Source organism: Ekhidna lutea, assembly GCF_900188325.1.
Classification (GTDB): Bacteria; Bacteroidota; Bacteroidia; order Cytophagales; family Cyclobacteriaceae; genus Ekhidna; species Ekhidna lutea.
Window position 1 is genome coordinate 115,344 of sequence record NZ_FZPD01000002.1, and the last position, 115,343, is coordinate 230,686.

A 115,343-nucleotide genomic window follows, 5' to 3' on the forward strand; every position below is an offset into this window, starting at 1 on the left:
CTGCCATGTATGGACATTGGATTCCAGTCGGGTTTGCCTCCTGCTACGATTATACCTCGAATTCAATCCTTGATTTTGAAGGATTTATTCGGATTTTCTATGCAGCATTTCACCCACTTTATAATGATAATAATCAGGTGCTATACCCGATACCTGTTGGGATATATGTAACAAGCAATCATGGAGATATGCTTGGCTTTCACGCTATTTCTTTACTGCGGGTAGATAAGGACCCTTCAGGGGATTACCGAGCTTATTTTTTAAACCCTAACAATGAAGGGCGTCAGGATTGGGGACAGGACATCAAACCTTCAGTTCATGAGAATGGAGAAAAGGCAGGTGAGTCATCCCTTCCATTTCATCAATTTGCCGCCCGGATATATGCATTCCATTATAATTCGTTGGAAGCCACGGCTCACTTGCACCTTGTTGAAGATGAGTCCATTCAGGAAGTGAAAAAATTGGCACAGGAGAGCTGGGGTAAATCATACAACTGGATCGAACAACCTAAACTATGGTAAGACACTCATCCCGAATTGAACTCAGCCAGTCCTCGCTGACCAGCAACATCAATTTCATCAAAAAGAAGGTTGGAAAAGGGGTACGGATATCGTCCGTCGTAAAAGCCAATGCTTATGGTCATGGCATTGAAGAGTTTGTGAAAATGGCAGAGAAAGCTGGGGTGAACCATTTTTCAACAGCTTCTGCTTTTGAGGCTGAGACAGTATTAGAGGCTAAGTCCGATTCCAGTGACGTTATGATCATGGGGATCCTGTATAGTGAAGACATAGGCTGGGCGATTGAAAACGAAATAGAATTTTATGTTTTTAATTATGATCGTTTATCGCTCGTCTTGAAAGAAGCACAAAAACTTGGGAAGAAGGCGAAAGTTCATTTAGAAGTAGAAACCGGCGCAAACCGAACAGGGTTGCCCGAAAGAGAGCTATCACCCTCATTGAGCTTTCTTAAAAAGTATCAGAATCACATTGAGTTCACAGGATTATGTACCCATTTTGGAGGGGCTGAAAGCTTTTCAAATCAATTCAAAATAGATAAACAACACAAGAAATATAAAGAGTACTTAAAGCTGTGCAAGAAGAAAAGCCTGATGCCAAAGACTCGGCATATTGCATGCTCGGCTGCTGCACTTGCTTATCCAGACACAGTGTATGATATGGTCAGGATTGGCGTGTCTCAATATGGTTTTTGGCCCAGTCCGGATATCTACTACAAACACATACAGGATGCCAATAAATCAAACGGTGCTTTGAAAAGAATTTTTTCCTGGAAAACCGATGTAATGGATGTTCGGGATGTGGTCACAGGTGAGTTTATCGGATACGGTACCGCGTATCAGGCTACTCATGATATGAAGGTGGCGGTCATGCCGCTTGGCTACTCCAATGGATACCCACGTGCGCAATCCAACCGTGGGCATGTATTGATTAAAGGAAAGAAAGCACCAATTGTTGGACTGATAAATATGAACTTGTTTATGGTAGATGTTAGTCATATTGATGGAGTTGAGGTAGGAGAGGAAGTGGTGCTTGTGGGTAGGCAAAAAAATAATACCATCAATATTAGCTCATTTACCCAGGTAACTCAGTTGCTAAACGCTGAAATGCTAAGCAGACTTCCTGCTGCAATCCCAAGAAAGGTGGTGAAATGAGGCGATTGAGTAAAAACGAAAAACGACTACTAAAGCAATTGATTCGGAACCGAAGCGGAGCTACTTTCATTGATTTTCTGGAGGCTGATTGGCCTGTCGGAAAATTTGATGTAAGCACATTTCAGCAAACCTTAAGTATTAAGGTTACGGATGATGAGCTACCTATAGCTATGCACCATATAGTGGAGCGGCTCAATCTGGTGAAACAACTTGAGGAAGAAGGATATATTACTCTCTGGGGTAAAATCAGAACCTCAGATAATACGAGAACTTGTGGTACTGCTTCGGAGGGATCTAACACTGTTTTTCTGCCTGATATTTCTGTTGCAACTGAGGTTTTAAAGTATGCCAATTATGAGATTGGGTTTGGAGCCTCACTGAAAGAATGGTCGAAACAAAACTTTCGAAGCAAGCCGCTCATGTCGTTTCGTGTCTTAGTTTTCATTTTGATAGCCATGCTGGCAGCAAATCTCATCTATCAAGCCAGACTGATCCGTACCAGAGTGAGTCACGAGCATGAGCAGATTGTTGACAATAACAAAGAAGTACTTGAAAATCAGTTGTTAAGCAATCAGATTATTGACTCTCTTCAGCGGCAAAATAATGATCTAATGATTGTGACGGAACAGGTACGACAAAACACAGAGAATCTACAGGATATTGAAATGTTCTTACGTGAGCAGCAAGGGGCGTTTAGAAATATTGATGCGCAGACCCGTTATTTGAGGGAGCAAATGCATTTGAATCAAAAACTGCTTAAAAGATCAGATAGCTTATTGAATCGAATGATTGAATAGCTAAAAACCTGAGTTTATAAATCACTATAAATATCCCCTTGAGGGGATTATAGGCGTGTTTTATAGATAGATATGTAAATCTTACTGCAAAGTATCACCCTCTAGCCTCCGAAATGTCGGACCATCTGAAGGGAGAAATCCCCAGGAAGCAGTGTCTGAGTACCTTGAAACGAGTATTATGTTCTTTCTTTACGTCGACTCAGGTTAAAAGTAAATCTCTTGCGCTACGCGATAGGTATTTGCATGCGCTTCCAGAATGTGTTTGATGTTTTCAGAATAGCCACCACCCATAGAAGCAACCAGCGGAATATTGTGCTCTTTAGCCAGACTAATCACATTATAATCTCGTTCCCTGCAACCATTTATTGTCAAACCCAGTCTTCCTAATTTGTCTGTTTTCAATACATCCACACCAGATTGAAAAAAGATGAAATCCGGATTCACTTGATCCATTAATTTCTTTAAATGATAATCCAGCGTTTTTAAATAGATGCGATCTTCTGTGCCATCAGCTAAAGAAATGTCCAAATCTGACTTTTCCTTTTTAAGCGGATAGTTATGCTCTCCATGCATGCTGAAAGTGAATACCCGATCTTCATTTTGAAATATTTCTGCTGTTCCATTGCCCTGATGGACGTCTAAATCAACCACCAGTATTTTTTGTGCTTTTTTCAGGTCTAACAAATACCGTGATGCAATAGCTATATCGTTCAATAAACAAAATCCCTCAGCTCGATCGGTAAACGCATGATGTGTACCACCAGCAATATTCATTGCAATCCCATATTGCAGGGCATATTCTGCACATTGAATGGTACCCGCATTGATGGTGACCTCTCTTTTCACAAGTCCTTGGGATATCGGAAACCCACTTCTTCGTTCTTCCTGACGAGTAAAATCCAGGGCTTGAAGCTTTTTCCAGTAATTGGCTGAATGCACAGCCAGGATTTCATTGGGTGTGAGTTTTCTGGGGGCAAAAAGATTTGATTCATGGATTGTTCCTTCATGGATCAATTGCTTGGGTAGGAGGTCATATTTCTCCATCGGAAACCGGTGTTTTGGAGGGAGGGGATGATTGTAAATAGGAGACCAGGCAACTTTTAACATGGCAATCATTTTAATCCAACTACTTGTGGCTTGGCAATGTTTGGACTTCTAAAGAATTGAGGAGCGGATAATGATACTTTGAAGTGAAAAGACTGTCCATCAGCTGGGGTGGTTGGTAGGAATGCGACCCTAAACTCGAAGGTGTCGAAGACCAAACTTTCATTCCTAATTCTCACCCCGCCTCCATAAGTGTAATAGGTTATATCATATGGATCAAAGTTGCGACTTTCACTTACACTGCCTATGCCTGCATGAACATAAGTTGCAAATCGAAAGCCATAGAAATACCAGGGTTGAAAAACCACATATTCGGTTGTAAGCGTGAATAAGTTGTTGCCACTAATCTGACTGCCTTCAATGTTACGGATCCTGTTTTCTCCTAATAGGCTTTGGGCTAGAGGAATAGAAAGATTGTTACTATTGAAATAATGAAACCGAGTAAATACTCTTGAATGAGCAGTGCCCAAGTCTATCAAAGGAGTGAAGTGACGTCCATTAAACTGGATAACCTGATCTACTTTTTGTTTGTTCAATGTGAAATATCCCGACTCCAGATTTAGCAAAAAATAACCAATTCTTTTGTTATAGTTTGCGTAAATGGTGCGAATACCCCGATAATTGCGCGTTCCAAATTCCGTCCAATCCCGTCCATATATAGCTGAGTAAATGAATCCGACCGGTACATCCTCAGTAATATTGAAAGACAGAATGTTTTTGGTTTTCAGGTAGTTGATTTTGCTATAGGATAGGCCGCTAACAAGGAAGTGATGATCCTGATAAATATTGTTGCTGTCAGCCCTTACCTCAGGTCTGTTTGTGTAATTGTCATGCTTGATTCTTAGTGCAGCACTTATGTTTTTCCTTTTCTCGCCCAGCTGAAATGCTCGGGCACTCCACAAGTCGTAGCTTCTGCGATCAATTTGAAATCCTTCCTCATAAACTGAGTCAGCAAAGGTCAAATCTACAATCGGTTGCACATGCTCGATTGTTGCCTCACCATAATACTTAATTGCGGGGGAAATGAAACCCCTTCTGAAAGATATTCCTTTACTCTTCCCAAGGTAATTGTCTGAGAAATAGACTGTCCCATCTATAAATGAATCATCAATGTTTCTTATGGTGTAGTGCGCATCATATCCATGGCTAGGTGGAATGTTTTTACTATAGAGATAATCTATTCCAAATTCATTTCCGGTTCCTACAATGTTTTGATTGATGAACCCGACCCTAAGCGTACTACTGTTATCAACTGCTGCATCCAGAGACCATGGAAACCGATCTTTGATCACCACTGTAGCTTTGACCGTGTTGAGGTCATTCGTGTTTACTTTTAAAATAATCCTGGCATCTTCTATGTATTTTAATGATCGGATTATCCGCTCTGTATCTGCCATTTCAAATGCATCAACCTCATCACCCACGTCAAAAAGTAATTGCTTGAAGATTACATGTTTCTTAGAATCAATATGAATCTTGTTGCTAATCCTGCCAATTCTAGAATTGGCTTTTAATGTAGTGTCATTCACAGAACCACCAAACAGATCTACAGAGACATAATCAATGGAAGTGATGGTTTTACCTTCAAATGCCTTAAAGAAATCTTCACTATTCACAGGATCAGTATTTTGAAAAGTGTTGTCTGGTGGACGATTAACTATCAATAGATTGTATAATTCTTTGGTAATCCGACTCTTTTGAGCGGAGGTGTAGACTGAATCATAAAATCCTTCAGATAATACGTATTTGTTATCATACACCTCATATTCTGTTCCTCTTGCAAGTTGAACCGTAGTATCTCTTTTTGCTATAACCAGTGAGTCATCGACAACAAGGACCTGATTCTTCCTCAGGTGAATTGTGGTTAATCTTTGCGCTAAAGAAACTATAGTGCTGGCAAAAAGAAGCGATATCAATATGAATTTATACAGACGAATGACTTTTGCATGTAATCAGGCAGACAAGTATATACAATACGATTTTCTTAAATAGTCTAAAGGCCAATTGGTTTAATCGCTTATTACTTTCACTTTTTATACAACTAATTGATTACTTTCACGTATTGTACAACAAATAAAAATTGGATTTTTATGAAAGGGAATCATCTTGGGGAGCTTGAAGAGCTTGTTTTGCTAACAGTTGGGTCACTCTACAATGAAGCCTACGGAGTAGCTGTAATGGATGAAATACGGGAGAATGCCGGACGAGACATGAACATTAGCGCCATACATGCGGTACTCAGGAGACTTGAAGAAAAAGGACTACTTAAGTCTCACATGGGAGGATCTACCAACGAAAGAGGTGGTCGAAGAAAAAGACTGTTTACACTTACAAAGGCTGGTAAGCTGGCCTTAGATCAAAGTATCTCCTTACGCCAATCACTGTACGAGCGTATACCCAACATCACTTATAGTTTTTCAATATGAATTATGAGCCACCCAAATGGGCCGATCGGTTTTTAAGGTGGTATTGCAATCCACGATTCCTTGAGGAAATAGAAGGGGACATCTATGAACTCTTTGATCGTCGTGTTGAGCAGCAAAACCCAAAGGTGGCGAGGCTCAAATTTATCTGGGATGTTTTTCGATTTTTCAGATGGTCAAATATTAACAGGACAAACTCAAAATATACTACTATGAACCACTTTATGCTACTCAGGAATTACCTGAAGCTTGGGATGCGAAATATTCGTAAAAACCTGGTTTCTTCTTCCATCAACATTTTTGGAATGGCGATCGCTATTTGCTTCGCCATATCCATTTTCATTTTCACAGACGCTCAGCTAAGTATGGATAATTTCCATTCTAATGCTGATCGTATCTATCAGATTACAAATTATGTGGACCAGGATGGGAATGATAATTTATGGAGTGACTCACCCATGATGCTGGGGCCGGCTCTTAAGACCGATCATCCTTCAGTTGAAGAATTTGCAAGGTTTGAGTTTAGAAGTACAGTGGCAAAATATAAATCCGAAGTTTTTGATGAGCTGGCAGTTTTTACCGATCCTTCCTTTTTCAAGATGTTTGATTATGAAATGATCGCCGGAAATCGTGATGTGCTTTACAATAAAAGCAATGTGGTTATCAGCAAAGAAATGGCCATTAAGTACTTTAATGATGAAGATCCGATCGGCAAGGAGCTTTCCTTCAAGTTTATGAATGGAAAAGTTAAGCGCCTCGTAGTAGGAGCTGTTTTAGAAAAGTACCCTTACAATACCAGCATTGGATTCGATTTCTATTTACCAATGGAAAACTTCTATGATCTGGAATTTGAAAATGCCAATGATTGGGCGTTCATGACTGACGCGAATTTCATTCTATTGAAGGAAGGAGAATCGATCAGTTCTATCTATGATTCGTTTGACAAATACAAAGAATTGCAACATGGAAGCAATCCGGAATGGAAGGTTAGATCATTCGAACCACTTGTTTTAACGGACCTTTCCACCACGTCTTATATGATTGAAGGATCTGTTTCTGGCGGTGGACACCCTGCCGGGAGAGTTGCATTGATTGTCATTGCGACCTTTTTGTTAGGAATGGCTTGTTTCAATTTTATGAATATCTCAGTGGTGAGCGCGTCAAAACGATTGAAAGAGATAGCCTTACGTAAAGTGATGGGTAGTGTAAGAAGGGAGATCATCTATCAGTTTATGGTTGAAAATTTACTTACCTGCTTTTTCGCGTTGTTGGTAGGGGCAGCATTATCGTATTTTCTACTAATTCCATGGTTTGATATAATGATTCCTGAAATGGATATCCAGTTTAGAACAAACGATCCATTTACACTCATTTACCTAATGCTTGGTTTATTAATTGGTGTTGGCATTATATCCGGAGCGTATCCGGCATTCTATATCTCCAAATTTGACACCATCACCATCTTTAAAGGCAATGAAAAGTTTGGGTCTAAGAATTTGTTTTCGAAGATCATGCTTGGGATTCAGTTCTTTCTGGCGGTCATGACCATTGTGGGGTGCTTTATTATGACTGAACAAAGTATTTACCTGGGAGAAAAAGATTGGGGCTATGATCCTGAGGGTACCATGTCTGTCTATGTAAATGGGCAGGAGCAATATGATCTGCTAAAGAATCAAGTGGTCAATCACCCGGCAGTCATTAATCATACTTCTTCTGATTTACTCATTGGACGAGGTATAACTAAGGTCTCATTCGAAATGGGAGATAAGCAAATTGGCGTGAGGCGGATAGGAGCATCAGAGGGATACTTTGATACGTTCAGATTGAGAATGAAAGAAGGCAGACCTTTGACCGATAGAGCTGAGGACAAAAACGGAAATGTGGTTGTTAATGAAAAGTTTGTAAATGCTATGGGCTGGGAGAGTGGACTCGGACAGACATTTACCTACGATAGCACACGATATAAGGTAGTTGGGATCGTCGAAGACTTTCATTACTATGATTTTTTTTCACCTATAGATCCGGTGATGATACACGGTTTAGCTCCGGAAAAAGTAAGATACCTGACTGTTCAGGCCGATCCTGAAAAGCTGGTTGATCTGGAACAACATACAAGAGAAGCCTGGTTGGCTATTGCCCCAAATGATCCGTTTGATCGTGTGTTTCAGGAAGATGCATTTGATGGGTTTTATCAAGAGAATGAGAGTAACATTAACATTTTAATGCTGATCACAGGGATAGCAATTGTACTGGCGTGTCTGGGGCTTTATGGCCTGCTATCGTTTAATGTTCAGGGAAAACTCAAAGAATTTAGCGTTCGGAAAGTGCTAGGCGCTGAACCAAAAGTACTTGTTAAAATTATCAGTAAGCAATATTTCTGGGTACTACTCATTTCATTTTTGATTGGCGCCCCATTAGGGACGTTTGGAATGATGAATCTGGTTGTATCTGTTTTTCCAGATACTAAACCTGTAACGGCGCTTCCATTCATTATTGCTGTTTCCATTATTTTGATCACTTTAATCGTAACTGTTGCCGGGCAGATTAAAAAAGCGATAAATGTCAACCCGGCTGATTTGCTTAGAACCGAATAAAAACGGATTGATTGTGAGGAGAAGCTAAAACCAGATTCTCCTCACAATCATGATCAATCCACTTACTACCATCATGACAACCACAAGAAACCTGAATTGCTCACTTTTCATTTTCTTTAGGAAGCCTTTCCCGATGATGCTGCCTAGTGTAGCTCCTAATCCCAAAGTAATCCCAAACACCCAATTTTCAGTAGTTAGCAATCCGAAAAACGTATAGCTACCGATCTGAGCAAGACCTGTAAAAAAAGAATTAGCCGTTTTGGTGGCGATGAGTTCCTCCTTATCTAATCCGGCATTGAGGTAAAAGGGGTTAAGTACAGGCCCGAGCGCTCCAATCATGGTGCCTAGGATGGATACTACAAATCCAAGTGGAATGAAATACCATTCTTTGAATGAAAATGACTGCTTTACCTTTCCCAAGCGAAACTGAAAAATAGTACTGACCAAAAACAAACCCACAAATAATTGTAGAAAGGAAAGATCAGCGCGCTTGAAAATCAATGCACCTATCCATGCTCCGGCTATGGCAGCTGGTGCATAAAAGAGACATAGCCTCCAGTGGATATGTTTCCAGAAAATGATTAGACGGGCCGGCCTCCCCAGAAATGTACCCAGGTTTAATACGGGGGCGGTATTGGTTACACCAATAAGCCAGTTGAGGACAGGTACTAACACCAGTGCCCCTCCACCTCCGGAAACAGTGGATAAAATAAAAGCCAATACTCCGACGATAAAGAGAACAATCAAAGTTGTGAATTCGATAGGTGAAAGCCATTCTAAAAGTGCACCCATGGCTCGAAAATAGGGAATATAGTGTTGATAAATTGAACAGCAAGACCAATTAGCCTTGCTTCAATCCAGGTTTTACGATTTACGCTATGCCTTTGATGTTCGTGAAACAGGAAATGTTTTATCCCTTTTGAGATACTGCATGCTTATAAATGAAAACAGAAATCCTGACCCCATCGCCTCAATAAATATGACCATGGTAAGGGTTAACTCATTTAAGAAGGCATTATTTGGATAATTTGAAATAATCCCCTGGGTGAATGCGGGATTTAAAAACAAGTATGCTACTACAAATAATGAAAACAAAAACGCTGTGATCATGCCAACAGCAAAACCAGTTCCTATTCCCATCAGGTAATTGAAGGAATAGTTGAATTCCGTGTCTCTAAATTTTTTGATTGCGAGAAAAGCGCCTGAAAACATGATGAATGCGTTGAGCGCCCGAAGCTCTGTTATGTGTGTGAGTCCCAATAACTCCATAACAAAGAAAAATGCAATGAGGCCTATGGTTGTCATTACCCCATACCGTACAATGTGTTTTTCTAAGCTTTCCATACCTGTATTAACAGGAAATACCGATGATAGTTCTGTTATGGGTGTTTTAATCGAAATTGGGAGTAATAAAAACCCCGAAGAAAATATTCCCCCGGGGTATAGCTGGCAATCCGTTAGATCTGTGGATTGATATATTTATTGATTAAATTTTAATGTGTCCAATTCTGTTGTTTCACCTGCTACAACAACCACACCTTCTTTGCTGGCAGCATTGAAACCACTGTCTTCAGCCGGTATTGCAATTACATGATAAGAATCTGCTTCTAGCATAGTAACTAAAAAGCTTCCATCTGCTTCTGGAATAGTTGAAACGGTATCTTCATCGTCAGGCTCAATTACATAGACTACTGATGAGATTGAGTCGGGTGAAACTACGCCAGAAATTGATCCAAATTCACTTTCATCGGTTTCCTCAAGAAATACACGGATCACAGGTTTTAAAATAAACTTACCATTACCTGTTTCATGAATAGATTTCGCAGCATCAAAATCAAGTGTAAGCTTATAAGATTCGTTTGCTTCAATATCTGCATCCACTTTCAACTTTAATCCTGAAGATGAACCGGAAGGTATCGTAAGGTCAAGTGTATCATTTTCAATGACTACTTGATTTTGATCACCTAGTATCAGACGGATTTCTTTTAGTTCTCCTTCAGGAATGTCAGTGTCTGCTAATAAAGCTTCTTCACCATTATTCAACTCAAGGATATCATAGACTCGTGGCTCAATATCAACAGTATTCCAAGACCCTTCTTTATTGTCTTCGGCTGTTTCAGAAGTGTCTGTCTCAATTTTATATGAAAGACCCTGGACGTCAATCAATACTGCATCGTATTGTGCCGGATCATCTATCAAGCTTACTTGCATGCTTGCAGTGCCTCTTTCAACCATATCGTTTGAGTTGTCATTGCAACTGATGCCAAGAACGGCAATGGCAACTATAAAGGATAATAACTTGTAATGCATATTTTTTTAATTTTTAATTCTTAATTGTGACATAGTTGTCAAAGCATGTGCCAGTGTGAAAAATGTTGTTTAAGTACAGTTTAGAATGACTTTAGCATCCGTCTAACTCTCAAATTGAGAAATTGATAATCATTTTGGGTTTGCTACTCAGCTTTACTCAACTTGTCATTGATATCTCGTATGACTGCATCTAACTCAATAGCTGAAACACGAATACTATCGTTTATAAATTCCAGATTCGAGGAATCTTTGCTGTCATAGAGGTCTACCAAACCTAAAATTCGAGCTACAGGAGCACGTACAATGTGGGAATTGGAAGATAAGTATTCTTTGAGTTGTTGGTTTTTTTTCTCCAGTTCTTCAGTTCGTTTTCGTACAACCTGTTCCAGGTTATTGTTCATGGATATAATCTCTTCATTTGCTCTACGAAGTTCTTTTGCCTGCTGTTCGATTTGCCTATTTAGCTTTTGAAGTGCCTGATTTGCTTTTCGTTTTCTCGTAAAGTTTAAATACACCAAATATGTAATTAGTATCATAATCACAAGACTGGCAATCAGGGTGTTTCGTGTCCAAATCGCATTTGAAAGTTTTCTTTCATTTGCAAGCTCAACCCTCCTTCTCTCAATCTCTTGCTGCATTCGCTCTTGCTCAAAAGTATCTTCTGCTTCTTTGAATGCAATGCGACGTGTTACATCCAAGTTGATCAAAGAATCATTTAAGGCTTTGTATGTCTGGTAATACTTTAATGCGTCTTGATAATTTTCAGATTGCTCATAAAGCTCTGCCATGTTTTTCGCAGCATCTCTTTTTTCTGCCCGCAATCCGGCCAATGTCGCTATATCATAAGCTTTTTTGAAGTATGATTCTGCGATAGCTCGTTGATCCATCTTTCGATACATCTGACCAAGATCAATGTAGGAAAGACTTAGAATATAGCTGTCTCTAAAGCTTTTGGCTTGATCTTCTGCGGAGAGTAGATATTTAAAGGATGAGTCTACTTCATTTAAATGCATATATACACTTCCGATATTATATGCTGCATAGAAAGCATCAGCTGGTAGATTCAACTTATTTGCTCTGGTTAGCGATTTTCTCAAATAATTAAGGGCGAGTCCATAATTCCCTTTTTGTTTGTGGATGTATCCAATGTTGTTGAGTAGGACTCCTTCACGAGCTTCATTTTTTAGTTCTGCATATAGCTCCGCCGATTGATGATAGTAGGAGAGTGCCTGTTCAGTATCACCGATGAAATTATGCACGCGACCCAGATTGTTGAAAATTTTGGCCTGTCGATCTTTCTCATCTAGTTCTCTATATCTTTTTAATGCGATCAAAAACTCCTGAAGAGCAGAATAGTAATTTCCCAAAGAAGTATTAGCAATCCCACGATTCATGATGGCGTCTGCTTCACCCAATGGATAGCTCATTGACCGTGCTAACTGTTCTGCTTGATTGGATAATAGGATGGTTGAGTCAGCGTTGCTGTTTCTGAGTAAATAGCCAAGTTCGTTCATAGCTTCTACTCGTCTGATCATATCCGGAGAAGATTTGATTATTTTTTTCAGTTCTGCCGGGTTGTTTTGGGCAGCCAATGAGGTCGCACAAATACATAAAGTGGATACTATGAATACTCTTACTTTCAGGCGTTTAATCGATCGATGAACAAATAAATTAATAAAAAAATAAGTAGAGTACAATTCACCTTAAATGGTAGCAAGCTGTTGCCGCTATTTTAGGTATTCATCCAACGCCACCATTTTCCAAGCCAGGTTTTAGGTTCTGGTCTTACCTTCTTTTTTTCTACGACAGGTGAATCTTGAATTTTAGATTCAGTCGTGGGTTGCTTTTTCTTCAATTGCTGTTTTTTTTGAAGCTTTTGTTCGTAATGTCTGGCTTTCTGTTCTTTTAGTCGTTTAGCTTCTTGTTCTTTCCTCCGTTTTTCCTGACGAGCTTCAAAGCTTTCTCTCTTGCGTTTCGCTTTAAGTCGCCGCTTTTCCTTTTCTTCTTCGCTGAGCTGCCGCCGCTGATTTCGCTGATTTCGGGAATTTTCCTCTTTATTTTCTTTTGACTCAATCTTCTTTTTAGGTTCTGGTAAATCGACCTTGCCTAAAACCTTAAGGCCTGATAGCTCTTTCTTAGGAGCTTTGATGAGTTTTATTTTTTCAAGATCTGCCGACAATTCTTCGCTTTCAAGTAGTTCTAGCAAACGATCGGTCTGAATGACTTCATCCGCATTAGGTCGGGGTTTATCTTCAGCAATGATCTTATCATGTTCAGTTGTATTTTGCTGTTCAGGTGTTTCTTCCTCTATCTCAATTTCGCCATCGGCCATGGCAATGTCCTCTTCGGGAGTTAGTGCTTCTGATGGTTCAGTACTCCCTTCTTCAAGTATTTCTATACTGTTATCATCTTGATTCTCTGGTGGTTCAGGTTCCGCAACTGGATTATCCGGATAAAGATCGAATTGCTCAAAGACCAAATCTTCAATGGCATCAAAAAGCCTTGCATTAGGATGAAATTTTTCACCGGTTTCTTCTTCCAGAAATGATATAATCTCCTGAACCGGAATATGATGTTTACGAGCGAGTTGTCCGAGTCTCATATGGAATATGATTAATTGCCGCAAAAATAGTCCTGTTTTAGTCGTGTTTTGAAAGTTTTGCCAGCTTATACGTCTGTTTTGTCAGCTCGTTGAATTGAAGTATATTCCGTTCTTTAATAATCCCCGCCGTTTCACATTTTTTTATTTTAATCGTGATATATGATAGAGCCGAGTGTTCCTGAGCAGGAGGAAGAACGCTTAAATGAATTAGATGCACTTCAAATTCTTGATACCCTTCCCGAAAAGGATTATGATAATCTTACCAAAATTGCTTCGACAATTTGTGGAACGAAAATTTCTCTTGTAAGCCTTGTAGATAGTAAACGTCAGTGGTTTAAGTCAAAACATGGATTGGAAGTGCCCGAAACTCCAAGGGAATTAGCTTTCTGTGCGCATGCAATAAATACTCCCAATGAGCCATTAATTATTAATGATGCAAGAGAAGATGATAGGTTTCATGACAATCCATTGGTAACAGGATATCCAAATGTTATTTTTTATGCAGGTATGCCCTTAGTAACTGATAATAGCCAGGCGCTTGGGACCCTATGCGTAATTGATTCCGAACCTAAGGAACTCAGTGAAGACCAACTAGAGGCTTTAAATGCGCTCGCTAAGCAGATTGTCAATTTATTCGAACTAAGAAAAAAGAGGATGGAACTTGAGAGGTCTATTAGGTCCTTAGAAATCAACAATTTAGAATTACAACGGTTTGCTGGTATGGTTGCACATGACATCAAACAACCTGTAAGTATAATTAATGGCCTTATCGAATTCCTTAAAGAATCGGATGATAATGGGTGGTCAGAAGAATCAAAAGTAGTACTTGAAAAAATTGAAAATTCTTCTGATAAGCTTATTTATTACATTGAAGGCTTGCTGAAATATACGAAAGAAGTGCACCTGGAAAACCTGAAAAAGGAATACATCCCAGTCAGCGAGATTAAAGGATATGTTAATGATCTATTTAGCGTGGAGCATGTTTCCTTTTCATTCACAAGTAATGTTGAAAGTGTTAATGCGAATCGAATAGTCGCTGAACGCGTCATTCTTAATCTGGTCACTAATGCTATTAAATATGTTGGAAAAAAACAGATTGAAATTGACCTGGATATCAACGAAAAAGATAATGTTTACACCATCTCGATAAGCGATAACGGGCCTGGAATTGATGAGAGTGATCGAGAGCGTATTTTCGAACTTTTCAATGTCCTTGATCCAACTAATAAGGACAGCACAGGTATGGGCTTGGCAGTGGTAAAGAAACTTGTAATAGGTGAGGGTGGAGATATTTGGGTGGATACGGCAGATAAGGGTGGAGCCAAATTTTCATTTACACTTCCCAAGTAATTGTATTTCAATAGTTATGCTTGAAGTGAACAAAAAAAGGGTAGCCTATGCCACCCTTTAGATTTAATTTTTAAAGCTAATCCTTAATCCTGATCCATAGCAGAATCAACAATAAGTTTCAAATGGGCTTTATGTGCTTTGGATAATGTATTTCCTCCATTGTTACTCGCCATCTGTTTGATTCTCTGTAAATTATAAAGAGCTATTGAGCGAGAAGTATGACCATAGTTCTTTGAGTCTTTTACAATCGACGCTAACTTATTGGCATATTCAATCTGTAGGTTTTGACGGAATGTATTCACACTTCCACTTATATCTGCCTGCATAATCGCATTATTAAGAGCAGTCATCATTTCTCCCAGATCATATGCGTTTCCATACAATTCTGAGTCTACCAATCGCTGCATGGTATTGTAATGCAGCAAATGGTTTAGTGCTTGATTTTGAATGCTCAACACCAGACTGTGAATCTTTGGATCTTCAGGGCTCGAAAAGAAGTTATACCCTCTTCGTTGCATGGCCAGATAGTTATAAAGCTCATTTGGTGTTTTCCAGGCATTTGGGGCAAATACATATTTGCTTAGCGCATTCATCGCACGTTTTTGATCCGCATAGGCCACTGGAGTAAAGGGCTGTGTCGCGCCTTCCTGACCAACTACTGCACGGTCTACATATACCCCACCGATATATCGGGAAACTACTCTGGATGCGCCAGCGTATTGTCCACTCAGAATTGAAAAATTTTGTCTTAACTCCTGATACGTATCACCATCATCAATGGTGTTTTCTTTTAGGTCGGCCATTAATGATCGCACTGTTTCAAAACGATCTATGCTATATTGGATTGCATCATTGGAAAGATCTCCGGTATTTACCCTTGGATCAATGGCCTTTCCTGCCGACCGCATATCATCAGCATCGTTACCAAAGGTCAGTTCAGGTTTGGTAGACTGTGAAAGAAGTTCATCCATTTCAGCGTCACTGCCAAACGGTTGATATCCGAACTGTACCGCCCAAACGTCATAAGGACCTACAGCTGTTGAATAATAGTTTCCTTGTTTTTCACGGTCTTTAGTGACATTAACAACCACATAGTCCATCACTGACCCTGTGAGCACACCGGTATTATTATCTACAAGTTCTGAAGGTGATAGCATTTGCGAAGCTTTCATGTTGTGGTTCAACCCGATGGTATGACCTACTTCATGAAGAATTAGCTCAATCATCGCCTCTTTCTTGATGCCTTCCATAGCCATGTCGTCACCAGCGTTGATTCCCGCAGCAATCTGACCAAACAGCATATTCTGTTGCATGAAATCCCCGTAATTACAGAACTTGTTGTTCCCTTTTCCAAACTGAGGGGTGAAGGTCTCTTCTTCGTTTGCAGCCAGGTTATAGATCTTGTCATATTTCACCCGGTTGGCGAAATGCACAAATTCAAGCATAATATCTGCACCAAGTATCTGTCCGGTTCTTGGGTTGGTAAAGCTCGGCCCATAGCCACCAAATGGTGGGTTAGGGGAGCTGGTCCATCTCAGCACATTGTAGCGGATATCTCCTGCATCCCAATCTGCATCGTCAGGTTGCACTTTTACAACCATTGCATTTTTAAAACCAGCTTTTTCAAAAGCAGGATTCCACGCTAAAACGCCTTCCTTGATGGTTTCTCTCCATTCAACTGGAGTTGTATTCTCTATCCACCAGGTAATTGGCTCTACAGGTTCTGAAACCGCCGCATTCGTATCCTTTTTCTTAAGATGCCATCTGTTGATCAAATCGCGATAAGGGGTTGCTGATGGAGAAGTCTGATCTGTTACTTGATTTAAGAAATATCCAACTCTCGGATCATCGAATCGTGGCTCATAATCGTTTTCAGGAACTTCCAGCAAGGTATAAAATACCTCTACACTCACATATCGAGCGTCTGTCACTGCACTGCCACCATAATTTTTAGGCGCACTGTTGTCATATGCATAGCGAACCGCCACATTCAGGTTTTCAGGATAGTTATTGATAGATAGTATTTGTGTCTTGTCCTTACTGGCACTACCAAGTTTAAATGCCCTCGGGTTACTGGATCCTGAGCCTTTCACCTGAGTAAGGGTTTCCTGAACGAACAGGTTATTTGCGTCAATTAAGTAAACACCATTTTCATCAACGATTATTTCTTCGCTGGCCATGATGGCTCTACTAATATTCGCATCTTCAGCTCGTTTCAGTGCACTTTCTTCGTCAAAATAAAAGCGGGTGTTTACTTTCTCGAACTCCAGTCGGTTGAAATACTTGTTGATTTTGAAAATAAATTCTCCATCATATGCGCCTCTAAAAGCACCTGCTTCAAGCACCCCATCCTTTACTTGTCCGAAATAAATGAATTCCTTTCCAATCTGATCTTCGCTGATGGCCATTTTCACCTTACCATTGGTGCTATCCTGGTAGATTGTGAAGAGACCATCCATTTTAGCATGTTTCTTAGTCTCTTCTTCAATGGTTTTTTTCTTGTCTTCCTTCTTTGGTTCGGAAGCTTCTGTGTCGTCCTTTTTCTTTTTCTTTTTCTGTGCTTCTGCAGGAAGCGAAAAAATTAAAAACATACCTACCAGTAGTAGGCAGCTGTTCCGTATTATTCTCATGAGTTTTTGGGTTAAAAAATTTATTCAAGATACGACAGGTAGGTTTTATCCTGAAAATATTCTTGATGAAGGGTTGGATTTTAATTACTGATGGTTTCACGTTATAGAAAGAAGGATTTTAAAAAATGTTCTGAATACAATTCCGCCATCTTGTTTATCTTCAATGCATGAAGCCGCTAACATGTATTTCTATTGATGATAATCCGCTGTTTACCAGAAAATTAGAAGCCTTTACGGAAGGGCTAGACTGGATTTCAATTGTCGATTCATACGATAATCCGATTCAGGGAGCAACCGCCATAGTTAATACTAACCCTGATGTAGTTTTTCTGGATATTGAGATGCCTTACATCGATGGGGAGTACCTGGTCGATTGGATCAAGCCACGACTGGAATCGATGGAAAAGAAGCCTCGAATTATCGTCATATCTTCTGTTTCCGAACCACCTGAGGAATTATTAGCCAATACAGAGGGGTTTATTAATAAATCCACTGTTACTGATCCGGAAACACTTGAGGCTAGTCTCAAGTCGATTTTAGGTTGATTTGGTCGGTAAGTTTATTGTAAACGTAGTGCCTTTACCTTGTTCACTGGTCACTTCTACCAGACCTTTGTTCAGCTTCGTAAATTCTTGTACCAGCTGCAATCCTAATCCAATTCCTTTTTCACCTTTGGTGCCATAGGTGCTCGATTTCTCTGTGAGAATGAACAGGTTATCAATTTGCTCCTGATTCATTCCTACACCTGAGTCATGCACACTCACAGCTACCTGCTGCCCATTTGGTTTGGCTGTAATGTCGATGGTGCCACCTTCGGGAGTGAATTTTAGGGCGTTATGGATCAGGTTACGAAAGATGGTCACAGTGCTGTTAAAATCTACATAAGCGCTTGCCTTTGCAGCTATGTCAGCTTTTAATTTAATGTCTTTGCTTTTGGCGATGGGTTCAAAGATGCCTAACAAGTCGTTAATCATTGTCTCAATCGATACAGCCTCTGGCTTATAGGGTATTTGGCTCAGTTCGGAAGAAGCCCAATTGAGAAGATTGTCCAGTAGCTTGGAAAGTTGATCTGTGGCTCTATCCACTTCACTCATCATCTTTTCCAGCTCTTCGTATTTGGCTTGCTGCAAGTAAAGTGAGATGATCTGACTGATGCCCTGAAAGGAACTCACAGGTCCACGCAAATCATGAGAAATGATGGCGAAGAATCGATCTTTTAACCGTTTCTGTGCTTTGATCTCTCGGAGGTAGATTTTAAGTGTGTCATTTTCCCTTAATGTCTCTGCATTCTCTCTTAATTGCAAGATGTGTTTGATGGTTTTTACCATCGTGATTTCCAGGTCCTTAAAGTCGATGGGTTTAGTGATAAAATCAAAGGCGCCCAGGTTCATGGCAGTACGGATATTTTCCATATCACCGTATGCAGAAACGATCACAGTTTTAAGAAAATAGTTGGTCTCATTGAGCTTTGAAAGTAGCGTGAGTCCATCCATTTCCGGCATATTGATGTCGGTTAAGACCAGATCTACTTCTGTTTCATTAAGCAAATCCAATGCTTTTTGACCATTTTCCGCAAAGTAGAATTCGTATTCCTTATTCCGGATGTTCTTACGAAACTTTTGCTTTACCAAAGTCTCTAAATCCGGCTCATCGTCAACTACAAGAATCTTTGTCATGCGCTTAGTGATTTAATCTTTTCTCGTAGCATATTGAAATCCAGTGGCTTGGTTAAAAAATCATTGGCACCAAGCTTTTTGGCTGTGTTGATGTTGTCTTCATCACCGTAGGCAGATATCATCATCACGACCGGAGGGGGTGGGGTGGATGACTTTTGTATCTTGTCAAGGAGTTCCAGTCCACTCATTCCGGGCATGTTTATGTCAGATAAGATGAGCTTATCATGAAAACCACTGTTTTGAAGATATTCGATCGCCTCTTCGCCGGATAGCACGAACTTCAATTCAAATTCCTGTGATTTGATTTCTCGTCTGAATCGCTGCTCAAAGAGCGGCTGCACGTCCCGTTCATCATCGACTACTAATATTTTCATGGCGGTTAGTTGGTAATTGGTAATTTAAATATAAATGAAGTTCCTTTTCCTTCTTCACTTTGTACTTCAATGCTTCCTCCATGCCCTTTGGTCACAATGTCATAGCTCATACTCAAACCCAGCCCAGTGCCTTCACCGGCAGCCTTGGTGGTAAAAAAAGGCTGGAATATTTTATCTATAATGTTTTGAGGAATACCGGTACCATTATCACTTACGCTGAGGATGATTTCGTTTTGACCGGACCGGGTTACGACCTTGATATGTGGTTTGAATTCCGTTCCTTCTGTTTTTGCTTTTTCCATTGCGGCATAAAAAGCATTGTTGATCAGATTTAGTAACACACGTCCAATATCCTGACGAATCACCTGAATCTTGGGAAGAGTGGGATCCGAAATCAATTCAAAATTAGATCTAAACTGATCATCTTTGGCGCGTATGCCATGATAGGATAGGCTTAAACATTCATCCGCCAACGCATTAATATCGGTTTCTTCTTTCTCTGATGGTCCAGTACGGGAGTGAAGAAGCATACTTTTAACGATTTCTTCCGCTCGTCTTCCATGATGGATGATCTTCTTTTCATTCTCGCTCAAATCATGAATCAGCTGCTCAGCTTCTTTATGATCGCCCTGTCTGAGTGTTTCTCTTAGTTCATCCAGCAGTTCATCATTCAGGTCAGAAAAATTATTAACGAAGTTGAGTGGGTTTTGAATTTCATGAGCAATTCCAGCTGTGATTTCACCCAAAGAGGCCATTTTCTCTGCATGAATTAGCTTTTGTTGTGCGGTTTTGAGTTTGTCGTACGCCTTTTCCACTCGCTTTTTCCCTTTTTGCTTAATGCGGTTGTTTCGCCAGAGTGCAAATGCAATTACAAGCAAGGTGAAGGTGCTGCCTAAAAAAGTGTTTTGTCGGATTTTAGAACGTAATTCATTTTCAGTTTGCTGAATTTCCAGCTCTCTCAGTTTCTGGTCAAAATCATTGAAACTATTGATAGATTGATCTTGCAAAATGTATTTGAGGCTATCTCTGGCAGCATTACTTTCTACTGCATAATTTAAAGCGATCTGCTTATTGATTGGGGCATACAGGTTGGATAAGTACTCACTGCTTTTAATAACCAAAACAATGCTTCGGGACTTCTTCGCACTTTTAATAGCCAGTTCTGCATAATGGAATGTTGAGTCCCGATTAATTTCTGAATAAAAACGAGACATATCCAAATAAGTATGGCTCAGACTGACGTCATCATCGTAATAGACGGAAGCGCTCTTTGCTTTCCTGTAGTAGGAAATGGCCTCAGCTTTGTTCCCTAATCTGCGGTGCATGTTAGCAACCATTCGCAACGGGTAGGGAGGGTTGTTACCGGAAGGGTTCATTGCTTTATCAGTGATATCGGCAAAGAAGTTTGCTGAGTCTGTCAGATTCAGTTTGGTATAACAATCCGCTAATTGAGCGCAATTAGTCATCAATTGGAATTGATCCTTGCTTTTGAAGTTTAATGCTTGTTTTATAGCAGCAATGCTTTCTCTGTATTTTCCAGCGGATGATAGTGCCTCACCGTAAACCGAATAAGACTTGCTTAGCAAACGTTCGTTTTTCAATTCCTCAGATAGTTTGATGGCCATTGAAGAGTATTCATACCCTTTAACGACATCACCAATCACTGAGCTGACAAGCGAAAGAGTGAGTAGTGAATTGACTTCACCTGCTTGATAGTTGCTTTTCCGTGCAATCAGTAGTCCGTTTCTTGCGTAGAAGATGCCAGAATCGTATTCCGAAATCCAATACGATTCTGCTAAGGAATTTAAAATTTGGACTAGTGTACTATCGTTATCAGCAACAAATAGCTGAGATTTTAAACTATCCCGATAAGTTTTATGATTGTGAATATTTTGTGTGAATCCGGATTGCTGTAAAATCACTAAGGTCGATATGATTATCAGCTTCCTCATTTTGCAGGCAGAGTAATGATGAAAACAGTGCCTGTGTTTGTATCACTTTCCAACTCAATCGTTCCGTCATGTCCTTTTGTGATAATTTCATGACTCATGGATAGCCCAAGACCTGTACCCTGGCCGGTAGCCTTAGTAGTGAAAAATGGTTGGAATATTTTATCCTGGATTTCTTCCGGGATTCCGGGTCCATTGTCTGATACGGTGATTTGGATACCCCCGGCCCCTGAAGGGGTGTCGCTCAACATGGTCTTTACGGTAACTTGTGGTTGGTATTCAACTCCCCCTTGAGGGGGTTGGGGGGTGAGTTCACGACTCCTCACTGATACCGCCTGAAAGGCATTATTAATCAGGTTAAGCAATACCCGCCCAATATCTTGTGGAACGACTTTAATCTTAGGTAGGGAAGGGTCTAGCTCAGTTTTAAACTCTGCGTTAAAGGACTTGTCTTTTGCTCGTAAACCATGATAAGCGAGTCGCAAATACTCATCTGCAAGCAGATTGATATCGGTTAGTTCTTTTTCACCACTTCCTGTGCGTGAGTGCTGAAGCATGCTCTTCACAATCTCCTCAGCACGTTTACCATGATGGTTGATCTTTAATTCATTTTCCTTGATGCTGTTGGCAATCACTTTGGCTTCTTCAATGTCATTGTTATTGAGTTCTTCCAGTTGCTCATCGATCAATTCCTGGTTTAGGTCTGAGAAGTTGTTGACGAAATTGAGTGGGTTTTGAATCTCATGCGCCACACCGGCTGTCAGCTCTCCCAAAGAGGCCATCTTCTCTGAGTGAATAAGTTGGTTTTGCGTCGCTTTTAAGTCTTCAATGGATTTATTCAATGCAGCTGTTCGTTCGCTTACCTGCTGTTCCAACTGAATATTCTGATCAGTTAATAGAGCTTGTTTTTCTTCAGTAATCCGGACAACCTGACGAGCATTTTCCTGTTCCTTGAAAATAGACTCTTTCAACCATACTGCAACGTAAACTAACAGCGTAAGAGGGAATGTCAACCAACTGGCCATAAGAAAGTACATGCGATAGGATCTAAGCTCCCTTAAGACATCCAGATTAAGAACGAGATTAAAGAAGATTAGTACGATTAGCGTTAAGATTAAACCAACCACAACGATCCGTTTGGAACCTTTCACCGATTCCCATGAACTGGCTATAATGTAGGCGCAGGAGAGAAAGGCGGCAATTATAATGATGGGGGTGCGAACATTGACAAAGATCTCGAACGGGAACGTTAGCAAGACACTCCCAAGAACATATGCTTTGATCCACAAAGGGATTCGCTGATAAAATACACGTGCCGTAAGGACAGGAATAGTAACATAAATTCCTACGAGGCATATACTCGATATTACGTAGAAAAATGCCACAGCATCAGGGTTGCCACCACTTATGGATCGTAAGTAAACCGAAAGAGGAACCCCACATATAAAGGAAGTAAATAGGGCTATCCACTTAATGTGTTTCTCTGATTGATTAAGAGCAGCCAGTAGCCAATAGAACAAGGCCAGTAAACCGGATACTGAAACGACAATCCCAAAAAACCCATAGTTCTCTTCCTGATTATCAATGTAAGTAAATAGTTCCTGAGAAGTACCTAATTGGATAAAACTGCGGAAAGTCATGATTTCTTCCGAGATAAAAAACTTCGCAAAATCACTCTTCCATTTTACAAAATGAATGACAAATACATATTCTGTTCCCTTGGCAAGCGTTGTATATCTCGGTTTATAATCATGATGACCTTTATAGGGTTCGCCATTTATGCCAGTGTTACCCAGTCTATGAACCAGTTTGCCATTGATGTAAATATCCTGTGCAGCCGAATTTTTGCTTGTTAGAAATACCGGAAGTTCATCAAAAGCTGAATCGAACTGAATCTTAAATCGAAACCAACCTTCAAAAGTGTTCTGAGCATCCCATTCAAAATTGGCAATGCGAACAGAGTCTAACGATTCCCAGGAACGAATATCCAGGTTTGGGTCTGACCAGTCTTGATCATTGCCTTTGATGAATTTCCAATGTTTAATGTCCGGAAAAACCAATTCGCCATTATTCATCATTTCAGGAGTGAAATAGAAGGTGGTATCCTGAGCAATGCTGTAAATAATAGTTGAAACGAATAGGATTATTCCAAAAAAGAACCGACTTATAATCATAATGCAGGCTGATTTAGAGGAATCCTGATGGTAAACGTCGTTCCCTTTCCTTCTTTACTTTCCAGTTCAATGTTACCTCCGTGCCCTTTGGTCACAATGTCGTGACTAATTGAGAGCCCCAGGCCGGTACCGGACCCGGTTGCTTTTGTGGTAAAAAATGGTTGAAAAATTTTCTCTTTGACCTTTGTTGAGATGCCAGCTCCATTGTCCTTCACATGAATGATGACATTCATTTCATCACTCTCTGTGATCACTTCCACTTTTGGCTTGTAGTTGGAGGCTCCATTGTTTTTAAGACGCTCAGCTGTGGCATGAAAAGCATTGTTGATCAGATTGAGAAATACTCTTCCAATATCCTGAGAAACCACCTTGACTTTTGGAAGATCCTCGGCCAAAGTGCAAATAAAATCGGCGTTAAAGGTCTTGTCTTTGGCGCGTAACCCGTGGTAGGAGAGACGCAGAAATTCGTCCGCCAGTAAATTGATGTCAGTTAGTTCCTTCTTTCCGTCACCACCTCTGGAATGCTGAAGCATACCTTTTACAATGTCTTCGGCTCTTTTCCCATGATGGATGATTTTTTGCTCATTGACTTTCAGATCCTGTAAAATCTCCCTGACTTCTTCCATGTCACCTGCCCGTAGTGCTTCATCTAATTCATCTATCAGCTCGGCATTGAGATCAGAGAAGTTATTCACGAAATTGAGCGGGTTTTGAATTTCGTGGGCTATGCCTGCAGTGAGTTCACCAAGAGAGGCCATTTTTTCAGAATGAATAAGTTGAGTTTGAGTCGATCGCAGCTCTCCGAGTGCATCTTCTGCTACGTGTTTGGCTTTCTCCAGCTCAAGGAAATCCTCGTATCTTGAGTAGGCAATTGAAAAAGTGTCGGCTACATCATGGATTAAGTCCAGGTCTTGCTCGGCCAAAAACTCCTCTGTACCAACGTACAGCATGCCTTGTTTGAAGGGAACAAACTGAAGGCAAAGTTGGTCTGGAGGGAGAGGTGAATGTTGATAGGTATCCGGACTGTCCACTAATCCCTGATCTGCCAGACCCTCGGACCACTGGACAAACTCTTCTTTACTCCATTTTTCACTAAATATTTTCTGCTTCTTCCAGTGTTCACTTGCCGTCTTTGTTATTTCGCTGTTTTCAAAATCCAACGTCATGGAGGCGATTGATTTACCCATTGGGGTAGATAAGTACATGTGTATTTTTTTGGCGTGTTCATCCATGATAAAAATTCCACATCTAAAAAAGGATATTCCAAGCGTACTAAGCTCCATCCAGATGAACGGGGTAAGTTTTTCCAGGTCATTCTGACTTCTCATAGAAGCGATTTCTGCACGGATACGATCTAGGGATGCTTGTTTCTTAGCTTGTTGTGCCTGCTGTGCTGCTTTTTGTAAATCATCAAAACGCTGATAGGCTAAATCGAATGTACGAGCCATTTTAATAACGATTAGCTCCGTGTCCTCGTCCGGCTCAGTCATCATGTCGAGCGTTAGCAAACCGCTGGAAAAGCTACCAAACGGATTCCATTGTGTTTTGAGCTTGTTGTTTTCAATCGCTCTTTTCAGACTTTGGTAGTTCTCTTCGTCCACCAGTTTCCATTCTTCAAGCTCCTTTTTGTTTTTCTCCAGGTCGTACTCAATCACAAAGTACTCTTCACCTTTCTTCCACTTGCGCCAGAATTCACCCAGCATGTTGAATTCTTTCGGATCATAAGTGGATTTATGATCACGGGTATAGCCCATGTTGCCAGGATCGGAGATGTCCCACATCGTCACAATGTCATTTTCATCTATCAGAATGAATGCTGCACCCGTGATGCCTTCAATGCCCAGCATCGTGATCTCTTTAATAAGCGTCTGTGTTACTTTGACCAGATCACTGGGCTTGTGCATGGCCATCGCTTCTGATCGTACACGCTCTACCGCCGCTTCAATTTGGGCTTCACGTGCCTGACTTTCTGCCTGTTTTAAATCTTCGAACCTTCTGTAAGCCAAATCAAAAGCGCTGGCAAACCGCCGAAGCGTTTCAATTCCTTCTTTTGGTGGATCCGGAATGTTGCCTGGTAAGCTGTAACCGATTTCTCCGTGCGTAGTGCGGGCCATGATAAAAGTAAGCCCACCCAGGTTTCGTACATCGTCCAGGGATGGCGCATTCGGATCTAGTTGCTCGAAATCCCCAAGGGAAATCATCTTATCGACATACGTGACTGCTGTATCAGCATCCATGGGAAAGACCAACGTTGTTTCCTTTCCTTTTTCCCATCTGTCCACCAGTGGGATGTCGCCATGAATATGTCGGGGTAGTTTCATCACCATGCCAATGCGTGCGCCATCTCCGGCGGTCATGGCTTTATCGTATCGGTCCGGAAGCCAGCGCATGTGCCAGAAGTAATGGGCCTCATGTCCCAGACTCACAAACTCTTTCCGCATGGTCACCACAATATCCTGAAGGTCACGGGATTCCTTCATAGCAGTGGCTTGTGCTCTGATTCGCTCTAGTGCCAGTTCTATTTGAGCCTCTCTGGCTTGAGCTTCCGCTTTTTGCAGGTCCAGGAAGCGGGTGTAGGCCTGCTCAAAAACTTTGGCAAACCTTTCAAACACTTCTTCGCTCTCATAGGGTTCTGTGGTGATGACCAGCAAGTACCCATACTTAAAGTAGGCCGCATGCCACTTTTGCCAGGTTGGAAATTGGATTCCATTATCAAGCATCCCCTGAAAGATTGGATTAACATCAGGTACAGAGAGCATGTATTTGTAATGATCCCTGAGTTCCTGACCACCTTTTTCGATTGAAAACGATTTTAGCTGCTTTTTCCAGCCCTTGTACATTTGATTGTGCGCTGGATCAATGTTATTGGGAATTTTGAGGTGAGGCATAATTCCATTTTCATTTGCAAACCAAAACTCATCCACATCCGAATTATTTTCACAGAATCCAAAGCCTGTTCCCCAAAGCTCACCACCTAAACTCTTAAGTTGTTGAAAGAGAACAAATGCGACATCTCCAATTTCTTCACTTTGGTGCATGGCCATGGATCGAGCTCGTACCCGCTCTAAAGCCGTCTCTATCTGCGCTTCCTTCGTCTGTTTTTCTGCTCGTTGCAGGTCCAGAAACCGGGTATAGGTCTGTTCAAAAACCGTCGCAAACCGCTTGAAAATATCATGAGACTCGGGCACAGGCTCGATGGTGATAAAAAGCAGGTAGCCGTATTTAAAGTAGACTACATGATCTATCTGATATTCCGGAAAAGAGCCGTTGGTTTCTTTTAGTTTTTTAAGCACATCTCCAATTACCGGAAGTGTGCTCATGTATTCATAATGCTCAATGCACTTTTGACCTTTAAACTCTTGCACATGAATGGAGCTTCCTTTTTGTCCAAGATCATAATACTTTTTGAAGATGCCTTTTCTCGGTATCGTATAAGTGGGCAAAACACCCTTTTCATTTCCGAACCATTCGATGGAGTCCTTTTCGCGGTATATGTTGAAAGCGCATCCCCATGTTTTAATACCCAGGTTTCTAACCTCCTGATCCAGCAGAAAAGAGGTCTCCGATAGCTCATTACTGTGTTGCATGGCCATCGTTTTGGCACGAACACGTTCCAATGCTGCTTCAATTACAAGTTCACGGGTTCTTTCTGCAACTTTTTCTTCTAGTTCAACCTTTAACCGATCCCACTCATTTACCGGCATGATTTGATCTTCTAACACATTGGGGTCTGGTGTAGAAGCGTGAGCGTGTGAATACTTCCAGGCTTCATCTATTTGTTGCAATATGCTAGTGACCCTCGTATTGAAGAGAGAATTACCATTAGTTGTAAAATCGAATGTCTCAACAATACAATAGGTATTATTACCAAAATGAAAGCTTGAAAGTATCGACCGCTTCAATTCAGGCTTGATGTGAGCTAGTTCATTGCTCTGATTTTTAAAAAAATGACTAAGCTCTTTTATTCCTCGAAATACTTCATTTTCACCGGTTCCGATGACTAAAACATCTTTTGTACAAATTTCCTTTAAGTTCTTAGTTGGTGCACCATGAAATGCTACTGCTAAAAAGCGTTCATAAACGTCAAAGATGTCTTTGGGAATTTTTTTAAATGATTTTGTAGAAGTAGGCAAGGTAATATGTGGTGTTAAAGGACATAATTTACCCGAGTTTAAGGAATCACGCAAATGCATGATCTGCATTATCTGAGGAACAACCCACCCCTTACCCCTCCCAGGAGGGGAATTTTTTCCTGATCCGGTCTTCTTCGCCGTTCCGTCGATTGGGATTCCCCCTTTGAAGGGGGGTGTGGAGGGAAATGGGCAGGAGGGGGATGTTTTTTGAATTGATTGCATTGATTTAAGTGTGTTATTCTGAGTTTCACTTTTTAAAAGAAAAACGAGTTCCCTTTTGAGGCTGTCCAACGTTTCGGGCTAGGTGTGAGAATGCGCGTGTCATCCTGAATTTATTTCAGGATCTGGGCTGAGTGGAGGGTTGTTGCTAACTCACCCCCAGTTACTAACTCACCCCCAGCCCCTCTCTTTCAAAAGAGAGGGGAGCCGATGTTGCATTAAAAAAACGTGTGTCGTTCTGAGTTTATCGCCTGCCTGCCGGCAAAGGCAGGAAGAATCTGGGTAGAGGCGGAGGTTATGTTTAATTATAATAACCAGTTCCCCCTTTATGGGGCTAGGGGGTGACAGTAGTTGAATGAACTCACCCCCAGCCCCCGAAACGTCGGACCGCTCTAACACTCTAACATTAGAGAGGGGAGCCGGTGTTGCATTTAAAAAACGTGTGTCATCCTGAATTTATTTCAGGATCTAGGTGGAGTGGAGGCATTCTGACGGATAACCCATTCATTACCCCTCCAGGGAGGGGAATTTTACGTTCTTGAGTTGTACATACCTAAAGACCATAGGGATTGGAATCGATGATTTCCGGGACACCATCACCATCTAAGTCTGTCCACCCAAAAAGTGAAGGATCGGTAATGAAGGTAGAAACGATAGCGTCACTCCATTCGTGTTCCCAGCCCCACAGGTGTCCGATTTCATGATGATATATAGCAAATGCTACACCCTTTAAGATTTCCTGATTTAGTGATTTTGCTACTGACTCATTGTAGAACCAGCCTATGTTTACAAATCCTTCCCCGGGCACTGCAAATCCTCCCGCCGGATCATCAAAATTCAAGTCTATCAAGGCGATAATATCATAATCAGAATCGGTATAACCGAGGCTCCTTACATAGGATGAAATAAAATTTGGGCTTTTATCATTTATTTCATCCGGATCAACCAACACATTGATGTTCTTAAATTGCACAATGGGATCAAACCCGGATTGTTGCGCAAATTCATAGTGATCATCATTGATTGATTGCTGCGCTTGTTCCCATAGATCCATGGATTCATTAAATGCCAAGTTGGGGTAGTCCATAATAACAGAGATTACCTTTTGGGTGCCTTTGGGGAGTATGGGTATGGATGACTTTGACATCACAACATCGCCATGCATGTACAACCGATAGCATTTGTTGGAATAGTAAATAACACTTGTATAGTGCCCTCGATCATGACTATACACGACCGGCACGAATTGCGGGTGTAGGTTGAAACGTTTTGCAAATGTTGTTCGGGCGATGGCTTCAGCATTTGCGCGGGAGGTCGCCAATAATTCATCTTCCGAACACGACTGTGCAGACAGTATTGTGGCCAGAGATAATATACGTTTCAGGTGTTTGATCATAACTGAAAAACCATAAGAATAACAGATGAACGACACGATACACTTAAAGGAATTTTTACAATTGATAATTAATACTATACGATTGCTTTTATGATCGTTCATTGACCACTAATCAAATATTTCATCCACCCATGATGCCCTTGCTGTATATTTGATTCTATACTAATTCAACTAAACCTATCTCTATGAAACGATTACTACTCATCCCGGCATTGTTATTCGCATTGGTTACCCTGGCTCAGGAGCCCATCGATACCGAAGCGATTGAAAAAATTAAGAAGGAAGGTCTTGAATACTCTCAGGTGGAGCAGATCGCTTTTGAACTCATTGATAAGGCCGGACCAAGACTTTCCAATTCGGCCGGATATGAACGAGCGGCCCAATATGCCATTAATCAGCTTACAGAGTGGGGGCTGGAAAACGCTCAGAAAGAAGCCTGGGGAGAGTTTGGCCGTGGATGGGAAATGAACAAGAGCTACATCGCGATGACTAAGCCCTATTACCTTCCGCTGATTGCAGTTCCTAAAGCATGGACGGGCAGCACAGACGGACCTGTGTCCGGGAAAGTGCAGTTTATCGAGATCAACAGTGAAGAAGATTTTGAGCAGTACAGGGGAAAGCTAAAGGGCGCTATTGTGGCCTTTAAACCTCGTGGTGATCAATCTCCCACCTTTAAAGCGGATGCTAAACGATACACCGAAGAAGAGTTGGATGAAATGACCGAGCCCCGTGTGGAGAGCAGCGGATGGACACCTGAGCAGATTGCTGCATGGAGAAAGCGAAGAGCTTTCAGTGAAACCCTTAATACCTTCCTGACTGAAGAAGGGGTAGGACTTATTATCAAAGGGGTAAGGGGCCGTCACGGTACGCTGTTTACCACGAGCCCTCAGGGATACAATACAGATACTCCCATTGGAGTTGCAGAGCTGGAGATGGCCCCTGAGCATGCAAACCTGATGGCCCGACTCGTAGAGAATGGCGTAGAGGTAGAAGTCGAAGGTGAGGTAAAGACGACATTCAATGAAGACGACCTGCAGGGATATAATGTAATAGCAGAGATACCCGGCACTGACAAGAAACTGAACGATGAAGTGGTGATGTTGGGCGGCCACCTGGATTCGTGGCACAGTGCAACTGGTGCAACGGACAATGGTGCCGGATGTATTGTTATGATGGAGGCAGTAAGAATTCTGCAAGCTGCAGGGCTTCAACCTAAGCGCACCATCCGAATCGCATTGTGGGGTGGAGAAGAGCAAGGTATTTACGGATCAAGAGGATATGTGAAAAATCATTTCGGAGATTCGGAAACGATGGATCTTAAGCCTGAGCATGAAAAAATCTCAGCGTACTACAACATAGACAATGGTACCGGAAGGATACGTGGCATCTACCTGCAAGGCAATGAAGCTGTAGGGCCGATCTTCACAGAGTGGTTTAAGTCCTTCGAAGACATCATGGAAAATACCACCATTACGGCACGGAATACAGGCGGCACGGATCACCTGGGCTTTGATGCGGTAGGCATCCCTGGCTTTCAGTTTATCCAGGATCCGATAGAGTATAGCACCCGCTCTCACCATACGAACATGGATACCTACGAGCGGTTGGTTATTGAAGACCTCCAGCAGATCGCAACGATCGTTGCAGGGTTTGTGTACAACACAGCCATGCGTGACGAGATGCTACCAAGGGAGGAGTTGGAGACTGCTGAGACTGAGTGAAATACTAACTCACCCCCGGCCCCTCGAAACGTCGGACCGCTCTAAATTAGAGAGGAGAGTTGATTGTGCCTCATGATATACGTGTGTTATTCTGAATTTTGTTTTTTAAAAGAAAAATGAGTTCCCCCTTCAGGGGGTTAGGGGGTGACAGTTAGTAGAATGAACTCACCCCAACTACTCACACTCAGAGTCACTCACCAGAGGACTCTGAGATCTTCCTGAATAGACACGCATCACAGACGCTCATCAGCCAATAGGGGTGTCATCCTGAATTAATTTCAGGATCTGGGTAGAGCGGAGGAAACGGATAACCCACCCCTAACCCCTCCAGGGAGGGGATTTTTCGTTCTTGAGTTAAGTTTTTAGCTCAATGATTAAATCTGCCATTTCATAGCCGAAGGCATTGGATGATCGAAAAAAAGGCATTAAATCATAAGCGTCAAAAAAAATGAATAAAGACGATCTCGTGCAAAACCACTGCCTGAGCCGACGAAGGAGGGGAGGTTTGGTTTTGCGTACCTGAACAATTCATTTTTTTAGTGATGATTTACAGCCTTGATTTTTGTCAACTTTTTATCAAGAAAAAGTTGAAGCCATAGCGGCTTGAGCGTAAGAAGTACAAAACCAAAATAGGCCACAAGGGCCTATAATAACTTTAAAATCATTCCCGGCCTTGTGTCTGCCCTCCAGGAGGCGGGCCGGGATCTTGCAATTTGGAAGAAGGTCCCGGAATAAATCCGGGAACAGGCTAGTTATCTTTTAATAGGTTTGAAGTTCAGCAAAGAGCGAGTCAAGTTCGGCTCTCGACTTTTTTAGTTTGGTAGACAGCCTGTCCAGCATGCTTTCCCTTTTGCCATCTTTATACTCGAAATCAAAATCGCTAAGGATGGCAAACCTTCTTTTTAGCATGACTTTTTGTTCCCTCCAACTTCTTGTTATTTCCATTTTTTCAGGCATTCCTTAAATGTGATTTTGATTGTTTTCAGAATAATCATGCAAGGTACCTTAATTCAAGTAGGGAATGTCATAAGGCCTCACCAGGTCTTGTATTTATTAGACCATCTCAGAAATGAACCAGCTAGCACTCTTTTGCAACAAGTGTTTTTAAAGCAATGAGTAAGTTTCATGAAATACACGTCACAGACAGGCCAAGTACGTTTAATCCACTCAAGCCGTGAGGGCCCTTCATTTTGCCTTGACCGTAACGACGGACCATCCAAAACGAATCGGAGCGGCGTTCCGCCAAAAAATCATGGCAAAACCAAATCCCGGTCATCGTACAAGTCAACCCCGTGGTTTTAGCGAATTCGCCATGCCGGCGAGGGAGTGGTACATTTCATTGCCAAGACAGGAGGAACCCTACTTTCCGATACAGAACTTCGAGAATATGTTTTCTAAAAGATCATCAGTAGTCACCTCACCGGTGATCTCTCCTAAATGGAAGAGTGCAGAGCGGATGTCCTGTGCAACCAGGTCATTACTCATTTCCATGTTGATTCCTTCGATGACACGGTTGAGTGCATCGTCCGTTTGCTGGAGGCTCTGTAGGTGTCTGGCGTTGGTTACGATCACATCGCTCGAGCTTTTGGTATCCGTCACAAACGTCTGTAGCTGAGCTTTCAGGTCGTCCAGATGGTCTTTTCCTTTGGCGGAGATGAACACGGCATTTTCGTCTTCCAGAAGGGCTTTTAGTTCGGGTTTGGCTTCATCCACCTTATTCCCTACAATCAGGCTCGGGACGCTGGATTTCTTCAGCCCTTCGATTTGTTCTCTGATGTTGTCGGTTGTGTCATTCGCCAGATCAATCATGTAGATGACCAAACTGGCTTCTTTCATTTTCGCAAGTGTTCGCTGTACGCCTATACTTTCCACCTTGTCTTCCGTCTCTCGGATACCGGCCGTGTCTATAAACCGAAACGCAATCCCATCCAGATAAATGGAGTCCTCAATGAAATCACGGGTGGTGCCTGCCACATCTGAGACAATGGCTTTTTCTTCATTGAGTAAAGCGTTGAGTAGGGTAGACTTGCCTGCATTTGGCTTGCCTGCTATGACTGTCGGGATTCCGTTTTTAATGGCGTTCCCATATTCAAAACTTGAGATCAGGGATTGAATCAACGTTTGGATCTTATTGACCAGATCAATCAATCCTTGCCGGTCGGCAAATTCCACGTCTTCTTCTGCAAAGTCTAGCTCCAGCTCAATCATGGAGGCAAAGTGAACGAGCTGCTCCCTGAGGTTCTTGATTTCATCGCTAAACCCACCTCGCATCTGTTTCATGGCTGTTTGCTGCATGCTGGCATTCTCAGAGGCGATCAGGTCAGCCACTGCCTCAGCTTGTGCCAGATCAAATCGACCATTAAGGAATGCTTTTTGGGTAAACTCTCCCGGCTTTGCCAGTCGGGCACCTTTACTCACGAGTAAGCTGAGGATCTTTTGTAGGATGTATTGCGAACCATGGCTGGAAATCTCGATCACATCTTCCTTAGTGTATGAGTTGGGTCCTTTGAAAATGGACACCAGCACCTCATCTATTATTTCATTTTCATCATTTCGAATCGTACCAAGATGGATCGTATGGGTAACCACTTTGGTCAGATCTTTTCCTTTGAAAAGATCATTAACGATGGGGATGGTTTGTGAACCGGAAACACGGATAATACCCAAGGCACCTTGTCCGGGAGGAGTGGCTAGCGCTGTGATCGTGTCGTTGATGTGAGACATGGGTGCAAAAGTATAGGAGAAACATGAGGTGCAAATTATCAGGGTATTATCCTGAGTCACCCTGGGGTTCTCGAAGTGTTGAAGGGTCTTGGTTGAGGCGGTGGTTATGTTTTAATATAAGAGACCAAGTTCCCCCTTAAGGGGGCTAGGGGGTGATAGTGATTTATTAACAAACGATATATCGAATCAATCAGGTCCTGTCTTATTATTTCTTCCTTCTTTTCTCTTGATAGAAAAGAACCAAAAGATCAAGGCTGTAAATCCTTCGCTAAAAAATCGAATCATTTACGTATTCAAAATCAAACTCGCTACGCTCAAACAGTGATTTTGCAGTTCAATTGTTTACGTTCAATTTTTTGTAACGCTCATGATTTAAGGCCCTTGTTTCGCCGTGCCGGCGATGGGATTGGAGAGTCGTCATATCCAATATCTCGAAATGATTATAAAGCGGGTGTCATCCTGAGTTTATCGCCTGCCTGCCGGCAAAGGCAGGAAGGATCTGGGTTGAGGGCGGTCTATTGGTTTACGAGGTGCTGGGGGAGTTATGTAAAAGAAACTAGTTCCCCCTTTAGGCGGTCCGACGTTTCGGGGCTAGGGCGTGATAGATAATTAGAGTATTTCATCCCAAAATGACATGACGGTTCTTAATCCTTACGCGTATTCCGTACCCATTGAACCCATGCTTATATAGTTTTCATGTATTTCATTTGCAAATAGGAAATAAATAATTATATATTTGTTTTGTAAATAGGAAATAAATAGGACGAAAATGAAACTTGGAGCTTTTGAAGAATTGGTTTTATTGGCAGTAGGGGTGCTTGGTGAGGATGCCTATGGGGTCACCATCAAAGAAATCCTAAAAGATAAAACAAAGAAGAATCCAAGTATCGGTGCACTTCATTCTGCACTATATCGATTAGAGGAGAAGGGCTATCTGGAAGCTTCAGAAGGTGGAGCTACTAACGAGCGTGGCGGAAGACGGAAGAAATACTACCACCTCACTTCACACGGCATCAAGGTATTGGAAGAAGCAAATGAGCTCCGGATGGCATTCTCGAGAGAGGTGCCGGGACTAAATCTGAACACAAGTTCATGAGCACCAAATCCAATCCACCCAAACTCGCACAAAAAATCCTTAGATGGTTTTGTTCGGAAAAGGTATTGGAATTTCTGCAGGGCGACCTGGAGGAATTGTATCACCTCAGACTGGAGCGGAATGGAAGATTAAAAGCAGCCCTTCATTATTTTCTGGATGTATTTAGCGCGGTACGTCCTTTTGCATTCAAACAATCAAGGTCAAACTCAAATATTGCTATGTTAAAAAATTTCTACTTTACTTCGATCAGGAACTTCGCACGGAATAAGCGTTATTTCCTGACCAATCTCACAGGACTAACTATTGGACTAACCAGTTTTGTGCTGATTGCCTTTTATATAATCAATGAGCTCAGTTATGATCGTTTTCACACGAATCATCAGCAGCTTTATCGGGCTAGCACGGTGGCTAACATCAATGGCAAGATCAATCGGGAAGCTCCAACCAGTGCCCCCTTAGCTAAGGTAATGCTGGAGGAATATCCGGAGATCAAAAATGCGGTGCGTGTTGTTAAAAATGATCCCATTTTAGTGGATCAAGCGGGTCGCAAGTTTATTGAAGATGGTCTTTTGTATGCGGACGCCTCCTTTTTTACGGTGTTCGACTTTCAGCTCATTGAAGGGAGCACAAAAGAGTCGTTGAAAGAAGCACGATCAGTGGTTTTCACCGAATCATATGTGAAAAAGTATTTTGGAAGCGAAGATCCTATTGGAAAGCAACTAAACCTCGGCGCTGATTCTACCTTTTATGTGATCACCGGAGTAGTTGCTGATCCTCCTGCTAATTCCCACATTCAGTTTGACATGTTGGTGTCATTGAGTAGTCTTCCGAATGTATATGATGGAAATAACTGGATCGGGAGCAACGCGCATACCTACCTGCTGCTGCATGATGAGGTTAGCGTGCCAGAGCTTGAAGTGAAAATGCAGGACATATTCTATAACTATATGGCTCCACAGATTGAGTATTACACCGGGCAATCCATTGGGGAATGGGAAGCTTCCGGAAACCAGGTGAAGTACAACTTATTTCCATTCAAAGACATTCACCTAAAGTCAGATTTTGGGAAGGAACTGGTACCACCCGGAAACCTGTCGTATATCTACATTTATGGTGTCATTGGTCTCATCATTCTGTGCATCGCCATTTTCAATTATGTGAATATGGCCACCGCTCAATCGGCTACCCGAGCACGTGAGGTAGGTATTCGTAAAGTGATGGGCTCCAGCTGGTCTTTGCTTGTCAAGCAGTTCATTTTTGAATCTGTGATACTAGCATTGTTCGCAGGCTTTCTTACCGCATTTCTTGCATACATGTTCAAACCATCTTTTGAGCTGATTCTTCAAAAGGAACTGGCATTTGGCATTCTTTCCAGTCCCTGGGTCTTATTGACATTACTGGTATTATCTATTGGGGTAGGCATTCTGGCGGGTGTATATCCGGCGTTTGTTCTTTCAAGATTCCACCCGGTTATGGCTATGAAGGCTACCTTATCGCCTGCCGGGACTTCCGGATGGTTGAGAAATGGGCTCGTAGTGATTCAGTTTACTGCTTCCATCGTGATCATCATTGTCACGTTGGTGGTCTACCATCAGATTGACTACATGCTTACCAAAAACCTGGGCTTTGACAAAGAACAGGTATTGGTTATACAGCGGCCGGATGCGTTGCATGATCATTTAGAAGTATTTGAGGATGAGTTAAAAACCAATGCCAATGTTCGACAGGTGGTGCATTCGCTAACCTTACCGGGGAAAGGATACAGCATACGATCGTATCGTCCGGTAGATCGGGATGAGACTTTTCTTTTCCCGAATAATCAGATCAGCTTCCACTATGATGAGGTCATGGATTTGGAATTAGTAGCAGGTCGATTCTTTTCCAAAGAACATAAAGCAGATTCAAATGCCGTGGTAATAAACGAATCTGCTGTTGAGGCCCTGGGGTATGAAAATCCCATCGGTCAGAAGTTGACCTCTCCATGGCATAGGGGAGAATACCTAACAATTATTGGCGTGATGAAGGACTATTACATTGAATCGTTACATCAACCGATCGTGCCCGTTTCCCTTGAGTTGATGCCTGATCGATCATCTAAATACATAACTGTCAAACTGAATGGTGGCAGTGATGTACGCAAAACATTGGAATTCATTGAGAATAAGTGGACGGGATATACGAATGACCATCCATTTCAGTACTTCTTTTACGATGAGGAGTATGAAAAGCTTTATCAAAATGAAACGGCTACCGGAAAGGTATTTGCGGTGCTTGCTTCTTTATCTATCCTAATTGCCTGTTTAGGACTAGTCGGTCTGATCTCCTTCAATATTTCAACACGGAGAAAAGAAGTGGGCATTCGCAAGGTGCTGGGAGCGAGTGTACATACGCTGGTGTGGTTACTATCAAATAATATGGTTCGCACGGCACTTATCGCTTCGATGCTGTCCTGGCCGATTTCCTACTTTGCGATTGATTACTGGTTGCAAAATTTTGCTGAACGTACAACGATTAATCCCTGGAGTTTTATCCTGGCCACAGGAGTGGTATTGGTTATTGGTGGTTTGGCCATTAGTTTCCAGACCATCAGAGCGTCTTTGATGAACCCAGTTGAGAGTTTGAGGCAGGAGTGAGGATAGCATACGGGTTGTTGTTCTGAAGAGCCCCGACTTGTGGACTAAATACCAAAAGAACCTATCTCAACGTCATTCAGAGCCTTTTCTTGTTGGTTAGAGCGAAGGAGAAAAGGCGTGGAGTCTTCTTGAATTGAAAGGATTCCTACGGCTGCCAACCCACTACTCAGCATGGAGAGCCTCTGAATGACGGTTCTTTTTAGTTTAAAATTGCACTCTGTCCAAACTGCGTGATATTTATTGTTAGTCTGAGGCTCTCGAAGACGACATTATCGTTCTTGAATTCCTTTCACACAACCCACACCCTTCGACATGCTCAGGGTGACACCCGCATATTAGATTATTAAATTTCGTTCAAAATATCCCCTTGAGTGGGGTATAGGGATGTTTTGTATAAAAGTGCATCAATTTTTCTTTCCAAAACGTAACCAATTGGTTTCTTTTTAGTATACTTGTAACCAAAAGGTTACATAACATGCGACGAGATGTATTTCAGGCAATAGCAGATCCTACCCGTAGAGAGATTATTGGGTTGGTGTCACATGAATCCAGAAACGTGAATGAACTGGCAGACAACTTTGAGATGAGCAGACCTGCAGTTTCAAAGCATTTGCGCATTCTCAAGGAATGTGGATTGATTAAAGTGGAGAAGAAGGGACGAGAGCGTTTTTGTCATGCGCAGCTGGATAAACTCGGAGAGATCGCTTTGTGGGTACATCAATACCGTAGGTTTTGGAATACAAGTCTGGATAAACTGGAAGCTTTGCTAAAGGAAGAGGATAACAAATAACTAACTATATCATGGATAAATACGGAAAGCTTATTGAAGATCACACATTACAATTTGAACGCATGTTACCCGGACCAATCGAGCGGGTATGGGAGTACCTCACCGATGGGGAAAAGCGAGCTCTATGGTTTGCTGGAGGACCGATGGACACACATCCCGGCGGAAAAGTTGAATATCAATTTAATCATGATCGGCTATCCCCGGAGGAGGAAGTGATTCCGGATAAGTACAAGGACCTGGAAGGAGGAATGACTTCTGTTGCTGATGTTCTCACCTATAATGAGCCAACACTCCTGGTAATTGGCTGGGAAGGAGGAGAGGTCACTTTTAAGCTGGAAGAACAAGGTGATAATGTAAAGCTGACACTCACACACTCTAACTTGAACAGAGATCGGGATGCCCGCATCGGAACGTTTGCTGGCTGGCATACACATTTAGATATTCTGATGGATCGTATGAATGATAAGGACCCTAAAGCATTTTGGAGCGTACATCAGGAATGGGAGGGACATTACGCAAAGGTGGTTGATTGATCAAGGTAGAGAAAAGGGACATGAGCGATTTTGTCATGCACAGCTGGACAAACTGGGGGAAATAGCTCTTTGGGTTCATCAATACCGAAGATTCTGGAATACAAGTCTGGATAAACTGGAAGCCTTGCTAAGAAATGAAGATGAACAAACTAAATAATAACTACTATGAGCACACACGGAAAATTAATTGCACCAAATTCGTTACAGTTTGAACGGCTACTGCCTGGACCTAAAGAGCGTGTATGGGAATACATTACAGATGGTGATAAACGTGGACAATGGTTTGCCGGTGGATCCACGAACCTTGAAGTTGGTGGTGAGATCAAATATGTTTTCAACAACTCACACCTTTCTTCACAATATGAGCCAGCACCGGATAAGTACAAAGATTACGGTGATGGGTTTGTTTCACACGCCAAAGTCATTAAAAGCGAGCCCCACGACTTATTCGTCATTGAGTGGGAAGGGTTGGTCACGTTTGAGTTGCAGCAGCAGGGAGAGGAAGTAAAGCTGACTTTAACCCATGAAAAATTAAATGATAGTAAGGAAACAAGAGTTGGTACCCTTGCAGGCTGGCACACCCATTTGGATATTTTGCATGACCTATTGAACGACAAAAAGTGTGAGGGATTTTGGAGTGTACATATGGAATGGGAAGGACATTATGCCAAGGTGGTTGATTAAGAAACCTCCCTGTTAGGGTTCAAACCCTAGCAGGGCTACTATGCTTTTGAAGCGCTCTTCAACCACACCCCAAACAATACCCCAAACACTCCGGCAAAACCATAAGAAAGCGGCCCGCCAATCAGAAATACAATAAGTGCTCCAGATGCTAAAAGACGAATATATTCAGCAGGTATCCAGCTTTTCCGGTTTTCCATTAATATACCCAGCTGAGCAATGGACCACATAATGAAACCAGCCATCGCTAACTTGATTTCAAGGGTATAGTTGGATTGAGTAAAAAGGAATAAAGAGGCAAATCCAAGTACCAAAAGAAACTGCATAAATACATACCTGATCATCGGCATGTGCGGATGCACATCAAATTTCTGGTAGGTCTTTTTATCCACTTCTGGTGCCATTTGGTAGCCACCAAGCTCAACAGGCTGCCAACCGGGCTTGTAGAAAAGAACTTTAACCTTGTTCCAGAATCCGGGCGTAGCTTTTACCTGGTTAGTCATATCCACAATCGGAAGCACATTGGCCCAAACAGGATTCCAGGTATTCGTTGGCTTAGTCACCCCATAGGTAGGTTTTTCTTCTTCTGCCTGGAAGGTCCCAAACATGCGATCCCAGATCATAAGCGTTCCGGCATGGTTCCGGTCTATATACTTTGGATTTCTTCCGTGATGTACCCGGTGATGGGAAGGGGTGTTGAACACATATTCAAACCATCTGGGTAGTTTCTCAATGGCTTCCGTGTGAATCCAGAATTGATAAATAAGATTGAGCCCCTTGACTGTAAGGAATGCATACGCACTAAACCCCATCAATGCCAGTGGAAGGTAAAACAGCATAGAGAAAACACCTCCGAATGAGGATTGTCTCAATGCAACAGATAAGTTGTAATCTTCACTTTGATGATGCACGACATGAGCGGTATTCCAAAGGAAGTTTACTTCATGACTGGATCGATGAAACCAGTAGTAGAAAAAGTCCACGAGAATAAACAGGATCAACCACGTCCACCAGGTATCGGGAATTTGAAAGAAGGCTCCATATTCATATACCAATTGATACAAACCAACTGAGAGTACGCCCCACAACGCATTGGTTACCTGAGATGAAATGCCGCAACCAATGTTGGAGATGGCATCATTGGTACGATAGATCTTTGCTTTTTTAATAAGCTGAAAAACCAATTCTAAACCTATCAAAAGAAAGTAAAGGGGAATGGAGAGTATAACCGGGTTGAAATCCATATTCAAAATTAGCAATTGAAGCGCACAAAATCTGGAAGTCCGATTAGATTTGCGGCCATGATTAAAGCCACGAAAGTCCTCAACTCTTTATCGATCCTCTTCTTTATGGCCATACTACTGCTGGTGTATGCCTACCTGCCCATTATGGTGGACCTGAATGTAGAAGGATTGAAGGATTTTCATAAGCAAACTTTTTTCTATTACATCGTAGGAGGGTTCGTGGTGGTGAACGTCATTTTGAAACTCATCACCTCATTAGGAGCTAAGCACTTACCCAAAGAACCGCAGGCCTGGCTGAGCGCCATCATCTTTGTGATTAATTTCAATATCACCTTGATCGTTGGCTTCATTGGGGTATGGAACAACCCGGCGCATATCGAGCCTGAAAGCTTTGCATACTTGAATTACATGGGGCCTGTTCTTATTGTTATCTGGGTGGTCGGTTTGATTTTTTTGTTTTTCAAAAAGAAGTAGAACTCACTCTATTTCAGTTCCTTAAATTGACTTATTTGAAGTAGAACTACTTCTGAGCGTTAGGTTGTTACGTGTAAGTATTGGATTTTTATCATTACTTTGGATTTTGAAGATTACTAAATTTCTTAGTCACTCTGAACTCTCGACTGAACGGAGGGGCAGATGTTTCAGAGTCTTTGTAAATAACGGACTATTAGAGATGCTGAAACAAGTTCAGCATAACCATTAATAATAATTAGTATTAATAATAAGTAAATGGCTGAAGCGATTTATACCGAGGATAGTATCAAGTCCCTTGACTGGAAAGAGCACATCAGGCTCAGGCCCGGTATGTATATTGGTAAACTGGGAGACGGCAGCTCGCCCGACGATGGGATCTATGTATTGGTGAAGGAGATCATCGACAACAGTATCGATGAACACATGATGGGACATGGTCGAACCATCGATGTAAAGGTGACGGATCATCGGGTGACCGTGAGAGATTATGGCCGTGGAATTCCACTTGGAAAAGTGGTGGATTGTGTGAGCAAGATTAACACAGGAGGTAAGTATGATTCAGGGGCATTCCAGAAATCTGTTGGCCTAAATGGGGTAGGTACAAAAGCGGTAAATGCACTTTCAAAATATTTCAAAGTTCAGAGTTATCGTGATGGGGAAACCAAGGTTGCAGAGTTTGAGCGTGGCGAAGTTTCCAATGATGCGAAAGTGCAAAAAGCAGAAGGCAGAAATGGAACGCAAATCATCTTCGAGCCGGACGATACCGTGTTCAAAAATTACCACTTCATTCCGGAGTATCTGGACAATCTGATGTGGAACTATGCCTACCTGAATGCCGGACTCACCATCGTGCTCAATGGCAAGAAGTATCACTCCGAAAACGGACTGAAAGATCTGCTTACACGAAAGGCAGATGTAGAAAATATTCGCTACCCAATCATCCACTTGAAAGGAGAGGATATAGAGGTGGCGATCACACATGCCAATCAATATGGTGAAGAGTATTACTCATTCGTCAACGGTCAATACACTACCCAGGGAGGAACACATTTAGCTGCCTTTAGAGAAGCGGTTGTAAAAACCGTTCGGGAGTTCTATGGAAAAACGTTCGACGCTGCAGATGTCCGTTCTGCTATCATCGGAGCGATTGCTGTCCGTGTGCAAGAGCCGGTATTCGAAAGCCAGACTAAGACCAAGCTGGGCTCTCAAAGTGTAGGGCCCGATGGACCTACCATGCGAACGTTTGTCAATGATTTTGTGAAAACAGAGCTTGACAACTACTTGCACAGAGACTCAGCTACTGCTGAAGCATTATTAAAACGAATTCAGCAATCGGAGCGAGAGCGTAAAGAAATAGCAGGAATCAAGAAGCTGGCCAATGAGCGCGCAAAGAAGGCCAACCTTCACAATAAGAAGCTTAGAGATTGTCGCATTCATTTCAATGACAAGAAAGGAGATGAGACCATCAAGGATGAAACGATGATCTTCATCACGGAGGGTGATTCAGCAAGTGGATCCATTACCAAGTCACGGAATGTGCAAACGCAGGCGGTATTTTCGCTTCGCGGTAAGCCGTTCAACTGTTTTGGTCATACCAAAAAGGTCGTGTATGAAAATGAGGAGTTTAACCTGCTTCAGCATGCGCTAAATATAGAAGACGGGCTGGAAGGATTGCGTTATCGTAAGATTGTCATCGCTACAGATGCCGATGTGGACGGGATGCACATCCGGTTGCTTCTATTGACCTACTTCCTGCAGTTTTTCCCTGAATTGGTCAGAAACAACCACATTTTCATTTTGGATACGCCATTGTTCCGTGTGAGAAACAAGAAAGAGACGATCTATTGCTATTCGGAAGAGGAGCGCAGGAACGCCATAGCTAAGCTTGGAAACAAGCCGGAGATCACCCGATTCAAGGGGTTAGGAGAGATTTCGCCGAATGAATTCGCTGCATTTATCGGTGATGATATCCGTTTAGATCCGGTCATTCTTCAGAAAGACACCAGTATCATTGACCTGTTGACCTTCTACATGGGTAAGAATACGCCTGATCGCCAACAGTTCATCATTGATAAGTTAAGGGTAGAAAAAGACCTGGTGGAAGAAGTGAAGGAAATAGTGGAAGAAGTTGCTTAAATCATCATTTCAGAATATTTTAATTGTAGGAAATATGCAAAATATGATTTTTTGTAAAAAAAATACAATAAATTAGTTCTTGCATTATGGAGGCAAAGAAGCGACACATATTGATGGCAGATGTAGTTGGTAGCAACCAAAAGGACAGCAATGAGCTCATGGCTGACTTTCAAATGCTGGTCAGCTATACCAATAAGATATACCGTGAGTCAATAGAATCGCCGCTAACCATAACACTTGGTGATGAGTTTCAGGGGATTGTTTCTTCCGCTTTAGTTGGGATAGACATCATACTTGCTATGGAGGAGTACATTCTGGAAGAAGAGTTTGACTTCAAACTCAGATATGTGCTGTATGAGGGTTTAGTGGAAACACCAATCAATCCGGAAGTTGCCCATGAAATGCTGGGTTCTGGCTTAACAAATGCGAGGAAGCGACTAAATGAGATGAAGAAGGACACCAGTCGATTCTACATTTCAACGAAATCATCGACTGAACTGAATAAGATGATGAAAGTGACGCAGCATTTCATTGATGGTTGGCATCCTAAAGATCGAAGTACGGTTTCCGGCTTTTTGCAGGGGCATGATTACAAAGCGCTGGCCAAGATCCATCAGAAGGATGAATCTACGTTGTGGCGCAGAAGAAAGAGTTTAGCGATAGATGAATACTTATTGTGCAAGGATCTAATCCATCATTTGGTCAGTGGATAAGTACATGTTCCATACCGCCATTTTTGTTGTAGGAGAGCTGGGAGCACTGGTTCTTTTCTTTCTGGTCACGAAAATGTTTAGTCGGTCATTGACGCTAAGTAGTGTGCTAAGAGGCGTGCTGGAGCGAGGGTTCCTGTACATCATTTTGGTGGTGGACTTACCGCAAGGATTGGCCTTCTTTGGCGCATTGAAGATCGCCACACGGTTAAAAGACGATGATAAGATTTCAAACGACTATTTCCTCACGGGGAATTTAGTCTCAGTTTTAATAGTAATTGGTTATTACCTAATAAGTCAATATTGTTTTTAAATGGGAGAAGAACACGAAAACGAGGAAGAGATACATGATGTAATCCCAATATCGGGGATGTACGAAAACTGGTTTCTGGATTATGCATCGTATGTAATCCTGGAACGGGCTGTGCCAGCCATCAATGATGGATTAAAGCCGGTACAGCGACGGATTCTGCATGCCATGAAGGAAATGGATGATGGACGCTACAACAAGGTGGCGAATATCATCGGTAGTGCCATGCAGTATCACCCGCACGGAGATGCGTCCATAGGTGATGCAATCGTAAATCTGGGGCAGAAGGATCTCTTAATTGATACCCAAGGTAACTGGGGTGATGTACGAACTGGCGATTCTGCCGCAGCTGCTCGATATATTGAGGCAAGACTGTCCAAGTTTGCCTTGGAGGTCATATTCAATCCACAGACCACTGAATGGCAGCTTTCCTACGACGGTAGGAAGAAAGAACCGGTTACTTTTCCGGTAAAGTTTCCTTTGTTGCTAGCTCAGGGCGTAGAAGGGATTGCAGTAGGTCTATCAACCAAAATGCTTCCGCACAACTTCTGTGAGATCCTGGAGGGCTGCATTGCTACGCTGAAAGGTAAAAAGGTAAACCTGTTCCCTGACTTCCTGACTGGTGGCAAAATTGATGTCACCGACTACAATGATGGCAAACGAGGTGGGAAAGTACGCGTACGAGCCACCATCGAAGAAGTAGATAAGTCGACCTTAGCCATTCGGGACATTCCTTATGGAACCACAACCACCTCATTGATTGAGTCCATTGTTAAGGCTAATGACAAAGGAAAGATTAAGATCAAGCAGGTCATTGATAACACCGCTAAGGACATTGAAATACTGGTAAACCTTGCTTCCGGAACGTCTCCGGACATCACCATGGATGCCTTGTATGCATTCACGGATTGTGAGGTTTCGATTTCGCCCAATGCATGTGTGATCATTAATGACAAGCCTCATTTCATTGGCATTACTGAGATACTGAAACAGTCAGTAGATCAGACAGTGGATCTTCTACGTCAGGAGTTGGAGATTGAAAAAGCGGAGCTGAAGGAGAAGATTTTCTTCAGTGACCTGCTTAGAATTTTCATCAATGAAGGGATGTACAAAAACCCTGAGTATGAAAATTCAGGCGACCTGCAAAAGTGTTATGAGGTTCTGAGTGAGTTATTTAAACCATTCTATGATCATTTCTATCGGGAAATTACCAATGAAGACTTTAAGCGACTCATAGATAAGCCGCTGAGTAGTATCACCCGCTTTGATACCAGCAAAGTAGATGCGCAAATCAAAGAGCTACAGGATAAGATTGCTCAGGTAGACCATAACCTGGATAACCTCACGGAGTTTGCGATTTCATATTATCAAAACCTGCTTGATAAGTATGGGAAAGGACGTGAGCGTAAAACGGAAATAACCAACTTCGACACCATCAATGTCAATATCGTAGCAGCTAACAATGCGAAATTGTATGTTAACAGGCAGGATGGATTCGTAGGCTATGGCTTAAAGAAAGATGAATTTGTCACAGAATGTTCCGATATCGATGACATCATTGCTTTCACGAAAGATGGAAAATGTGTAGTGACGAGAATTCAGGATAAGACATTCGTTGGAAAAGACATTCTACATGTAGGCGTGTTCAAAAAGAACGACGAACGCATGGTTTACAACATGGCTTATGTGGATGCCAAGTCAGGAAATTCCTACGTGAAAAGATTCCAGGTGCTTTCTGTTACGAGAGACCGTGAGTACGATCTCACCAAAGGTGGAAAGGGAAAAGTTCACTACTTCACTGCCAATCCGAATGGAGAGGCGGAGATAGTAACGGTTTCTCTTACCCAAGCCAGCAAGGCCAGAAAGAAAGTATTTGATTTTGACTTCTCGGAACTGGAAATCAAAGGCAGGGGAGCGGGCGGAAATATTCTGACCAAATATCCTGTAAGAAAAATTGTCTTGAAGGAAGAGGGAAAATCTACACTTGGAGGCGTAGACATCTGGTATGATCCTACCGTAGGAAGGCTGAACAGAGAGGAGCGAGGTGAACTACTTGGCAACTTCATGTCTGAGGATCAGGTGGTGGCTTTCTACAAAGATGGAAGCTATGAGACCACATCCTTTGAATTGACCAACCACTATGACTTTAACAGTCTGATGGGTATTTACAAGCTTGAAGAGGATACCTCTTTCAATGCAATCCATTACGATGGAGAATCAAAGAATTACTTTGTGAAGCGATTCATTATTGAGACGAATACGCCAAATAAGAAATTCTCGTTTGTAACAGAAGCAAGGAGCTCCAAATTGATGTTTATCTCTAAAGGGATAGACACAGATGTAGAGGTGACGTATAAGGATGGCCGCAAGCACGAGAAGAAGAAGCTTGACCTTATGAATCTGATCGATATCAAAGGGTGGAAAGCGATCGGAAACAAGTTTCCAGTACAGCAGGTGATTTCTGTGGATTTGATCAAAGAAGAAAAGAACGAACCAAAACAGCCTGAAGTTGATTTGGATGAAATTAAAAATACGATAAAGAGTGAGGTAGAGGAAGAGGAAAACCAGTTGGGTTTATTTGGTGAAAAGAAAGAGTAATTGGGTAACTTAATAGACTAAATTCTGAATTATGATCACAAAAGAAAAAGCACTTGATACCTTAAATGAAATGCCATCTTCTTTTGAAGTTGAAGAACTTATAGAAAAATTGATCTTTATAGAAAAGGTGGAGATTGGCCTGGAACAACTTGAAAAGGGTGAAACTGTTAGCAATGAAATGTTGAAGCAGGAAGTTAAAGAATGGCGGAAGTAATTTGGGCACATGGTGCCAGGTCAGATCTGCGACAGATATACGATTATATCGCTGAAGATTCACCGCTATATGCTGAACGATTTATTTTAAAGTTGATAGATAAAGTCAATGTTTTAAAAGAGTATCCAAACTCAGGGAGGATGGTTCCAGAATTTGAAAATCTAAAACTCAGAGAATTAATTGAAGGTAACTATCGAATAATTTATAAGATTGAGCCCGATTCAAAAATAGGTATTGTACGTGTTCATCATTCCTCGCAATTATTGAAAAACATTTAGTGAATCCGCAACAGGTCATCGATATTCTTGAGGAGTTTGTATCTGAAAATAAGCAGACGCACATTGATCGGGTTTTAAGCAAGCGAACAAGGCATGTGACGTTGGTGTTCGAAGATATCGATAAACCGCATAACGTAAGTGCAGTTTTGCGTACTGCAGAATGCATGGGCATTCAGGATCTTCATTTCATCAAGAATAAGAATGACTATGAAATCAACCCAATAATCACGCAGGGTGCAGCTAAATGGGTAACCATGCATCATCACAACAACGCTGAAGACAATGTGGATGCCTGCTATCAATCGCTGAGGGACGAAGGATATCAGATTTTTGCGACTTCATTGCATGAAACTTCTCGCTCTATTGATGCCATTGATCCAACAGTCAAAACCGCCATTGTATTCGGGACGGAGGCAGACGGAATCACACAGGAAGCAGGGGAGAAAGCAGACGGTTTTGTTCATATCCCGATGAGTGGATTTACCGAGAGTTTTAATTTGTCAGTTAGTGCAGCCATTTGCTTAACGGTACTAAAATCAAAACTAGATGGATGGCCATCGCTTGCTGATCAGGAAAAGCTGGTTCTAAGATCAGAGTGGTATCGAAAGATTGTTCGGGAAGCTGATATAATTTTAAGATCGAAAGGAGTTGAAGTATGATAAAAATCACCGCCAAAAAACTTATTCGCCTGGGTTTTTGGATTGCAATCACATTATTTCTCTTCGTGCTGGTGACAAATATTTGGGTTGTACAGTCCACAAAAGATTTAATCTATGATCCTTTACTTGTTCCTTCTAATGAAGTGGCTTTGGTCTTGGGAACAAGTAAGCGAACAACAGAAGGAAAGCCCAATCGCTTCTTTGTTGAGCGGATGGATGCCGCTGCTTTGCTTCACGCAGATGAGAAGGTGAAGCATATACTTGTGAGTGGAGACAATCGAACCAAATATTATAATGAGCCAAGAGATATGCTTCAGGCACTAGGTGACTTAAACATCCCTGAGGAAGATATCTCATTAGATTTTGCCGGATTGAGGACATTGGATTCTGTGGTGAGATGTAGGGAAGTTTTCGGTCAGGATAACATCACCATTGTCACCCAGGAATTTCACTGCTATCGTTCGCTATTTATTGCCCGGTACTTTGAAATGGATGCAGTAGCTGTTTCAGCCGATGATGGTGGGCCTGTTGGCAATATGCTTGCACTTAGGGAGGTTCTTGCCCGTACTGTTGCTGTTTTAGACCTTTATGTATTGCAGCGTAAGCCTAAATACATGGGTGAGAAGATTGAGTTACCGATCTAGGAATCAATTTACTTTGCCTGCCAATCTTTCAATTGTTTCAAGGCGTCCTCACATTGAGCGTTGATATCCTCTATGATTTCCTTGGTTGCTTTGTTTGGGTCGTATTGAAGTTCTTCCAACGTATCTCCGCACCTTAAATGAATCATTTTTGCGGAAGGCTTTAGCTGATGGGCCGATTTAGACAAGTTTTCCATATCTCCCGCTTCAAGTTCTTCTCGCATCTTCTTCACGAGTGAAAGATAAGTTTCTTCAAAGGTCGCAATGAATTCATTTTTAAATTCATCATCATCCTCACTTAAAACTTCCAGATAAGTAAAATCAATTTTTTCCATGGTTCGCTTAATCCTACAATAAAAGTACTATGTCTCTTAAAGACTAGGTAAAAAACATAGGTAAAATTTAGGACTGAATGTCGCTACACCCCAGAAATAATTTTGTATTTTCGAGCGGAAATTTGAAATCGAAAAGGAATGATCCCAGAATTTGAACCACTACGAGAAGACGAAATCGAGGTAATGCTAAAAGCGCCCGTTTATGTCACTATACTTATCGCAGGAGCGGACGGAAAGATTGACAAATCTGAACGAAGAGAGGCCATCGATGTAGCTAGAACGAAGCAAAGCAGAGCGCGAGAGCAGCTGTCAGAATATTACAAACTAGTTGGTGAAAAGTTTGAAGATAACTTTAATAAGCTTATCGATGAACTGCCATCAGGTAATGACGCAAGAACTTCAGCGATTACGACTGAATTAAGAAAATTAAACTTCATTTTACCTAAGGTTGACCGAAACTTTGCTGTGAAGTTTCATGCCAGTTTGAAGGATTTGGCAAAGAAGATTGCAGAAGCATCAGGAGGCGTACTTGGATACTTATCCATTAGCTATGAAGAGTCCAGACTAATGGATTTAAAAATGATCAAAGAGATTGAATAACATCCAACAACTTAACCGAACCCCGATTTCGTCATGAGATCGGGGTTTTTTATTTAATTTCAATTTTTATGTACAAGTCAGGATTAGTACCGCCTCTCAGACTCTGCTTCTTTATGTGGCTTGTATTTACTATTGAATTTTACCTGAGCGTAGACCTTGGGTATCTGGGCATCTATCCCAGAGAGATAACAGGTTTGGTAGGAGTAGTAATGGCACCATTGCTTCATGGTAATTTCAACCACCTGGTATCCAATTCAATACCATTACTTGTGCTGGGAGGAAGCTTGTTTTTCTTTTTCCCCGCTATTGCTCATCGTGTGTTTCTTCAAGCCTATTTTTTTACAAATATCCTAGTGTGGGTGTTTGGAAGACCATTCTTCCATATCGGGGCAAGTGGGCTTATTTATGCGCTAGCTTCATTTTTGGTTTTTTACGGACTATTTAAACGAAATTTTAAATCTGTAATTGTCAGCGCCATTGTCATCTTTCTGTACGGAGGAATGGCGTATAGTTTACTCTCATTCGACGATCGGATCAGCTGGGAGTCTCACCTGATGGGGGCTGTTGTTGGATTAGTCACTGCGATGTTGCTCAGGAACAAATAAACATTTCGTATGCATATGTTGTTTTACACTCTTTAATTAAAACACATTAGATATGAAAAAGATTATTATGCTGCTGTTCGTTATTGTTTGCACTACCGGATGCGTTAGTCAAAAAAAGTATGAAGCATTAGAAGAAAAACTAGCTAAATATAAGGTAGACGACTCGTTCCAAAGCGCTGAAACAACCGATGTGGCCTACAATAAAACGTTAGACATCACCGAATTAAAAAAACAACTAAATAACCTGGAACTAGAGAATAAGACGCTAAGTCTTAAAATTGAAGATTTACAAAAGAAATTAAATGAATGTCAATAGAAAATACTAAAAATATTAGTATTTTCACAATGTGGATTACATAAAAGGAAAAGGAGCGCAGATCAACGTACCAAACAAGTTTCTAAAGCATCACATTAGCACGGAAGAAATTGAAGGTTTAGATGAAGAGCTATTAACAAACAAGCCTAAGACTGAGGTATTCACTGAGACACCTAAAAAGATAATTTCTACAAACAAGAGTCCTGATATCGGGATGACTGCTTCTATCAATCCGTATCAAGGCTGTGAACATGGTTGTATATATTGCTATGCCCGTAATTCCCATGAGTACTGGGGGTTTAGTGCCGGGCTTGATTTTGAGACCAAGATCATTGTGAAGCCGGAAGCACCAGAGTTATTGGAAAGAGAATTCCTGAAAGCATCATGGAAGCCTAGAACGATCATGCTTAGTGGAAACACCGATTGCTATCAGCCATTGGAAAAGAAGTTTAAGCTAACGCGTAAGTTGTTGGAAGTATTCAATAAATATCAGAATCCCGTAGGAATCATAACTAAGAATGCTTTGGTTTCTCGGGATATTGATATTTTGAAAGAGTTGGCGTCTTGTAATCTTGTTCATGTAATCTTTTCCATAACGACACTTGACGAAAAGCTCAGGCAAAAGCTTGAGCCCAGAACGGCCAGTGCGGCAAAGAAGCTAAAGGCAATGGAAGAATTCGCTCAAAATGATATTCCCGTCGGAGTGATGAATGCACCAATTATACCTGGCCTTAACCATCATGAAATACCAGAGATATTAAAAGTCACATCAAATGCTGGTGCGAGCTTTGCCAGCTACACGGTGGTCCGGCTAAACGGTCAGATAGGTACCATTTTTCATGATTGGCTTAAAAAGACATTTCCCGATAGAGTAGATAAAGTGTGGCATCAGATTCAGGATTTGCATGGAGGCAATGTAAACGATGTGGAGTTTGGAAGGAGAATAAAAGGAGATGGGAAAATTTCTGAGATCATAAGAAAATTATTTGAAGTAAGTAAGCGGAAGTACTTTAAAGATCGCTCTTTTCCTGCTTTGGAAACCTCACATTTTAGAAGGGGAGGGAGTTATAGCCTGTTTTAAATAAAAAAACCCCCGACAATATCGTCGAGGGCCTCTCTTCATACTTATCTAGGAATCTAGACTAAGGTTTCTTCAATCTGTCAGGTGCGCACTCATAAACCACGCTGAGCCAGCCAATGCTATGTCTTTGAGGAACATGGAAGAACTGACAGGATCCTGGCTCATGAATCCTGGCAAGTGTATCAATACGGCAAACAAAGCCAGCATCAACCCTAAAAGTTGAGTAGCCAATTTAGCCTTTTTACCTATGATAATAGCAATTGCCGCCAATAATAGCGCTATGCCAGTTATGTATACAAAAACAACGGGTGCGGGTAAAAAATCGGGCACCATTCCTTTCATGTCATTTGCGCCCATGAGATGAAAAATACCGAACATCGCCATTGGTCCGGCATACATGAGTTTTCCTAGAAATCCTAAGCTTTTCATTTGGTTGAGTTAATAGGTTGATAGTTAAATAATCTCCTTGAATTTACGATTTTTTAACACCAATCACAAAGTTGTATCTAACCGTTTATAATGTATTTATTGAAGAAATAAGTGAGTTGAAAGTTGTATGATCTTCTACCAGAAACCATTGATCTCCACCAGGATTTACCGTATGTGGTTTGGCTTTCTTGTGGTACTTCATGTGATCATAGTCCAACTGATAGGCTTGTTTAAGTAGTTTACGGCCATTGTTCCACTTATTAGAAATTCTGTGGTCTATTTTGATCGTTCGGTTAGAAAAATGCCAGGCAATCTCAAAAGATTTTGACTCGTCTTGCAACTTTAAAACAAGCGGACTTTCAACCTTTGCGGTTTCCAACACTGCTTGCATCAGCTCCTGGAACAGCATGTCTATAGCATTTATGTCCTGGGGAAAACCATCGTCTTTACCGTCTACTGAAATATGCAGGTAGGTCTCATCGGGTTGTTTTTTTAATTGGGTCCTTGAAAAACTCACGATATCATCCTTCCAGTTTTGATGTAGGGTTCCTTCCCAATTCATGCGATCATCATACGAAAATCCTTCAGCTCTGAGCTCATCTTCCGGGATTTCACTACGACCCAGATACTCAAGCGAAAATTGGGCTTCAATTTCATCGCTTATTGTAATTTCCAAAACCGCAGCATAGGCATATGGAGGTGGTAAATGTTGTGGCTGATATGATAATACAATATTCATCATTGATTTTCAAAAGCTGATTTTGTTTTGACTCGATCTACTTTGTTTGTTTTCGTTCTATAGATAGCCTGATTAAAATAGACCTCCTTGGGTTGATGGTATTTGGGAAGATGGCTAAAGTCAATTTCCTGATGCTCACCGGATGAAAGAAGTACAATTTTTTGATTCAATTTAGCGTCTGGAAGAGAAGTGATCATTATGTCTGCTTTGAATTGATCTTGCAACACTTGCTCTACTTGTTCAGGATTAACTTTTATGCCTCCTGTGTTAATAATAAAATCTTTTCTCCCAATCCATTTAAACGATCGATCATCGATCAATTCAATTAGATCGTTGGTATTTAACCAGTTACCACCTGTAATAGTCCCCTTTAATTTAAGGGATTGGTCGTTTGAAATCCCTACAACAGTATCACCTGTCGTGTAAAAAATATCGTTCTCAAGTTTTCTTAATGCAAAGTGTGATACGGTCTCCGTCATTCCAAATGTGGAATAGACGTTTGATTTATACGGTTTGCCAGAAACTGGCATAGGCGCACCGCCAATTAAAATAGTACCGAACCTGTCTATTTGGCTACTGCTCATTTGTTCAAACTGTAACGGTGCAATTGAAACAAGATCGTAATTATCTTCTAAATCTGCATTGTATGCAGTTGAAGGCGGAACAATTGAAATATCATGATCAAAAATCAACCCACGATAGATTACCATTGCCCCGCCAATAAAGTTAGGATTTAAACAAAGCAAAGAAGACCTTATCTGCCTGTTAGGGTCAATATATTCCATGGTGGCACGTGCACTATATTCAATCTTTTCTCTGGATATTTTAATTGCTTTTGGCTTACCTGTAGAACCAGAGGTGTGATGTACAAAAAATGAATCTCCATTATGCCATTTCTTCACTAATTCCAACACAAATTTTTCGAACTCGTTATATTTCTCTGTTGGGAGTCCTTCTTTTAGAATTTCTTCTAACTTTAAAACGAATTTTTTTGATTTTATAATCACTGCGCTTGGAAAACGAAGAGGTAATAGTTCAACGACTGATCAACAAAGATAAGCGGGCTTTCGAACTCGTATTTAACCAATACTTTAATGTGATGGTTTTATATGCTTCGCGCTTCATGGATACAAGAGCAGAGGCAGAAGAGATTGCTCAGGATGTCTTTGTTAAATTTTGGGAAAAGTGCGATTCGCTTTCGGAAGACTCAACAATTAAAAGCTATTTATATCGGTCTGTACATAATTCATGTTTAAACGCAATTAAGCATGATAAAGTAAAAGATGGTTATAGGCAGCATGTGATTCATGTCATGGAATCAACTTATCAAAACGAATTCAATGAAGATGATCCGGATGCTTTACGAAATCGAATACAAAGGGAAATTGATAAGCTTCCACCCAGATGTGCGGAAATCTTTAAGCTTAGCCGATTTGAGGGCTTAAAGTATCAAGAAATTGCTGATCATTTGGACATCTCGGTCAAAACTGTTGAAGTACAGATGGGTAAGGCTCTCAAAGTGTTGAGAGAAAGTCTGCAAGACTTGAAAAATCTAAGGGATGCGAGCTAGCCTTTTTTTTGTTACCACTTTCATCGTATTATCATGCTTCTGTCAATTCAGAAAGAATGATCGTATTTCTGCCGACTTTGATAATGTTCCCCTTGAGGTAATATTTGATTCGCTCAGTGCTCAGACCAATTATTTTTTTAGCTATAATTCGAACCTACTCCCCAAAGGAAGCCTTTACTACATCAAAGCTGAAAACGAGCCGATTGATCAGTTTCTGAGTAGGCTTTTTGTTGGAACCGGGCTTAAATATTCTTTCTTTAAGGATCAAATTATTCTTAACTACGTGGAGCCTGAACAAGTTATTAAGAAGAAGAATTTTTTTACAATTTCAGGCACAGTTTCAGATGACACTGGTCAACCGCTAAGTAGTGCTAATATATTTTTGGACGGAACAACCATCGGTGCTTCCAGTGATATAGATGGAAACTATAAGCTTGAGTCTATACCCCCGGGTTATTACAATATTGTTTTTTCACATGTCGGGTATGAAAATGCGGTGTATCAGATATCTGAAACAAATGGAGGCGCCCGAATTCAAAACCATAAAATGGAACTCGATTTAGACCAGCTTGAGGAAGTAGAGGTTATTTCAAATCGTATTAGAAGAAATGAAAATAGCTGGCTGGCTCACTACATGGTTTTTAAAAAAGAAATGATAGGGTTGACAGAAAAAGCAGATCAGTGTGTGATTGAAAACCCCGAAGTTATAAACTTCACCTACGATAGTGAAGCCAATTCCTTGCATGCTTTTGCTCAGTATCCTCTGCAGATTAGAAACGATGCACTTGGGTATAGAGTTAGCTATTTCCTTGAATCGTTTAAGAAAGAAAATGATGACCTCAGGTTTAGGGGTAAAATGCGGTTTAGAAATTTAGAACCTCTAAGTGGAAGCGAGAAGCGTGAATGGAAAAGAAATAGAAAAGAGTGCTACTATGGCTCTTTTAACCATTTTAAACAAACATTGATAGACGGGGAGTTAAAGAAAGCGGGCTTCAGGATTTACCACGTAAGAAACCTTGATAATTTTGAAATTAGAAAGGAAGATGAATTGGAGGCGTCTGATATTTTGGTTTTTAAAGGGGACCATTACGAACTTGACTTTAGAAATTTTCTTGTAATAGAATATAGAAAAGAAAAAGAGACTGAAAACTTTTTAAGAAATAGTGGATTTGCAAATATTTTTTATGCGGATCAAATCTCTGAAAATGGTGTTTTGATAAAAGAACCTGGACATCAAATCTCAATAATTCGATTGTTGCGTGGGTCTGTTAGATTAGATTTGTCAGGTGAAGTCATGGATAGATTTGGCCTTACAACCTATGGTTATTGGTCCTGGGAACGAACCGCAGATTTGGTTCCAATAAATTATGATCCAAAATTTGATAATTTGTGAAAATAATTAGGGGGTATATGATCTGTAAGTTGTTAATAACCAGACGATAAGAATGAAATGGAAGAAGTACTAGCAAAATATTTTTCTGGCGAAGCGACCAACAACGAAATATCATTGGTTGAAACATGGAGATCAGAATCTAAAACCAATGCACAAGCATTTTTTGATGCTAAAAATGTTTGGTTGGTTTCACAACCTGAAACAGCACCACCATCTCAGGTTTTGGATGAGATTATAAATGAAACCCAAGGCAAAGTAGTGCCTTTTATGATGCGCAGCTGGGTGAAGTATGCAAGTGCCGCAGTGCTCGTGCTTGCGATCTCGTTATTGTTTGTATTGAATAATAGCGAAACAGACAATGTATATTCCACGCAATCAATGGCTGATGGAAGTGAGATATCTCTGCATGGATCATCCTCTATCGAGGTAATAGCTTTTAATGATGAAATAAGAGAGATAAAAGTAACAGGTAAAGCGTACTTTGATATTGAGCGTGATGAGACTAGACCTTTCATCATTCATACAGAAAACGCCAGAGTTCAGGTGCTCGGAACTTCTTTTCTGGTAAAAGCTAATGGAGAAGAAACTGAAGTATGCGTTGAATCCGGCTTAGTTGGATTCAGTAAAAAAGTAGATGGATCTGAGGTTTCCGTGAAGCTAACAAAAGGGGAGATGGGCCTAATTTCCAACTCAAATAAAGGAATCATCAAGCGGAATATTCGAGACCTCAATTATCTCGCCTGGAAAACGAAGGTGATAACTTTCAATGAAAGTACCATGGCTGAAGTAGAGCAGGTGTTGGAAGATGTTTATGGGATAGATGTTTCTTTTGATAATCCGGAATTTAAAGGATGTAAGCTCACAGCTAAGTTCAACAAGAAAAAGCCTAAAGATGCGATTGAAATCATCGCTCGTACATTTGGTGTCGAGTACGAATTCACAAATGGGAAAGCTATTTTGAAAGGCAAAGGGTGCTAAAAGCATTCCAATGAAAAAGTCGTCCTACCACTTGGAGTGGTGGGACGACTTTTTTAATTATCATGGAATCCACTTGATATCACTGAAATCAGGCTTTCGCTTCTCTAAGAAAGCATTTCGCCCTTCCTTCGCTTCATCTGTCATGTATGCCAGTCTTGTGGCCTCTCCGGCAAATACCTGCTGGCCCACCATGCCATCATCAGTAAGGTTGAAAGCGAACTTCAACATCTTGATTGAAGTAGGGGACTTTGCTAAAATTTCCTGTGCCCATTGATAGGCTTCATCTTCCAGCTGATCGTGAGGGATCACTGCATTGACCATTCCCATTTCAAAAGCTTCCTGTGCTGAATAATTCCTGCCTAAAAAGAAGATCTCTCTGGCTCGCTTTTGTCCTACCATTTTAGCCAGGTAAGCGGAACCATACCCACCATCAAAACTCGTCACATCAGCGTCGGTTTGTTTGAAAATAGCATGCTCTTTACTTGCCAGTGTTAAATCGCAGACTGTATGCAAGCTATGTCCACCACCGACAGACCAGCCAGGTACTACTGCAATGACTACTTTAGGCATAAACCGTATCAATCGCTGCACTTCAAGGATATTTAAACGCGGCATACCATCTTCATCTACATAGCCCTGGTGTCCTCTCGCATTTTGATCTCCACCGCTACAGAACGCCCAGCCACCATCTTTAGGAGATGGTCCTTCGCCACTTAGCAGCACAACACCGATGTTGACATCTTCTCGTGCATCAAGAAATGCTTTATAAAGCTCAGCAACCGTCTTTGGTCTGAATGCATTTCGTACCTCAGGTCTGTTGAAGGCAATACGCGCTACTTTTCCCCATTTCTTGTAGGTAATATCTTCAAAGCCTTCGGCTGTTTTCCAGTCAATTTTCGATTTGCTCATTAAGGAGTTTTTTTAGTTCTTTATATACACGTTGGTTCGTTTCCGGATCGGTAAAGATTTCGAGCACCTTACCATGCTGTGAAGGTTCATAAAATGATTTCAATGAAGAAACTAACGCTTCTTCATTGGAAACCTTTTCGTATTCCAATCCGCTTTCAGTGCAAATATATTCCGCTGTTCGATTATGCCTGGTCTCAAAGTATTCTTCCAACTCCGGCAGATTGGCAGGGCCATCTATTAGCCTGAAAATACCACCTCCCTGATTATTCAAAACAATCACTCGCAAATTGGGTAAGGGATAATTATGGAAGAAAGCATTCCGGTCATAGAGAAAGGCTAAGTCGCCTGTCAACAGCACATTCATTCGGTCTGAAACCATACTCGTTCCGATGGTTGTAGAGGTACATCCGTCAATGCCACTGGTGCCTCTGTTGCAATAAGTTTGTATCGTATTTTTAACTCCAAATAGATCCGCATAACGCACTGGCATAGAGTTACTTAAATGGAGTGTAGAATCATCTGGTAGCGTCTCCAAAACCTGAAATGCAGCCTTAGATTCACTGAATGTTTCCTGGAGATTAAAGGTATCCAATGCTTGACGAGCCTTAACCTCTGCAGCTTTCCATTCCTTTAAATAATTGCTATCCGCATGATCAAATGAATGCCTTTTAAGAAAGGAACTCAAAGACTCCTTGATCAAGCGTGGCGAAGATTGGAAGGTATCTACCTCAATACCTGAAGGGTCAAAATGAAAATGAGCATTAGGCAGTTGAGACCTCAAGTATTGTTTCAATTTCTTTGAGAGAACCGAAAGACCAGTGGTAATCAGTAGATCTGGCTGCAATTCCTTTTGGTTGCTGATGAAGCCATCCACATGTTGAATACCTACTTGCAGGTTGTTCAAAGGCGATCGTAGAACCGGAACTAACTCCGAAATTGATTTCAGTTGCACTTCCAATTCCTGATCAGGGTCTTTTTGACCTACTAAAATGAGCACCTTCTTATAGGAGGTTAAATCTGTATTTAGCTCCCTGGAAATGGAAGAATCAGATAACTCCTCCATTTCAACCTTTTCAAACTCCAATGCCTGACCAGCTTCCGGATAGAACGGCTCCTTAAAAGGTACATTGATATGAACCGGACCCAAAGGAAGCGTAGTTGCCTCTTGCAATGCCTTGATTAGCATTTCCGAATAGCTCTTTGCTTCAACTTCTGTTGATACCAATGGAAGATTAAACGAGCCCTTCACATGATTCTTCAATGCTTCAAACTGCCTGATCGTCTGTCCATCACGCTGGTCGATCAGCTCTGGTGGACGGTCAGCTGATAATACAATCAATGGAATTTCTCGGTAAAATGCTTCAGCAATCGCCGGAGCATAATTAAGCAAAGCTGATCCACTTGTGCAGCAAAGAACGACCGGTTTTTTGGTCTCCTGGGCTATACCAAGGGCGACAAACCCAGCTGAACGCTCATCCGGAATGATATATTTTTTGATGCCTTCATGTCTGGCAAAGGAGATCGTCAACGGTGCATTTCTGGATCCCGGAGACATCACGGCATGGCGTACCCCAAGCTGGTGACAGATTTGAGAAGTATTAAAGACCGTAGGATGGAGCATGAGTAGACTGCTATTTTAGTTGAAACCGAGCTGTCAAACCTTCATTCACTTTAGATAACTCATGTGGTGCAAGACTTCCCAACCGTCCTATAATCAGTGACCTATCTATCGTAGTAATTTTATCAAGTTTGATGAGCGAGGTTTTTTTTAACCTGTTGTCTTTTGAAGGGTTTATTAAGATATCTGAGGTTGAGGTTTTATTCAAATTAGTGGTGATAAAGCAGACGCATACATAGTCATCTGAAGGAACAAGCACTAACGCAGGACGTGTTTTTTTTCCTTTTAAGTCTGTGAAAGGAAAGGGAACCAATACCAAGTCTCCCTTTTTCAATATTTCTCAATTAAATCTTCTTCAGAATAGAGATCTTCTTCCTCTTTCAAGAAATCAAAGGCCTCTGATTTGCTTGACAAGTTCATTATCCCTTCTGAAAGTTCTTGATCTTCAATCTTTGAGCGTAATAACTCTGCAAATCTTTTCACCTCTTCAACTTCAGTATCTGAAAGCTTATCAAGGCTTTTCAGGGTCTCTTCAATGAGTTCTTTTCTGCTCATAACTCTAAGTTAACAAACTTTCCAAAACATTCATTTTTATCTCCGTCTCCTCATATTCCTTCTGAGGATCTGAGTCTTCTGTCAGTCCTGCTCCTGCAAAAAATCGAATGTATCCATCCATTACTTTCATGCACCGGAGGTTAACAAAAAGACTGGTAGCGTCTTCAAAATTGACAGGGCCAAGGAAGCCGGAATAAAACTCGCGATCGTAATTTTCTACTTCTTTAATCCAGGGTTTTGCATGCTCAATGGGCATACCACAGACCGCAGAGGTAGGGTGGAGCAGCTCCAGCATCTGATCTGCCAAATCCTCAAACGTAACCTCGGAATAATCGACCACAAACTCTGTTTTGAGGTGTGCCAGGTTACCGGCCTGTATGGTTTTTGGACCGTGCTCATGAAATTCCCGTAGACGGATTTTCTTAAAGCAGTTGATGATGTATCTGCTCACGAGTGCCTGTTCTTCAATCTCTTTCTGTGTCCAGGCTATTTCACTGAGTTTCTGCCCGTTTCCCAGTCTTTTCGTACCTGCTAAAGCGACCGTCTTAAAGCTGTCATGATCATCTGAAATCAATAACTCTGGTGAGGCACCTATCCACATGCCTTTTCCGGGAATGAAGGACAAACTGCAAAACGCATTCTCATACTGAGCTGAGATGGTTTCAAAGAATTGCCACGAAGAAAAGTCGGATGGGATCTCTTCGTCTTTAAATCTGGAAAGTACGACCTTCTCAAAGGTGCCCTTTTGAATTTCAGCAACCGCTCTTTCAACCAATGCTTCAAACGCATTGGATGTAGGCTGAGAAGTCTTATTGCTTTGATTTTTGCTCTTCGATCTTGTATTTATCTGCTCTTTAAATGCATCAATTTGTACATCACTAATGTTGGGGCTAAACTCCACATTTTGATTCGTGATGATGATGTCTGCGCTAATGAAATACGGCTTTATCGGATGGTTATCACCAAAGGCATTGATTAGAAATCCGGGTGAGGTATTAGCAATCTGAAAATCAGGGAGTTGGGTAGGCTCAGTTAGTGAGATTATGAATTTACTTTCCGTACTGTTGGGCATGCGCCAAACAGCGAATGAATATCCGGTCTCAGCCAGTTGGTCAATCAACTCTTCCGGCTGCTTTAAGCTTAAAATGGAGGCGAGTTCTTTCACTTTCGGTCTAATATAGCGATGGTTATCCTGCTGATGGCGACAAGCTTTTTGTCTTCGTTATGAATTTCAATACTCCACACCTGCGTGCCTCTGCCTAAGTGAATCGGTTTGGCTGTACCGGTAACCAGTCCCTCAGTAGCTGATTTAATGTGATTGGTATTGATCTCCAGACCAACAGGATATTGTTTGTTTAAGTCAATAATCAACGTGGCTGCCAGGCTGCCCATCGTTTCCGCCAGCGCCACTGAAGCACCACCGTGTAACAATCCCATGGGTTGCTTGGTTCGATGATCTACGGGCATGGTCGCAACAAGATAGTCAGCACCTATTTCGGTGAATTCAATCCCCAGATGTTCTACCATACATCCCTTTGACATGCTATTCACAGCATCTAATTCGATGTAATCGGGAAAAATTCGTTCATTTGCCATTTGTACCAGCAAACCAACGTAAAGCAACCTTGAAAAGCAAGACGATTTTTATACTTCGACACGGAGAGACCGATTTCAATAAGAATGGAATGGTGCAGGGACGGGGGGTGAATGCCTCGATCAATGAAGCCGGAAAAGAGCAGGCCAGAAAGGCCGGAGCTATGCTAGCTGACATTCCATTTGATCATGTTTTTACTTCTGCTTTGATTCGCACAAAAGAAACCGTTGGCCAGTTTATTCACAATGGAACACCCGTAACATCCCTGGACGGATTTGATGAAATCAGCTGGGGAAACCAGGAAGGAAAAGAAGCATCATACGATGCTAAGAACCTTTATGCAGATACCGTAAACGGCTGGCGTAGGGGAGAGCTTCACCTGAATGTAGGAGGTGGAGAAAATCCATTGGAAGTAATGGAACGACAACAGTCAGCTATGCAGCAGGTTTTAGAGACCGATGGTGAAAACATACTTATCTGTATGCATGGAAGAGCCATGCGCGTACTATTGAGCTGGACGCTGAACTATCCCCTGAACTTCATGGATGGCTTCCCACATGCCAATTGTTCCTATTATGTGCTGGGTTATCGGGGAAGCTCGTTTTACCTGAAGGATTTTAACCGGGTAGGGCATCTTGGTTGAATAGACTAAATCCTGACAGGTTTTCAAAACCTGTCAGGACTCTTTTACTCGTGCATGCAAATTCTGGCGCAAGCGTCATACCGTGTTTAATATCAATCAATATAACTATGTTCAATTTGTGAGCAGAAAGTACAAATTCTGTGATCAGTCAAAACTCTATTTTGTCAGTTTTGCTACTGTTCATTGGATCGATTTATTTGTTAGACCTGAATATGCTGAGATTTTGATCGAAAGTTTGAGTTACTGTCAGAAAACGAAAGGATTGGAGGTATACGCATGGTGTATAATGCCTAGTTATGTACATACAACGCCCATGTTGGTGTTTTCACCAACATGAAATGGTTAAATTAGAATGTGAATTTCCCTACTGAGCATCCTCAATTCATCACAATAACTGTTTTCGAGTGGAAGCACTTGCTGAAACCGGATAAGTACAAAGAACTCATTCTGGATAGTCTTGAATTCCTTGTTAAGGAAAAGAGAGTAGAAGTCTATGGATTTGTGATTATGAGCAATCACTTCCACCTCATTTGGCAGATACAAGAACCTCATAGAAGAGAGGCTGTCCAGCGTGACTTTCTTAAATATGTGGCGCAGCAAATAAAGTTTGATCTGATTGATAATCATCCTGAAGTGCTAAAGCATTTTCAGGTAAACAAGCAAGACCGTAAGTGTCAGTTTTGGAAAAGAAATGCACTTTCGACTGACCTGTATTCTTCGGATGTCCTCACTCAAAAACTTGACTACATCCATGATAATCCTGTCAAGGCTGGTTTATGTCAATTGCCTGAGGATTACTATTTTTCCTCAGCTCGATTCTATCTGCAAAACAAGAATGAGTTTGGTTTTTTGTATCACTATGACGGTGGTGAATGAGGTTTATTTAGTTTGTTGGTGACAACACCAACAAAGGCAGAGAAGTCTATGGATTTGTGATTATGAGCAATCACTTTCACCTCATTTGGCAGATACAAGAACCTCATAGAAGAGAAGCTGTCCAGCGTGACTTTCTTAAATTGTGGCGCAGCAAATAAAGTTTGATCTGATTGATAATCATCCTGAAGTGCTAAAGCATTTTCAGGTAAACAAGCAAGACCGTAAGTGTCAGTTTTGGAAAAGAAATGCACTTTCGACTGACCTGTATTCTTCGGATGTCCTCACTCAAAAACTTGACTACATCCATGATAATCCTGTCAAGGCTGGTTTATGTCAATTGCCTGAGGATTACTATTTTTCCTCAGCTCGATTCTATCTGCAAAACAAGAATGAGTTTGGTTTTTTGTCTCACTATGACGGTGATGAATGAGGTTTATTTAGTTTGTTGGTGACAACACCAACAAAGGCGGAAAGGCGGAGAAGTAAGACAATTGCTTTACTGGATTCCGTACTTATTCTTAAGTTCTTTCTTTAGGTCTTTATCTCGGACAAGTCGAAGAATACTTTTGTTAGGACTGGTTATTAAGTTAAAAAGTTCAAATAGTTCGGTAAATGAATTGTTAAACTGGTCATAATGCATTACCAGAATCGATCTTGGGCATGCATGTTTGGATAAGTATCTGATTGTTAAATCCAAATCGTCATATTGACAGTTAAAGCGTTTTTTAAGATCTTTAATAGAGTACCTCTTTGTGAATCTTTTTAATTGTTCAAAGTTGTATTGTTCTAGCTCTTTTCCGATGTTATACTTAAGGACTAAAGAGTTCTCTTTTTTTGCTATTTGTTCAATTTTTTCACTCTTTTTCAAGCTATCAATTGTCAAGTCTTTTTTAGCAACATATAAATTGGCTGTAGTGACAATAATAGGTATATGGAAACAGAGTTGGTCTTCTAATCCATCATCTGATTCATAGTTAACAATCATGGACTCAATTATCTCATGAACCAATCCGTAACTAAGCTGATTTGCGGCTTGAGTTATACTTTTTGGGTTTTGTCTATCTGAAGTTATTTCAATTCCTTTTTCGCAGCTTGGCGAGAAATATGGCATTAAATAATAATCTAAATAGAACTTGTTTTCAAGAGTGAAAAAATCAATCGGATGCAAAAATGAATCGTAGGATTTTGTTTTTCCGGATTGCTCATTGTCAGGAACAAAAAGCCAGTTAGTTGAGGGGTCTCTATACTTGCACTCTATCAGAAGTTTAAAGAAGAATAGATCTTTTATATAAGACGAATCTATATCGTAAGAAAATTCAGTACTAATTTGGTTTCTGTCGTTTCTCAAATAGGATTGATCAAACCTCGTCTGACAACCCAATTCATCTAACAGTTTCTTAATTTCGAATTCAAGTGGTACACCAGATTTTAGTAAATAATCTTTCCATTTTGTGTTTGCCATAAACCTTTTGTGTTCGCGAGCACCGAATTACCTATAACGTACAACTATCATCCTTAAGTTGAACTTTTAATATCTATAAAAGTATCTCATTACACTAGCCTTTGCAAATAGCTCATTTAGCTTTATAGATGATTGTGTTTTTTATGAATATTTACTTATAGAATTGTGCTACTACACCGTCAATCAGATCATCAAAAGTCATAATCTCTAGATCGCGGTAATCATTGGCTATCTCTCTCCATTCATCTACACTAAAGTTCCATCGCCTTCCAATTACGAGTATCCTTTTTGGATAATAACTTTGATATGATATTTTTCTTCCACCCATTTTCTATTATTTGGGTCTTCAAAATAGGTTCTGTAATTCCTTGTTTGAGAGATATAGGAGCTAATCTCAGCTGAGAAGGTTTCCCGATTTGATTTACCAACTATTGAATTTCTTTTTAAGTCTGGAAGTTTAAATTCAACAATGTCCGAATAGCCATTAGGCCGTTCTACAAAAAAGTCAGGAATTATAGGATCTCTATCTTCGCTTTGCCATTCACACTTTACTTGTCCATAAATTTCTTTTCCTAAAAACCCCATCGTTAAAATGAATTTGTTCTCATCCATTTCTAAGAATTTGGTTATTTCGGGTTCAGATGTTTCTGAATTTCCAGTAAGTTCAATAAAGCGATTTAATTGGGGAAGTTTAGAGTATTTGTAATCTTCTTGGTTCGGTAACGGATAAATGTAATGCGCATCATGCTGGATCATTTTCTCATTATAGAAACCAAAGTCGATTGAGTAGGAATCATAACCTTCAAGTGAATCATCGTAAGAAACAGGAATAAAATCTATCCATTTAATATGCCTTGTTTTTAAACCGTTTTCATCGGCATCAAAAAAAAGCCCATTAATGATTCTTGAGAATTGTCCTTTTGGAATCATAAAGCCATTGCTATTAAAACCCAATAGTCCATCTTGAGCTTCAAAATTCCATTTCAATTCGGCTAACTTATCAAACCCTTTATTTGAAGGTAAAATAAGGTCTTCTGAAAATGGGGGTAATGGAAGTTTAAAAGTACCAGCTGTACCATCATATTTGAACCCAATTATCTCGTCACAGAAATCTTTTTCTCCTAATGTGTAATCATTGCAAATGAAGTGAGTTGTACCCTTTTCACGGAGTTTTTCAACCCTTTCTTCCCCAGTATATTCAATAGCAATATGATGCTTTCCGAGATATACAATAATGGTTTCATGATTTAAAATGAATCCAGTAAAGGTTTTTATCAGTTCAGGATTTTCTGATATGTATTTGTACATTGGAAACCAGTATCGGTTTCCAATTTCTTGAGCCAGGTAGCCAAGGATCTCGTTGTATCCTAATATTTCAGGTTTATTTTCCTCCATGTATTGTTCATAACAATAATATAAACGGCACAGCGCTTATCCACCTTTCAAATATAATGGTTGTGTTGTTTATCCCGCTATATAGAAGTAAAAGCTCTATAGGTGATTGCCATTCCGAATGGCCAGCTTTTGGGGAAAGTTGTTAGAACGTAATTGTGAATCCGGAAATTATATTATTGTACAATTTGTCGATAGGTACAGTAGGGGTAGGATCATAAATGTTTTGGTAGATCAATGATAAACCTACAATCTTGCTAAACTGATACGTAAATCGAGAGCTGGAAGCAAATCGCGGGGTGGAGACCAGCTCATCGAACCGACTTTGGTAATAAATGCTAATGTCAAGGAATATTTTATCAAAGGGTGCATATTTTAAGCTGGCGTATGATCCGAGTTTGATGTTTTCTGTTTCAATTGGAGTGGTATCTACAATTGCTTCTGCATTTGCTACACCGTCAAAATTCCACCGTTCAAATTCATAGAATGGGCCAATACCTACAAAGAATCCCAATGTAGGCCTGTTTACAATCCTCCATCTGCTGTTCACTCCAAAGGCATATTTACGTTCCATGCCTCGTGCTTCCGCCCAATGGACCTGGCTGTAAAGTTCAATGGATTGTTTTTTCTCCATCACATTTCTGTATTCAGCATAAATGTACCCGCCGCTAACCAACGTTTCATCACCGAACTTCGAAAGTTCAACCTTGTTTGCGACCGTAAGTGCATTTTTTCCAATTTTCGCGGATAAATCTGCCGTATTCTCAAAAGAGAACAGGTCTTTTCTCAGGTTTTTATAATTGAAATCAGGAACAATTGAACCCTTCATTCTTCTGGTTGAATCCAGAATTACGGTGAAACTTTCTGTATGAAGTATTTGCGCTTGTGCCGAGGAAAAGATCTGTAAAAAGACAAGCAGCAATGAGATTCTTAGCAGTATTTTCATTTTGTTAAAAGTCTATAAGAGGGAAAAATGTTTTAACAAGGTATAAAAACAGTCGATTATTTTTAGCTGGCATTTGAAATGAGGTCATCCCGGCTTTCAGTGGTATCAATCAATATCCTTAAAGTCCGGAAAATCCTGACAGGTTTTAAAAACCTGTCAGGATTCCTTCGATTCCTTTGACATCTGAGAAGCATCCAGATCGCCACTGAGGCTAGTATTTCTTCTGTCTCAATGAGTTAGCGTCGACCACCGTCAAAGCTCTTTCGAAAGTTATGTTGGAGTTGGAAGTTAGTCGGTCGATTTTAAGGTTATGCATTGGAATAAAGAAGTCCGTCCTTCATACAGTCCTGTATGTAAGAGAAAACGGCTTGCAAAGATTCATTTGTTAAGCGAGGATAGTTTTCAAGGATCTGCTGTTCAGTCCATCCTTGTGCAAGCAAGCCAATAATGTGTTCAACAGAAACTCTCGTTCCCTTGACTGTTGGCTTACCTAAAAGCACTTTGTTGTCGGATATTACATGATCTCGCCATTCCATATATCAAAGTTACGAACAATAGTAGGAAATGTTGATCTGGGGTTGTGTTCTCTAACTATATCGGAAACGTCATTTACCTTTCAAATATAGTGCTTGTGTCTTTACACGTTATATAGAAGATAAATTTCTGATATATTTTCAAAAACTGTCAAGGTTAAAAGTTGTATCAATACAAATCATCCGGATCCTGATCATGAGGACCAACTCCGGGCGGGTTAAACAGTCCCCATCTGTCTATGATATAATTCCAGGGATCAAACGTTTCAATCCAGTCGATAAACAATAAGCGATATTCTTCTACCGCATCTCGTAAGAGTTGGAAATACTGCGTTTCTTCAAATCCATGCATTTCCAGACTATGTGTTTGCACTACAAGTTCTCTCGCTGACCTTCTGATGATCGCAGCGCATTCCATTTTGATATCATAAAGGTCACCGGCCTCAGCTCCTGAGACTTTCACTGCCAGGTTATGGGCGTCATTCATCATCCATACTCCAACCTCTTGTAATATTTCATTATCCTCAGGAATTAAGTCAACCAAAGCACGAACAAGCTCAGCGATTTCCATCCCTTTCTTGAAAATGGGTAGGTTTCTGCTGTCTGGTATGTCATCTTCTTCTTCAAACATTGCTTTAATAAACATGAGTTCGGGATAAAAACCAACAAAAAACCTATCTAAACGTCACTCAGAGCCTTTTTCAATTGGGAAATGGGAGGGAAAAAGGCGTGGACCCCGTCTTCCGGACGGACAGGTCTTTCCGATTCGAAGAGATTCCACGCCTGTCTGCAGACAAAGGCAGGGCTTACAACCCACAATCAGCCCAAAGAGCCTCTTAATGACAGTTTTTGTTGGTTTTTTTTAATGCTTACATCGGACTCACGTTAATTATTTTTAATGGTCATTATCCCGGCCTTGTGCCGGGATCTTCCTTACGGAAAATCCTGACAGGTTTTTAAAACCTGTCAGGATTCCTTCGATTCCTTTGCCTGAGCATGCGCAATCCCCATCTTAATCTCACCCCAGGTGTAGCTGTCGGGTAAAGCTCCTTTGATCTCTCCTGATTTGGTTAACCCTTCATCATAGCATTTTAGGATGGCCTTGAGTTTGGTGGGTTTTACAAACTGAGAAGCATCCAGATCGCCACTTTCGACGTACTTCGCCAAATGAGACTCGATGGTTCCCTCTACCAAACCACGCTCTTCCGCAATGACCTTAATGGATTTTCCTTCCTTGTACATCTCATAGGTGATCTCGGCTGTAGGTGTTTTGTCTTTGGAAGCAGCCTGATTGACTTGCCTGGTAGATGAGTGCTTTTGCAAAGCATCCTTTGTCAGCGGTTTTCCCTCATTGATGTGCTGGATCAGCAAATTGAGTTTTACAATTTGCCTTAGTTGATTACTAAACAGGTCCTTTAATTCCACTAACTCTGCCCGATAGGTCTTGGCCTGTGATTGCGTTTTCAATGTCCGATGCAGTTGAGTTATCCGATCAATCTTGTCAGTGAGTTGTTCGGTGAAATAGTCCGATGCTTTCGTCATTCGTTCCGCCAGCTGATGCCATTCTCCTTTGGATAATAGTGAATTGACCTGTCGTATGAAGGTTTCGCCAACCTCTTTCAACGGAAAGGTATCGTTGATTAGCTCATCCGTCCAGGGAAGCTGCTTCTGCTTCAGTGATCGATTCTCGTCTTTGTTGAAGGTCTTTTTATGATTCACCAACTCTCTCAGCAGCGGATCAAAGAGAAAGGCACGTTCCGCAAACATCCGAATGAATCCAATCCGATCGTTTTCGAATTGTTTCTCCAGTTTTTGTGTATCCTCAAAACTCTCAATGAAGTACTTGAGTTGATCATCAATGGAAGGCGATCGCATCGGTAACGGACTTGACAAAATCAATCCATCCAAGGAAGTCAATCTCGAAAGGGCAACATACAACTGCCCTGCAGCAAACGTATTCTCCAGATCGAGAATGGCTTTCTCGAAAGTCAGACCCTGACTTTTATGGATGGTCACCGCCCACGCCAGCTTGACCGGGTATTGCTTGAATGTACCAAGTACTTTCTGCTCAACCTCTTTGGTTTCTTTGCTGAGTACATACCGCACATTTTCCCATTCGTATTGCTCGACAGCTACTTCCGTTCCATCTTCAAATTTTACTTTGATGCCATCTTCCAGACTCGAAACCCTTCCGATTTTCCCATTGAAGAACTGTCCTTTACCACTCGGATCATTTTTGATGAACATCACCTGAGCGTCCTCCTTCAGTCGAAGGTTCACCTCGTTGGGATAGGCGTTTTCCGGAAAGTCCCGGTCGATATCTGCTGTAAAAAGCTCATCCCTTCCGTCCAGATCGGCAAGTCTGGAGGTGTTGATTTTATCTGCTTTTTGATTGTGGGTGGTCAGGTGAATGTATCCTTCCAGGTTCTTACTTGCTACCTCAGCATCATAATGCTCATTCAGCAGTTCCACATCATCTTCCAGTAGCTCATTGTGTCTTAGGCGATTGAGTAGCTTAATAAATGTCTCATCGGTTTGACGGTAAACCTTATTCAGCTCAACCCGAATGGGAGGGTTGTCTTTGAGTACCCGTGCATCAAAGAAGTAAGGAGAAGCATAAAACTGTTGCAAGAGGCCTTGCTCTTCTCTCTTTACGACCGGAGGAAGTTGCATCAGGTCACCAATGAATAATACCTGTAACCCACCAAACGGATCAAATCTTCTTTTCCTCAAGTGACGCAAAGTCGCATCAATGCAATCCAACAGATCCGCCCGAAGCATACTCACCTCATCTATGATCAAAAGCTCAAGTTCATTGATGAGCTTGCGTTTTTGTGCTCCAAACTTTGCTTCACGGAAAAGCGAAGCGGGGGTATTGACCTGAATGTTTCGTTCTGAAAACGGAATCTCTTCCGGCACAAACGCGCCAAAAGGCAACTGAAGCAATGAGTGAAGCGTAACACCTTCCGCATTGATGGCCGCAATGCCGGTAGGAGCCGCTACAACAGCATTTTTGTAGGTGTTTTTGACAATACTCCGGAGGAAGGTCGTCTTGCCCGTTCCGGCTTTTCCGGTGAGGAAAATGTGACGATTGGTGCTGTTTACGTAATTGGCAGCTAGCTCTGCAGCATCACTGAATTGGTTCATGGAGCGAAGATTGAATTAGATTGTGCAATATACCATGTCATGCCGTGCTCGACACGGCATCTTCAATTTTACTGATTCGGAGAATGGGAAACAAGTCAGTGGCCTGCCTTATTCAGTAGTCACCCTGAATTTATTTCAGGGTCTATTTTTACTTTTTAATTAACCGAGTGACGTAATTAAAGAAAATGCTAATATTACTTCATGGCCAAGCAAAAAATTCATGCAGAAGTAGGCTTGCCTGCCAGAGCACTTTGAGTATAAGATGGCGAAACAGAAAATACATGCCGAAGTAGGCTTGCCTGCCGAAGCATTGAATAGAAGATGGCGAAACAGAAAATACATGCGGAGGTAGGCCTGCCTGCCGGAGCACTTTGAGCAGAAGATGGCAAAACAGAAAATACATGCGGAGGTAGGGAAACGGGTGATAGAGCTCTCAAATCTGGATAAGGTGCTCTATCCGGAGGATGAGATCGTAAAGGCCGAAATCATTGAGTATTACCTGAAGCTGGCACCCACCATCCTGAATCATATTCGAGGAAGGGCACTGTCCCTGGTGAGATATCCGGATGGGATTTATGGCGAGCAGTTTTTTCAGAAGCACCGCCCGGACTGGACTCCCGATTGGATTGATTATAAAAGGCTGGGGCAGGAGCGAAAGAAAGAATATGTGGTAGCTAAAGAAGAAGCTACATTGGTGTGGTTGGCGAATCTGGCTTGTCTGGAAATTCACCAGATTCATAGTTTCTCAGAACACAGTGACAAACCTGACTATATCGTGTATGATCTGGACCCACCTGAGGATGGCTCATTTCCACTGGAGGATCTGAAGCAAATCGCTTTCGCTCTCAAAGAACATCTGGAACGGTACAACTATCATGTGTTTGTGAAAACAACCGGTGGGAAAGGCCTGCATCTGGTCACACCCATAGAAGCTAAATACTCGTTTGAGGAATGCTTTCAAGCGGCTAAGAAGGTAGCCTCTGACTTCATCCAAAAACACGATCAAACCACGCTTCACATCAAAAAAGAGGCACGAAAAGGACGGGTATTGGTGGATATCTATCGGAATCGACCCTCACAGACCATCGTTTGCCCCTATAGCCTGAGAGGAAAGGCTGGAGCCACCGCTTCAACACCCATTGAATGGGAAGAACTGGAGCAATTGAAAGACCTTAATCAGTGGAATATCAAAACCACGCTGACGAGGGTAATGGAGGATGGAGATGCCTGGGAGCAGATCAGAGGTTGGGCAGTTCCTTTGCATACAGACAAGCGTGCAGTTGTAGCTAAGGAATTGCCACCGAACAAGCGACACAAAACACCTGAGCAGCTTTCTGACTATGAAAAGAAAAGAGACTTCAACAAAACCCCTGAGCCTTTGCTCTCGGAAAATGAAGCACCTGGTAGCCGTTTCTGTATCCAAAGACATCATGCTTCACACTTGCATTATGATTTGAGACTGGAGCAAGATGGCATCCTGAAATCCTGGGCGATTCCCAGGGGCATGCCTCCGGTTCCGGGAGTGAAAAGACTGGCAGTTCAAACCGAAGATCACCCGTTGAAGTATTTGACCTTTGAAGGAGAAATACCGAAAGGTGAATATGGTGGCGGAATGATGTGGGTGTATGCAACAGGTCGCTATGAAATCACCAAAGAGAAGAAACAGGGGTTTTATTTCCGCTTATCTGGCAAACAACTAAGTGCTGAATACCGCATGCATTTGATGAAGGACAAGGAGTGGTTACTGGAGCGAGTGGATGTTCCTCAGCAAAATTTGTTGGATCAGGTCATGAAGCCTATGCTGGCGGACGCCTCTAAGCGTGTGCCTATTGGGGACTATTATTATGAGGTGAAGTGGGACGGCATCAGGGCGTTGATTTATTTAAATGAAGGTCAGCTCAAGATTTACAGTAGGAATGGAAATGACATTACGGAGCAGTTTCCGGAGTTGAATGTCCCTGAGCAGGCATTCCGAATCAATAATGCCATTTTTGACAGTGAAATCGTTTGTCTGGATCAGGAAGGCAAAGCCAACTTCAAAAAGGTCATCAAACGTTTGATGAGCAAGAAGAACTTTGACTATGAGTCGAAGCGATCTCCTGCTTATTGTTACTTGTTTGACTGCCTCTATCTGGATGGTCGTTCGTTGATGAACGACCCACAGGATCGGCGCAGATGGTGGATGATTGATTCAACCCGGGTAGGAGAGACCAACTACCGCATCAGTCAGTCTGAAGAAGATGGCAGAGCATTGTTTGCTGCAGCAAAAGCTCATGGAATAGAAGGAATTGTGGCCAAACGGATAGATGCTCGCTATACACCCGGAAAACGAAGTGATGCATGGATAAAGGTGAAAGTGAAAGAAACAATGGATTGCTTCATCATTGGATTCACTCAGGGAGAAGGAGAACGAGAACGGTCGTTTGGCTCGCTACAACTAGCAGAAGAAAAAGATGGAGAACTGGTTTACAGAGGAAGGGTAGGAACCGGTTTTGATGAAGCCTTACTTAAATCACTTACAAAACAGTTTATTGAACTAGTGTCAGCGGATAAACCTGTAGAAGGAGAGGTTCACGAAGAGAAAAAGACGGTTTGGTTAAAGCCTGAACTCATGTGTGAAGTGGAGTATTCGATGATAACAGATAATGGAACCTTTAGAGATCCTGTTTTTAAGAAGCTAGTTAATGACAGTGTTTAATGGATGAAATAGATCCTTGGTTTAACTTAGCAACTCAAAGATTTTAAGGCACTCTTAAGCCATTAACCTTCGTAGTACGAACTGATCTCTCCATGAACATTAAGTTAGTTTCTTATCATCTTCTTGCTAATATTAAAACCGTCCCAAAATTCTTTTATCATAAGTTGAAGGGCAGGAAAATTGAAAAGCCGCCTGTTTTTATCGTTTGTGCAGCTCATAGTGGATCTACGCTGCTCATTAACATGCTTCAAAATCATCCGAATATTTACGGCATACCCGGAGAAAGTAAAATCACAAATCATCCTCTAACCCCGGTTATGATTCCTGTTTTTAATTATTTAACGATCGCTCACGGAAAAGAAAGGTGGATTGAAAAAACAGCTTCAAACGTGCACAGAATTGAAAAATTGCTGAAGTTTAAAGGGGCTAAAGTGTTGGTGATTAGAAGGGATGGAAGAAATGTGGCGCTATCCATAAAGAAGAGAACGGGCTCTATCGTTAGAGGGATCAGAAGATGGGCCAATAACAATAGAGAGGCAGATCCATTTTTACAAGATCCACGAGTGCAGTTGGTGAAATATGAGAATTTGGTCGAAGATCCAGAAAAGGAATTAACATCGATCCTTAATTTTCTTGATGAAAGCTTTCATCCTAACTGTCTCAAGTATCACGAAAACACGCTGTACTATTTTGATACTAAGGTTTCTCAACCACCCGATTCTTCTCGCGAAAATCTATATCAATATCGTAACTGGCAAATTAACCAGCCTATCTATGATAACCGCAACCAGTGGGAATCTCTAACTGATGAGGATAAGGAAGTTGTTAAAGAAATAGGAGGTGAGCAGCTGATCGAATATGGATATGTTAAAAATAATGATTGGTGAAACACAAAAAAAGCCACTCGAACATTCAAGTGGCTTTCTATTTCTTCCATTAGAATTACTTACTCATCAATAAACTCTTCAAAGCTTTTGAATTCAATCATACTCATTCCTTTGCCTTCCATGTATTTTTCCATCTTCGGTACACGCTTGGATTGAATGTAACTAAAATCATTCTTAGCTTTTTCAAATCGTTCTTCAAGCAGATTTAAATTGTCTAGCTCTGAAGCTGATGGTGCCTGAAAACCGCCAGCAATTTTTGCATATAGTGTCGCCAGCTTACCTCTAAGCTGTGGCTCAGCTGATGCAACATAATTGTCGCCAGTGGTCACTACTAAGATTTCTTTGAGCTCATTCAAATCTTTGATCACTGCATCTGCTTCTTTACTACCTCCATTAGTTTTCACTTCTTCTGCCTTAGCAAGAATCTCATCAATTTGATAAACCATATATGCCAGCTGCTCAGACATATCATAAAGCTTAATTACTGTTTCATGATTGGCTTTTCTTTCTTCCTCAGTTATAGTCGACTTTGGATCATTTACTAAAGTCACTGTTGTTTCATGTCTGTCCTTGCCTTTATTCATCACAATCTTATAATCACCGGCAGGCATCCGAGGAGAGGTGAAGCCACCAAATGCGAATGACTTACCTTTTGCAAGTTTAGGAGGACGAATTAACCCATTCCATGTAACCACGTTTATTCCTTTTGACTTACCTGGTGAAAGCTCTGCAAGCTTCTTCCCACTCATGTCCTGAACCTCCATTGACATTTTACCGAAAATATGCTTCTTCTTCAGGTAATAAGTGACTTTAACATCATTTGAGCCATTGGCACCCACAAATTCCATCTCAGTAGCTGTACCACCAAACGGGCTTGTTTCTTCTATTATAGCAGGCTTACTCTCAAAGAAATGAACGTCTTTAGCCAGTACTTCCTGTGTGATTTCCCGAAGGGGACTTATGTCATCAATAATAATCACGCCCCTGCCATGTGTACCCATCACAATGTCATTGGTCTTTTTCTGCATGTCAATGAAGTGGACAGCTACTGGTGGCATGTTATTGGTAAATTGACTCCAGTTTTTACCACCATTTACGGTAACGTACAGACCAAACTCTGTTCCAAGGAAAAGTAAATCTTCATTTACAAAATCCTCTTGAAGATTACGAGCAAACCCATAAATCTCATCAGTTACAATGGAATTCCAGGATTGTCCAAAATCAGTGGTTTTATACACATAGGTATTCATATCTCCACTAGTGTGACCATCAAGTACTGCATAAGCAGTGCCTTCTCCATGTACACTTGCCTCAATATGATATACCCAGGTATTTGCAGGAACATCTCCAGGGAGATTCGTAGTTGTGTTTGTCCAGCTTTTACCACCATCTTTGGTTACCTGGATGTTTCCATCATCTGTCCCTACCCATATTACCTGCTGATTTACAGGCGATTCTGCGATTGTAAAAATCGTACAATGATTCTCTGCTCCAGAGTTATCTTTTGATATTCCGCCAGACTCTTCCTGGTTTTGTTTGGCTGGGTCATTGGTGGTCAAATCACTTGAAATAACCTCCCAGGTATTCCCCATATCTTCCGATCGGTGTAGATACTGGCTACCCATGTAAAAACGATCCGGCTGAGCTTCACTTACAGCCATTGGTGCATTCCAGTTGAACCTCAACTTGTCTTCGCCTTTAGTCTGAAGAGGCTGCACCGTTTTGGTTGACATGGTTTCCATGTCGTAGCGCCAAACGTTATCAGCTCCCTGCATTTCTGAATAAAGAATCTTTTTACCGGGGTGTTTCAATACCCTAAAGCCATCTCCGTAACCAACAACATTCCAATCACGAGCTTCTACACCGCCTGGTGAGGAAGAAGGCCCATACCATGATCCATTATCCTGCAGGCCGCCATAAACATTATATGGCTCCTCATTATCCACGCTTATGTGATAAAACTGCGAGAGTGGGAGGTTAGCTACGATTTCCATTGTGGTGCCGCCATCCCATGTCCGGTATACTCCACCATCAGTGCCCACATACATTCGATCTGAATTTTTGATGTCAAATAAAATATCATGAATATCAGCATGCATGTTGCCCATACCTTTGAAGGTCTTTCCACCATCACGGCTGATAGAACCGAACAATCCAGCTTTAACCACTACGTCAGGGTTTTTTGGATCTATGACAATTCGTGAAAAGTAAAATGGACGAACAACCAATCCAAAATCACTGTTTAAGTGCTCCCAGTTTGCTCCGGCATCCGTGGATTTATAAAGACCTCTCTTATTTTCATCTTCTGTTTCCAATACAGCATACAGAATGTTATTATCTGAAGGAGCAACTGCAACAGCAATTCTGCCTAATTTTCCAGATGGAAAGCCATTATGAATTTTGTCCCAGGTTTTGCCTGCATCGGTGGATTTATACAATGCACTCTTTTCACCACCAGAGTTGAACCCCCAGCCGCTTCTTCTAAACTCCCACATGGAAGCATATAATGTATTCGGATCGTTTGGATCCATGATTACATCGCCACAACCCGTAGTTTCATCAATATATAATACCTTATCCCAGGTCTGGCCTCCATCTTCTGATTTGTAAACTCCTCTTTCATCACTATCTCCCCAGAGTGCGCCAAGTACGCCTACATACATGACATTGGTGTTCTCCGGGTTTATTTCAATGCTGCTTATGCGCTCAGATTTTTCAAATCCTACCTTGGTCCAGTTTACACCACCATCAACTGATTTGTAAAGACCATCACCAACAGAAACACTATTTCTGGTCCAAATTTCACCTGTACCTACCCAGATAATATTATCCGGATCTTGCGGATCAAGTTTAACTTTTCCAATTGATTGTGCATGATCATCAAAAATTGGTTGGAAGGAAGCTCCACCATTAGCAGATTTCCAAACGCCACCGCCTGCTGAGCCTGCATAAACAATTCGATCATTGGTCGGATGTCCCTCAAGGTCGATAATACGCCCACTCATCAAGGCAGGACCTATGTGCCGTGCCTTCAAATCTCCAAAAAGCTGCTTTCCGCTTAATACGATCTCTTCCTGAGCTTGTCCCACAAACAGGAATGCACAGGCGATTAGGTATAGATATATTCTTTTCATACTATTTAGATGAAATTCTTAGTTATCTCCTTCTTGTGGAAAAGCAAAAGTTGATTCGCTTACTTCAGGATTCAATTCGATTGACTCAATGATAAGTGGCTGTGAAGGACCATCTTTTACCCCTTGAGTTAAAGAAAAAGGGAAGTATAGTCCATCTACCTCTTGGTAATCACTCATTGTAGATCTGCCTATCGAACCTGCTTGTGGCCCTTGTTTTATTTCCTGATCAACTGCAAGAGGTACAAATGCTTCGGTATCGAAGTAATAGAAAGAAACATCTTCTACTTCCTTTCCATCCATCATTCTAGGCTCCTTCGTCAATTTTACCTTATAAGTCTCGGCTCCTTCGATGGTTTCAGTACCCAACAACTCAGCTGTATAGCCTTTGTCTTTGTAGTTTAAGAATGAATCCGGAAAATCATTAGCGTCCAGCTTCATATTTTCTGTTGATTCTGCATCAGATTTTTCTGCCTTCATTGATTGAAAGTTAGTACCCCAAAGCGTCTCTCCGTCATAAACGCCCTGTCTAAGAGTCATACCCTGAAAGGTGAATTGGGTATACTGTCTTCCGTCAGCTAGTTGTACGATTTCGAGGGGTATTTCCATCCCGCCCTGGTTTACTTTAGCGGTCATTTTAATGCCTTTCAGGTTAGCCCAGGCATCTTTGCCGCCGGTGTTTTCAAAGTAACCGTCAATAATTTCATCGACAGAAACATCTTGTGCTTGTGTGCTTGTAATCGCACATACTGCAATTGCTGCAAATAGTAGTTGGAATTTTCTCATATTGAATTTTATTTAATAGCGTAATTTAGTGATTCAAAGTAGTTCTATTTACTCTTAGAAGTTAATCGGCATTATTGACCGATTGAACGGAAATTCTGATATGATAATTAGTTACTCCTTTGAAATTTGATCAAAAAAAGCAATATTGTCAAGCAATTTTTCATACCAGCAAATGGAGAATACAATGAAAAGAATCGTTTTAATCGATGACGATGAGACCACTAACTATCTCAACAAGTTGATTATTGAGCGCTCTGAATTAGTTGACGAAGTGATCTCTTTCGATTCAGCAGAGGACGCATTAAGATTTTTCAATGAACATAGAACAGAGGAAGATGAAGCTTTGGTCTTGTTGGATATAAATATGCCAATCATGAATGGGTGGCAGTTCCTCGACCATTACCAGGCTTTAAAAGATTCAGACTCAAATAAAATTGTTATTCTGACATCCAGCATCAATCCGGCAGATAAGCAGAAAGCTGAAGAAAAACGAATGATTCTTGATTATAAAGCAAAGCCATTATCTGTGGAGATGATTAGTGAATTGGTCACCAGTTATCTTAACTAACTGGTAATATCTCTTTTGGAAACTCAAATGTGAAAGCCGAACCAATACCTTCCTCACTTTCTACTCTTACCCAACCATTGAGTGCATTTACTCTATTTTTAACGATGAATAAACCCATACCGCGTCCTTCTGTTTTAATATGAAACCTTTGATACATCTTAAAAATTTTGTCACCAAACTTATTCATATCCATTCCAAGACCATTGTCAGACACTTTAATATAGTGGTGTAGCTCGTCTTCGTAGCTTTGAATTTTGACTAATAACCTTTTATCAGGATCAGCAAACTTGATACTATTACTTAATATGTGATATAAAGCATCAGATAGAAAAGGCTTATAAGTTTTGATTTTTTCAACTTGTAAATCTTGCTCAATAGTCATGCTTTGCGATTTGATTTCAGCTTTTAGAAGATCAAGAACTTCTTTGGTTAAGTGCTCAAGAGATAGAACCTTGAAGTCTGAAGGCTCTGGATCACTTTCATTGAGAACAGTGCTTAATTCTTTAATTACCTTATCAATCTTATTTGAAGCTTTTCCAATTCTTGAGATAATTTCATTTGAATTTTTAATTCCATTACTGCTGTCTTGTAGCAGATCTGAAAATCCAATGATTTGGGTGAGCGGTTCTCTTAAATTATGGCTGATTACACTATTGAATTCCTGCAAGCTTGCATTTCTGCTTTTAAGTTTTTGAATTAACTCTTCCTTTTCAATTTCAAGTCTATTTCCTCGGTGTTTTGCAATAGCTGCAACAATAAGATCTGCAAGTGAGCCAACGTATCGTTGCTCTTGAACATCCCATTCACGTATTTTCCCCCTGGTCATTGTATAAGAAATAAAACCAACAAACTTAGAATCAATGATGATTGGGGCGTTCAAAATTGATTCAATTCCTGCATGTTTAAAGTACTTTTCATAAATATCTGCAAGTCGTTCATCCTTACTTATTCGTGAAACAGCAACCGTTCTGTTTTTTAAGAAATCATCAAAAAATCGAGGAAATTCGTGACGTGAAAATTCTACTGGAGGAATCTTCGGAACATTTTTCTTTTGAGTAATTGAGTGGAGAAATATTTCTTGTTTTTCATCATTCATTGCCCAATAGGTGGCACGATCACAGTATAAAACTTCACTTGATAAATTGAGTAGGCTTTGCAGAAAAAAATCCAGATCTAAATCTCTCTTATTTAGCTCATTCGACAGTGAAAGTAGTGATTTTGTAAAACTAGATTCCATCTGAGCTTCTGACTGTAATCGCTGACGTTTTCGGTATTGAAAAGTAGATATACCTAAACCAATAACAATGAAAAAGGCTAGAATAATAACAATGAGCCTGGCTTCTTCTTCTATCTTTCTTTGCTGTTGTTCCTGTCGAAGAAGTTTGTTTTCTGATTCAACAAGTTCAGCCTGTAAAGCGGCTTGCATTTTTTCCACATTGGAAATGAATTCAGCATTTCTAATACTGTCATCCAGGTTTTTGTGCTTTTCAAGATAGATAGCAGCATTTGAAATATCATTTCTATCCAAATGAAATTTATAAAGTTGATTGTATGTACTATTGAGTAGATCGTATGCATCAAAAGTCTTTGCTAGATTCTCACTAAGTTTCCAGTAGTAAAGGGCACTATCAGACTCAGTTCTTCTATTCTTCAAGAAGTATTCCGCAATTTTCAGGTATGACTGGATTAAACCTCTTTGATGCCCTGCCTGCTCTCGACTCTCAATCGATTTCCTCATTAGCTGGATGGCGGCATTAAAATTATTGCCTCTAAACTCACATTCTGCCAATCCAAAATATCCATAACCTTGACCTCTGAAATGATTACTTTCTATTGCCAGGTCGAGGCAGTTTTTAAAATACATTTTTGCTGAATCAACCTTTCCCTGCATAAGACTTACTTCTCCAAGGTTGGAATAAATAATGTCAGGTTTGAAATTTGGAAGCTCCTCATTCGCAATAGTTAGCGCTTTATTGAAATACTTAATACTTGAATCATACACCTCCTTTCTTCGATAAACTTCTCCTATGTTATTGTTTATCCGCATGTTATCCATTGGATACTGCTGTGGGTTATAGGATAGGGCCTTTAGGTAATGAGAAAGTGCCTGATCAGGGAGTCCACTTATAAGAAAGCTGCTCCCTTTTATTATTGTCGCTCTTAACAGCCCTCTTTCATAGTTAATAGATTCTGCTACTGAAATTGCAAGATTATTGTAATAGGCTAGTTCTTGTGGATTTAAGAAGCCAAGTTGAAATGAGATTTCATTTGCTAAATCAACGTATAAACTATCCCGTTCATCATGCTCACTAAAAAGTGACTGAAGACTATCCAGTTTATGCTTCTGACTAACAGAGCCGAATAGGATGAACAAATACAAAAAAAGAAATAGAATTCCCTTCATTACAAATATCTAAGGTAGCGTTTACCTTTGGAAAATATGGCATCAGAATACACTGAAATCCTCAAGGACATCAATAGTGGAGTTTTTGCTCCGGTCTATTTTCTTCAGGGCGAAGAAACATTTTTTATTGATAATATCATTGAAAAAATTGAAAATAACGCTTTAGAAGAATCTCAGAAAAGCTTTAACCAAGTTATCCTATATGGCAAAGATACTAACCTAACAGATGTCATTGGCGCTGCAAGACGTTACCCGATGATGGGTGAGCGACAAGTAGTTATTGTAAAAGAAGCTCAGGAAATGCGCGATTGGAGCAAGGAGGATAAGCAAACACTTGTGCTCAACTACCTGGAGAACCCGCTGGCTAGTACGATTTTGGTTTTTGGATATAAATATAAATCTGTAGACAAGCGAACCAAGTTTGGGAAAGCTATCGATAAGAAATCTGTTTTCTTAAACGCAAAAAAGCTTTATGACAATCAAGTTCCGGATTGGATAAAAGGGTATTGCAAGAGCAAAAAAATCAACATCCAGGATTCTGCTGTAATGATGCTCTCCGAAAATATAGGTAACAACCTGCAGCGACTTGCCAATGAAATTGAAAAGCTGCTTTTGAATCTGAAAGAGGGGGCTGAAATTGATTCAGCAATGATTCAACGATACGTTGGAATTAGCAAAGATTATAACATATTCGAACTGCAAAAAGCACTTAGTGCCATGAACAAACTGAAGGCACATAAAATCGCTGATTATTTTGCTGCAAACCCAAGTAACAATCCATTAGTTCTAACTATCTATAGCTTATTTAGTTACTTCAGCAAGTTATTGCTTATCCATCATTCATCAGACAAGAATGACCGCACAATAGCCTCGCTTATCGGTGTTAACCCATTTTTTGTGAAAGAATACTTACAAGCAGCAAGGAATTATCCTTTAGGCAAAGTGGTTCAAAACATCAAATACCTGCATGAAGCAGATATGCAGTCAAAAGGAATAGGATATGCTACAAAGAAAGAAGGTCCTGTACTTACCGAATTGGTATATAAATTGATGAACTAACACAATTTCATTGTAAATATTCGTTCAACCTGATGGTCAAAAACGTTAAAATTTTGCGAATTCAAACGCTCCTTTTATTTGTACTTTTTACTTCTTCTGTGTTTGCCCAAAATTCAGTTAGTAAAAAAGATTTTTCAGGCCTGGAAGCCTTTGAAGCCTTTCAGGAGAGGCAGTATAGCCAGGTGAAAGAAGTTTTGGACGCTAAAAACGCGCTAACCACCGATGAGCAGATTCTCCTTAACCTCAGCCAATTAAAGACAGGGAATTCAAATGGCGATGCAATTGAAAAATGGCTGGTGAAAAACCCGAATCATCCGATGAGACCATTAGCATCGTTTCACCTGGGCGAATACTTTTTCTATTCAAAAGATTCAATTAAGGCACAAAAATATTTGAAGGATGTTTCTCCATCTGAGCTATCCAAACGCGATAAAGCTTCCTATGGATTTGTTTATGGTGTCTTGCAACTGGAGGGTGAAAGATACAATAGTGCAAAAAACCTGTTTGGACTGGCAAAAAGCAATGGCTTTGATGACCAACTGATGCTTACCTATTATCAGTCATTTACTGAATATCATTTAGGGAATACAGATGAAGCGTTAGAAGGATTTCTCAAAGTGCAGGGTTCAGATACCTATGGCAATTCATCAAAGTTTTTCATTGCTAAAATATGGTTGGAGCAAGGGAGAATCACTGAGGTTATTCAGCTGGCACAAAATGAAATTTCAGACACTAAATCAATAACAAATTCCGGATTTCATCAATTGGTTGGAGAGGCATATGCATTGGAAAATAATGCTGCTAAAGCTGATGCTTACTTTGAACGAGCCATTCAATTACATCCTGAGAAGCCAAATGCAGCATTGTACTACCAGGCAGGTGTTTCCAAGTTTAAAATAGGAAACGAAAAAAAAGCAATTGAGTATCTGACCGAAGCAGGGATTCAAGGTGGTGAATACGCGCAGCTTAGCGCATTGCAATTAGGGCGATTATATGTAAAGGAAGGTCATTTCGAGAAAGCATTGACTGCATACATTGAATCTTCAGCCTCAACGAATGCAGCAATAAAAGAAGAATCTTACTTTCATGCAGCGAGTTTAAATGCCAAACTTGGATTTTATGCTGAGGCAATTAATTACGGCAATGATTATCTTAAAAGATATGGTGATAATAAGCGGGCAGAAGCTATTCAGGATTTGATAGCCCAATCATATCTAAAAACATCCAATTACGACCTGGCGATTGAGCAGCTTAGAAATGCCGGAATCTCAAATAATATTCAAAGAGAAGTATATCAGAAGGTTACATTTCAAAAGGCTATTCTTTCTTTCAACGATGCTGACTTTGTCGCAGCAAAAGATTGGTTCAGAGAAAGTCTTAAGTATCCTTCTGATCAACAATTGAAAGATGAGTCAAACTATTATCTCGCTGAGTTGGCCTTAAGAGATAACAAATATGATCTGGCAATCACATTGTACAATCGACAATCCAAGGTTAACGACCTCTCAAGATATGGGTTGGGCTATGCCTATTATAATCAGGAGCAATACCAAAAAGCCAAGCAGTATTTTCAAGGTGTTAGAACCTCAGACCAAAAGGTTAATATGGATGCGAAAGTACGGCTTGCCGATTGCCACTATGCTACCAAGTCGTATCAGGATGCGCTGAATCTTTATAATCAGCTGCTCTCTCAAATGAGCTCGCCTTACCTGTATTTTCAAAAAGGTTTGTGCTTAAAAAATCTAGGCAAAGGTAATGAAGCAATCAACGCATTTGAGCGTGTTTATGCAAACGCAGCATATGGAGCTCGTGCCCGGTTTCAATCGGGAATGATTCATTTTGAATCTGCTAAGTTTTCTGAAGCAATTCCGTATTTCACTTATATAATTACCAATCAATCAGCAGACCCTTTGGTGAGTGAATCATTATTAAATCGAGCCATTTGTTATAAAAACAATGGCCAATTAAAGGAATCTCAGCAAGATTTTGAACGAATCCTTCAGCAACATATTCAAAGCAATGCTGCTTTAAATGCAATTTTAGGTTTACAAGAGCTTGATCAGGCAGGACAGGAAATAAATAAACTCAGCAGTTTTATTGCGGCCTATAAAGAAGCCAATCCCGATAATGGAAGCCTGGAGTTAATAGAATTTGAAGCTGCCAAAAGATTGTATTTTGATTTTTCCTATCAGGCAGCCGCTGATGCTTTTGAAAAGTTTCTTGTTGACTATCCAGCAAGTGGAAACAAAACAGAGGCTAAATACTATATCGCAGATTCATATTATAGAATTCAGGATTTTGAGCGTGCTCTTCCATTATTTGATGAGCTCAAATATGTTCGCAATGAACTAACAGGAAGGGTTTTAACAAGACTCGGGGATATCAATAGTAAATTAGGGAATGTCAAAGCTGCAGCAGATGCATACCAATTATTGATTGATCTAAGCTTGTCCGCCAAAGATTCATATAACGCGAAGCAGGGATTGATGCAGCTGCATTATAATCATCAACAATTCAATAAAGCGATAGATTGGGCTAACAACATTATTGGGTCGGACTGGAAACCAATTAATGGCGAACAGGAAGCTTTACTTATAAAAGGAAGAAGCTGGTATCATCTCAGTAATTATGAGGAATCAATGCAGTCTTTTCAAAAGCTTTCAGAAGGAAAAGATGTATATGCTGCCGAATCAAATTATTTTCTTGGTTTAATAGCATTTGAAAAAGCTGAATATGATGAGTCGCTTAATCTATTGTTTGACCTCAACGCCAATCTCGGCAGCTACACTGAATGGGTGGATCGATCATATCTGTTAATTGCTAAAAACTATCTTGCAAAAGATGAATTATTTCAGGCAAAAGCTACTTTAAGATCTATTATTGAACATGCTAAAATTCAAGAAGTTAAAAACGAAGCAACGAAATTGATAAACGAAATTGAAAGCAATACGCAAACCAACGATTCCACTCAAAATAAAGAATAGCATGAGGTATCTTTTTCTGACGATATTAGTATTGATTTCCTCCTATGCAATTGGACAGCAGGTTGACACCACGCAAACAAGTGGTGAAATAATCTCGGGGAAAGTTGTGATTGAAAAAGATAAAAAGATTCGACTTCCAAAGGGAGATAAGATATTCTTGCGAGGCGAGCTGAAATCATTAGAGAATCAGTCAATACGAGTATCTTTCCAGGCGCAAGAACCTACGTTTGAATGGCCTGACTATAAGTCCGACGTGCCATTTAAGTCAACTGAAACTTCCTATCCGTTAGAACAGGTGCAAAATTTTGTGAAGTTGGGATATGGTAATTACAATTCTCCTTTGTTTAAAGCAGGACTATATCAGTCGTTTGGAGAGTTAGAAACACGAGCCAGACTAGGTTATGAAAGTTTTGCATCAGGACCTATTGGTGAAGAAAATAGTGGTAATGTCAATGCTGGTTTTGGCTTTTCAGCCTCCTATAATAGTAACAATCTCACTATAAGACCTTCATTCTCTTACGATAATTTCAAATACCACTTTTATGGGAACAATAACAGGGTCAATACAGGATTTAATCCTGAAAATGCGGAAGAGGTTTCCTGGCGAGATTGGCAATTCTCCATTGATCTCTCAGGTGGCCAGGAAGGTGTCTCATATAAAATTCGACCCTTCTATAATAGCACAAGCCAAATATTAGTTGATGCCGCTGATTTAAATAATGAGTCCATAGGAGGGGTCTCCGGCTCATTAAAAGTGAAAATTGATGATTCCTTTTCAGCAGAGTTAGGAATAGACGGAAAAAGTGGATCATATGACGGAGGTATTACCTACGATCGAAATCTATTAAATGTAAACCCATCAATAACCTATCAAAGTGAGGAACTTTCATTAAGTGCCGGGCTGGTAATATCCAGTGGCGAAACAAATGAAGCAACTGAAACGAGCTTATATCCAGATATTAACCTGACCTACGAGCTTTCAGATAGATGGTCTGTATATGGACTTGTATCTGGAGGAATGGAATGGAACGGATTATCTACTTTGTTGAATCAAAACGAATTTTTAGATGATTCGTTGGCGATTTCATTTACTGAAAACACAATTAAACTAGGCGGTGGATTAAAAGGAGCAATCCTTGAAAACATGCTTTTGGAGACAAGTGTAATTCACCGTTCAACAAACGGCTTACCATTTTTTGTGTCTTCCACTGACTCAAGCAGGTTTATTTTGACCTATGATGCCAAAAAAGTGAGTGTATTAACATTTGCGTCAAAACTTTCCTATATGCCCACAAACAATAGTAGCTACGGATTAAATCTTGAATTAAATGGTTATTCGCTTGAATCACTAGACCGTCCATGGCATATGCCAGCTTATGAAATAGAAGCGTTTACGAGCCATAACATCAACGAGAAGCTTATTTTATCGGCGTTTTTGAACACGAAAGGGGGCATTCGTGGACCAGCCAATGTTGATTTTGGCTATGTAAGTCTGCCGGCCTTCATTGATGTTGGTTTAGGTATGAAATATCTAATTACTCCACAGGCTTCTGCATTCATTGACGTAAATAATTTGTTGAATAATGAATACGAACGATATTTGGGGTACCCGACCCGAGGACTCGCTTTTAAAATTGGTGGTCAGTACCGATTCTGACCCTAATATTTCCTAATAATGAATTTTATTTTATCTTGGTTCGGTCAATAACACATACCTATGGCAACAGACGATAAGAACACAGACAAAGACCAGGACGATTTTTTCGGTGATGATGAGGATTTCGGTCTACCAGAGTTGGATTATGAAGCACTGGACGATGACGACTCTGATGATCAGCCGGAAGAAAAGAAAGAAGAAGTAAAAGAAGAGCCTGTAGAAGAGGCTCCTGCTGAAGAACCGCAAGCAGAGGCTGAGGAGAAAGTAGAAGAAGAAATTCAGGCTGAGGATGACTCTGTCTTTGAAAGTGAGTCAATGGATAGTGAAATGGATGATGAAGAGATTCCTGATCAGGTAACAGATGAGGAGCTGGAAGCATCATTGAGCGATGAAGGAATGGAAATGGATATGGACATGGAAATGCCTGATCCTTCATCAGAGGATGATTCAGACGATATCTCAGATGAGGCGATGGATGAATTTTACGAAGAGGAGTCGTTTGACGATTTCGAAGCGGACATGGGTGAGGATGATGGTGATGAAATCTCAGATTCAGTATTTGATAGTGATGTGTTGGATGAAGATGAGTTCGCACAGTTTGAAAAAGAACTGATGGATTCAGAAGAGGAAAATATCTCTGATATGCCAACATTTAAGTCCGACGATGGTGCAGGACAGAATAAATCCAAGTTTGCCAAAGTTGTCATTTTTGGAATTATCATTTTTGCTGCTCTTGGAGCCATATTCATGTTTGCATATGAAGGAGGCGATGAAGAAAAACAACCTGTAGCTGAGAGGCCGGTTCAAAAACCTGTACAGAAGAAACCTGTTGAGAAAAAGCCGGAACCACAGGAAACTCAATCAGCAAATGATGAAGCAGCAAATACCCAGGCGGATGAGGTTGCTGCAAATACTCAAGCTCAAGCAGCCGCACCTTCTAGACCTGCTAATAATAATAACCGGTCAAATCAGGTAGCTCAAACACCAGGAACAGTGAATGCGTTAGCGGCCAGAACCGGAAATGCTTTTATCATAATCGGAAGCTTTTTAGATGGTGACATGGCAATGGATTATGCAAATAAGCTGGCTGGCCAAGGCAAGAGTCCTTCGATCATTCCACCTTTTGGTAATGCGGTGACTCATCGTGTCGCAATTCGAGGATACGGATCTATTGCGCAGGCGCAAAACGCACTTGAAGGATTCAAAGGGGAATTCGGCCAGGATATCTGGATTCTAAAATACTAAAGCACTAAACCGATAGTTTATACGTTCAGTCTGTTTGAGTGGAAACCCATTCATTGTACTTCAAGATAAAAAGAACATATGCTTATTAGTGTTATGCAAGACCCTGTAATTGAGGGTCTGGAATCAGAAGAATCGATTTCTCTTTTAGAACTGTTAACGAATGGTGGATATATGATGATCCCCATTTTGTTACTGTGGATGGTCGCAATCTACATTTTTGTAGAACGTACACGAACGCTCAGTGCAGCTGCCAAAACACCTGAATCATTCAAAGATCAAATTAGATCCATGGTTATTGCCGGAGATATCAGCGGTGCTTTGATGTTGTGTAGCAAAACAGATACACCAGTGGCCAGAATGATCGAAAAAGGAATCAGTCGTATTGGCAATCCACTAAAAAACATTGAGGTTAGTATCGAGAATGTAGGTAAGCTAGAAATCTACAGATTAGAAAAGAACTTAAATCTTTTAGCTACCATTTCCGGTGCTGCCCCAATGATCGGTTTTCTGGGAACAGTTACAGGAATGATTCAGGCCTTTATCGCTATTGCCCAAGAAGAGGGTGCTGTAAGTCCGAAATTATTGTCTTCAGGCATTTACGAAGCGATGATAACCACTGCAGCTGGACTGTTTGTGGGTATCCTGGCATACCTGGGATATAATTACCTGGTTTCGAAAGTTGGAAAAGTGATCCACACTATGGAGTCTAACGTTATAGACTTTATTGACCTGCTTCAAGAACCAAAAAAGCAGTAATATGGACTTGAAATCAAAACATAAGGTGAATGCAAGCTTCAGCATGTCATCAATGACGGATATCATCTTTCTGTTATTGATCTTCTTTATGCTTACGGCTTCCTTTATTACGCCTTCAGGCCTCCCTGTAAACTTACCTTCTTCTAAATCGTCTGAGATTGTAATGCAGAAGGTCAGTGTTACGATCACGAAAGACCTCAGCTATTTTGTAAATAACAAGCGAGTGAATCGTTCCAGCCTGGAAACTGTTTTAAGAACAAACCTGACCGAGAAAGAAGGAATTGTTGTATTGCATTGTGATGCAGCTGTTCCGGTAGAGCGATTAGTTGAAGTGGCTGGCATAGCCACAGCATTGAAAGCAAAAGTTTCGATTGCAACGAAACCTGAGTGATGGACGAAAGAGAAAAAAAAGAAGAACGAAATAAGCGTATTGGTTGGCTGACATCCATCGGTGTTCAACTGATTTTGCTTGTTTTATTCTACTTTATAGTAGCATGGAAAGAGCCATTTCCGCCTATTCCAGAGTACGGCATTGAGCTGGGTTTTACTACTTCAGCGGGTGCACCAAGCACGTCTGCTCCGGCGCAACAAGCACCACCTACAGATGAACCAACCGAGGAAGTGGAAGAGTCGACAGAAGAATCTGCTGAGGCAGAACAGGAAACTACAGATTCAGAGCAAGTAGAAGAGCAACCTGTAACTCCAAGCGAGGTAGAATCATCCGTTCCGGTTGAGGAAACGAAAGCAGAAGAACCAGAGGCTGTAGTTGAGGAGAAAGAAGAGGTAGATTCAAGGGCTGTCATGAACCCATCTGATACCGAGTTAGACCAGACAAGTGATAATCCCTCTGAAGGTGAGGAGGAAGAAAAGGAAGTGGATCAGCGGGCCATTTACGGTAGCCAGGGGACCAATACAGGCGATGCTGAGGGGGCTAACCTTGCACTTTCAGGATGGGTTTGGGACTTTAAGCCCAAGCCAGATGATCAATCAGACGATTCAGGTAAAATAGTATATCGAATAGTAGTTGACCAGGATGGGTATCTGGTAAAAATCGAAACAATAACATCTACAGTATCTCCAACAGTGGAGCGTAAGTATAGACAGGCAGTAGAAAAACTTACGTTTAGTAAAACAGCCGATTATAAAACAGCTCCTGTATCGTCCGGAACCATCACGTTTATTATTAAATCCAGATGACCTACGAGGAAACGCTCGAGTATCTTTTTACTCGATTGCCCATGTATCAGCGTGTGGGAAAAATTGCCTATAAAAAGGATTTGACAAACACTCTTCAGTTGATGGATTATCTTGGCAACCCGCACCATAAATTTAAAAGTATACATATAGCAGGCACTAATGGAAAAGGTACCAGTGCCCATGGCATTTCGGCCATTTTGCAAACCGCAGGTTACAAGACCGGGTTATATACTTCACCTCACCTTAAAAGCTTTACAGAACGCATTCGTATTGATGGAATAGAGGTTAATGAGCAATTTGTGGTTGATTTCGTGGAACGAATAAGGCCATCAATCGATAAAATCAACCCTTCCTTTTTCGAAATTACGGTGGCTATGGCATTTGAATACTTCGCCTCACAAAAGGTAGATATTGCTGTTGTGGAAACCGGACTTGGCGGAAGACTTGATAGCACCAATGTGATTATTCCTGAAGTGTGTTTAATTACAAATATTGGATACGACCATATGGACATGCTTGGTGATACCCTTGAAAAAATTGCTGCTGAGAAATCGGGGATCATAAAAAAACATGTTCCAGTTATAATAGGAGAGACGCTTCCGGAAACCGCTCCCATTTTTGAAAAAATTGCGAAAAATAATGGTGCGAAACTCATTAAAGCAGGAATATCAGATTGGAAGCCAAAAAAGCTCACACCGAATTACCTGCAAAAAAACATGGGGGGAATTGAGTCGGTAATTCAGGAATTGGTCAGACAAGGCTGGAACATTACATCTGCTGATATTAATGAGGGCGTTGAGCATATGAATGAACTGACCGGACTTAAAGGCAGATTGCAGGTAATAGACGAGAATCCATTAGTGATTGCCGATGTAAGCCATAATGCAGAGGGGATAAAATCACTATTTGAGCAAATCACTCAGATTACTGAGGGCAAGCTGCATCTCATTTTTGGCAGTGTGAAAGACAAAGATTTAACCCCAATATTTTCGCTATTCCCAAATGATGCGATGATTTATTGGACACAATCACAGGTACCCAGAGCCTTATCAATGGAAGAATTAGCGATTCAGGGAGTCGTGAATGGAATAGATGGAGAATGCTTTCTTAATGTAAACGAAGCAATAAATCACGCCAGAGAAAAAGCAGGTATTCAGGACACCATTCTAGTTACCGGTAGCACTTTTATTGTCGCCGAGATAAATGAATTATAGCCGAACGTAAAAAATTATACTTTGATCGTTCAATCATGGCCACTCAAATAATAATGCATATTTCAACTTTATTATGCCCTAGATTGCAATAATTACAGGGCGAACCATAAGATGAAATCAAAAGCTTATCTATCGTTATTCATAATAGCTGCTTTACTGTTTAATGGCCATTCACAACCGCTAGACACTGCGAATTTTAACAAACTGCGAAAAACTGCATTCGGCCTTTACGGAAAAGATGCGAGTGAAATGCTGCGGATAGGACTCGGGATGAAAAGAATAGCCTCTAGCAATAACTATGAGGTAGGGTTAGCGGCTAGCTTTAATATTATTGGTCTTTCCAGGCTAAGTGTTAGCGATCATCAATCATCACTGGAAAATTTTCTTGAAGCACTCAAAATATATGAAAACCTTGAGGATCAGAAGAATATTGCCAATATGCTAAGCAATATTGGTGTGGTGTACTATTATCTTGATGACCACAATAGTTCACTTGAATATCATAAAAAGGCCTATGAAATACGAATGACCCTCAGTGACAGCAAGAGTCTGGCTAAATCTCTCAACAACCTTGGGATAGCATATGTAAACCTTGGTGATTACGATGATGCATTGAATTACTATCAAGCGGCCAAAGAAATTAAGTCAGAATTAAAAGACACAACTGGTCTTTCAAATACACTTAACAATATTGGAAGGGTATACATGCTAAAGGAGGATTATGAGCCAGCCCTAGACTATTTTGAGCAGAGCCTACGTATGGACAGTACCCTTGGCAATTCGTTTGGTGTTGCTACCTCATTATTGAATATTGGTGACATTCAACTAAAAAAGAAAAGATTCAAACAAGCTAAGTCGACATTAAGACAAGCAATTGGCTTAGCAGAAAGTCAGAGTGCTTTGCAAATTCAAATGCTGGCTTATGAAAAGCTTTCTCAACTGTATAAGCAAGTGGGGAATTATGCTGAGGCTTTGTATGCTAACGAAAAGTTTCTATCACTTAATGACAGTATTAATGATATCGAAATCAAGCGTGAAATAGCCTCACTTGAGGCCAGATATGATAACGACAAGATATTGCTTGAAAACTCAATGTTGTCGCTAACGAATGAAAAGAATGAATTGGCTATTGATAAGCAGAAAAACCTAATCCTAACCCTATCTGCGGTTGGTGGATTGCTTCTCATTCTCCTATTCAACACCTTAAGGCTTTATCAGTTTAAATCAAGGGCGGCAATGATTGAAAAGAGTCGTAATGAGGAAATAGCTTCAAAAAACGCATTGATTTCAACTCAAAATAAAGACCTTAAGCAACTCAATGTGTCAAAAAACAACATCATTGCTGTATTAGCCCATGATGTTAAGTCTCCTTTGAATGACGTGAAAGCTATGATCCAACTTGCATCTGAGGAAGACTTATCGGACGATGAACTGAAAACCTATCTAAATTTAGTGCTAAAAAAATCGGAGAATGTAAGCAACCTGATTTTCAATGTATTGGACTGGGCTCAAAGTCAGGCTCAAGGCTTTCATATGCATGTTGATGAACAAAAGCTACACAGTATTGTCAAAAATCAAATTAACTTTTTTGAGTCAAGTGCTGGCGAAAAGGACATTAGATTAATAAATGATGTCAAGAGTGACGTTGTGGTCATGTCAGATAGTAATGTCCTTAATGTGATATGCAGAAACTTAATCTCCAATGCCATCAAGTTTACCCCAAAAGGAGGGAAAATTGAGATTGGTTGTAGAAAAGATGATGGCAATGTTTGGGTTTATGTGAAAGACTCTGGTGTTGGGATGACAGAAGAAGAAATAGATAAAATCCTAAAGTCTGAAAGCTTTTCGAAAACCGGAACGAACGAAGAAATAGGACATGGATTAGGGCTTATGCTGGTAAAAGAATTTACTTTGAAACTGGGCGGCTCATTAGACATTTCGAGCCACCCCGGGGAAGGTTCAGAGTTTAAGTTTTCTATTCCGACACCTTCTTAATCCTCTCCTAAGTGTAAATGATGAATATGTTCATCAATAAGGTCGATTTGTTTGGTGATTTCAACTACATACTTTTTCAGTTCATCTTCTAGTACTTTTACTTCCTTTTTGTACTCAGGTCCTTTTTCTCTCCCCAGGTTATTTTCAATTTCATTGTAGGTATTGCACTCCTTATGGATGAATCTTCTGAAGGATTTAGTGGTGTACTCACTTTCGAGCGTTTTTATATCATCAAGTGTTTCTTTGGCTTCCGGATCTTCATTCTCAGCAAATTTTCGAGTTACGATACCATAAAGCAATGTATCATAGTGATGAATCTCATCAAGCATACCAATAATTTTCTTTCTGTAAACGGATTCCCCACAAAAACTGCCCAACCCTTCATATGTTTGCAGTTTTTCAGCTTCATTGTCCCAGCTTATGGTCAAGTCATCAACCGCTTTTACAATTTCGGCCTCACTCTGGGCAAAGGAGGATAGGGTGAAAATCATGGCACAGGAGAGAAGAGTCAGTTTCATAGTAAGTGAGTTTTAGTTGAACAGTTAATACATTGGGTAAAAAGAATAAGTTAGCGAAGTTTTCTGAAAATATGACAAGTAAAAATGTCATTGAACAAGGAAAACCAATCTTCGAAACCATTCAGGGCAACTGGACAGATTTCTTCGGTAATAATAATCAAATCGTCGTAGAATTGGCTTGTGGATGGGGGGAATACACCATTTCATTGGCAGAAAAATTTGCTGATAAGAACTTTATCGGAATTGATATAAAAGGTGATCGTATTTGGAAGGGAAGTCAATATGCCCTAAAGAACGGTCTTACTAATGTGGCTTTTTTACGCATTCACATTATAGAAATACTGGATTTGTTTGGTGAAAATGAATTGGATGAAATTTGGTTAACGTTCCCTGACCCCAGGCCAAAAGATAGAGACGAAAAACATAGACTTTCCAATAAATCATTTCTGGAGAAATATCGGCACATTTTAAAACCGGATGGGTGGTTCAGGTTTAAAACTGACAATACGGAGCTGTTTGAGTACACTTTGCAGGTACTTACAGATTTCAAGATTAAGGATCATGAATTCACCTTCGATTTGTATAACTCACCCTTGATGGATGAGCATCACGGGATCAAAACAAAATACGAACGTATCTGGACCGAGAAGGGAGAGAAGATTAAGTATATGAAGTTTCGGTTTGCTTAATGCATCTTTCTTTCACACCAATCGATGGGGGAGAAAAGCAGGCAAGCCAGATGTGTATGTTTACCCGAAAACATCGCTGGAATTGTCATGACCTCACAGCCAGGGTCGGCTCGAACAGCTGCTAGTACTAAGGAAACCGATAGAAAGGTTAAAGCTCCTGTAGCAGCAGGTCCTCCATACCCAATAATAAATACCGCTAATAATGGTCCAAAAGCCAATGCAGCCCCTAGTATACGATCCACTTTTGGTGTAAATCGAATAATAGCGAAATGAAGAAGAGCATAAATAGCAAGAAGGCCGGCAGCCCATGTCAGTCTTATTAGCATTCCCTCCCAAGTAACATCACGATACACTGGCCATACTTCTGTAACAAAGAATATTCCAAGGAGGAACCTAAATATTCGACCTAACATGCGTGCTTTGTAATCTGGTTTTGAATCTTCACCCATCTTCTTTAGCAATTGCAGGTTCCATTTTGCACCGGTGGACATTTCTTAGTTCCATAACTACAATACACACAACAATCACCCTGTTTCGGTTTAATCACTTCTCGGCAGCTTTCACACTCATAGAAGTACTGGCAAGCATCTGTCGGCATGGTTTCTTCTTTCTGATGTCCGCAGTTAGGGCAGGCGATGATTGACTCTAATGTTATTTCTTTTTCCATTTGATTGATCAATTAATGGCAGGTCTTATTTCTTCTTTTTTTGCAGAAAACAAATACCATAAGTAATCCATATTAGTATCACGAGGATGTAGATCCTCTTTGCTTTTCCCCATCATCCGGAGCATTGTAAGGATCTGTCCTTTATGATGTATGGTATGGAGTGAAGCATCCAGGTAAATGTGTTTTGCTTGGACTCTTTGATTTCCAGCCAGAGGAAGTGCTATAAGACCTTGTTCTTTGGTCATTAGCCTTTCAAGCTCTTGAAGGTCTTTCTTCCATAAAGAAATTAGTTCGGTTCTTGACAAACCTGATTTATCAGGAAATCCATCTATTTGTTCTTTTCTTAGCAAGGCAATGAAATATTCGTAAATGCTTATTATGTGAGATGCCTTGGATCGGATATTCCCAGATAAAGCATTGAATTCCTTATTGTAGTCTTCATCTGAAATGTTTTCAAGAATGTTGATGATCTTCAAATCACTCCATTTCATGTAAGACCATATATCATTAATGCCGAAGTTCATTTGAGCTTTTTTTTTGAATCAATTGCCTTGTATCCGGTCTTATTAATTGCTTCAATAATCGTCTGAACCTCGATGATTTCGGAATTGTATTTTACCTGAGTTGTACCTTCTTCGTATGAAGCTTTCACTTCATAAATCCCTTCTAGCTGATTTACAGCTTTGTTTACATGTGCTTCACAGCCTGCACACGTCATTCCCTTAACATCCAGAACAATCTTGTCTGTTTTGGTTGAGTCTTGTTCAAAGAAAGCTGCAGGTGTCTGACTTCCGCCATTAGAATAGAAAATATGAGCATAGCTTGGAAACGAAAGCATCAATCCTGCAAATACAGTTATGATTCCTAAGAATTTTTTTGATTGCCAGAAAGATGGTTGCTTACCTGTTTCACATTCACATGCTATTTCCTCGGCTGTTCTGGGTCTAAGTTTCTGATACCAGGCAAAACCTAAAATACCAATAGTTAATACTATCAGATAAGGCCTGAATGGTTCCATCCAGGAAAAAGTGGCTGCAATGCCACCAATACCAGCCAGCAATGAAAACACAGGTGTGATGCAGCATAGTGATGCTACAATTGCTGCAAACAGCCCGGCACTGGCACTTTTTGAAGATAGACTTGTCTGCCGGGAGGTATGATTTGTCGTATTCATGAGATTGTTTCTTTTTGATTTTGCTGTAGCAAGCCATCCAACACTGGTTTGATAATCTGGATATTGGTTTCTACCAGAGAATAGAAGACGGTTTGGCCTACTTTCTTGTCTTTGACAAGCTTTCTGTCTTTTAGCTTACGTAAATGTTGTGAAACTCCTCCTACGGATATATCCAGGATATCACTTAGATCACAAGGACACATTTTTCCTTCTTTGTGTAATAGAAAGAGAATTTTCAATCTCATTGAGTTTCCTGAAAGATTGAATATCTGAGTTGCTTGATCAAGTTGATCATCAATTTGATTCAGTGATTCCTTGCATTCCTTAATTTGGACGGGATCCGCCAATACTCTTATACAGGTCTTGCTCATCTTTTAATGTTTTAGCAATTACTAAAACGTAAAGATGCCGAGGTAAGTTCAGTATTTAAGTAAATTCTAAAATATAATAGATTATCTATACTCCGGATTCTCAAAATTCCATCGAGTGCCATCATCCCAGTCTTTCCTACTATTTCCATAAGTTGGATACCCATCATTCTCTTTCAACATCTTGGCGAGATGCATGAGGTTATAGGTCATGAATGTCGTATTCCGATTCGTAAAAGCATTTTCATACGCTTTTGCTTCTTTATCCATGTAACTAGGTCCCGGACCGGCTTCACCGATCCATCCACAATCAGCTTGCGGCGGTATAGAATAGCCTAAGTGCTGTAGGGCATATAGCATGCTCATGGCACAGTGCTTTATCCCATCTTCATTGCCGGTGATCACACATCCACCGACTTTCCCATAGTAGATGTATTGGCCTTTATCGTTTTGCTTTCCACTCATTCCATACAGTCGCTCGATCAGCTTAGTGGCTACAGAAGATTTTTCACCTAGCCAGATAGGCGTTCCAATGATCAAAATATCTGCTTTCATCACCATATCATAAATTCCTGGAAATTCATCCGAGTCATATCCATGTTCAGTCATGTCAGGGTAGACGCCATAAGGCACCTCATGGTCTACAAACCGAAGGTACTCTACCGAGACTCGCTCTTTCTCCATGATATCCATGGATACCTGCATCAGGCCTTGTGTATGGCTTTGACGTGGCGATTTTTTAAGGGTGCAATTGACGAAAAGTGCAGTTAGGGAGGAGAAATCAGGCTTGCTCATGTTTTGATTAAGATAAAATGTGATCTTTGCGCTTCATTTATAAACTGATTGGTCAGATCAGTGTTATTAAATCGTGTCCTTTCTAAAGTTACAAAATATACAGAAGAGCTACTCTCAGGAGAGAAAAGCATTTGCTTGCCCATCCCTCGAAATCAGTAAAGGTGGGAAGGTTGGGATCGCTGGAGAAACCGGATCCGGTAAGTCAACGCTTTTGAAAATCATTGCAGGACTGGAAAAGCCGGATGAGGGAGAGGTATTCATGGATAATGAATCCGTTTATCCAAAACTCGACCGATTAATTCCTGGTCATCCGGAGATTGCCTATTTGTCTCAATCATTCGAGTTACCCAAATTCATTAAAGTAATCGAGTTTCTTCACTCAAGTTCAATCGAGGAAGAAAGGTTTGATCAGATTACAAGACTTTGCCGGGTAAAAGGGCTACTGGATAAAGACACATTCGCTTTATCGGGAGGGGAGCGACAAAGAGTAGCATTGGCGAAAGTGATCCTAAAAGAACCCGTTGTACTCTTATTAGATGAGCCGTATTCCAACCTGGACCCTCATCACGAGCGAATCATCAAGGAGGTGATTAGGGACATCAGTAAGGAAACTGATGCAACCATCCTTATGGTTTCACACGACCCTTCGGATCTGCTGCCCTGGGCGGATAAAGTACTTATCCTAAAGGATGGAGAGATCGCTCAAATCGGCGCACCTAAGGAAGTGTACTATAAGCCGGTCAATGAATATACAGCAGGGCTTTTTGGTGATTTTCAAAAGCTGGATGGAAGTAAATGGTCATCATTAAAGCAGGATTTGATCGTAAGACCAGAGCAGCTCACACTTAATAATCACGGCAAGACAGGAGAAGTGCAGGCAGTTTATTTTCATGGAAACCATGAGCTAATTGAGGTGAAAACAGACAATGAAACCATCCAGGCACTAGCTTCTCCCGGCACCTATCAAAAAGGTGACAAAGTTGGTGTAAGTATAAAACTTAGCGATTATCCAAAATAGCGTTAAGCGCCTGATCGCGGTAGGTTCTACTTACAGGAAGTTTACTATCCTTAATAATTACCTGATTGCCTTCCAGTGCATTCACATGATTCTTATTGATCACATACTGTTTATGAATCTGTACAAATGACGATGGCAGGCTGTCCACGACCGATTTAAGTGTAGTATGAGTAATTAGTCTGGTTTCTTTGAGTTGCAGGATCACATAGTTCTGCATGGATTCCAGAAATAAAATGTCCTCATATCGGACTTTTTCCATTCGTTTGTCGGTCTTTACAAAGAAGGAATCCTGACTGCCCTGAAATAGCATTTTTGCCTTTTCTGTTGCTTTTAAAAAACGATCAAAAGAGATAGGCTTCATGAGGTAATCCACCACATCCAATTCAAAGCCTTCCAAAGCATACTGATCATAGGCAGTTGTGAAAATTACTTTGGGCGGATTCTTGAGACTCTTCACAAAATCAAGACCGGTCAGGTGCGGCATTTGAATGTCAAGGAATAATAGATCAGGTTTAAGTTCTTCCAATTCATGTAGTAGGTCCAATGCAGAGCTAAAGGAGCCTATATGGGTGAGGTAGGGTATTTTTACCAAGTACCCTTCGATTCCGGACCTTGCAAGAGGCTCATCATCTACGATGCAACATTTGATGGTCATTGGATAGGTAGTTTAAGCACAACTTCAAAAGTATGTTCTCTATCGAGAATCTCTAAGTCATAATTTTGATGATAGAGTAAGTCAAGTCTTCTTCGAAGGTTATTCAATCCAATTCCGGATCGACTGGCATCATCCGTTTTTACTGCCCTCTTAGAATTAAAAACAGTAAACACCACATATCCGCTTTCTTCTTTCAGTTTTATTTCAATTAATGGTTTCGATCCTTCTACATACTTAAAAGCGTTCTCTACAAGTGGAATGATTAGGTGGGGATAGATTTTGCCTTTGATTTCTTTTAGATCCATTCTAAGCTGCATTCGATCGTCCTTTCGTACTTTGTGCACTTCTGAATAGAGTTTGATGAATTCTATTTCTTTTGAAATATCCACTAATTTCTGCTGGTCCTGGTATAAGCTGTATCGAAGCAATTCCGAGAGTTTTTCTACACTTTTCTTAGCCTCAGGTACACTTTGATCCATCTGGAAATAAATATTGTTTAATCCATTGAAAAGGAAGTGCGGGCTGAACTGCTCTTTCAGAAAATTTAATTCTGAGTTTAATCGATCATTCTCAATTTGTTGCAACTTGATCTTACTCTGGACGAAAGCCTGAACATAGAAATTCCCTCGACGAATAGTAAAGTAGAGTACAATGTAAAGTGTTGGAATTATATTGATCTGAACAAAATCACTCAGAGAAAGGCCGTCATCAGTTACAGCTGCCATGGGAATTATGGTGCAATTGACTACCAAAAGAGCTACTCCAATGACATTGAGTAATTCCTTGCTGAAACGTTTGAGTGTAATCTCAGAGGCATCATTGATAAAGTACTTTCTTTCCTGTCTTTTTATGATGGATGTAAAAAGATAGCCTACAAGAATGACCCCAAAAATTTCAATGATATTGACATAGAGAGGCCGTTCCCAGAACTTAAAGCCCTTGCCCATGGTATCATTCACCACGCGCAAGGTGCCATAAATAATGAATCCGTATAGGGCAGGAAATATCTTAGGCCACAGGTTTTTCATTTATGTTTTAGTAAAATAAATTTCTTGAATTCAATAACCTAAAACCTGTCTTTTCGACGATAGGAGAAATCTTTATTATTAGGTAAGAAATCCTTTGAATAGTAGACCGTCTTACATTGAACATAGATATCTCATTGCATTCGATATGACAGGTTTTTGTTCTTTTTGGGTCAAATAATCAGGCAGCTTTAAACTCTGCTCGCTCTTCCAATTTAGTAAAGTCTTTTTGTTTCTCCTTTTTCGGAAGCTCTTTCACTCCAAAAAGGAAACGCATTATCCGAAAAGGACGAATGAAGTATTCATATCCTGCAACGGATAGAATAAAACTAATTGTGCTTACAAATAAGTACTTCGCCAAAATCCCTTCATCTACTAACGTGACGATGTAATATCCAATGATGATAATGATGGTCTGGTGCAGAATATAAAATGGATATATCGCACGGTTTGCATATGCCAAAATAGGGTGAGGCTTATTCAAATACCTTTTACCAAGTGAAAGCATCGACAATAGCCACAGCCAGCCGGAAACAGCTAATAGTATCAGGTAAAGTGTTTCACTAATACCTTCCAACTCAACTCTGTTCCATCGAAAGTAATTCAGAATGATCGTACTATGAAGAGCCAACCCTACCAGGTTTCGAGTGTCTGATTCAATGCGCTTCCACATGGCAGGAGTGATTCCGGCAAAGTATCCGGCAAGAAAAAAACTGCCCCAATAAGTCATCCAGCCCCAGTCTCCAATTAGCGCATTTGTGCGGTTGGTATATACAGTGAAAGTCACATAAATAAGGACCGTTGGTACTATTAGTAATACATATGAAATCCACGAATGCTTTTCGATGAGTCGATTAAGGTAGTTTTTAACTTTGTCTTTTCTAAGCCACAAGAATAGAGGAAGCAAAACAGCTGAATAGATAAACAAGTACAAAACAAACCACATGTGGTGCCAGGACAGATTACCCTCAGGGTAAGGTGTCATTTCAAAGATGGTAGGCCAGAAAGAAGCATAACTCATCGTTGCACCATTAAATAATCGTTCAAAAAATACTTGAGGGGGTACAATGACAATCATTGCAAAGATCAATGGAACCATCAGTCGGTTGTTTCTTTCTTTCAGGTACTTCCATGGTGATCGCTTTCTAAGTGCGAGATATGTGCCATAACCGGAAATAAAGAATAGAAGAGGCATTCTGAATCTGCTGAGCCAGAAATTAAATTCCAGCCACAAATAGCTGAGTTCGTCATTTTTAATGTGCCAGTCCCACTCAGCGGTAAAGATCATCGCTGTGTGGAAGTACAATACCAGGATAATCGCAATCACCCTAAGCCAGTCAATGTCGTGTCGTCGTTCCATAATTTTTGAGTTTTATGGAATCGAAAGTGATGTGATCTAAATAGGTGATGAAATTTAGTTGACGACTGACAGGATTCTGTTGATGACCCGCATAGAAAAGTGGGAGTCTCAAAAGTTGGATGACATTACAAATAGTATAATTCGCTATGAAAATTACCTTAATTAAACACCCCTATAATCCCCTCAAGGGGATATTCCCCCTTTGAATAGGCGAGTATTTATAGCCCATGTAGTCGTCTAACCACTTTGAGTGGTGGGACGACTGAGTATTGTCATGCTGAATTTATTTCTGCAACTGCAAGATTACGGATGTATATAAATAAGGAACAATCAGTTGATTGATCCCATTACACGCTCCATGAATTCGTTCATAGCTTCTTTCTTAGGTTTGCCTTCCTTAATGGCTTTTGCCACTTCAAGAGAGCCATAGAAATTGGACAGTAACTCACCAATGACGTCCAGCTCCTCATCTTTAATACCCTTGGCTTCAGCCATGTGTTCCAGCAGTTCAACAGCCTCTACCACATAATCCTCATCATTCTGCTCGATGAAATCAAGGGTATGCTTAATTATTGGTAATCGCATCTAGTATTTCTTTTATGTTGTCCTCTTTATTTCCGGCGTTGCTTGCAACCAGCTGACCACCTTTAAATCCGGCAAATGTTGGAAGGTTTTTGACTTCTGCCAATGCACGGGAGTTTGGTAGTTTTTCAGCATCTACATAGATAAATTTCACTCCCTCATTTTCACCTGCCAATCTTCTGAATTTTGGTTTTACCAATCGGCAATTCCCACACCACGCTGCTCCGTATTGTACAATTACCTGATCGTTTTCCTCGATCACATTTGCTAAGTTATCTTCTGTTAAATCTATCATTGCGTTATTGTTTATTTGAATTTGACGCGAAGTTGTGATATGATATATTTATGACTTTAATAAGGTTATTAAATATTCTTATGAATCTACAGCAACTGGAGTACGCGCTGACATTGGAGCGACTAGGATCTTTCACTCATGCCGCAAAGTCACTGGGAATGACCCAACCGGCGCTTAGTCTTCAAATCAAAAACCTGGAGAATGAAATCGGGATATCCCTTTTTGACCGCTCCAAATCGAAAATAGAGCCTACTGAACAAGGACTCAAGTTTCTTTTACGTGCCGGTGAGATCGTTTCAGCTAGTAAGCAATTGAAAGCTTATGCCATTAGCCTGGGCAATGAATTTGAAGGCGTACTCAAATTAGGTGTGATCCCCACGCTTTCTCCATTCCTTATTCCAATGTTTATCGATGACTTCACCAATAAATACCCGGCAATTACCATAGAGGTGCATGAGCAGCTGACGGAGCAAATCCTCCATCAAATCAGACTTGGTGAACTTGATGGCGGGATCATTTCCACACCCATAGAGCGACAAGGAATTGCAGTGAACCCGCTATTTTATGAGTCATTCTTTCTCTACAAGAATGATGAGTTGTTTGAGTCATCAGAAAGCTACAGCATTTCCAATATTGAAATAGAAAACTTGTGGTTGTTGGAGGAAGGTAACTGCTTTAGAGATCAGGTAAATGATATCTGTTCATACAAAAACATTAAATCTACTACCAAGCTAAAGTATCTGTGCAGCAGTATTGACTCATTGATTCGAATGGTTGATCATTATGGAGGAGCTACCATTCTTCCGGAATTGACCACTCTGAGTCTCGAATCTGATCAGGAAAAGCACCTGGCTGTTTTAGACGATAAAATCAGGGAAATTGGCTTTGTCAGCAGAAAACTTAGTGGAAAAGAACATCTTTTTGATGCTTTAATAAACACGATCAAAGAAAGCATACCCGCTCGAATGAAAGATAGAGGTGGGAGAGAGGTGGTAGATCCGGGGATTACCGTTGATTGGTGATTAAAACAAAGTGCCCGTCTTTGGTAAGGCCTGACGTCTCAGGTGCATCAAATAAAGCTGAGCGCATGCATGAGCATCGCTGTAAGCATCATGATGATTGAGTTGGATCTTGTACTTTTTACTCAGATAGGCAAGTCCTCGCCTGTAAATAACTCGCGTGCATCGTACTTCAAAATCTGGTTGGACGATATCATAGTATGCCAGGCTGTTCCTTAGGCAGTTGACATCAAAATTGGCATTATGAGCCACGACCACCTGATCTTCAATTAAATGCCTAAAGTCAAACCACACTTCTTCAAAAAGTGGTGCGTCTGCTGTGTCCTCCGGTTTTATACCATGAACCTCGATATTCTTATAGAAGTATTCATTCTTTGGGGGTTGAATCAGTCTATTTACTTTTTCAACAATCTCCCCGTTCTCCATTCGCACGATCCCTACCTGGCAAACACTCGCCGGGTTCCACGTAGCTGTTTCGAAATCAAGTGCTGAGTAAGACTCCAGAGGCATGGGATAAAACTAATCAATGATACGCAAGCATATCAGTGCCAGTATCGAATATTCAGGTTAATATTTTTCAAATTCATTGCATTCTTTGCGCCTTTCTGATTCAATTGGATATCAGCGATACAATTTATTCCATTTTATCCTTGATTAGCATTACTTCATCTAACAAGAACTAACATTCGTAGTTTTATAGGTTTATATGTCGGATTATGGCTTAATCCTTTCATGCATGACCTATATTTTTGGTACAATCAATCAGCACAAATGCGAAAGCAATTCATTTTGATCTTTTTACTTGTAATGGGTTTCCAGACAGGTTACGCCAATGGAGATAGCTGGAATAAAATAGTGAGCGAAGGCAAGGGAGTGGTTAAGTTTTACTGGTATCCCAACAATGTCATCATTGCAAATTCAAGGGATATTATAGATGGCATAGAGCATGACCTGGCTGTTTCTTTTGTATCATACCTTGAAGCTATGTATAACGTTGACATTGAGCTACAGTGGATTGAAACCAAAAGCTTTGACGAGGTAATGAATACAGTAAAAGATGGCTCTGGAGGCACATTCGGAGCTTCTTCCATATCTATTACTCCTAATAGAAGTAGGGTTTATAATTTCACTGAACCATACATGGCAGATGTTGCCGTTTTGGTATCTAATGCCAGCATGCCTATTGCGCTATCAGAAAGTCAACTTGCTAGTATTTTGAAAGAAAGCTCTGCCGTTTCAATTCGGAATACTACCCTGGTGGAATCGCTTCAAAAGCTGAAAGGTCAACTTGACATAACGTTTGATATTAGGTATGTCAAAAACAGTGGGAACATTATTGATTATATAAATGATAACCCCAACACATTTGGTTATGTGGATATAGCAAATTTTTTGGTGGCGATAGAAAGTAGCTCTAATGTTAAAAGACAGTTTCTTTTTCCTGTGAAACTTGAAGGACTGGCAATGGTTTTTCCTAAAAATAGTGATTGGACTATTCCGGTGAACGACTACTTCAATAGTGCCCGGTTCCAGGAGGACCGACAAGAAATCATCACCAAGTTTCTGGGATCCAATGCAACCGAAATCATCAACCGAATCTCTAAGACGGCAGAAATGGGACCTCTCGAAGAGATAGTGCTTTCTAATAGGGAAAAGGAAGCCCAGTACGAAATGCTTTTAGAAGCCGCCCGAAAAGATCAGGAATCAACTAAACTTACTACAATACTCAGTTCCATAATTGCGGTTGCTTTGGTGGTGATTCTGTTAGTTTTTTTACTCTATAAGATTAAATCTCGGAATAATGAGCAGCTCTTGGAACAACAAAAGATGATTGAGGAACGAAATAGTCAACTACGCTCAATCAATGAGGAAAAGAACAACCTTATTCAGGTATTAGCTCACGACCTTAGATCACCCATATCAAATATTTTAAATGGCTCACAGATTATCCAGGAGAGAGAAAATCTCTCTGACGATGGAAGTAAAATCATTGGGTTCATTATTCAGTCATCGGAAAAACTAAATAAGCTCATTGATAAAATACTGGATGTAGATGCTATAGAAACTGGTCGTCATAATGTCCAGTTGGAATCATTTCCTATCCATCAGATTATTTCAAGAGCCCTGGAGGACAATTCAGCGAAAGCAAAAACCAAGAACATCACTCTTTCAGAGGATATTTCTACCGACTTGAATGTGAAAGCGGACAAAGTTTATACCACTCAGGTTATAGATAACTTATTATCAAATGCAATCAAGTACAGTGATGAAGAAACTACTGTCGAAATAAGCGCAATGATTGTCAATGATATGATAAGAATTTCAGTAAAAGACCAAGGACCTGGCTTATCAGAGGACGACCAGAAGAAAATATTCAGGAAGTATCAACGATTGAGTGCCAAACCAACAAAAGGCGAAGAGTCTTTAGGCTTGGGTCTTTCTATTGTCAAGCTCTTTACGGAACGAATGGGAGGGTTTGTTACATTCGATACAAAGTTAGGACAAGGCACTACCTTTCATGTCTCACTAAGAAAGGGTTGACTTAATTTTCTGTTATTTCAATTTGATCGCACGTACCAACAAAAGGAACACCTTCCGTATAGAAGGCATATGTAATCAAGCCAACATAAACTTCCGAACCGAATGTTGGAGCTTCACCAGGCATATTGCCGGTACCATTGTATAATATCCATTCATCTTGTTGGTTAGCAAGGTTTAAGTTGGGAGTTTGCCAGGATACCGTGATCGTTCGATCTTCATTGCCTACGATACGAATATCAGCTCGTCCCTCTGATACTGTGTTGGCTCCAATGTCATTCACCGACGAAGATCCATTTAAGGTGTTCTTACCTTCAATTGTAAAGCCGGTATTTCCTCTGTGACCAACTACCACATGAGCAGAATTGGGATCTGATAGCTCAAGGACATGTACTTGAACTCCGGCAAAATTGTACTGCTCACCTTCATGAGCAGGAGCAATTTGAGAATCAGTTAAGGTTCCTATACCAATATTTCTTGCAATAAACTCAAAAGGAAAGCTTACACGTTTAGCATCTAGTCTTCCTTGTTCTTCATTAAAATGCAAGGTTTGATTTTGTGAATTTTCAGTTAATTCAGCTTTATAACGGCCTTCAAAGCGTTGAACATTAGGCAGAGCAGAAGCATTGTTTGTTGTATAATCTATTAAATCACCTGATCCATCAAACGTATCAATGAAGGTGTCGTCATTCGTATCAATTGGATCGTCATCGGGTAAAGCATCATCTCCATCATTGCTTGAGCATGAAAACAATATTGCAATCAAAATGAAGAGCGATAAAAGTGTGCGCAGCATGGTAGTAACGTTTTGTTGATTTTAAAGTTAATCTTCTTCTATCAACTCTAAAACGTCCATAATCTGTCCATAGTCTTTATATCCCGGTCGATCTTCTTCAGTAGCTTCAAGTGCGAGCCCGGGATAGTTGCCCATGTTCTTATCCTCTGCTATTCCGTACCCTTTCAGAAGTTTAAGGTTCCCGTTGTAGTATCCAATTTGACTATCAATCTGATCGGTAAGAGTAGAATTACTGGATTGAACTACCACCATTTTCACCAGTTCATCCAAATAACTAAGATTCGATTTTAACTTGGATAATTCATTTTCATCTTCAATTGAAAGCCTGAATATGATAGGTTTTCCAAGAAGGTGAACCTGCTCGACCAAATCCAACGAATGAATTTCTACATAATCAACAGGATATTTTTTGACTGACTCTTTTATTTGATTCAGGTCTGCTCCATGAAATTCTCCCGCAAACTTAACGCCAGCGACCCATTCGGTTATTTCCTTAAAATCCTCTTCACTTACCTGTGAATCTGATGTCGGGTCAATATTAAACCCAAGTACATCAACCATCATTCCTGCACAATAACGAGCATCGGATAGGTTGCTAATGTTGCTGATTTTAACGAAAGTTTTGAGCGCCATGGTCTGAAATGATTTTCTCTCGCAAAGAAAGCCAACACTTCGAAACATTTTGAATTAATTTGCTGTTTTGCATCAAAAACATTCAAGAATGGCAGTAGAGCTTAAGACAGACGAAAATTTTCAGGATACGCTAAAAAGCAATGATAAAGTGGTTGTAAAATACTTTGCAGACTGGTGTGGAAGCTGTCGTTTATTTGCACCAAAGTTTCGCAGGCTTTCTGAAGATGATCGCTTCTCTGATGTTACGTTTTTAGATGTTAATGCGGAAAATAGCCCTGAAGCAAGGAAGCTTGCTGGCGTTACTAATTTGCCATATTTTGCAGCTTTCAAAAATGGTGAACTAGTGGGTGGACAAGCCACCAGTAAAGAAGATTCTGTCGTTGACCTAATAAGCGAACTTTAAATGAAAATACCAGCCATAAAACAGCTTGTAGAGCAGTACACAAAAGAAGATTTGGAAAATGCTGAGGCTGCAATAGCCGCTGAGCAACAGCCAAACATTGAAATTCCGGGTGATGACGAAGGAGAACAATTGACGCATGCATATGCTGCGATACAGATTATGCAAAGCATGGAAGAAAACGGAGTTGATTTCAAAACAGCATTACGTGAGTACACCGGAAGAGTGAGAAACTCAATTTCTTGATCGGAATCGTTTGCGTGGAAAAGCAGTTCACCAAGATGTTTCAGTAGGTGTGTGTCGCTATTTTTGACTAATGCGAACACCCCTCATCATTTTCTTCTTATTATCCTTCTTTGCCATTCAAGCCCAAAGTGTCTCAATCACTTTTGAGGTTAATATGTCCTACCAAATACAGCAGGCGAATTTTGACCCTGAAAATGAATTTGTAGACATAGCTGGAACCTTCAATGAATGGGGTTCAACACTGAATAAACTGAATGATTCTGACGGTGATAGTATTTGGTCAGTTACTATTCAAGGATTTAGCAACGGACAAAACATAGAGTTTAAGTTTAGATACAATGGACAATGGGATGATCGGGAAGAATTTCCGGGAGCAGGCAATAACCGAACCCACATTGTCGGCTCAAGCGACGAAACACTTTCATTCTGGTATAACGATGAAGAACCTGCAACAGGTCCGGCGGTAGCTAATATCGGGTCATCATCTTCATTTACTTATGTAGGTGGATCCATCCTCTTTTCAGATGAATCAAAAGGTCAGATAGACGATGTAGAATGGGTTTTTGAGGGAGGTACACCCAACACCTCTGTGGAAAGTAATGTTTCTGTAACCTATGACACTCCAGGCACTTATGATGTCACACTTAGAGTATCCAATAGCTTTTCAGAAGATGAGAAAATCTTACAAGACTTTATTAAAGTAGAAGAGCAATCCACTGAAGATTTGGCTTGGTGGAACGAAACCACCTTCTATGAAATATTTGTTAGAAGTTTCTATGATAGTGATGGTGATGGAATAGGAGATTTTAACGGAATAACCGAAAAACTGGATTATCTAAATGATGGCGATCCTACAACTTCAACTGACTTAGGGGTAGAAGGTATTTGGTTAATGCCAATTCATGATTCTCCAAGTTATCACGGATACGATGTAAACGATTACCGATCCATTAATCCGGATTACGGTTCAATTGATGACTTCAAAAACTTCCTGGATGAAGCACATAAAAGAGGAATTAAAGTCATTATTGATTTAGTATTGAATCACTCATCCACAGAAACAGACTGGTTTAAGGAATCTCAATCTTCACCAAGTTCTGCTAAAAGAAACTGGTATCGCTGGTCTGACTCAAAACCCTCATATTCAGGGCCGTGGGGTCAGAATGTTTGGCATGGCAGTAGCAGTCCCTATTACTATGGATTGTTTTGGGGTGGTATGCCCGACCTGAATTATGAAGAACCTGCATTAAAGGAAGAGATGTTTGATATTACAAGATTTTGGCTGGAAGAAATTGGAATCGATGGTTATCGACTTGATGCAGTTAAATATATCTATGAAGATGGCAATCAGTTGGAAGACTTACCTGAAACGCATGCCTTTTGGAGAGAATGGGTTGCAATAACCAAACAATCCAATCCGGATGCCTTGTCTGTAGGAGAGGCATGGACAAGCACAGAAAAAGTAGTGCCTTATGTCGTAAATGATGGGTTAGATTTTTGTTTTGAATTTGATCTAAGTTCAGCGATGTTGAACAGTGTAAAAACCGGAGATGCTTACCATGTAAGCAATCAAATAAACAAAGTCATCAACAGCTATCCTTATTATCAATTTGCATCATTTGCCACTAATCACGATCAAAACAGAATCATGGATGAGTTGTCTTCTGATGAAGATAAGGTCAAGCTAATTGCAGCAACATACCTTACCTTACCGGGAGTGCCTTTTGTTTATTACGGTGAGGAGGTTGGAATGCTGGGAAGCAAGCCAGATGAAAATATCCGACGACCTATGTCCTGGAGCAATGCTTCTCATGCTGGTTTTTCAGAGAGCTCTCCATGGAATGCACCTTCTGATAACTATTCGACACATAATGTAGAAGTAGCAAAGCAGGATGGAAGCTCATTATTTAATTGGTACCGACGGTTAATTAATTTGAGGAACAATGAAGTGGCATTACAAAAAGGAGTGTACCGTGAAATTGTTACAAAAAATGCTTCAGTTTTGGCCTTCTGGAGGGAGTTTGAAGATGATCAATTATTGATAATGATTAACTATGGTGATACTCAAGCTACAGAAACGATTTCAACATCAGAATTAAATCCTATGGACGAAAATCAAGCAATGGTTGACTATTTAGATGCATCAACACGGATAGATGTGTCGAACATTTCAAGCTTTGATCTTAAACTTTCGGCCAATCAGGTACGAATTCTTCAACCTGGATCTCTCACTTTAAGCACGAAAGTGAGAGACAATCTAACTGTATTTCCAAATCCAACCTCTAATCAGTTGTATTTAGAAAACATTCAGGTGCCTTTTTACTATCAATTGATGGACATCAAGGGAAGGGTTATTAGAAGTGAATCAAACCAAACCAACCGGTTAATTGATGTCTCTGATCTTGCTACTGGTACGTATCTTCTCAAGCTAATTGACAGAGATAGTAAAAGCACAGTCAAGGTTCAAATAAATTGATTTGACGATCAGCCGACACTGACTTCAAGTTTTCCTTGTAAATCCACAAGCATACAATCTTTCGTATGATAATTAAACTAGTTTAGCTGGCGAGAATATTTAGCTCTCACGACATTACAAATAATTCCTATGGAAGCATATTTAGATACCACAAAAGACATTTATAAGAGAGCAGCAGAAACCCCAGATGTAGGGCTTTGCTGTACTACTACACCAATCTGGGCTTTCCCCGGACTTGATATCCCAAAGATCATGCAGCAGATGAATTACGGCTGTGGTAGTACGGTACACCCAAGAGACTTGATCAACGATCCAAAGATTTTATATGTTGGCGTAGGCGGAGGAATGGAACTGTTGCAGTTTTCGTACTTCAGCAGACAAAAAGAAGGTGTAGTAGGAGTAGACGTAGTAGATGAAATGCTTGAAGCATGTGAAAGGAATTTCAAGGAGGCAGAACAAACGAATGATTGGTTCCAATCGGATTTTGTCAGCTTGAGAAAAGGTGATGCACTTAACCTGCCAGTAGAGGATTCATCCATTGATGTAGCTGCCCAGAATTGTCTCTTCAACATCTTTCATGAAGAGGACTTAAAGAAAGCACTTAAGGAAATGTACAGGGTTCTGAAACCACATGGCAGATTGGTATTATCTGACCCGATCAGTGAGGATGTCATGCCTGAAAACCTTAAAAATGATCCTGAATTGAGGGGACTATGCCTAAGTGGCGCCCTTCCACTCAAGCAATACATTGACATGATTACTGAGGTTGGATTTGGAACAGTTGAAATAAGAGCCAAACGTCCTTATCGCATTCTCGATTCTAAACATTATGATACAGATCAGCCGATTCATATTGAAAGTGTAGAAGTATGCGCGATAAAAGATCCAATGCCGGAAGATGGTCCTTGTGTTTTCACAGGCCGTACAGCTATCTACACAGGAGACAAAGAATACTTTGATGATCACGCAGGGCATGTATTGATGTACAATCAACCATTATCTGTGTGCGATAAGACAGCCGGGAATTTGCAAGCAACAGGTAGTGAAGACATCTATGTTAGCGAGAGCACCTTCTTTTACGATGGGGGAGGTTGTTGTTAATTAAATAGTAACCACTAAATGCAAGTACTTCTAATTTATGTTCTAATTGGGGCAATAACAGTTGGTATTTATTGGGCAGTAAAGGAAGAACTTCAACCATTTGTCGTCATAGCTGGAAGTGTTGTTTTCTTTTCATTACATGATGTATTTTCCCTACTAATACTTGCAACAACGAGTATCATTACATTTTACCTGTTAAGACGAGGATCAGGAAGGAATTTCTATTTCAGCTTAAGTTTCATTCTTCTTAGCTTCCTGTTTATCATTTTCAAGGTTGGCGTAACAATTGAAGAAGGCTCCTTCAGTGCATCTCTTCCGCTTGGGATGTCTTTCTATCTTTTTCGGTTACTTCATTATGCCATTGAATCATTCAAGGGGAATTTGCGAAATACAGACCTGAAGTCATTCATGACCTTCATGTTTTTTCTTCCGGTAATGATTATTGGCCCAATCATCAGACTTGGAGACTGGTCCAAAGAAATGAAACGAAGGAGATGGAATCCCGAGCTGTTTTCCAATGGAATGGAACGGATTCTGTTTGGGTTTTTAAAAATTACCTTCCTTGGAAACTTCTTAGTAAATGCAAAACTTTCCACTTTCATTCGATCTTTTGAAGATGAGCAATCCTGGATTGTAAACTATTTAGAGTGCTTTCAATACACAGCAAATTCATATCTGCAGTTTGCAGGTTATTCAGATATTGCAGTTGGTCTATCAATGCTTTTTGGTATCCGTATTATGGAAAACTTCCGTTTCCCTTTTCTGGCTACTGATATTAATGATTTTTGGAAAAGGTGGCATATATCCCTTTCTAATTGGTGTAGAGATTATATTTTTATGCCCGTCGCTTCGTTTTCAAGGCTTACATGGCTTGCCATTATTGCATCTATGCTTGTGCTTGGACTTTGGCATGAATTATCAGTGCGATACATTCTCTGGGGATCGTTTCATGGGGTAGGAATTGTAATTTGGAACTTGCAGGATAAGTATTTTGGCAGAAAACTATCTGATGGAGCAATGAAGATTTATTCAATATTTGGAAGAATAATCACACTTCATTTCGTCATTTTTAGCTTTGCCTTTGTGAAGGAAGAATCAGTCAGCGAATCTTTTAGAATTTTATTGATACTTGTTGGACTTGACTAAATGACTATTTACACGTTTTTCACACGCTTCTTTAACAAAAAGATTGCCGGTTTTCTGACGGCAATCACATACCTGATTATGTTGCTTATCATCTGGTATTTTATAGGTGTTGAAGAAGGTGATTTCAGGTATTTGAATTATTAATAGGCAATATTCTAAAAACAGTTGCAGTATTTCTACTTTGCCTATAATCACCTTCATGTTAATTGTTTTGTATATAAAATTGTCCTATCATCTTTAATCCCAAACAAGGTGATCAGCGTATTCTAAAGTATTAGAAAAGGTTAAAACTTCCGTTGCGTTAAATATTTCATTTGAATTTTAAAAGCCTGCAGAAGGTTCCTTGATTTCAATTTCTTCACTTTTCTAAATGAAAAGGTGATGAATAACAATCAGGTTAAATACCTTCTCGAATAAGGAAACACGGAAACACCATGCGGTAGTAAGGAATGTAACCAGGAAGGAAGGAGAGCAGCAAATAATCTCTCCGATTTTTAGAAACAATTGATTGTAGTTATGTGTTAATTCTGAAAGATAGAACCAAAAATCATAAGAGTGTGTTTGCATTAACTTCTAAGTAATTGTCAATCCGAATTGTCTAACTAACTTCGCATTGTGAGTCACGATATTTCCCATTCTACCAAAAATGCCAAACTATATGCCAAACGCTATGGAAACACAGATATGTGGGAAGAGGCGCTAGAAGAAAGCATTCCCTACTATCACGTTTCCGGAATGGATGAACCAGATCTTCCAGTCATACTGAACGAAGATCCTGAAAATGTCAATTTCGTGCATTGGCCATTTATGCCATTTGAATTTGCACCCAAGATTAATGGCAAGCCTATGAAAACCCTTCACGCGAGAGACGATAGGATTTTTACAGAAAAAAGTATTTATCGGGGTGCTGCAGAATCTAGAAGATGCCTGGTGATGCTGGATGGTTTTTTTGATGAGTATAAGAAGGGTGATAAGACATTCCCTTTCTATATCCAACTGAAAACCAAAGAACCCTTTATGGTTGGCGGATTGTGGCAAACATTTACAGATCCTGTCGATGAAGTGGAAACGAACACGGTAACATTGGTCACAGGACCTGCTAATAAGGAAGTAGCCTGGGTTCGTAATGAGGAGCCTTACACTCCTGAGTCCCGGATGATGTTCATCGTTGATAAAAAGGACGATGAAACCTGGTTACATGGAAGTCCGGAGGAAGCCAAAGCCTTGATCAAACCATTTCCCGACGGAAAGCTCGACTATTATCCATGTCAGCCACTGAAAACGGTCAAAAGACTGCACCGGTTTTATTTAGGAAATGTGCCCTCATTGCTAGAGAAAAGGCACTACAAGGAATTGGACTGATTCAATGAGTACGTGGCAAGCTACCTTGCTGCGCGGATAGCCCGACCAAGCTAGAAATTAGTTAAAAAATGATCCTGTAATAGTCTGAGATCTATTTTGGTTAACCTACTTCTGATACGCTATTTTAAGAATTTTCCATACAAAATCACCCATTTTGGTATTAACTACCACCTCATCTCCAACCGTTTTATTAAGCAACGATTTAGCCATGGGGGAGTCCATGGATATATAATCTTTATTACCGATGAGTTCTTCGTAACCTACAATCCGAAATCGCTTTTGAAGACCTTTCGCTTCGTTTTTGATTTCAACCCATGCACCAAACATCACTTTTCCCTCTTGATTTGGGTGGTAGTCTACAACTTTTAAGTTGTCAATACATTTACTCAGATAGCGTATGCGACTATCAATTTCTCGAAGACGCTTTTTGTTGTAATGGTAATCGGCATTTTCTGAACGATCTCCCAAACTTGCGGCCCATGAGACCTTCGCGGTAATGTCCGGACGTTCAACTCGCCACAAGTGATCGTGTTCGTCCCTTAACTTTTGCATGCCTTCGGGAGTAATCAATTGCGAGCGGATTATTTTGGGAAGTGTTGATTCTGGAATTTTTCGCCTCATAATCAATGATCTTGTTTTGAAAACGTTCGCAAGTTATATAATGATGGATCGTTTGTTTATGCAGAGCAATCCCGCCAGATCTTTATCCATTTACTAGATAGGCTTGAAGATTAAGAAACTACTTTTTTGATTTTATTAAGTGCAGCTCTTTTTTGACGTAGCTTCTCCTTTTGAGTGAGAGATCGCTCCAGTCGATCCTTTTTCAACTCATCAAATGAACTATATAATTGTATAGAAGCCATGGAGCAAATGTAATTACGAATAATAGGTATTCAAACGCAATTGTGTGTATGATGTTCTTTGTAGGAAATATCATATTAAATAGCAATATGAGGGGTAAGACCGAGACATGTAAGCTTATTGTAATAAATTTGTTTTAGGCAAATTGTTTTAAGATAAGTATCACATTAAATCACAACTACTGTTTTGAAAAACATTCTATTAATCTTCATTTTAATTTTAGTAATTCAAGGGTGTACCGATGATGAAGAGGTCATCTTCTCTCCTGAAATAACATTTATATCTCCTTTCATAACCCCTGAACAAATTGATGATTGGTTTGAAGTGAAATGCAATATTATTATAGAAGATGCCACCTCAGTTGAAGTATTGACGTCAGGCATTATTTTATCTAAGGAATCAAACCCTACAATCGAGGCTGATAATGTCATCATTTCGATAGATTCTAGTAACGTCAATAGAAAAATATCCGCTG

The 115,343-nt window shown here is 40.6% G+C and carries 111 protein-coding genes (2 of these 111 cut by a window edge); 56 read left to right on the top strand and 55 right to left on the bottom strand.

Features of this window, described 5'->3' with window-relative positions:
• The 3 genes in view from CHB71_RS04370 to CHB71_RS04380 are tightly spaced (at most 5 nt apart) and all read left to right on the top strand, a layout consistent with a single transcriptional unit that may run on beyond the window.
• Positions 1 to 521, top strand: the 3' end of a protein-coding gene (locus CHB71_RS04370) for a hypothetical protein (RefSeq protein ID WP_089355686.1). Its footprint begins 1,468 nt before the window's first position; 521 of the gene's 1,989 nt are visible here — the last part of the coding sequence; the start codon falls outside the window, past its left edge; the stop codon is at positions 519 to 521.
• Positions 515 to 1,669 (top strand): alanine racemase, encoded by a 1,155-nt coding sequence (gene alr / locus CHB71_RS04375; RefSeq protein WP_089355687.1) that lies wholly within the window; start codon positions 515 to 517, stop codon positions 1,667 to 1,669. The genes CHB71_RS04370 and alr overlap by 7 nt, the downstream gene beginning before the upstream one ends.
• A 5-nt stretch (positions 1,670 to 1,674) precedes the next feature.
• Entirely contained in the window at positions 1,675 to 2,466 is a 792-nt protein-coding gene (locus tag CHB71_RS04380) for a hypothetical protein (protein WP_179213304.1), read from the top strand.
• A gap of 204 nt (positions 2,467 to 2,670) precedes the next feature.
• Here the strand turns inward: CHB71_RS04380 and CHB71_RS04385 are convergent, their stop codons facing one another.
• Together CHB71_RS04385 and CHB71_RS04390 are read right to left on the bottom strand one after the other, a co-directional pair.
• Positions 2,671 to 3,573: a histone deacetylase family protein gene (locus CHB71_RS04385; RefSeq protein ID WP_089356322.1), complete on the bottom strand. Its 903-nt coding sequence runs from the start codon at positions 3,571 to 3,573 to the stop codon at positions 2,671 to 2,673.
• A gap of 5 nt (positions 3,574 to 3,578) precedes the next feature.
• Entirely contained in the window at positions 3,579 to 5,486 is a 1,908-nt protein-coding gene (locus CHB71_RS04390) for a BamA/TamA family outer membrane protein (protein ID WP_089355689.1), read from the bottom strand.
• Positions 5,487 to 5,660: 174 nt separating this feature from the next.
• Between CHB71_RS04390 and CHB71_RS04395 the strand changes: the two genes are divergently transcribed.
• Both CHB71_RS04395 and CHB71_RS04400 read left to right on the top strand, forming a co-directional pair.
• Positions 5,661 to 5,996, top strand: coding sequence for a PadR family transcriptional regulator (locus CHB71_RS04395; RefSeq protein ID WP_089355690.1), 336 nt, complete (start codon positions 5,661 to 5,663; stop codon positions 5,994 to 5,996).
• Entirely contained in the window at positions 5,993 to 8,587 is a 2,595-nt protein-coding gene (locus CHB71_RS04400; RefSeq protein ID WP_089355691.1) for an ABC transporter permease, read from the top strand. Before CHB71_RS04395 ends, CHB71_RS04400 begins: the two co-directional genes overlap by 4 nt.
• Before the next feature lie 24 nt (positions 8,588 to 8,611).
• On the opposite strand, the gene CHB71_RS04405 is transcribed toward CHB71_RS04400, so the two are convergent.
• The 5 genes from CHB71_RS04405 to CHB71_RS04425 form a co-directional block, all read right to left on the bottom strand.
• Positions 8,612 to 9,379, bottom strand: a complete 768-nt coding sequence (locus tag CHB71_RS04405; RefSeq protein WP_089355692.1) for a sulfite exporter TauE/SafE family protein — start codon at positions 9,377 to 9,379, stop codon at positions 8,612 to 8,614.
• 84 nt (positions 9,380 to 9,463) lie between these two features.
• Positions 9,464 to 9,931 (bottom strand): DUF4199 domain-containing protein, encoded by a 468-nt coding sequence (locus tag CHB71_RS04410; RefSeq protein ID WP_089355693.1) that lies wholly within the window; start codon positions 9,929 to 9,931, stop codon positions 9,464 to 9,466.
• A gap of 135 nt (positions 9,932 to 10,066) precedes the next feature.
• The gene (locus tag CHB71_RS04415; protein ID WP_089355694.1) at positions 10,067 to 10,897 is read right to left on the bottom strand and encodes a DUF4382 domain-containing protein; all 831 of its coding nucleotides are present in this window, start codon (positions 10,895 to 10,897) and stop codon (positions 10,067 to 10,069) included.
• A gap of 143 nt (positions 10,898 to 11,040) precedes the next feature.
• Positions 11,041 to 12,432 (bottom strand): tetratricopeptide repeat protein, encoded by a 1,392-nt coding sequence (locus tag CHB71_RS04420; protein WP_144017326.1) that lies wholly within the window; start codon positions 12,430 to 12,432, stop codon positions 11,041 to 11,043.
• A 197-nt stretch (positions 12,433 to 12,629) separates the two neighbouring features.
• Positions 12,630 to 13,499 (bottom strand): hypothetical protein, encoded by an 870-nt coding sequence (locus CHB71_RS04425; RefSeq protein ID WP_089355696.1) that lies wholly within the window; start codon positions 13,497 to 13,499, stop codon positions 12,630 to 12,632.
• 159 nt (positions 13,500 to 13,658) lie between these two features.
• Here CHB71_RS04425 and CHB71_RS04430 point away from each other — a divergent pair, with 159 nt between their 5' ends.
• Positions 13,659 to 14,849: a sensor histidine kinase gene (locus CHB71_RS04430; RefSeq protein WP_089355697.1), complete on the top strand. Its 1,191-nt coding sequence runs from the start codon at positions 13,659 to 13,661 to the stop codon at positions 14,847 to 14,849.
• 83 nt (positions 14,850 to 14,932) lie between these two features.
• On the opposite strand, the gene CHB71_RS04435 is transcribed toward CHB71_RS04430, so the two are convergent.
• The gene (locus CHB71_RS04435) at positions 14,933 to 17,479 is read right to left on the bottom strand and encodes a zinc-dependent metalloprotease (RefSeq protein WP_089355698.1); all 2,547 of its coding nucleotides are present in this window, start codon (positions 17,477 to 17,479) and stop codon (positions 14,933 to 14,935) included.
• Positions 17,480 to 17,646: 167 nt separating this feature from the next.
• Here CHB71_RS04435 and CHB71_RS04440 point away from each other — a divergent pair, with 167 nt between their 5' ends.
• Positions 17,647 to 18,024, top strand: coding sequence for a LytR/AlgR family response regulator transcription factor (locus CHB71_RS04440; protein ID WP_089355699.1), 378 nt, complete (start codon positions 17,647 to 17,649; stop codon positions 18,022 to 18,024).
• Here the strand turns inward: CHB71_RS04440 and CHB71_RS04445 are convergent.
• From CHB71_RS04445 to CHB71_RS04470, 6 genes are all read right to left on the bottom strand, one after another.
• On the bottom strand, positions 18,016 to 19,155 hold the full coding sequence (locus CHB71_RS04445; RefSeq protein ID WP_089355700.1) for a hybrid sensor histidine kinase/response regulator: 1,140 nt from the start codon (positions 19,153 to 19,155) through the stop codon (positions 18,016 to 18,018). The genes CHB71_RS04440 and CHB71_RS04445 overlap by 9 nt on opposite strands.
• On the bottom strand, positions 19,152 to 19,529 hold the full coding sequence (locus CHB71_RS04450; protein ID WP_089355701.1) for a response regulator: 378 nt from the start codon (positions 19,527 to 19,529) through the stop codon (positions 19,152 to 19,154). The genes CHB71_RS04445 and CHB71_RS04450 overlap by 4 nt, the downstream gene beginning before the upstream one ends.
• Positions 19,530 to 19,534: 5 nt before the next feature.
• The gene (locus tag CHB71_RS04455; RefSeq protein WP_089355702.1) at positions 19,535 to 21,481 is read right to left on the bottom strand and encodes an ATP-binding protein; all 1,947 of its coding nucleotides are present in this window, start codon (positions 21,479 to 21,481) and stop codon (positions 19,535 to 19,537) included.
• On the bottom strand, positions 21,478 to 23,652 hold the full coding sequence (locus tag CHB71_RS18685) for a sensor histidine kinase (protein WP_245811213.1): 2,175 nt from the start codon (positions 23,650 to 23,652) through the stop codon (positions 21,478 to 21,480). Before CHB71_RS18685 ends, CHB71_RS04455 begins: the two co-directional genes overlap by 4 nt.
• Complete coding sequence (locus tag CHB71_RS19130; protein ID WP_089355703.1) at positions 23,649 to 28,007, bottom strand: ATP-binding protein; 4,359 nt, start codon at positions 28,005 to 28,007, stop codon at positions 23,649 to 23,651. Before CHB71_RS19130 ends, CHB71_RS18685 begins: the two co-directional genes overlap by 4 nt.
• Before the next feature lie 550 nt (positions 28,008 to 28,557).
• Positions 28,558 to 29,400 carry a hypothetical protein gene (locus CHB71_RS04470; protein WP_144017327.1) on the bottom strand — a complete coding sequence of 281 codons (843 nt, stop codon included), beginning with the start codon at positions 29,398 to 29,400 and terminating at the stop codon, positions 28,558 to 28,560.
• 185 nt (positions 29,401 to 29,585) lie between these two features.
• Between CHB71_RS04470 and CHB71_RS04475 the strand changes: the two genes are divergently transcribed.
• Positions 29,586 to 31,121, top strand: a complete 1,536-nt coding sequence (locus tag CHB71_RS04475; RefSeq protein ID WP_089355705.1) for a M28 family metallopeptidase — start codon at positions 29,586 to 29,588, stop codon at positions 31,119 to 31,121.
• 759 nt (positions 31,122 to 31,880) lie between these two features.
• On the opposite strand, the gene CHB71_RS04480 is transcribed toward CHB71_RS04475, so the two are convergent.
• Positions 31,881 to 32,078: a hypothetical protein gene (locus CHB71_RS04480; RefSeq protein WP_221406676.1), complete on the bottom strand. Its 198-nt coding sequence runs from the start codon at positions 32,076 to 32,078 to the stop codon at positions 31,881 to 31,883.
• 402 nt (positions 32,079 to 32,480) lie between these two features.
• Positions 32,481 to 33,845 (bottom strand): tRNA uridine-5-carboxymethylaminomethyl(34) synthesis GTPase MnmE, encoded by a 1,365-nt coding sequence (gene mnmE, locus CHB71_RS04485; RefSeq protein ID WP_089355706.1) that lies wholly within the window; start codon positions 33,843 to 33,845, stop codon positions 32,481 to 32,483.
• Between the two features lie 769 nt (positions 33,846 to 34,614).
• Between mnmE and CHB71_RS04490 the strand changes: the two genes are divergently transcribed.
• From CHB71_RS04490 to CHB71_RS04515, 6 genes are all read left to right on the top strand, one after another.
• Positions 34,615 to 34,941, top strand: a complete 327-nt coding sequence (locus tag CHB71_RS04490; protein ID WP_089355707.1) for a PadR family transcriptional regulator — start codon at positions 34,615 to 34,617, stop codon at positions 34,939 to 34,941.
• Entirely contained in the window at positions 34,938 to 37,574 is a 2,637-nt protein-coding gene (locus CHB71_RS04495; RefSeq protein WP_089355708.1) for an ABC transporter permease, read from the top strand. The genes CHB71_RS04490 and CHB71_RS04495 overlap by 4 nt, the downstream gene beginning before the upstream one ends.
• Before the next feature lie 475 nt (positions 37,575 to 38,049).
• Entirely contained in the window at positions 38,050 to 38,364 is a 315-nt protein-coding gene (locus tag CHB71_RS04500; protein ID WP_089355709.1) for an ArsR/SmtB family transcription factor, read from the top strand.
• A gap of 11 nt (positions 38,365 to 38,375) precedes the next feature.
• Positions 38,376 to 38,897 (top strand): SRPBCC family protein, encoded by a 522-nt coding sequence (locus tag CHB71_RS04505; protein ID WP_089355710.1) that lies wholly within the window; start codon positions 38,376 to 38,378, stop codon positions 38,895 to 38,897.
• Entirely contained in the window at positions 38,890 to 39,054 is a 165-nt protein-coding gene (locus CHB71_RS04510) for a hypothetical protein (RefSeq protein WP_245811214.1), read from the top strand. Before CHB71_RS04505 ends, CHB71_RS04510 begins: the two co-directional genes overlap by 8 nt.
• Before the next feature lie 8 nt (positions 39,055 to 39,062).
• Entirely contained in the window at positions 39,063 to 39,581 is a 519-nt protein-coding gene (locus tag CHB71_RS04515) for an SRPBCC family protein (RefSeq protein WP_089355712.1), read from the top strand.
• 38 nt (positions 39,582 to 39,619) lie between these two features.
• Here the strand turns inward: CHB71_RS04515 and CHB71_RS04520 are convergent, their stop codons facing one another.
• Positions 39,620 to 40,822 (bottom strand): sterol desaturase family protein, encoded by a 1,203-nt coding sequence (locus CHB71_RS04520; protein ID WP_089355713.1) that lies wholly within the window; start codon positions 40,820 to 40,822, stop codon positions 39,620 to 39,622.
• Positions 40,823 to 40,879: 57 nt separating this feature from the next.
• Between CHB71_RS04520 and CHB71_RS04525 the strand changes: the two genes are divergently transcribed.
• From CHB71_RS04525 to CHB71_RS04565, 9 genes are all read left to right on the top strand, one after another.
• Entirely contained in the window at positions 40,880 to 41,296 is a 417-nt protein-coding gene (locus CHB71_RS04525) for a hypothetical protein (protein ID WP_089355714.1), read from the top strand.
• A 255-nt stretch (positions 41,297 to 41,551) separates the two neighbouring features.
• Positions 41,552 to 43,432: a DNA topoisomerase IV subunit B gene (locus CHB71_RS04530; RefSeq protein WP_089355715.1), complete on the top strand. Its 1,881-nt coding sequence runs from the start codon at positions 41,552 to 41,554 to the stop codon at positions 43,430 to 43,432.
• An 86-nt stretch (positions 43,433 to 43,518) separates the two neighbouring features.
• Positions 43,519 to 44,145, top strand: a complete 627-nt coding sequence (locus CHB71_RS04535) for a SatD family protein (protein ID WP_089355716.1) — start codon at positions 43,519 to 43,521, stop codon at positions 44,143 to 44,145.
• Complete coding sequence (locus tag CHB71_RS04540) at positions 44,138 to 44,455, top strand: hypothetical protein (RefSeq protein WP_144017329.1); 318 nt, start codon at positions 44,138 to 44,140, stop codon at positions 44,453 to 44,455. Before CHB71_RS04535 ends, CHB71_RS04540 begins: the two co-directional genes overlap by 8 nt.
• Positions 44,456 to 47,050 (top strand): DNA gyrase/topoisomerase IV subunit A, encoded by a 2,595-nt coding sequence (locus CHB71_RS04545; protein ID WP_089355718.1) that lies wholly within the window; start codon positions 44,456 to 44,458, stop codon positions 47,048 to 47,050.
• A gap of 31 nt (positions 47,051 to 47,081) precedes the next feature.
• A complete protein-coding gene (locus CHB71_RS04550) occupies positions 47,082 to 47,264 on the top strand; it encodes a hypothetical protein (RefSeq protein ID WP_089355719.1) in 183 nt (60 codons plus the stop codon).
• Complete coding sequence (locus CHB71_RS04555) at positions 47,252 to 47,542, top strand: type II toxin-antitoxin system RelE/ParE family toxin (protein WP_089355720.1); 291 nt, start codon at positions 47,252 to 47,254, stop codon at positions 47,540 to 47,542. The genes CHB71_RS04550 and CHB71_RS04555 overlap by 13 nt, the downstream gene beginning before the upstream one ends.
• Positions 47,542 to 48,201 carry a TrmH family RNA methyltransferase gene (locus CHB71_RS04560; RefSeq protein ID WP_089355721.1) on the top strand — a complete coding sequence of 220 codons (660 nt, stop codon included), beginning with the start codon at positions 47,542 to 47,544 and terminating at the stop codon, positions 48,199 to 48,201. Before CHB71_RS04555 ends, CHB71_RS04560 begins: the two co-directional genes overlap by 1 nt.
• The gene (locus CHB71_RS04565) at positions 48,198 to 48,845 is read left to right on the top strand and encodes a SanA/YdcF family protein (RefSeq protein WP_089355722.1); all 648 of its coding nucleotides are present in this window, start codon (positions 48,198 to 48,200) and stop codon (positions 48,843 to 48,845) included. Before CHB71_RS04560 ends, CHB71_RS04565 begins: the two co-directional genes overlap by 4 nt.
• Positions 48,846 to 48,853: 8 nt before the next feature.
• Here the strand turns inward: CHB71_RS04565 and CHB71_RS04570 are convergent, their stop codons facing one another.
• A complete protein-coding gene (locus CHB71_RS04570) occupies positions 48,854 to 49,177 on the bottom strand; it encodes an Hpt domain-containing protein (RefSeq protein ID WP_089355723.1) in 324 nt (107 codons plus the stop codon).
• 138 nt (positions 49,178 to 49,315) lie between these two features.
• Here CHB71_RS04570 and CHB71_RS04575 point away from each other — a divergent pair, with 138 nt between their 5' ends.
• The 4 genes from CHB71_RS04575 (at position 49,316) to CHB71_RS04590 (ending at position 51,779) form a co-directional block, all read left to right on the top strand.
• The gene (locus CHB71_RS04575; protein ID WP_089355724.1) at positions 49,316 to 49,777 is read left to right on the top strand and encodes a hypothetical protein; all 462 of its coding nucleotides are present in this window, start codon (positions 49,316 to 49,318) and stop codon (positions 49,775 to 49,777) included.
• A gap of 68 nt (positions 49,778 to 49,845) precedes the next feature.
• Positions 49,846 to 50,382, top strand: coding sequence for a rhomboid family intramembrane serine protease (locus tag CHB71_RS04580; protein ID WP_245811215.1), 537 nt, complete (start codon positions 49,846 to 49,848; stop codon positions 50,380 to 50,382).
• Between the two features lie 52 nt (positions 50,383 to 50,434).
• Complete coding sequence (locus CHB71_RS04585; RefSeq protein WP_089355726.1) at positions 50,435 to 50,698, top strand: hypothetical protein; 264 nt, start codon at positions 50,435 to 50,437, stop codon at positions 50,696 to 50,698.
• Positions 50,699 to 50,729: 31 nt separating this feature from the next.
• Entirely contained in the window at positions 50,730 to 51,779 is a 1,050-nt protein-coding gene (locus CHB71_RS04590) for a PA0069 family radical SAM protein (RefSeq protein WP_089355727.1), read from the top strand.
• A 72-nt stretch (positions 51,780 to 51,851) separates the two neighbouring features.
• Here CHB71_RS04590 and CHB71_RS04595 read toward each other — a convergent pair whose 3' ends face one another.
• The 3 genes from CHB71_RS04595 to CHB71_RS04605 all read right to left on the bottom strand — a co-directional run bounded on the left by CHB71_RS04595 (position 51,852) and on the right by CHB71_RS04605 (position 53,954).
• Positions 51,852 to 52,208 carry a hypothetical protein gene (locus CHB71_RS04595; RefSeq protein ID WP_089355728.1) on the bottom strand — a complete coding sequence of 119 codons (357 nt, stop codon included), beginning with the start codon at positions 52,206 to 52,208 and terminating at the stop codon, positions 51,852 to 51,854.
• A gap of 85 nt (positions 52,209 to 52,293) precedes the next feature.
• On the bottom strand, positions 52,294 to 52,950 hold the full coding sequence (locus tag CHB71_RS04600; protein ID WP_089355729.1) for a hypothetical protein: 657 nt from the start codon (positions 52,948 to 52,950) through the stop codon (positions 52,294 to 52,296).
• Entirely contained in the window at positions 52,947 to 53,954 is a 1,008-nt protein-coding gene (locus tag CHB71_RS04605; protein ID WP_089355730.1) for an AMP-binding protein, read from the bottom strand. Before CHB71_RS04605 ends, CHB71_RS04600 begins: the two co-directional genes overlap by 4 nt.
• Positions 53,955 to 53,959: 5 nt before the next feature.
• On the opposite strand from CHB71_RS04605, the gene CHB71_RS04610 reads away from it, so the two are divergent.
• From CHB71_RS04610 to CHB71_RS04620, 3 genes are read left to right on the top strand one after another with little or no spacing between them, the layout of a single operon-like run.
• On the top strand, positions 53,960 to 54,517 hold the full coding sequence (locus CHB71_RS04610) for an RNA polymerase sigma-70 factor (RefSeq protein WP_089355731.1): 558 nt from the start codon (positions 53,960 to 53,962) through the stop codon (positions 54,515 to 54,517).
• Positions 54,507 to 55,910 carry a carboxypeptidase-like regulatory domain-containing protein gene (locus CHB71_RS04615; protein WP_089355732.1) on the top strand — a complete coding sequence of 468 codons (1,404 nt, stop codon included), beginning with the start codon at positions 54,507 to 54,509 and terminating at the stop codon, positions 55,908 to 55,910. Before CHB71_RS04610 ends, CHB71_RS04615 begins: the two co-directional genes overlap by 11 nt.
• A 57-nt stretch (positions 55,911 to 55,967) precedes the next feature.
• Positions 55,968 to 56,888 (top strand): FecR family protein, encoded by a 921-nt coding sequence (locus tag CHB71_RS04620; RefSeq protein WP_089355733.1) that lies wholly within the window; start codon positions 55,968 to 55,970, stop codon positions 56,886 to 56,888.
• Between the two features lie 60 nt (positions 56,889 to 56,948).
• On the opposite strand, the gene CHB71_RS04625 is transcribed toward CHB71_RS04620, so the two are convergent.
• The 6 genes from CHB71_RS04625 to CHB71_RS04650 are packed head-to-tail and all read right to left on the bottom strand — an operon-like array spanning position 56,949 to position 61,566.
• Entirely contained in the window at positions 56,949 to 57,797 is an 849-nt protein-coding gene (locus tag CHB71_RS04625) for a 1,4-dihydroxy-2-naphthoyl-CoA synthase (protein ID WP_089355734.1), read from the bottom strand.
• Positions 57,778 to 59,418 carry a 2-succinyl-5-enolpyruvyl-6-hydroxy-3-cyclohexene-1-carboxylic-acid synthase gene (gene menD / locus CHB71_RS04630; RefSeq protein ID WP_089355735.1) on the bottom strand — a complete coding sequence of 547 codons (1,641 nt, stop codon included), beginning with the start codon at positions 59,416 to 59,418 and terminating at the stop codon, positions 57,778 to 57,780. Before menD ends, CHB71_RS04625 begins: the two co-directional genes overlap by 20 nt.
• Before the next feature lie 10 nt (positions 59,419 to 59,428).
• A complete protein-coding gene (locus tag CHB71_RS04635) occupies positions 59,429 to 59,749 on the bottom strand; it encodes a type II toxin-antitoxin system PemK/MazF family toxin (protein WP_089355736.1) in 321 nt (106 codons plus the stop codon).
• Positions 59,746 to 59,970, bottom strand: coding sequence for a hypothetical protein (locus CHB71_RS04640; RefSeq protein WP_089355737.1), 225 nt, complete (start codon positions 59,968 to 59,970; stop codon positions 59,746 to 59,748). Before CHB71_RS04640 ends, CHB71_RS04635 begins: the two co-directional genes overlap by 4 nt.
• 4 nt (positions 59,971 to 59,974) lie before the next feature.
• Positions 59,975 to 61,135, bottom strand: coding sequence for an isochorismate synthase (locus CHB71_RS04645; RefSeq protein ID WP_089355738.1), 1,161 nt, complete (start codon positions 61,133 to 61,135; stop codon positions 59,975 to 59,977).
• Positions 61,132 to 61,566 (bottom strand): hotdog fold thioesterase, encoded by a 435-nt coding sequence (locus tag CHB71_RS04650; protein ID WP_089355739.1) that lies wholly within the window; start codon positions 61,564 to 61,566, stop codon positions 61,132 to 61,134. The genes CHB71_RS04645 and CHB71_RS04650 overlap by 4 nt, the downstream gene beginning before the upstream one ends.
• Positions 61,567 to 61,595: 29 nt before the next feature.
• Between CHB71_RS04650 and CHB71_RS04655 the strand changes: the two genes are divergently transcribed.
• The 3 genes from CHB71_RS04655 (at position 61,596) to CHB71_RS04670 (ending at position 63,513) form a co-directional block, all read left to right on the top strand.
• On the top strand, positions 61,596 to 62,207 hold the full coding sequence (locus CHB71_RS04655; RefSeq protein ID WP_089355740.1) for a histidine phosphatase family protein: 612 nt from the start codon (positions 61,596 to 61,598) through the stop codon (positions 62,205 to 62,207).
• A gap of 354 nt (positions 62,208 to 62,561) precedes the next feature.
• Positions 62,562 to 63,083, top strand: coding sequence for an REP-associated tyrosine transposase (locus tag CHB71_RS04665; protein ID WP_089355741.1), 522 nt, complete (start codon positions 62,562 to 62,564; stop codon positions 63,081 to 63,083).
• A gap of 142 nt (positions 63,084 to 63,225) precedes the next feature.
• The gene (locus tag CHB71_RS04670) at positions 63,226 to 63,513 is read left to right on the top strand and encodes a hypothetical protein (RefSeq protein WP_089355742.1); all 288 of its coding nucleotides are present in this window, start codon (positions 63,226 to 63,228) and stop codon (positions 63,511 to 63,513) included.
• A 66-nt stretch (positions 63,514 to 63,579) separates the two neighbouring features.
• On the opposite strand, the gene CHB71_RS04675 is transcribed toward CHB71_RS04670, so the two are convergent.
• From CHB71_RS04675 to CHB71_RS04700, 7 genes are all read right to left on the bottom strand, one after another.
• Positions 63,580 to 64,545, bottom strand: a complete 966-nt coding sequence (locus CHB71_RS04675; protein ID WP_089355743.1) for a hypothetical protein — start codon at positions 64,543 to 64,545, stop codon at positions 63,580 to 63,582.
• Positions 64,546 to 64,696: 151 nt separating this feature from the next.
• On the bottom strand, positions 64,697 to 64,873 hold the full coding sequence (locus CHB71_RS19180; RefSeq protein WP_144017330.1) for a Shedu anti-phage system protein SduA domain-containing protein: 177 nt from the start codon (positions 64,871 to 64,873) through the stop codon (positions 64,697 to 64,699).
• A complete protein-coding gene (locus CHB71_RS04680) occupies positions 64,819 to 65,940 on the bottom strand; it encodes a hypothetical protein (RefSeq protein WP_089355744.1) in 1,122 nt (373 codons plus the stop codon). Before CHB71_RS04680 ends, CHB71_RS19180 begins: the two co-directional genes overlap by 55 nt.
• Before the next feature lie 142 nt (positions 65,941 to 66,082).
• Positions 66,083 to 66,883 (bottom strand): DUF481 domain-containing protein, encoded by an 801-nt coding sequence (locus CHB71_RS04685; protein WP_089355745.1) that lies wholly within the window; start codon positions 66,881 to 66,883, stop codon positions 66,083 to 66,085.
• A gap of 308 nt (positions 66,884 to 67,191) precedes the next feature.
• Positions 67,192 to 67,419 carry a DUF433 domain-containing protein gene (locus CHB71_RS04690; RefSeq protein ID WP_089355746.1) on the bottom strand — a complete coding sequence of 76 codons (228 nt, stop codon included), beginning with the start codon at positions 67,417 to 67,419 and terminating at the stop codon, positions 67,192 to 67,194.
• Between the two features lie 166 nt (positions 67,420 to 67,585).
• Positions 67,586 to 68,062, bottom strand: a complete 477-nt coding sequence (locus CHB71_RS04695; protein WP_245811216.1) for a hypothetical protein — start codon at positions 68,060 to 68,062, stop codon at positions 67,586 to 67,588.
• Positions 68,063 to 68,382: 320 nt separating this feature from the next.
• The gene (locus CHB71_RS04700) at positions 68,383 to 70,563 is read right to left on the bottom strand and encodes a helix-turn-helix domain-containing protein (protein ID WP_089355747.1); all 2,181 of its coding nucleotides are present in this window, start codon (positions 70,561 to 70,563) and stop codon (positions 68,383 to 68,385) included.
• Between the two features lie 382 nt (positions 70,564 to 70,945).
• Between CHB71_RS04700 and ligD the strand changes: the two genes are divergently transcribed.
• Both ligD and CHB71_RS04710 read left to right on the top strand, forming a co-directional pair.
• A complete protein-coding gene (ligD, locus tag CHB71_RS04705; RefSeq protein ID WP_089355748.1) occupies positions 70,946 to 73,261 on the top strand; it encodes a non-homologous end-joining DNA ligase in 2,316 nt (771 codons plus the stop codon).
• A 92-nt stretch (positions 73,262 to 73,353) separates the two neighbouring features.
• The gene (locus CHB71_RS04710) at positions 73,354 to 74,148 is read left to right on the top strand and encodes a sulfotransferase family protein (RefSeq protein ID WP_089355749.1); all 795 of its coding nucleotides are present in this window, start codon (positions 73,354 to 73,356) and stop codon (positions 74,146 to 74,148) included.
• Between the two features lie 59 nt (positions 74,149 to 74,207).
• On the opposite strand, the gene CHB71_RS04715 is transcribed toward CHB71_RS04710, so the two are convergent.
• Both CHB71_RS04715 and CHB71_RS04720 read right to left on the bottom strand, forming a co-directional pair.
• Positions 74,208 to 77,282, bottom strand: a complete 3,075-nt coding sequence (locus tag CHB71_RS04715) for a WD40/YVTN/BNR-like repeat-containing protein (protein ID WP_089355750.1) — start codon at positions 77,280 to 77,282, stop codon at positions 74,208 to 74,210.
• A gap of 18 nt (positions 77,283 to 77,300) precedes the next feature.
• On the bottom strand, positions 77,301 to 78,065 hold the full coding sequence (locus tag CHB71_RS04720) for an outer membrane lipoprotein-sorting protein (protein WP_089355751.1): 765 nt from the start codon (positions 78,063 to 78,065) through the stop codon (positions 77,301 to 77,303).
• Positions 78,066 to 78,249: 184 nt separating this feature from the next.
• On the opposite strand from CHB71_RS04720, the gene CHB71_RS04725 reads away from it, so the two are divergent.
• Entirely contained in the window at positions 78,250 to 78,633 is a 384-nt protein-coding gene (locus tag CHB71_RS04725) for a response regulator (RefSeq protein WP_179213305.1), read from the top strand.
• Here CHB71_RS04725 and CHB71_RS04730 read toward each other — a convergent pair.
• Complete coding sequence (locus CHB71_RS04730) at positions 78,626 to 81,037, bottom strand: tetratricopeptide repeat protein (protein ID WP_089355753.1); 2,412 nt, start codon at positions 81,035 to 81,037, stop codon at positions 78,626 to 78,628. The genes CHB71_RS04725 and CHB71_RS04730 overlap by 8 nt on opposite strands.
• Positions 81,038 to 81,073: 36 nt before the next feature.
• Between CHB71_RS04730 and holA the strand changes: the two genes are divergently transcribed.
• The 9 genes from holA (at position 81,074) to CHB71_RS04775 (ending at position 93,144) form a co-directional block, all read left to right on the top strand.
• Complete coding sequence (gene holA / locus CHB71_RS04735) at positions 81,074 to 82,096, top strand: DNA polymerase III subunit delta (protein ID WP_089355754.1); 1,023 nt, start codon at positions 81,074 to 81,076, stop codon at positions 82,094 to 82,096.
• Between the two features lie 53 nt (positions 82,097 to 82,149).
• Entirely contained in the window at positions 82,150 to 85,080 is a 2,931-nt protein-coding gene (locus tag CHB71_RS04740; RefSeq protein WP_179213306.1) for a tetratricopeptide repeat protein, read from the top strand.
• Between the two features lies 1 nt (position 85,081).
• The gene (locus tag CHB71_RS04745) at positions 85,082 to 86,737 is read left to right on the top strand and encodes a TonB-dependent receptor (protein ID WP_089355756.1); all 1,656 of its coding nucleotides are present in this window, start codon (positions 85,082 to 85,084) and stop codon (positions 86,735 to 86,737) included.
• Positions 86,738 to 86,797: 60 nt separating this feature from the next.
• Positions 86,798 to 87,982 (top strand): SPOR domain-containing protein, encoded by a 1,185-nt coding sequence (locus CHB71_RS04750; protein WP_089355757.1) that lies wholly within the window; start codon positions 86,798 to 86,800, stop codon positions 87,980 to 87,982.
• A 78-nt stretch (positions 87,983 to 88,060) separates the two neighbouring features.
• Positions 88,061 to 88,738, top strand: coding sequence for a MotA/TolQ/ExbB proton channel family protein (locus tag CHB71_RS04755; protein ID WP_089355758.1), 678 nt, complete (start codon positions 88,061 to 88,063; stop codon positions 88,736 to 88,738).
• Position 88,739: 1 nt separating this feature from the next.
• Complete coding sequence (locus tag CHB71_RS04760) at positions 88,740 to 89,129, top strand: ExbD/TolR family protein (protein WP_089355759.1); 390 nt, start codon at positions 88,740 to 88,742, stop codon at positions 89,127 to 89,129.
• Positions 89,129 to 89,935, top strand: a complete 807-nt coding sequence (locus tag CHB71_RS04765) for a hypothetical protein (protein WP_089355760.1) — start codon at positions 89,129 to 89,131, stop codon at positions 89,933 to 89,935. The genes CHB71_RS04760 and CHB71_RS04765 overlap by 1 nt, the downstream gene beginning before the upstream one ends.
• Positions 89,932 to 91,149 carry a bifunctional folylpolyglutamate synthase/dihydrofolate synthase gene (locus CHB71_RS04770; RefSeq protein ID WP_089355761.1) on the top strand — a complete coding sequence of 406 codons (1,218 nt, stop codon included), beginning with the start codon at positions 89,932 to 89,934 and terminating at the stop codon, positions 91,147 to 91,149. The genes CHB71_RS04765 and CHB71_RS04770 overlap by 4 nt, the downstream gene beginning before the upstream one ends.
• Positions 91,150 to 91,260: 111 nt before the next feature.
• Positions 91,261 to 93,144 (top strand): tetratricopeptide repeat-containing sensor histidine kinase, encoded by a 1,884-nt coding sequence (locus CHB71_RS04775; protein WP_089355762.1) that lies wholly within the window; start codon positions 91,261 to 91,263, stop codon positions 93,142 to 93,144.
• Here the strand turns inward: CHB71_RS04775 and CHB71_RS04780 are convergent.
• The gene (locus tag CHB71_RS04780) at positions 93,141 to 93,662 is read right to left on the bottom strand and encodes a hypothetical protein (protein WP_144017332.1); all 522 of its coding nucleotides are present in this window, start codon (positions 93,660 to 93,662) and stop codon (positions 93,141 to 93,143) included. The two genes, CHB71_RS04775 and CHB71_RS04780, sit on opposite strands and share 4 nt — an antisense overlap.
• Before the next feature lie 32 nt (positions 93,663 to 93,694).
• Between CHB71_RS04780 and trmB the strand changes: the two genes are divergently transcribed.
• Positions 93,695 to 94,351, top strand: coding sequence for a tRNA (guanosine(46)-N7)-methyltransferase TrmB (gene trmB, locus CHB71_RS04785; RefSeq protein WP_089355764.1), 657 nt, complete (start codon positions 93,695 to 93,697; stop codon positions 94,349 to 94,351).
• On the opposite strand, the gene CHB71_RS04790 is transcribed toward trmB, so the two are convergent.
• The 6 genes from CHB71_RS04790 to CHB71_RS04815 form a co-directional block, all read right to left on the bottom strand.
• The gene (locus tag CHB71_RS04790; RefSeq protein ID WP_179213307.1) at positions 94,348 to 94,842 is read right to left on the bottom strand and encodes a hypothetical protein; all 495 of its coding nucleotides are present in this window, start codon (positions 94,840 to 94,842) and stop codon (positions 94,348 to 94,350) included. The genes trmB and CHB71_RS04790 overlap by 4 nt on opposite strands.
• Positions 94,806 to 95,018, bottom strand: coding sequence for a GDCCVxC domain-containing (seleno)protein (locus CHB71_RS18985; protein WP_089356326.1), 213 nt, complete (start codon positions 95,016 to 95,018; stop codon positions 94,806 to 94,808). Before CHB71_RS18985 ends, CHB71_RS04790 begins: the two co-directional genes overlap by 37 nt.
• 8 nt (positions 95,019 to 95,026) lie before the next feature.
• Positions 95,027 to 95,542 (bottom strand): DinB family protein, encoded by a 516-nt coding sequence (locus CHB71_RS04800; protein ID WP_089355766.1) that lies wholly within the window; start codon positions 95,540 to 95,542, stop codon positions 95,027 to 95,029.
• Positions 95,539 to 96,192 (bottom strand): mercuric transport protein MerTP, encoded by a 654-nt coding sequence (gene merTP, locus CHB71_RS04805; protein ID WP_089355767.1) that lies wholly within the window; start codon positions 96,190 to 96,192, stop codon positions 95,539 to 95,541. The genes CHB71_RS04800 and merTP overlap by 4 nt, the downstream gene beginning before the upstream one ends.
• Positions 96,189 to 96,563, bottom strand: a complete 375-nt coding sequence (locus CHB71_RS04810; protein WP_089355768.1) for an ArsR/SmtB family transcription factor — start codon at positions 96,561 to 96,563, stop codon at positions 96,189 to 96,191. Before CHB71_RS04810 ends, merTP begins: the two co-directional genes overlap by 4 nt.
• 81 nt (positions 96,564 to 96,644) lie before the next feature.
• Positions 96,645 to 97,355 (bottom strand): flavodoxin family protein, encoded by a 711-nt coding sequence (locus CHB71_RS04815; protein WP_089355769.1) that lies wholly within the window; start codon positions 97,353 to 97,355, stop codon positions 96,645 to 96,647.
• Positions 97,356 to 97,428: 73 nt separating this feature from the next.
• On the opposite strand from CHB71_RS04815, the gene CHB71_RS04820 reads away from it, so the two are divergent.
• The gene (locus CHB71_RS04820) at positions 97,429 to 98,373 is read left to right on the top strand and encodes an ABC transporter ATP-binding protein (protein ID WP_089355770.1); all 945 of its coding nucleotides are present in this window, start codon (positions 97,429 to 97,431) and stop codon (positions 98,371 to 98,373) included.
• On the opposite strand, the gene CHB71_RS04825 is transcribed toward CHB71_RS04820, so the two are convergent.
• From CHB71_RS04825 to CHB71_RS04845, 5 genes are all read right to left on the bottom strand, one after another.
• A complete protein-coding gene (locus CHB71_RS04825; RefSeq protein ID WP_089355771.1) occupies positions 98,354 to 99,028 on the bottom strand; it encodes a LytR/AlgR family response regulator transcription factor in 675 nt (224 codons plus the stop codon). The two genes, CHB71_RS04820 and CHB71_RS04825, sit on opposite strands and share 20 nt — an antisense overlap.
• Complete coding sequence (locus CHB71_RS04830) at positions 99,025 to 100,056, bottom strand: sensor histidine kinase (protein ID WP_089355772.1); 1,032 nt, start codon at positions 100,054 to 100,056, stop codon at positions 99,025 to 99,027. The genes CHB71_RS04825 and CHB71_RS04830 overlap by 4 nt, the downstream gene beginning before the upstream one ends.
• A 178-nt stretch (positions 100,057 to 100,234) precedes the next feature.
• Positions 100,235 to 101,413 carry an acyltransferase family protein gene (locus CHB71_RS04835; RefSeq protein WP_089355773.1) on the bottom strand — a complete coding sequence of 393 codons (1,179 nt, stop codon included), beginning with the start codon at positions 101,411 to 101,413 and terminating at the stop codon, positions 100,235 to 100,237.
• A 330-nt stretch (positions 101,414 to 101,743) separates the two neighbouring features.
• The gene (locus tag CHB71_RS04840) at positions 101,744 to 101,998 is read right to left on the bottom strand and encodes a DUF6952 family protein (protein ID WP_089355774.1); all 255 of its coding nucleotides are present in this window, start codon (positions 101,996 to 101,998) and stop codon (positions 101,744 to 101,746) included.
• Positions 101,979 to 102,290, bottom strand: coding sequence for a thioredoxin family protein (locus tag CHB71_RS04845; RefSeq protein WP_089355775.1), 312 nt, complete (start codon positions 102,288 to 102,290; stop codon positions 101,979 to 101,981). The genes CHB71_RS04840 and CHB71_RS04845 overlap by 20 nt, the downstream gene beginning before the upstream one ends.
• A gap of 80 nt (positions 102,291 to 102,370) precedes the next feature.
• Here CHB71_RS04845 and CHB71_RS04850 point away from each other — a divergent pair, with 80 nt between their 5' ends.
• Positions 102,371 to 103,312 carry a hydrogen peroxide-inducible genes activator gene (locus tag CHB71_RS04850; RefSeq protein WP_179213308.1) on the top strand — a complete coding sequence of 314 codons (942 nt, stop codon included), beginning with the start codon at positions 102,371 to 102,373 and terminating at the stop codon, positions 103,310 to 103,312.
• Here CHB71_RS04850 and CHB71_RS04855 read toward each other — a convergent pair whose 3' ends face one another.
• Positions 103,313 to 103,819 carry an exonuclease domain-containing protein gene (locus tag CHB71_RS04855; RefSeq protein ID WP_089355777.1) on the bottom strand — a complete coding sequence of 169 codons (507 nt, stop codon included), beginning with the start codon at positions 103,817 to 103,819 and terminating at the stop codon, positions 103,313 to 103,315.
• A 261-nt stretch (positions 103,820 to 104,080) separates the two neighbouring features.
• Here CHB71_RS04855 and CHB71_RS04860 point away from each other — a divergent pair, with 261 nt between their 5' ends.
• Positions 104,081 to 105,850, top strand: a complete 1,770-nt coding sequence (locus tag CHB71_RS04860) for an ATP-binding protein (protein ID WP_179213309.1) — start codon at positions 104,081 to 104,083, stop codon at positions 105,848 to 105,850.
• A 1-nt stretch (position 105,851) separates the two neighbouring features.
• Here CHB71_RS04860 and CHB71_RS04865 read toward each other — a convergent pair whose 3' ends face one another.
• Together CHB71_RS04865 and trpF are read right to left on the bottom strand one after the other, a co-directional pair.
• Positions 105,852 to 106,643: a hypothetical protein gene (locus CHB71_RS04865; RefSeq protein ID WP_089355779.1), complete on the bottom strand. Its 792-nt coding sequence runs from the start codon at positions 106,641 to 106,643 to the stop codon at positions 105,852 to 105,854.
• Between the two features lie 27 nt (positions 106,644 to 106,670).
• Positions 106,671 to 107,276, bottom strand: a complete 606-nt coding sequence (gene trpF, locus CHB71_RS04870) for a phosphoribosylanthranilate isomerase (RefSeq protein ID WP_179213310.1) — start codon at positions 107,274 to 107,276, stop codon at positions 106,671 to 106,673.
• A gap of 88 nt (positions 107,277 to 107,364) precedes the next feature.
• On the opposite strand from trpF, the gene CHB71_RS04875 reads away from it, so the two are divergent.
• The 5 genes from CHB71_RS04875 to CHB71_RS04895 all read left to right on the top strand — a co-directional run bounded on the left by CHB71_RS04875 (position 107,365) and on the right by CHB71_RS04895 (position 112,645).
• Positions 107,365 to 107,679: a thioredoxin family protein gene (locus CHB71_RS04875; protein WP_089355781.1), complete on the top strand. Its 315-nt coding sequence runs from the start codon at positions 107,365 to 107,367 to the stop codon at positions 107,677 to 107,679.
• A complete protein-coding gene (locus CHB71_RS04880; RefSeq protein ID WP_089355782.1) occupies positions 107,680 to 107,922 on the top strand; it encodes a DUF6952 family protein in 243 nt (80 codons plus the stop codon). It begins immediately after the preceding gene.
• A 70-nt stretch (positions 107,923 to 107,992) separates the two neighbouring features.
• The gene (locus CHB71_RS04885) at positions 107,993 to 110,398 is read left to right on the top strand and encodes an alpha-amylase family glycosyl hydrolase (RefSeq protein ID WP_089355783.1); all 2,406 of its coding nucleotides are present in this window, start codon (positions 107,993 to 107,995) and stop codon (positions 110,396 to 110,398) included.
• A gap of 129 nt (positions 110,399 to 110,527) precedes the next feature.
• Complete coding sequence (arsM, locus tag CHB71_RS04890) at positions 110,528 to 111,499, top strand: arsenosugar biosynthesis arsenite methyltransferase ArsM (protein ID WP_089355784.1); 972 nt, start codon at positions 110,528 to 110,530, stop codon at positions 111,497 to 111,499.
• An 18-nt stretch (positions 111,500 to 111,517) separates the two neighbouring features.
• Positions 111,518 to 112,645, top strand: a complete 1,128-nt coding sequence (locus CHB71_RS04895; RefSeq protein WP_089355785.1) for an MBOAT family O-acyltransferase — start codon at positions 111,518 to 111,520, stop codon at positions 112,643 to 112,645.
• Here the strand turns inward: CHB71_RS04895 and CHB71_RS18790 are convergent.
• Positions 112,619 to 112,846 carry a hypothetical protein gene (locus CHB71_RS18790; RefSeq protein ID WP_179213311.1) on the bottom strand — a complete coding sequence of 76 codons (228 nt, stop codon included), beginning with the start codon at positions 112,844 to 112,846 and terminating at the stop codon, positions 112,619 to 112,621. The genes CHB71_RS04895 and CHB71_RS18790 overlap by 27 nt on opposite strands.
• 414 nt (positions 112,847 to 113,260) lie before the next feature.
• On the opposite strand from CHB71_RS18790, the gene CHB71_RS04900 reads away from it, so the two are divergent.
• Positions 113,261 to 114,007, top strand: coding sequence for an SOS response-associated peptidase (locus CHB71_RS04900; RefSeq protein WP_089355786.1), 747 nt, complete (start codon positions 113,261 to 113,263; stop codon positions 114,005 to 114,007).
• A 105-nt stretch (positions 114,008 to 114,112) separates the two neighbouring features.
• Here CHB71_RS04900 and greB read toward each other — a convergent pair whose 3' ends face one another.
• The gene (greB, locus tag CHB71_RS04905; RefSeq protein WP_089355787.1) at positions 114,113 to 114,628 is read right to left on the bottom strand and encodes a transcription elongation factor GreB; all 516 of its coding nucleotides are present in this window, start codon (positions 114,626 to 114,628) and stop codon (positions 114,113 to 114,115) included.
• A 110-nt stretch (positions 114,629 to 114,738) separates the two neighbouring features.
• Positions 114,739 to 114,870 carry a hypothetical protein gene (locus tag CHB71_RS19075; protein ID WP_262485919.1) on the bottom strand — a complete coding sequence of 44 codons (132 nt, stop codon included), beginning with the start codon at positions 114,868 to 114,870 and terminating at the stop codon, positions 114,739 to 114,741.
• Positions 114,871 to 115,054: 184 nt separating this feature from the next.
• On the opposite strand from CHB71_RS19075, the gene CHB71_RS04910 reads away from it, so the two are divergent.
• Positions 115,055 to 115,343 carry the start of a Kelch repeat-containing protein gene (locus tag CHB71_RS04910; protein ID WP_089355788.1) on the top strand. Its footprint extends 947 nt past the window's final position, so only the first 289 of its 1,236 coding nucleotides appear in the window; the start codon lies at positions 115,055 to 115,057; its stop codon lies beyond the right edge, outside the window.

What these genes read in the sequence shown, in the direction of transcription:
- CHB71_RS04400 (WP_089355691.1), top strand. Translation starts at nt 5,993, where the DNA reads ATGAATTATGAGCCACCCAAATGGGCCGATCGGTTTTTAAGGTGGTAT.
- CHB71_RS04600 (WP_089355729.1), bottom strand. Translation starts at nt 52,950, where the DNA reads ATGATGAATATTGTATTATCATATCAGCCACAACATTTACCACCTCCA.
- CHB71_RS04420 (WP_144017326.1), bottom strand. Translation starts at nt 12,432, where the DNA reads ATGATCAGACGAGTAGAAGCTATGAACGAACTTGGCTATTTACTCAGA.
- ligD (WP_089355748.1), top strand. Translation starts at nt 70,946, where the DNA reads ATGGCAAAACAGAAAATACATGCGGAGGTAGGGAAACGGGTGATAGAG.
- CHB71_RS04720 (WP_089355751.1), bottom strand. Translation starts at nt 78,065, where the DNA reads ATGAGAAAATTCCAACTACTATTTGCAGCAATTGCAGTATGTGCGATT.
- CHB71_RS19075 (WP_262485919.1), bottom strand. Translation starts at nt 114,870, where the DNA reads ATGGCTTCTATACAATTATATAGTTCATTTGATGAGTTGAAAAAGGAT.
- CHB71_RS04840 (WP_089355774.1), bottom strand. Translation starts at nt 101,998, where the DNA reads ATGCGATTACCAATAATTAAGCATACCCTTGATTTCATCGAGCAGAAT.
- CHB71_RS04445 (WP_089355700.1), bottom strand. Translation starts at nt 19,155, where the DNA reads ATGACAAAGATTCTTGTAGTTGACGATGAGCCGGATTTAGAGACTTTG.
- CHB71_RS04450 (WP_089355701.1), bottom strand. Translation starts at nt 19,529, where the DNA reads ATGAAAATATTAGTAGTCGATGATGAACGGGACGTGCAGCCGCTCTTT.
- CHB71_RS04835 (WP_089355773.1), bottom strand. Translation starts at nt 101,413, where the DNA reads ATGGAACGACGACACGACATTGACTGGCTTAGGGTGATTGCGATTATC.
- CHB71_RS04455 (WP_089355702.1), bottom strand. Translation starts at nt 21,481, where the DNA reads ATGAGGAAGCTGATAATCATATCGACCTTAGTGATTTTACAGCAATCC.
- CHB71_RS04405 (WP_089355692.1), bottom strand. Translation starts at nt 9,379, where the DNA reads ATGGGTGCACTTTTAGAATGGCTTTCACCTATCGAATTCACAACTTTG.
- CHB71_RS04850 (WP_179213308.1), top strand. Translation starts at nt 102,371, where the DNA reads ATGAATCTACAGCAACTGGAGTACGCGCTGACATTGGAGCGACTAGGA.
- CHB71_RS04830 (WP_089355772.1), bottom strand. Translation starts at nt 100,056, where the DNA reads ATGAAAAACCTGTGGCCTAAGATATTTCCTGCCCTATACGGATTCATT.
- CHB71_RS04895 (WP_089355785.1), top strand. Translation starts at nt 111,518, where the DNA reads ATGCAAGTACTTCTAATTTATGTTCTAATTGGGGCAATAACAGTTGGT.
- CHB71_RS04730 (WP_089355753.1), bottom strand. Translation starts at nt 81,037, where the DNA reads ATGAAGGGAATTCTATTTCTTTTTTTGTATTTGTTCATCCTATTCGGC.
- CHB71_RS18685 (WP_245811213.1), bottom strand. Translation starts at nt 23,652, where the DNA reads ATGATTATAAGTCGGTTCTTTTTTGGAATAATCCTATTCGTTTCAACT.
- CHB71_RS04715 (WP_089355750.1), bottom strand. Translation starts at nt 77,282, where the DNA reads ATGAAAAGAATATATCTATACCTAATCGCCTGTGCATTCCTGTTTGTG.
- CHB71_RS04885 (WP_089355783.1), top strand. Translation starts at nt 107,993, where the DNA reads ATGCGAACACCCCTCATCATTTTCTTCTTATTATCCTTCTTTGCCATT.
- mnmE (WP_089355706.1), bottom strand. Translation starts at nt 33,845, where the DNA reads ATGTCTCACATCAACGACACGATCACAGCGCTAGCCACTCCTCCCGGA.
- CHB71_RS04880 (WP_089355782.1), top strand. Translation starts at nt 107,680, where the DNA reads ATGAAAATACCAGCCATAAAACAGCTTGTAGAGCAGTACACAAAAGAA.
- trpF (WP_179213310.1), bottom strand. Translation starts at nt 107,276, where the DNA reads ATGGCGCTCAAAACTTTCGTTAAAATCAGCAACATTAGCAACCTATCC.
- merTP (WP_089355767.1), bottom strand. Translation starts at nt 96,192, where the DNA reads ATGAATACGACAAATCATACCTCCCGGCAGACAAGTCTATCTTCAAAA.
- CHB71_RS04755 (WP_089355758.1), top strand. Translation starts at nt 88,061, where the DNA reads ATGCTTATTAGTGTTATGCAAGACCCTGTAATTGAGGGTCTGGAATCA.
- CHB71_RS04520 (WP_089355713.1), bottom strand. Translation starts at nt 40,822, where the DNA reads ATGGATTTCAACCCGGTTATACTCTCCATTCCCCTTTACTTTCTTTTG.
- CHB71_RS04650 (WP_089355739.1), bottom strand. Translation starts at nt 61,566, where the DNA reads ATGGCAAATGAACGAATTTTTCCCGATTACATCGAATTAGATGCTGTG.
- CHB71_RS04565 (WP_089355722.1), top strand. Translation starts at nt 48,198, where the DNA reads ATGATAAAAATCACCGCCAAAAAACTTATTCGCCTGGGTTTTTGGATT.
- CHB71_RS04395 (WP_089355690.1), top strand. Translation starts at nt 5,661, where the DNA reads ATGAAAGGGAATCATCTTGGGGAGCTTGAAGAGCTTGTTTTGCTAACA.
- CHB71_RS04765 (WP_089355760.1), top strand. Translation starts at nt 89,129, where the DNA reads ATGGACGAAAGAGAAAAAAAAGAAGAACGAAATAAGCGTATTGGTTGG.
- CHB71_RS04535 (WP_089355716.1), top strand. Translation starts at nt 43,519, where the DNA reads ATGGAGGCAAAGAAGCGACACATATTGATGGCAGATGTAGTTGGTAGC.
- CHB71_RS04780 (WP_144017332.1), bottom strand. Translation starts at nt 93,662, where the DNA reads ATGAAACTGACTCTTCTCTCCTGTGCCATGATTTTCACCCTATCCTCC.
- CHB71_RS04615 (WP_089355732.1), top strand. Translation starts at nt 54,507, where the DNA reads ATGCGAGCTAGCCTTTTTTTTGTTACCACTTTCATCGTATTATCATGC.
- CHB71_RS04480 (WP_221406676.1), bottom strand. Translation starts at nt 32,078, where the DNA reads ATGCCTGAAAAAATGGAAATAACAAGAAGTTGGAGGGAACAAAAAGTC.
- CHB71_RS04695 (WP_245811216.1), bottom strand. Translation starts at nt 68,062, where the DNA reads ATGTTTATTAAAGCAATGTTTGAAGAAGAAGATGACATACCAGACAGC.
- CHB71_RS19180 (WP_144017330.1), bottom strand. Translation starts at nt 64,873, where the DNA reads ATGGGTGGAAGAAAAATATCATATCAAAGTTATTATCCAAAAAGGATA.
- CHB71_RS04685 (WP_089355745.1), bottom strand. Translation starts at nt 66,883, where the DNA reads ATGAAAATACTGCTAAGAATCTCATTGCTGCTTGTCTTTTTACAGATC.
- CHB71_RS18790 (WP_179213311.1), bottom strand. Translation starts at nt 112,846, where the DNA reads ATGAAGGTGATTATAGGCAAAGTAGAAATACTGCAACTGTTTTTAGAA.
- CHB71_RS04845 (WP_089355775.1), bottom strand. Translation starts at nt 102,290, where the DNA reads ATGATAGATTTAACAGAAGATAACTTAGCAAATGTGATCGAGGAAAAC.
- CHB71_RS04440 (WP_089355699.1), top strand. Translation starts at nt 17,647, where the DNA reads ATGAAGCCGCTAACATGTATTTCTATTGATGATAATCCGCTGTTTACC.
- CHB71_RS04525 (WP_089355714.1), top strand. Translation starts at nt 40,880, where the DNA reads ATGATTAAAGCCACGAAAGTCCTCAACTCTTTATCGATCCTCTTCTTT.
- CHB71_RS04865 (WP_089355779.1), bottom strand. Translation starts at nt 106,643, where the DNA reads ATGCTGCGCACACTTTTATCGCTCTTCATTTTGATTGCAATATTGTTT.
- CHB71_RS04855 (WP_089355777.1), bottom strand. Translation starts at nt 103,819, where the DNA reads ATGCCTCTGGAGTCTTACTCAGCACTTGATTTCGAAACAGCTACGTGG.
- greB (WP_089355787.1), bottom strand. Translation starts at nt 114,628, where the DNA reads ATGAGGCGAAAAATTCCAGAATCAACACTTCCCAAAATAATCCGCTCG.
- CHB71_RS04595 (WP_089355728.1), bottom strand. Translation starts at nt 52,208, where the DNA reads ATGAAAAGCTTAGGATTTCTAGGAAAACTCATGTATGCCGGACCAATG.
- CHB71_RS04435 (WP_089355698.1), bottom strand. Translation starts at nt 17,479, where the DNA reads ATGAGAATAATACGGAACAGCTGCCTACTACTGGTAGGTATGTTTTTA.
- CHB71_RS04580 (WP_245811215.1), top strand. Translation starts at nt 49,846, where the DNA reads ATGTACAAGTCAGGATTAGTACCGCCTCTCAGACTCTGCTTCTTTATG.
- CHB71_RS04385 (WP_089356322.1), bottom strand. Translation starts at nt 3,573, where the DNA reads ATGTTAAAAGTTGCCTGGTCTCCTATTTACAATCATCCCCTCCCTCCA.
- CHB71_RS04710 (WP_089355749.1), top strand. Translation starts at nt 73,354, where the DNA reads ATGAACATTAAGTTAGTTTCTTATCATCTTCTTGCTAATATTAAAACC.
- CHB71_RS04690 (WP_089355746.1), bottom strand. Translation starts at nt 67,419, where the DNA reads ATGGAATGGCGAGATCATGTAATATCCGACAACAAAGTGCTTTTAGGT.
- CHB71_RS04680 (WP_089355744.1), bottom strand. Translation starts at nt 65,940, where the DNA reads ATGGAGGAAAATAAACCTGAAATATTAGGATACAACGAGATCCTTGGC.
- CHB71_RS04585 (WP_089355726.1), top strand. Translation starts at nt 50,435, where the DNA reads ATGAAAAAGATTATTATGCTGCTGTTCGTTATTGTTTGCACTACCGGA.
- CHB71_RS04550 (WP_089355719.1), top strand. Translation starts at nt 47,082, where the DNA reads ATGATCACAAAAGAAAAAGCACTTGATACCTTAAATGAAATGCCATCT.
- CHB71_RS04570 (WP_089355723.1), bottom strand. Translation starts at nt 49,177, where the DNA reads ATGGAAAAAATTGATTTTACTTATCTGGAAGTTTTAAGTGAGGATGAT.
- CHB71_RS04825 (WP_089355771.1), bottom strand. Translation starts at nt 99,028, where the DNA reads ATGACCATCAAATGTTGCATCGTAGATGATGAGCCTCTTGCAAGGTCC.
- CHB71_RS04860 (WP_179213309.1), top strand. Translation starts at nt 104,081, where the DNA reads ATGCGAAAGCAATTCATTTTGATCTTTTTACTTGTAATGGGTTTCCAG.
- CHB71_RS04555 (WP_089355720.1), top strand. Translation starts at nt 47,252, where the DNA reads ATGGCGGAAGTAATTTGGGCACATGGTGCCAGGTCAGATCTGCGACAG.
- CHB71_RS04415 (WP_089355694.1), bottom strand. Translation starts at nt 10,897, where the DNA reads ATGCATTACAAGTTATTATCCTTTATAGTTGCCATTGCCGTTCTTGGC.
- holA (WP_089355754.1), top strand. Translation starts at nt 81,074, where the DNA reads ATGGCATCAGAATACACTGAAATCCTCAAGGACATCAATAGTGGAGTT.
- arsM (WP_089355784.1), top strand. Translation starts at nt 110,528, where the DNA reads ATGGAAGCATATTTAGATACCACAAAAGACATTTATAAGAGAGCAGCA.
- CHB71_RS04800 (WP_089355766.1), bottom strand. Translation starts at nt 95,542, where the DNA reads ATGAACTTCGGCATTAATGATATATGGTCTTACATGAAATGGAGTGAT.
- CHB71_RS04725 (WP_179213305.1), top strand. Translation starts at nt 78,250, where the DNA reads ATGAAAAGAATCGTTTTAATCGATGACGATGAGACCACTAACTATCTC.
- CHB71_RS04700 (WP_089355747.1), bottom strand. Translation starts at nt 70,563, where the DNA reads ATGAACCAATTCAGTGATGCTGCAGAGCTAGCTGCCAATTACGTAAAC.
- alr (WP_089355687.1), top strand. Translation starts at nt 515, where the DNA reads ATGGTAAGACACTCATCCCGAATTGAACTCAGCCAGTCCTCGCTGACC.
- menD (WP_089355735.1), bottom strand. Translation starts at nt 59,418, where the DNA reads ATGCTCCATCCTACGGTCTTTAATACTTCTCAAATCTGTCACCAGCTT.
- CHB71_RS04675 (WP_089355743.1), bottom strand. Translation starts at nt 64,545, where the DNA reads ATGGCAAACACAAAATGGAAAGATTATTTACTAAAATCTGGTGTACCA.
- CHB71_RS04775 (WP_089355762.1), top strand. Translation starts at nt 91,261, where the DNA reads ATGAAATCAAAAGCTTATCTATCGTTATTCATAATAGCTGCTTTACTG.
- CHB71_RS04410 (WP_089355693.1), bottom strand. Translation starts at nt 9,931, where the DNA reads ATGGAAAGCTTAGAAAAACACATTGTACGGTATGGGGTAATGACAACC.
- CHB71_RS04490 (WP_089355707.1), top strand. Translation starts at nt 34,615, where the DNA reads ATGAAACTTGGAGCTTTTGAAGAATTGGTTTTATTGGCAGTAGGGGTG.
- CHB71_RS04875 (WP_089355781.1), top strand. Translation starts at nt 107,365, where the DNA reads ATGGCAGTAGAGCTTAAGACAGACGAAAATTTTCAGGATACGCTAAAA.
- CHB71_RS04640 (WP_089355737.1), bottom strand. Translation starts at nt 59,970, where the DNA reads ATGAGCAGAAAAGAACTCATTGAAGAGACCCTGAAAAGCCTTGATAAG.
- CHB71_RS04545 (WP_089355718.1), top strand. Translation starts at nt 44,456, where the DNA reads ATGGGAGAAGAACACGAAAACGAGGAAGAGATACATGATGTAATCCCA.
- CHB71_RS18985 (WP_089356326.1), bottom strand. Translation starts at nt 95,018, where the DNA reads ATGGAAAAAGAAATAACATTAGAGTCAATCATCGCCTGCCCTAACTGC.
- CHB71_RS19130 (WP_089355703.1), bottom strand. Translation starts at nt 28,007, where the DNA reads ATGCAATCAATTCAAAAAACATCCCCCTCCTGCCCATTTCCCTCCACA.
- CHB71_RS04750 (WP_089355757.1), top strand. Translation starts at nt 86,798, where the DNA reads ATGGCAACAGACGATAAGAACACAGACAAAGACCAGGACGATTTTTTC.
- CHB71_RS04815 (WP_089355769.1), bottom strand. Translation starts at nt 97,355, where the DNA reads ATGAGCAAGCCTGATTTCTCCTCCCTAACTGCACTTTTCGTCAATTGC.
- CHB71_RS04760 (WP_089355759.1), top strand. Translation starts at nt 88,740, where the DNA reads ATGGACTTGAAATCAAAACATAAGGTGAATGCAAGCTTCAGCATGTCA.
- CHB71_RS04505 (WP_089355710.1), top strand. Translation starts at nt 38,376, where the DNA reads ATGGATAAATACGGAAAGCTTATTGAAGATCACACATTACAATTTGAA.
- CHB71_RS04475 (WP_089355705.1), top strand. Translation starts at nt 29,586, where the DNA reads ATGAAACGATTACTACTCATCCCGGCATTGTTATTCGCATTGGTTACC.
- CHB71_RS04500 (WP_089355709.1), top strand. Translation starts at nt 38,050, where the DNA reads ATGCGACGAGATGTATTTCAGGCAATAGCAGATCCTACCCGTAGAGAG.
- CHB71_RS04470 (WP_144017327.1), bottom strand. Translation starts at nt 29,400, where the DNA reads ATGATCAAACACCTGAAACGTATATTATCTCTGGCCACAATACTGTCT.
- CHB71_RS04625 (WP_089355734.1), bottom strand. Translation starts at nt 57,797, where the DNA reads ATGAGCAAATCGAAAATTGACTGGAAAACAGCCGAAGGCTTTGAAGAT.
- CHB71_RS04495 (WP_089355708.1), top strand. Translation starts at nt 34,938, where the DNA reads ATGAGCACCAAATCCAATCCACCCAAACTCGCACAAAAAATCCTTAGA.
- CHB71_RS04745 (WP_089355756.1), top strand. Translation starts at nt 85,082, where the DNA reads ATGAGGTATCTTTTTCTGACGATATTAGTATTGATTTCCTCCTATGCA.
- CHB71_RS04770 (WP_089355761.1), top strand. Translation starts at nt 89,932, where the DNA reads ATGACCTACGAGGAAACGCTCGAGTATCTTTTTACTCGATTGCCCATG.
- CHB71_RS04425 (WP_089355696.1), bottom strand. Translation starts at nt 13,499, where the DNA reads ATGAGACTCGGACAACTCGCTCGTAAACATCATATTCCGGTTCAGGAG.
- CHB71_RS04575 (WP_089355724.1), top strand. Translation starts at nt 49,316, where the DNA reads ATGATCCCAGAATTTGAACCACTACGAGAAGACGAAATCGAGGTAATG.
- CHB71_RS04810 (WP_089355768.1), bottom strand. Translation starts at nt 96,563, where the DNA reads ATGAGCAAGACCTGTATAAGAGTATTGGCGGATCCCGTCCAAATTAAG.
- CHB71_RS04430 (WP_089355697.1), top strand. Translation starts at nt 13,659, where the DNA reads ATGATAGAGCCGAGTGTTCCTGAGCAGGAGGAAGAACGCTTAAATGAA.
- CHB71_RS04790 (WP_179213307.1), bottom strand. Translation starts at nt 94,842, where the DNA reads ATGTCCACCGGTGCAAAATGGAACCTGCAATTGCTAAAGAAGATGGGT.
- CHB71_RS04620 (WP_089355733.1), top strand. Translation starts at nt 55,968, where the DNA reads ATGGAAGAAGTACTAGCAAAATATTTTTCTGGCGAAGCGACCAACAAC.
- CHB71_RS04515 (WP_089355712.1), top strand. Translation starts at nt 39,063, where the DNA reads ATGAGCACACACGGAAAATTAATTGCACCAAATTCGTTACAGTTTGAA.
- CHB71_RS04530 (WP_089355715.1), top strand. Translation starts at nt 41,552, where the DNA reads ATGGCTGAAGCGATTTATACCGAGGATAGTATCAAGTCCCTTGACTGG.